Genomic DNA, 102,470 nt, shown 5'->3' on the forward strand with positions numbered 1-102,470 from the left:
TGACCGGCAGCGCGGGAGACGGCCGGGAGGGGCCGGGAGTGTGACCGGCAGCGCGGGAGACGGCGGGGAGGGGCCGGGAGTGTGACCGGCAGCGCGGGAGACGGCGGGGAGGGGCCGGGAGTGTGACCGGCAGCGCGGTCGGCAGCGGGCTCGCTCTGGGGAGCGCACGCCCGGCTGCGGGGGCCGCCCGGGCATCGCACGTGGGGCTGGGGCGATGCCCGGGCGGTCTACTGCCCCGGCTTGCGGGCCACGAGGCTCGCCTGGGCGACCGGCTCGGTCTCCTCCGGCTCGCGCAGCGTCCGTTGGCGGACGGTGAAACCGGCTGCTTCCAGCAGCGCCGCGATGTGTTCCGGCCGGCGGCGGCGGAAGGTCAGGGCCACCGGGTGGCCGAAGGCCTCCTCATAGTGGCGGGGCTCGTCACCGCACTGGAAGCCCAGGAGGAGGTGGCCGCCGGGGCGCAGGACACGGTGGAAACCGGCGAAGAGGGCGGGCAGGTGCTCCTCGGGCGTGTGGATGGTCGAGTACCAGGACACGACGCCGTCGAGCGAGCCGTCCGGCAGGTCCAGCTCCTGCATCGAGCCCTGCTCGAACCGCAGGCCCGGGTTCTCGCGGCGGGCGACCGCGAGCATCGACTCCGACAGGTCCAGCCCGAACACCGACAGCCCCCGCGACGCCAGGAACGCCGTCACCCGCCCGGGCCCGCACCCCAGGTCGGCGACCTCGCCCCCCTCACCCACGAGCCCCGCGAACCCGTACAGCACCCCGAGGTCCAGCGGCGTCCCCGCCCCCAGGTCACCGAAGTGGACGGCGTACTCCTCGGCGACGGTGTCGTAGAACCTGCGGGTCTCGATCAGGAAGTCAGCATCGGCCATGGCCGCAGACCCTAGCGGGAGCCCTCCCCCCGACCCGCGCGTACCGGCCGAAGCGGCTCGTGGCCCTCGCGCCCCTCAGCCCTCGCGCGGCCCCTCGTCTCCCCGGCCTTCGCCCGACGAGGCGTTTCCCCGGCCCTCGTCCGACGGGCCGACCTCCCGGCCCTCGCCCGGCTCCCCGTCCCCTTGGTCCGGCTGGGTCCGCCCCGCGCCGATACCCGCCCCCGCTCCGATCGCCGTGCCGAAGCCGAGGCCCAGGGCCAGCCCGAGGCCGAGGTTGTCGAAGACGGTCATGCCGAGCACGAGGCCTATGGCCGTGCCGAGGGCCAGGCCTGTCGACAGACCCGTGGCCAGGGACTTGCCGGCGGGGGAGCCGTCCTGGGTCTCGTCGGCAGGGGTGCCGTCGGCTTCCCCCTTGTTCTCCGGATCGTCGCGCATCCGCCCATCGTCGCATGGCCGGAATTCGCCGGGAATTCATCGGGCGGAAGGACCCGGAAAGGGCAGGAGCCCCGTCGCCTGGCGGCGCGGGGCTCCTTGGGTACTACAAATCAGACCGGCGTGACGTTCTCAGCCTGCGGGCCCTTCGGACCCTGCGTGACGTCGAAAGACACCTGCTGGTTCTCCTCGAGGGACCGGAAGCCGGTCGCATTGATCGCGGAGTAGTGGACGAAGACGTCGGGGCCGCCGCCCTCCTGGGCGATGAAACCAAAGCCCTTTTCGGCGTTGAACCACTTAACGGTTCCGGTAGCCATAAGCCCTCCTTGGGCCCAAAAGGGTTGCCCTGCTCCAGAACCAGCAAGTGTGAAGATGAATTCCGCACAAGTGCATATGTCTGTGAATGACGAGAGCCCGCGGTCACATGCTCCGCAGGCTCTGTACTGCAAGGGAAACCAAACTGCAACTTGCGACGAGCCTAGCACGCAGACTCCGGAATGCAATAGGGGTCAAGATCACGTCACCCGAATGTTTGAACATCCCCCCGCCGACTGGCGGAGGGGGTGCTCACCGCGGTCCGCACCCCGACCGCGGGCCCGCGCGCCGGTCCGCGCGCCCCGAGGGCTAGCCTCACGATGTGGACAATCCTCGCACCCGGCCGCGCGTCGGCCACATCCAGTTCCTGAACTGCCTGCCCCTGTACTGGGGGCTCGCGAGAACGGGCACGCTCCTCGACTTCGAGCTCTCCAAGGACACCCCGGAGAAGCTCAGCGAGAAGCTGGTGCAGGGCGAACTCGACATCGGTCCGATCACCCTCGTCGAGTTCCTCCGGCACGCCGACGACCTGGTCGCCTTCCCCGACATCGCCGTCGGCTGCGACGGCCCGGTGATGTCCTGCGTGATCGTCTCGCAGGTCCCCCTGGACCAGCTGGACGGCGCCCGCGTCGCCCTCGGGTCGACCTCCCGCACCTCCGTCCGCCTCGCCCAGCTGCTCCTCGCCGAGCGCTACGGCGTCCAGCCGGACTACTACACCTGCCCGCCCGACCTGAGCCTGATGATGCAGGAGGCCGACGCCGCCGTCCTCATCGGAGACGCGGCGCTGCGCGCGAACATGCTCGACGGGCCGCGCTTCGGCCTGGCCGTGCACGACCTGGGCGCGCTGTGGAAGGAGTGGACGGGCCTGCCGTTCGTCTTCGCGGTCTGGGCGGCCCGCCGCGACTACCTGGAGCGTGAGCCTGTCATCACCCGCCGGGTGCACGAGGCCTTCCTCCACTCCCGCAACCTCTCCCTGGAGGAGGTCGACAAGGTCGCCGAGCAGGCCGCCCGCTGGGAGGCCTTCGACGAGGAGACCCTCGCCCGCTACTTCACCACCCTCGACTTCCGCTTCGGCGACGCGCAGTTGGCGGCGGTCGCCGAGTTCGCGCGGCGGGTCGGCCCGACGACCGGCTTCCCGGCGGACGTGAAGGTGGACCTGCTCCAGCCGTGAACCGGGCGGTGCTCCGGCACTACTCTGCTGGAGAGCGCAGGCGTGCCGGGGCCGGGAACGTCCCCGCGGGCCTACGGGGGAGGGGTGACGCCATGCGGCCGCTCGACGTCGACGAACCCACGGTCGTGGGGCCCTACCGGCTGCTCGGCCGGCTGGGCTCCGGCGGCATGGGCCGGGTCTACCTGGGCCGCAGCGCCGGAGGCCGCACGGTCGCCGTGAAGATCGTGCATCCGCACTTCGCGCTGGACGAGGAGTTCCGGGCCCGTTTCCGGCGCGAGGTCGACGCCGCGCGCCGGGTGGGCGGTGCCTGGACGGCGCCCGTCCTGGACGCGGACCCGGGGGCGCGGGTGCCGTGGGTGGCGACGGCCTATGCCGCCGGTCCGTCCCTGTCGGCCGCGGTCACCGACGCCGGGCCCCTGCCGGCCCACACCGTGCGCGCCCTGGGCGCCGGTCTCGCCGAGGCGCTGGCGGCGGTGCACGAACTGGGCCTGGTGCACCGGGACGTGAAGCCCTCGAACGTCCTGCTGACCCTCGACGGCCCCCTGCTGATCGACTTCGGCATCGCCCGTGCCACGGACGGCACGGCGTCCCTCACCTCCACCGGCGTGTCCGTCGGCTCGCCCGGCTACATGTCGCCCGAGCAGATCCTGGGCAAGGGCGTCACGGGCGCGGCCGACGTCTTCTCTCTGGGCGCGGTCCTCGCCTACGCGGCGACCGGCCAACCCCCCTTCCCCGGGGACTCCTCCGCCGCCCTGCTCTACAAGGTCGTCCACGAGGAGCCGGAACTCGGCCCGCTGGACGGGGAGTTGCGGAGCCTGACGGCGGCGTGCCTCGCGAAGGACCCGGGCGCGCGGCCCGCCCCCGCGGAGGTGGCCCGCCGGCTGGCCCCCGAGGGCACGGCCCGGCTGGTGGCGGGCGGGTGGCTGCCGGGGCCGCTGGTGGAGCAGGTGAGCCGCAGTGCCGTGCAGTTGCTGAATCTGGAGGCGACGGGGCCGGGGGCCGGGCAGGGGGCCGGAGCGCCTTCCGGTCCGGTCGGATTCAGCAGCCCCTCGGTGGGCGTGCCGGAAGCGGCCGGTGGCGAGGGGCTCGGGGTGTTCGGGCCGGCGCCGGTGATGCCGTCTACGGTGCCGCCGCCGGTGATGCCGTCTACGGTGCCGCCGCCCACACCTCCCTCCACCGCCGTACCCGAACCCCGGGACGGCGACCACCCGCAGGACACCGCCCCGGCCTCCCCTCTCCGCCCCGGCAGGGTCACCGTCTCCGTCGCGGCGACGTCCACCCCCGAGGGCGGCGGGCGGGTGCGGAGGCTGAGCTGCTCCGTGGCGTTGGTGGTCGCGGGGGCGATGGCCGCCGTGACGATCGGGTCGGTGTTCGTGTTCGACCTGCTGCCGGACCGGGGCGGCCAGGACGACGCGGACTCGGGCGCCGGGTCCGACTCGCCTCCCGCGGCCACCGCGAGCTCCGCCCCTCCCACCGGCTCGGTGCCCGCCGCGTACCTCGGCACCTGGGAGGGCCAGGGCGTCGCCCTCGACGGCAGACTGCCCCTCGGCACGTTCCGCATCACGATCGAACGGGCCGTCGTCGGCGCCGAGTTGGGCAGACTCCGCCAGACCGACCAGATCGGCGGCGTCTGCGTCGACGTCCTCACCCTGAAGCAGGTGACGAAGAAGGAGCTCGTCGCGACGTCGGTCGGCGCGAAGACCAACCACGGCGGCTGCAACCCGGCGAAGACGACCGTCCACCTCAAGCCGGTGGGCGACGACCTCCAGTACCAGTCGGAGAGCGCGGAGTCTGGGCGTCCTCGGGCTCGGATGTCGAAGGTGGGGTAGGGGGCGTCCTGCGGCTGAGCCTGACCAGCAGGGTGATCAGCAGGGCGGCCGCCGCGAGCGTGGCGGCGAGGCCGACGGCCCACAGCCACGGGTAGTGCATGTGCACCCAGCAGGGCCCGCCCTCGCGGTAGCAGTCGTAGTCCCAGTTCCGGCGTCGCTTGGGCCTCGCGGTCGTGCTGATCACCCCTGCGACGAGGTAGCCCGCGGCCAGCCCGGGCAGGGACGCGACCGCCCAGGCCAGCGAACGCGGCTTGCTCTTCTTCCAGTTCATCCGAAGCAGCGGTGCCACCCAGGCGAGGAAGACCAGCGGCACCAGGGCGCCGACGGTGGCGGCGAAGGCGTACGCGCCGCCGGGCCACGCCGGAGCGACGTCACCCCAGAGCTCGTGGCCCCAGTACATGTCGAAGAGGACCAGCGGCATCAGCAGGACGACGAAGCCGGGCAGCACCACGCAGCCGAAGGCACAGCTCCAGTCCCGCTTCCCCGGCCGGTCGGCGGTCCGGCGGCCCGGTCGGTGCTCGTACCGCAGCGCCGACCCCGCCGCCTTCCTCCGCTTCGGCTTCGCCGAACCCCCGCTCAACGCCTCACCCCGGGATGACGACCGTGCGCAGCTCGCCGTCGCCGAGGTGCAGCATGCCCTTGCCGGGGACGACCTGGCCGCCGACCATGCCGCGGTTGAGGCGGACACCGACGAGGTCGCCGCTGGAGGACTCCTGGGGGGAGAGCAGGATGCCCCGCCGGGCCTTCTTCGCGTCGACCTGCCAGCCCGAGAAGCCGCTGCACACGTCCTCCTCGTCACCGGCGATGACGAGCGCGAGCCCGCGCTCGGCGCCGCGCGAGACCAGCTTCTTCATCTGGCTCTCGGCGTCGCAGTCCTCCAGGAGCTCGCCGTCGTCGACCAGAACGGCGATCGGCTCCTCCAGGGACGCCTGGTCGATGAGCTCCTCGAACTCGTCCTCGTCGATGTCGTCACCGGTGAAGACCTTCAGCACGCCGTCCGCGCCGTCGAGTTGGCGCAGCGGGGACTGGCGCGGAGCCGCGATGACCAGACGCGTGCCCTGGGACAGGAACGACTGCGCGAAGTTCATCATCACCGTCGAGCGGCCGGACTTGGCAGGGCCCGCGACGACGAACGCCGGTACCCCCTCGGCCAGATCGGGCCCGAAGCCGATGATCTCGTCGCCGCCGATACCGACCAGACCCCACAGACGTGAACGGGACGCGTCCGGGTCACGCAGCTCCCAGGCCTCCGGGAAGGAGATGCGGCTGGGCAGACTGTCGACGCGGAACGGGCGGCGCGAGCGGGGGACGGCGGCGTCGCGGGCCGTGGCCGCCTCACCGATCGCCGCCAGCGCCGCCGCCTGGCCCTGACCGGACGTGTCCTGCGCGAGCAGCGCGAACTGCGTCTCCGTACCGAACTCGTTGCGGAACGCACGCCCCGGCGGAATCTCCTCCGGCACCTTGCGCGCCGGGATGCCCAGCGCCGAGAAGTCGCTGCGGTCGGCGAGCCGCAGCCCGTACTTGTCCTCGGTGAGGGTCGCGATCCGGCCCACCAGAAGGGTCCGGTCACCCGTCAGGACCAGGTGGATGCCGACGCTCGCGCCCTCGCGCATCATCGTCTGCAACTCGTCGGTCAGCGACCCGTGATCGACCTCGCCGAGGGTGGGCACCCAGCCCTCCCAGCGGTCCAGCAGTACCACGATGTGCGGCAGCCGCTCGTCCTCGGCGACCGACGCCCGCTGCTCCCCGATGTCCGCGAAGCCCTTCTCCGACAGCACGTCCTGACGGCGGCTCATCTCGCCCTTGAGCCGGTTGACCAGCCGCACGACCCGCTCGGTCTGGTTACGGCTCACGACCGCACCGCAGTGCGGCAGCCGCGTCAGGGCGTTGAGCGCGCCGTTGCCGCAGTCGATGCCGTAGAGGTGCACATCGGCGACCGAGTGCGTACGGGCGAGAGAACCCGCCAGGGTGCGCAGCACCTGCGAGCGGCCGCTGCGCGGGGCACCGCCGATCATCAGATGGCCGAAGGAGGAGAAGTCCACGGCGACCGGGCGGCGCGACTGGCTCGCGGGCAGGTCCTCGATGCCGTACGGCGCCGGCGGCAGCTTCCCGGGCCCACCGGCGAACGCGGGCACCTCCACGTCGTCCAGCAGCAGCGTCTCGTCCAGTGCGGGCAGCCACGGGCTGTGCTGCGGCGGGATGCCGAGGGAGCGGTTGGCGTCGCGGATGGTGTCGACGAGGACCTTCAGATCGGTGATCTCCTCGTCCTCCCGCGACTCCGCCTTCGGCTTGACCAGCGCCGCCCGCCCCAGGTCCTCCCACGTCAGCGGGCCCACCCACGGCATGAGCAGGGCAGGGTCGGCCGCACCGGGCCGACGTCCACCCACCCGGCCGGACTGGAACGGCACCAGGGAGGCGTGCCCGAGCCGGGCGTACGCGCGACCCGGGGTGTTCTTGGAGATGTGCCCCGCCTCGGGCGAGTCGATGACGTCCGACGACTCGCCGCCGTCCGTCACGCGCAGCGCGATACGGAGGTTGGTGTTGGCCCGGATCTCGGGGGACACGACACCCGACGGCCGCTGCGTCGCCAGCAGCAGGTGAATGCCGAGGGAACGACCACGCTGGGCGATGTTCACCAGCCCCGTCACGAAGTCCGGCAGGTCACGCACCATCGAGGCGAACTCGTCGATGACGATGAGCAGCCGGGGCACCGGCCGGTGCGACGGATCCCGGCGCACCAGGTCCTGGTAGTCCTCGATGTCCTTGGCGTCGGCCGCGGCCAGGATGTGCTCGCGCCGGTGCAGCTCCGCACCGAGCGACTCCAGGGCCCGCTCCACCAGGTGGGCGTCGAGGTCGGTGACCATGCCGACGGTGTGCGGCAGATGCACACAGTCCTTGAAGGCCGCGCCACCCTTGTAGTCGACGAGCACGAACGTCATGTTCTCCGGCGTGTTCGCCACCGCCAGCGCCGCCACGATGGTCTGCAGCAGCTCCGACTTACCCGAACCGGTCGTACCCGCGATCAGACCGTGCGGCCCGTCCTTGCGGATGTCGATGCCGAACGGCCCGTCGTACGACTCACCGATGACGGCCAGCGTCGACTGCCCGCCCATCCGCCAGCGGGCCACGATCGCGTCACTGGTCGGCGGCTCCAACTGCAGCACGTCCAGCAGCCGGCTCGACCCCGGCAGCGCCGAGTCCTCGGTCTCACCGCTGATGTCCCGCAGCGGCGACAACGACCGGGCCAGCCGCAGGCACCAGGCGGCGGAGACGAAGTCGGGCCGCACGTCCTTCAGCCGCTCGGCACCGGCCTCCTCGACCCGCAACCGCAACTTCTCGGTGCGCTCGGCCTGTTCGGGCTGGTGGGCGGTGGTGTGCCAGGCCTGGAACGAGGGGAAGCCACCGGCGACCTGCTGGGACGGCTGCACCTGCTGGGCGGCCGTCTGCAACTCCTCGGCCTTCGGCTCGGCCACGACGTACGCCTGGCACTCGCCGGGCAGGAACCGCTCCTCGGCGTCCAGGCAGACCGCGAACATCGACACGGACGGCCCCTCGCGCAGCAGCCGCACCACACCCGGCAGCGACCGCAGCCGCCGCGACCCGTCCCACACGACGACGATGTCGGGGTCGCCGAAGCTCGAATTGCCCTGCGACTTGTTCTCCTCGGCGGCCTTCTTGCGCGCGTCGAGGATCTGCGTCAGCTCGCCGATACGGGCACCGACGGTCTCGGCGTCCGTCCCGATCAGCGCGTTCACGTCCTGCCCGCCGGACGGCCGGGCGTGCGGCAGCCAGCGCACCCAGTCCCACGACTCCCGCGCCGCGTTGTCGCTCAGCACGTAGAACTGCACGTCCATCGGGCTGTGCAGGGCCGCGGTCTGCGCGACCGCCCAGCGCCCGAGAGCACGGGCGGAGTCCCCGGGCCCCGCCAGACCGACGACACCCAGCGTGCGCAGATGCAGCGCGACCGGGGCGTCCTCGATCTTCCAGGTCACCTGACGGCGGTGGTCGTCCTGCTCCGGGTCGTCGAGGACCACCTCGGACGGCAACTGCCCGGTCCCGAAACGGATCAGAAGGTGATCGCGGTCGGTGCGCCGCCGCTCCCACAGACGTGTACGCGGCCCGGTCCCGAGGGCGAGCACGGTCGCCGGGTCGGGTATGGCCTGCCGCCGGTCGTTCCGCTCGGCGACCAGCGCGTCCTGAGCGTCCTTCTCGATCCGCTCCTTCTGCTCCTCGTACTCCTTGACCTGCTTGGCGTGCGACTTACGCCCGTGCTTCTTGTCGTTGTAGTAGTTGGCGAAGAGCAGGATCGGGCTGAGGGCAGCCATGATCAGGTAGTACCAGCGCTGGAAGATCATCACCGACACGACGGCACCGACGAGCGGCGTCAGCGCCATCAGCCAGGGCAGCGGCCTGGCCTCGTACTCGCGCGGCGACGACGGCAGCCGGAAGCTGGTCTGCCGCTCGGGCGGACGCAGCCGCGGGGGCCGGTTGTAGTCCAGGCCGACACCGTCGTCGGACCACTTGAGAGCGGCGTTCGGGGGTGTGTACCGGGTGAGTTCGAGAAGGGTGTTCCCAAGGCCGATCTGAGCCCCGAGCGGCCACTCGACGGGCCCGTCCTTCTTCTCGTCCTTGCTCTCCCTCTTCTCCTGGTCCTTCTTCTTGCCGCTCTTCTTGCCGCTCGGCTCGTCCTCGTCCTTCTCCGCGAGGGACTTGCCGTCGAGGGTGACGTGTTCCTGGTCCATGTGCACGGCGACCTGGCAGGTGCCGTCGGTGGCGACGGAGAGGGTGAGGGCCCGGGCGTCGACCTCGGGATCGTCGATCCGGACGTACGACGCCGCCCCACTGCCGATGTCGTAGCGCCCGACGCCGAGCCGGTGCACGAACCCGGCGGCGGGCCCGCCGACGACGCGCAACTCGACGAGCCCGGTGGGCTCACCCGGCAGACACCCGGACGGATCCTGAAGACTGACGACGGCGCCCTCGCGCAGGGGCGACCCCACGACGGTGGCGCCGGGATCGACGGCATACCCGTCCACGTACACGAGGGGCGCGTTGTTGGCCGGCGCGTGCCGGTGCTGCCCGAGCGGGATGACCTGCGCCCCGCTGTGCCCCACCTGCTTGGCCAGCTCCTGCGCGATGTCCCCCACGGTGGACTCAGGATCGGCATCGAGCACGACGTCGGCGGTGCCACCGCCGTACGGGTCGACGACGGTCAGAGTCAGGCGCACGACTTGTCCTCCCCGTGCCACTGGGCCGGTGTGGCCGCTGTGGTGTCTGTCGCTGGTACCGCTGTGCCGATGTGCCGACCGCTTGCTGTGCTGTGCTTCTCGGCCGCGCGGGTCACAGTGGTAGAGGGACGATATCCGCTCGGCACGACGGCGGGGCAATGGGGAGCCGCCGTGACGTTCCCGATGGCAACGGCGTACACGCTTTCACGACGGCTCGTTCACAAGGTGGGTATGGGGCACCACAGGCCACACCCGTAAGCTGCTGACGCAAGAGCGGACGATCACACCGGATGCCGGCTGTGACTGCCAACTCGGCTTCCGAGTCGGTGAGTCCGCAAACAGGGAAGCCACGGGGGTTGGCCCTGCGGCGTTGCGAGAGGGAGCGGCTTCATGGCCAAGGACCTTGATGTCACTTATCAGGACATGCGGGATGCAGCCAAGCATGTCGTGAAGGAGAAGGAAAAGCTCCAGGAGAAGCTCGAGGGCCTGAAGAAGTACATCAACAACCTCGTGCAGGGCGGCTACGTCACGAAGAGCTCGTCGAAGGCGTTCGACGAGAACTTCGACGAGTTCGTGCGTGGCATGAAGGACACGTTGGACGGTCTGGACGGCATGGGCGACTACCTGACCATGGCTGCGGACAAGTTCGAGCAGATCGACGAGGAGCTGGCTAAGCAGGCTCGGAGCAAGTGACGTTCTGCTGAGAGCTCGGGCGGTGCGGCGGGGTGCGGAGCACCTGGCCGCACCCTCGTCTGCTGCGTGTCTACGGGAGATGGAGGGGGACGACGAGTGGCTGAGCCCCTCGCCGAAGGGACCGGAAAGCCGGCTGACGGAGAAGCCGAAACCGGTGGCCGGTCCCGAGTCCGCGACGGCTTCGGGATCGCCGGGGTGGTCGTCTTCCTGGTCGCAGCCCTGGCGGTGCTCCTGCTGGTGCTGGGCCTGTCCAAACGCTTTGCGCGCGAGACGATCCCTCAACTGGGGGATGTACCGGGCGACTTCTGGGTGGTCGGTGCCGTCCTCGGGCTGATCACGGTCCTGGGCGCGACGACAGGCCTCCGCGCCGCGTCTTCGCCCACCGCCACGACCCGCCTGACGCGCGTCCGGCACACCGTGCTCATGACCGTCTGTTGCACGGCGGCGTTCGGCCCGTTCCTGTACCTGCTCAGCGGACTGCGCAGCAGGAATTGCCGGTCGTCGACCTGTGCGTACGTTCCCGGGACCGGCACCGCGTTCCTGACCTACGCCGTCACTGCCGGTCTGGTCGGCTGGCTCCTGTACCGCTGGGACAGGACACGGGCCGAGGAGCGACGGGCTCGGGAGCGGGAGAGGATGCGGAGGCTTCGGAAGAGGGGGAGGGGGAAGAGTCGGCCGACACGGCAGCGGTAGCAATCAAGACCGCGGCCCCGCCGGCCGCACCGCCCAGGCATCTGTGTTCCTACTATGCCGTCGTCACCGGCACGCCTGCGTCTGACAGTGCCTCGGTGATGGCCTTGGCGTCGGAAGACCGGAGATCGATGGCCTTCCCCAAACGAAGCAGCACGTCTACGGGAGGCAGAAGCCCCGGCAACCCACCGCTGCGGATGAGGACCGAACCCTGTACCTCGGCGAGCTGGCGGTCGATGTCAGCCCCGTCCGTCCCACGCGCGGACAGACATCCGCGTCGACTGTGAGGGCTCCGGTACGTGAGGGCACGGCCTCCCACACGGAGGACAACGACCCGGTGAGCCCGTAGCGCACCGGATGCACCACGGCTGCACACGCCCGCACGGCGTCCGTCACCGCTCATGGCTCAACCGCATCGAGGTTCAGTTCACCGCCCTGCGCTACTTCGCCCTCGACGGAATCGACTATTCAACCTACGAGACCCAGGACAGCATGATCCGCCGCTACATCATCTGGCGGAACAGGAACGCCTCTGACAAGCACCTCAAAGCCCCTCGTTAGCAGGGCCAATGCAGCCTGACCTTGCAACAGCAACAGGCGACGTCACCACAGGTGAAGGAAGCTCCGGGCATCGTCCCAGCCGTCGAGGGCGCGACCGTCCACATCCGACGGGTCCGCCTCGGCCCGCGTCGCCAGCGACTCCGCCAGGGCACGGGCCTCATAGCTGAGATGCCCAAAGCGTCGAGCGATATGCCCCAGGCACAGCCCAGCCAGCCCGAGCCATGGACTACCCGACACTGCCCGCGTCCCGACCTGCACGCACCAGTGCTCGACGAACCCCGCGTCATCGCTATCCAACGCGGTGCCTACCAGAACTCCCGCCGCCTCGCCCTCTGCCGAACGGTCACGCATAGCGCGCTTCAACGTCTCGACCACCACCTCGTGCGGCAGTGCGGGAGGTTTCTCGAAGCTCCAATGGGAATGCACCCCGCGAGACTACGCGGACCGCGTCCAATGGCTATCTGCCGCGGCTCCATCCGGCAAGAGGGGCCGAAGTTGTTGATGCGACACTCGTTCAGCCTGCTCGCGGCGGCGTGGCGGAGTCGATCACATCGCCAAATCCAGCCTGGTGACCAGTGTCACGACGCCCCCGAGGTCATCGATAGCGCCACCAGTGGCGCAGGGCTGCCCCTCCCACCCCAGCCAGCAGGCAACCCAGCACGGTGAATCGTCCAACTGGGGACGAGAACAGAAGCCACACGCCACCAAATGAGAAGACGATTCCGCCACTACACATCAAGAAATTGATGGCGCCATCGGGCATATTTCCGGGCGGAATCCAAGGCATGTTCATCTCCAGGCGGCTAGGACGGGCTTTCCCGGCCTGCAGCTCAGTCGTCGTCTTCGTCGGGTGCCACGTAGTCATTATGGCGTAGCACGATGGAGTGGGCCAGCTCGTCCATGTCGTCCAGTGAGCGCAGCACTTGACTCGGTGCTGGTGACCCTGTGATGACGACCACGTCCCGACCGTGCTCCTCACTGCGCCACGCATAGCGCAGACTTGAGACAACGGCATTGCTTTCGCTATCCACTGAGTAGCGGAGTACGCGTACCCCAGTTCCCAACACCTCTGTCGCGAACTCTTCGACGATTGGTGGCTCGATCGCTCCATCATCGTCTGCGAGTGTAACCCGACGTAGCTCTGAGGTCTTCTCACCTTGAGACGGGAAGTCACTCACGAAGACGGGGAGCGGGAGTGCTGTGGGGCTGGGAAGATACAAAAGCACTTCGAACCCGGGGAACATTTTCGGGTACTGCTCTACGCAGGCTGCCAAGGTGTCTGCCAGGAACTCGACTTGGCCGGTTTCAGGATCTTCCTCGCACTCTTCCCACCAGAGCGCCGCTGTTTCACTTGCCCACTCCAGGACGGTTCGCTCGTCGTCATCCTCCCATGGTTCAGTCGCGCCGATCGTCCAGCGGGGAGGGATCTCAAGCCATACGTCCAGGTCGTACTCGATATCTAGCCAGCTCATTCACTACTCCAACGAAATGTGGTCACGATGGCGTCAAAGAGGGAAACCGTAGCGTCAGACAAGTCATCATTGGGGTCTCCGCCACCCATGGTCGAGAAGGAGATCGTCAGCCATCTCCCGCGATCGCCGGGAACAGCTGCTACGTAATCGACACGCCGTGAGGCCAGCTCGATGCCTTCCTGCGCATCGGCCTCGGCCACTACCTCTCTCCTGACACCAGGCGCCTCGTCAAGATCGATGGGTTCGTAAGCCCACGTAGAGGTCATTGCTTCCAAGAAGCGGCCGGGATCGCCTTCAGTGCTGACTTCGCCCACTACGAATGAGGCGGCGATCGGGCTTTCCCCAGGGTCAGCGATTGGCAGGTAGAAATCCAACCCGCCACTCTTACGCGCACCCTTGATCCCCATCGACAGACGGCGCTCGACCTCGAGCCTGTACCGGGTAACCAGGTCTCGTGGAAAGTTCTTAGGGAGCTGCTTGCATGCAAACTCAACAATTGCCCGTACAGTCGCCTCCCTCTCGCTCTTTCGGCGCAGAGGAATTCGCTTCCAATTTGGTGGAAGAATCAAGGAGTATCCGTTTGCTGCACCCGCCTTCTCTGGTTCGGTAGCGGATTCCGTGATTCCGGTAAAATTGTTTGGTTCCACTGTGCACCTCAAGGATACGAAAGGGTTTTGCCTGATGCGGTTTCAGTCATTTACCAGCCCGACCCGCGTTCCATAACAAATTGCTCCTTGGTTTCGTTGTAACCTTCGACGTAGGGCTTGTCCGGCCAAATATCACTGGTACCCAATCCCTTGTCCGCCAGGTCCGCTGTAAGCCCTGCGCCGAAGGCAGTCCGGAATCTGTCGCGGTATACCTCCGCGTTCTGGCCGGCTTTCAAAACTTCAGGGGAATTGGGGTGGCTTGCGCGCATGCGTTGGATGTCTTTGTACGACCGAGCGAATTCCTTATCTCCGCCAGATGCCGCCAACTCGCGCCGGTTGGAGTCCGGCAACTCCCTGTTACGCTCAGCTGCGCGGGCTTCATTTCGCGCCGCATTCTTCTGCTTTTGCGCCGCTTGCAGAGCCCGCTCTGCCCCTCTCCTCTTCCTTTTGCTGGTGGTCCTCTTTCGAGCCTGCCTATCTGCACTCTTGATTGCATTGTTGATCTTATTGTTGTTCTCGGCACCCTTTGCCGCTCTAGCAGCCTTTCCTGCCTCCTTTGCAGAGGCCTTACGCATAACCTTCTGTACAGCTTTGAGGCCCTTAAGGGCTCTGGCGCCCATTCCCATAGTGACGAGAGAGAATGCGTCCGTGGCCACGTCCATCCACGACCCGTCTCCGGTGATGGCCAAAAGCAAGTGACCACCCATAACCAAAGCAGTTGCCACAGTAGCGACCATGGCAACCCAGCCGACAGGCGTAATAAAGAGAGCCACGAGGCCAATGATCGTGGCAGTCCAACTCAAAACATCGATGGCAACCTTGACATAATCAACGACACCTTCCCACCAAGAATCCTTGATGATGTCCTTGATTTCATTACCAATTACCTTCGCGTAGTAGGCGGCGCGTTCGTCACGGTGGCCCTCAACTTTCTTGAGTCGTGTGCGATAGTCCTTCAGTGGATCCTCGCCTGAAGACTTTTCAGGGCTTTCACCGTTTGTCTCTGCCTTCTTCTTGGCGGCTTCGTTTTCTTCCTGCTCACGCTTCGCATCGGTGAGGATGTCGTCGGCGTCCGTCTGGCAATCCTCCAAATCGGAGGCCCATTGGCTCAAGAATCCATGCACGCGTTCATAGCGGCTGGCGACTTCTCGAAGATGTTTTTCTAGGTCACCCGACTCTTCGCGCAGCTTACCCGCATACTTTCCTTTCAGTTCGTTGTCGTCTCTAATCCGGATCAGATCTTTTGCCTGCGCCCGAAGTGTTTTTGCCATGTTGGCCATGTGCTTCACTTCGGCGCGAATTTCCTCCGGGTCGCCAGGCACGGGGTCCGATTCGGCGAGAGGCTGCCAGTCCTTGGGGCGAGGCTTCGAGGCCGCGGTCACTTCTTCTTCCCGGCTTTCCTGAGTTCTTTGGCGAGGTCAGCATCAAGTCCTGTGAAACCGTCGATGGTGGAGGTGACCAACTTTCCCACGTTCTCGACGGTTTCGAGCATCTTCTCCCGATACTTCTCCCAGTTATCAACGAAGTCGCCCATCACGTCCGCGATTTGACTGCTCCCCCAATAAGGGTGCATATCATCTTTGCGGTTGTTGAGATCGTTGAGTTCCTTTTTGATCGACTTGAGTCGAGATTCCGAATCAACCAGTAGATCGATATTGACGATCAGGTCAGAGTCTTGTGCCACAACGGTCCGCCGAGTCTTCCTTGGTTGGATATTGATGATCATCTGCGATCGGCAGTTGACGGCTCTGATCGCATGAACGGGGCGATGGCCACGCCGTTGCCGAAGATGCAGTCGGGCGCTCTCTCGCTGGCGGACCAGACCCGACGAAGGATTTGTCGGGATTGAGGTCGAACCTCCCTGGGTGCAGCCGAAGCGCCGAGGTCAGCGTTGATCTTGTTATTGCTGCCGGACAGGCTGTCCTGTGGCAGCGGTGAGGAAGCGTGCTGCCGCCGTCGACGCGACAGCAACGGGCAAAGGGTGGCACTTCGGCATGGGCTCCCCCCTGAGGTAGCGGTTCAGTCGAGAGTGTTGACGCTATCGGTGTGGTTCTCGGTTTCGCCAGCGCGAACTGCACTGAGAACAGCGGCGATTCGGGTATATGGGTTCTCCGGGTTTGGTTTGCGTTTTGGTCGCTGCCGCCCAGGCGGCCGGCCCCGGGCTGGGCCTGGGCGGCATACAGGGCTGGCACTGCTGCAGGATTCCGGGCTCAGTCAGCCGGCCTCGATCCAGCCCTTGGCGTGCCTCGTACTTCTTTGGGGCGCCTGGCCGGAGCCCTCGTGCTGTTGTGCAAGCGCGAAGGCCGGCTGCTTTCAGGCCCCGTCACCTGTTGACGGACTGGATCTCCTGCACGGTGACGTCCTGGTCGTTGCCGAAGGTGCCGTTGGGGAGCTGGGTCGGGTTGGGGCTGCCCGTGCCGGTCCAGGTGATCTCCCAGGTCACGGTGGCTTGGAGGTTGAAGGTGCCGTTGCCGGAGGAGCGGAGGTACCTGATGCCGCAGGGTGGGGTGTGGTCGGCCTTGCCCTTGGCGTACGGCTCGCCGATCGAGCCGTCGTCGTTGATCGTGCACTCGCCGGAGGCGGGATAGGTCTCGGCGTGGGGCGTACCGGATTCCAGCTTGAGCGAGACCGGCTTGGCGGTGGTGGTGGCCTGGATGTTGAGGCCGCCCACGTCGAGCGCGGCTGTCACGGAGGCTTCTTTGAAGCGTGCCTTGTCCAGCCAGGCCCAGGTGGGGAGGTTGACCTTGGTGGTCGTCTCGGGTGCGAGGGTGACTTCGGTTTTCGGCAGTCGGATGCGGTTGTAGGCGAGTTCCGCCAGGACTTGCGGGGTGACGGCGTTCTCCACGGGTGGGGCGTCACCGTTCTCCACCCAGAACGGCTGCTTGTCGCAGAGCTGGGCCGCGGGCTCCGTCCAGCGGTCTTCGTCGCGGACGGCTACCCACCAGTTGCCCTCGTCCTTCTTGTCGAGGTTGTAGTTCTTGTACTTTCCGTCCTTGTATTCATTGCGGAACATGCCCACGGAAGCCTTGGCATAGCTGTGCTGCCCCGGGGTGTTGACCGTCTCGTCGTACATGCTCTCGACGTACTTGGAGAACTCAGCCGCGGAGCGGGGTTCGTACCAGCACGCGGGCGGCGTCCAGTTGCCCACAGGCGTGACGTTGCCTTCGCCACCACCACGGCCGGTGGTGGTGCTCGTGTACCTGATCATGGAGACGAGATCGCTCCCGGATCTCTTGCCGCTGGTTGCCACCTCCGCCTCGGAGGCACCGGGGCCCTTGGCCGCTGCGGAGCCGGCGGTCATTGCCATGGCTACGACGAGAACACTGGCTGTGGTGAGGCTACGGTTCAGCGCGCGCACGTCTTGTCGCCTCTCTTCGAGAGGACGTCGGTGGTCTGCCAGACCCCATCGCTGTTCTTCTTGAGCTGTGTGCTGTACGTGACGTACGGGCTCTCGTCGGACGGTGTCTTGTCCACCGTTCCGGTCTTGCGGTTCTTGTTGAAGGCCTTGCTCTCGTCGGCGCAGTAGACGACCGCGGCAGTGTCGCTGTCCGCGACCTCGACTTTCGGATCGAAGTACCGCGTAACGCCGGTCCAGGTGAGGTCCTCGTCCAGCCAGGCCAGGACCCACTTCTGCGCGCTGACGAGCGCCTTGCCTTTGCGGTAGTACGCCAGTGTCGACGAGTTGGTGTCGCCGCGGAGGATCGCATCGTCCACCGCGTTCACCGTCTGCGTCACGTCGGACAGCACTGCGTCCTTGGACGGGTCGCCCGTCTTCCAGCCCTCGAACTCGTTCTCCACGCCGTCGGGGAACGTGATCTTGGGCCTGTCGGCGGGACCGGATGAGCTGGCGCTCGGTGAAGCCGATGGCGACGTCTTGCCCGTATCGGCCCCTGCGATCTTGTCGTTGCTCTTCGAGCTGTCGTCCCCGCTACCGCAGGCCGTCAACAGGAGGGCTGCCGTTGCCACGAGCGCGGCAGCAACGGGCAATGGGCGGCGCTTCACAGTGACTCCCCGTGAGACAGAAGAACAGTCCAGAGTACTGACGGTATCGGTGAGGCTCCTGATTTCACCAGTGCGAATTTCTGTGAGAACACAGAAGTTCGGTATGCGCACTGACGGTACCGGTGGGCCTTCCGTGACTCCGAGGCCCGCATGCGGGCGAAGTCCATCCAGCCTGTGAGTCTCGTCGCTCCGCCCGTAACTGGCGGTGATGGGCGCCGCATTCACTGAGGACCGGCCGCGCGCGCATCAACTGGGCCTCAACAGGCGGGAGGTATGGCCGTCCAACGGCGACATCAGCGAGCCGTACCCGCTCGCCGCCCACGCGCTCCGCCCGGCCGGGACCTCGAAGTACGGCACCGCCCGGCCGTTCTCGTCCGTGTCGGTGAGCACCTCCGGGGCGCGGCGGTCCCGTAGGGCGTCCGCGCACTCCTGGCACACCGCCACGTCCAGCCGGTCCCGGCGGCCGAGCGGGCGCCAACCGGTGCGCAGGGCCGCGCGGCCGTGCAGGGGGTTGAAGAAGCAGAGGGGAAGGCCGGGGGAGCCGACCAGGGCGTCGCGGCCCTCCTGCGCCAGGGCCAGGGCGCCTGCCAGGTCCGGCAGGCCCCGGGCCTCGTCGAGGACCTTGCCGGCTGCGGCGTAGGCGTCGAGGGCCTGCTGGAGACCGGGTGTGGTGGCCACGTCGGCGGCCCGGGTCGCATCGCCCAGCGCCAGTACCTCCGCCTCCGCCCGGCGTCGCACCCCCGCCTCGTCGGCCGCGCGGGCCGTCGCGAACACCAGTTGGGGGATGGCCGGGGAGGGCTTGCGGGAACGGACCAGGACGGCGCGGGTCGCGAGCGCGGTCAGGGCGAGGACCGGTACGCCGATGAGCAGCCACCAACTTGTGCTGCCGGAGTCCGATCCGGAGCCGGAGCCGGGGCCGCGCTTCGCGGGCCGGGCCGAACCGCCCAGGTCCCTCATCGCCTCCTCGTAACGCTGCTCGCCCTTGCCCTCCGCCACCAGGTCCACGGCCTTCGCGGTCAGGTCCGCCAGTCCCGCGTCCCGCATCTCGTCCAGGAAGCCGGTGGCGGCAACGGCCCTCTCGGCCTGGTGGGTCTCGGCGGGCCACTCGTAGCCCTGAAGGGAGTCGGGAAAGTCGCTGTCCGTCGTGATGAGGACGAGTTCGCGCTCGTCCGCGAGCCGGTCGCGGACGATCCCCGCCAGGACGTCGGAGTCGCCGTCGAAGGCGTCGCCCTTGGTGAAGGGCGTGAGCACGACCTTGATGGGCAGGCCCGTGCGGCGGATCCGGTCCGCCAGTTGCCGCTGCCGGGACGGCGGTACGGCATCGGCGTAGGCCTCGTCGACGTAGACCGGGGAGGTGCGCAGGGCGTTCGCGATGCGCCGGCCGGCGCTCGGGGTGTCGCCGTCGGCGGCCCGTGCGGCCGTGGTGGTGAGCGCCGCGAAGAGCAGCGCCACCAGGAGCGTGATCAGACGCTTGACGTCAGTGGACACCTGCGGTCTCCCTCACCTTGTCGATGAGCCGGGCGATTCCGTTCGGTATGGCGGTCAGGGGGCCGTCGGTCACGTCGTAGTAGGGGAGGCGGGTGTTGCCGAGGGAGGGGTCGGGGAGCTTGAGCAGCCGGCCCGGGATGCCGCCCGGTTCGGCGACGGCCGTGTCATGGCAGGGCTCGCAGACGGGGAGCAGCCGGCGTCTGTTGCCCTCGGCCGAGACGCGGACGTGGTGGCGGTGGCCGGCGCGGCCGTGCAGCGGGTTGACGCCGCAGCACAGGTCGGCCGCCTCGCCGGTGAGGGCGGCCCTGCCCGCTCGGGCGAGCACGATGACGGCGACCAGGGTCGCGGGATCCGTCCCCGGTTGCCGGACGCGGCCGGGGTCGCCGTCGACGAGGAGCAGCGCCGCGTCGAGGTGCTCCCAGGCGCGGGCGCGGTCGTCAGGGTCGGTGAACTGGCCCGCGAGTGACGTGAGTTCGGCGTACGCGGTGTGTCGGAGGTAGGAGGTCGACGGTTCGGTCGGGGAGGTGAACGGCAGGCGGTCGGACGGCTCGGGTGCGGGTGAGCGCCACCGCAGCAGGGCCCGGACGATCCACGTCGCCCCGGCGGCGACGCCCGACAGCAGGAGGGCCGCGAAGGCACCCACGAACAGGCCGGGCCAGAAGTCGGTGGCGAACAGGGGAGGGAGGGTGTTCTCGTCCGCGGCCCTCGGGGCGGCGGCCGGGGCGGGCTCGGACTGCGGCCGGTCGGTACGGGGGGCCTTGTCGAGGAAGGTCATCAGCGCGTCGAGGCGTTCACCGAGGAGGTGGTCGTCGGCCTCGTCCGCCTTGCTGTCACCGAACCTGACGGAGTCCGGCAGGTCGAAGGAAAGGCGGTTGGGGTCCAGGCGCAGCCCGTGGTTGTAGACGTCGATCGTGCCGACGTCCGGGTCGGCGACCACGTACATCCCGTCCTCGCCCACCTTGGCGTGCACCGCCGCGGCGAACAGCTCCGCGTCGCCGGCCGACTCGCTCTCCGGCGTCTGCGGCACGAGGGAGACGTACACCGGGCCGCCGCCGTCGGAACGCCGGAAGTCCCGGATCCGCTCGTGCAGCCGGTCCAGTTGGCGCGAGTCGAGGACGCGGGGGCTCTCCGGGTCGGCGTACACCGGGTCCTGCTTCAGGCCCGCCGCGACTCGTTCCACCCGGGCGGACAGGTCGGCGGGGGTGGGCGGCTGCGCCGCGCTCGACTTGGTCTGGTCGAAGACGACGGGAGCGGTGAGGACGATCGCCGCGGCGGTGAGGACGGCCGCGGCGGGCACGACCCACCGGGGGACGCGCCGCTCGGCCCCGGTACGCCGACGGCCGCGGCGCACGAACCCGGCCGTCAGGACGATCAGCAGCGGTACGCCGGTCAGCATGATCCCCGTGAGGAACGACTGGTTGCGGCGGTCGGACGGGCCGATGTACATCTCGGCGGGCTCGTCGTCCCGGTACGTCCGGCGAGCGGCCTCGGCGCGGGCGGTGGCCTGCTCCTCACCCTGCGCGATGACGTCGACGAAGCGCTCGAAACCGAGCAAAGGACCCGCGTCGTAGGCGAGTTCGTACTGCGAGACGGTGGTGGCGGCGTCGGCGGGGGCGCGAACGCCGTAGGCCGTGGCCGCCGCGACGTCCGTCCCCTCGATCAGGACGTACAGCCCCTCGCGCCCGAGCCGGTCGTGCACCGCGCCGAGCAGCTGCTTGCCGTCCGTGCTGCTTTGCATGGGCAGGACCAGGACATAGGTCGGGACGCCGGTCTTCTTGGCGAGCCTCGCGAACTCGGGGGCGGTGGACCGTGGGACCTCCCGGGGGAGTTGGTCGGTGACGTGGACCGGGTTCTCGCGGAGGCGGTCGGCGAGGTAGGCGGCCTGGGTGGGTGAGTCCGCGGCGTCGGCCGGGGTGGCGGTTGCGAAGAGAGACGCCAGCGAGCAGAGGGCGAGGAGCAGCCGGAGAACGCGGGCGCGGCCGTTGCTCCGTGCCCGTATCCGTGCTGCGCAGGCGTTGTTCGCCGTGACTGCTCTCACCGGTGAGTCCCCCGCGGTCCGATCGATGTCCGCGCGGCACTCTACTCGGGGCTTCGCGAGTGCTACAGGTCGGCTGGTTGCGGCTTGGCCGGTTTCCCGGAGGGGCTCGTCAGGATCGAGTGGGCGTTGTGCGAGGGGATTTGGGGGCGGGTCCGCCGGGGCTCGGGGCGGGCCGGGGAGCCGAAGGGAGTGCGGGACGGCATGTGGCGTGCCCTGATCGAGGAGTCCGGAGCAGTGCCCTCGTACCCTCCGGCGCACCCAGCCGCCTCCGTCGCATCGAGCATTCCCTCGGTCATCCCCTGCCTCCGGTTACGTCCGCAGGGCACTGGAGGGTGGGGGAGAGGACTGGTGCCGGTAGCTCTCTCTGCTCTGGCCGTCACCCCCAAGAGGCAAGATCACGGAGCAGGGCCGCCCCGACTTCGTGAGTGATTCGTGCAGGCATGATGGCCGACAGGTGGCGAACCGGCCGTATACGCAGGGGTGTTGAGGCGGGCGTTGATTCGCTGGTGCACAGGTGGTGCGCCCATGCCGAGCTGGCCCCGGACGGGTCGAGCGGGCGGGACGTTGCAGATGGATAACAGGCCGCGTCCTGCGCCCCGTGGGGCCGGGCGCGCCTTGAGGGGCTTATGTGCGGCTGATACGGTGCGATGGCTTGACACTCACCCCCAGTGCTGACTATTCGCCCAAGCCGGGCGGGTACGTCCGGCCCGTCCCGCACTTCTCCGTGTGGGCCGACGCGGGTGAAGTGTCCCAATGTGAAGGCACATGACAGACATCTTCTTGGGTGTACGGGGAGCGGTTGCGTGAAGATCCAAGAGCGTACGGGGGCGGGCGCAGGTCGTTCTGCCGTTCCGGCTCAGCCGTCGGTCGGTGACCGGCTTCCCACCCCGCCTCGCGAGCGCAAACCGGCTCTGGCCGCGCTCGCGGTGCTGCTCATCCTGGTGGGTGCGCTGGGCGTGACGATGCTCGTGCTGCAGGTCGGGAACCGCGTCGAGGTCGTCAAGGTGACGAAGGAGATCCAGGCCGGGGAGGCCGTCACCAAGGACAACGTGACGTCGGTGATGGTCGCCGCCGATGACAGCATCAACTACGTCAAGTGGTCGCAGCTGGAAACGCTCAAGACCCTCAAGGCCAAGACGACGATCTACCCCGACACCGTCGTGATGGGCCAGATGTTCGCCAAGAAGGCGGATCTGCCCGCCGGCAAGGCCGCCGTCGGACTCGCCCTCAAGGAGGGCACGTACCCGGCGGACATCAAGGCCGGCGACGTCGTTGCCGCCTACCGCGTTGGATCCACCGGCTCCAACGCGAACAACTCCGACGACAGCACCGGCTCGGGCGGCACCTCGGCCGCCGGCGGCGCCCTCGTCGACGACGCGCGCGTGAGCAACGTCGCAGCGGACGACGACGCGACCGTGAGCACGGGCAACCTGTCGCTCACCCTCCTCGTCGACCAGGCCGACGCGGCCGCGCTCGCCTCCGCGGCGGCCGCGAACGAAGTCGCCATCGTGCACGTCCCCGGCAACTAGAAGGCGGCACTCGACCCATGGCGCTCATCGCTCTCGCCGCCGACAAGGGTTCCCCCGGCGTCACCACCGCGGCCGTCGCACTCGCGGCGGTCTGGCCGCGGCGTGTCCTGCTCGCCGAGGCGGACCCGGCGGGCGGTGACCTCGTCTACCGCAGTGCCGCGGCGCACGGCGGACCGCTCAACCCGAACACCGGCATGCTCTCCATCGCGGCCACCGCGCGCCGCGGCCTCGTGCCCGACCAGCTCTGGGACCACGTACAGCCGCTGAGCGGCGGGCTGGAGGTCCTCGTCGGGCTCGGGATCGCCGAACAGGCCGCCGGGCTCGCGGGGTTGTGGCCGACCCTCGGGCACGCCTTCAGCTCCCTCGCCGACTCCCCGCACGCCGCCGCCGACGTCATCGCCGACTGCGGGCGCATCAGCGGGGACACCCCGGCCGTCGAACTGTTCCCGCACGCCGCGCTCGTGCTGCTCATCTCGCGCACCGAGCCGGAGGCCATCGCGCGCGTCCGCGACCGCGCCGCCGCCCTCGCGGGCAAGCTGCACGGCGGACCGCGTGGCGCCGCGAGCCTCGGCACTCCGATGATCGGCGTCGTCCTGATCGCCGACACCGGCACGGCCGGCAAGCTCGCCTCGCAGGTCAACGACATGCTCGTGCACGCCCAGACCGGCGCCCGCGTGGTCGGCACCATCGCCGACGACCCGGCCGGCGCCGACCAGCTGGCCGGCCGCAAGCGCGGCCGTCTCGACAAGTCGCTGCTGATCCGCTCGGCCCGCAAGGTCGCCGCCGACCTCTACCAGCAGTACGGCGCCGCCTGGGCCGCCTCCGCCCAGGCCAACCAGGCACCCCAGGCCCACCACGCCCCGCCCGCCCCGGGCCACGCGGGGGCCGGCGCATGACCGCTGTCGACCACGGTCTGGTCAAGCGGTTCCGCCAGGACGCCGGCGACCGCATCGCCGAGCAGCGCAGGCAGGACCAGGTCGCGGGCGTCACTCCGATGTCCACGGAGGACGAACGGCAGTACGCCCGCGCCGTCATAGCCCAGATCCTGGAGGAGTACGCCCGCGCCGAGATCAACGCGGGCCGTACGCCGCTGGACGCCGAGACCGAGGAGCAGTACGCGGCCGCCGTGCACGCCGCGCTGTTCGGCGTCGGCCGGCTCCAGCCGCTGCTGGACAACCCCGAGGTCGAGAACATCGACATCAACGGCTGCGACCAGGTGTTCGTCGGGTACGCCGACGGCCGTGAGGTGCAGGGCGATCCCGTCGCCGAGACCGACGAGGAGCTCATCGAGCTCATCCAGGTGCTGGGCGCGTACTCGGGTCTGTCCTCGCGTCCCTTCGACTCCGCCAACCCGCAGCTCGACCTGCGGCTCCCCGACGGTTCGCGTCTGTCGGCCGTCATGGACGTCACGCGGCGCCCCGCGCTGTCCATCCGCCGGGCGCGCATGGGCAAGGTGTTCATCTCCGACCTCGTCGGCAACGGCACGCTGTCGCCCGAGGTCGCGCACTTCATGGCCTGCGCGGTCCGCGCCCGCAAGAACATCATGATCGCCGGCGCCACCAACGCCGGTAAGACCACGCTGCTGCGCGCCCTCGCCAACGAGATCCCGCCGCACGAGCGCCTCATCACCGTCGAACGGGCCCTGGAGCTCGGCCTCGACACCTTCCCCGACCTGCACCCCAACGTCGTCGCCTTCGAGGAGCGCCTGCCCAACTCCGAGGGCCAGGGCGCCATTTCGATGGCGGAACTGGTGCGCCGCTCGCTGCGTATGAACCCCTCCCGCGTCATCGTGGGTGAGGTCCTCGGTGACGAGATCGTCACCATGCTCAACGCGATGTCGCAGGGCAACGACGGCTCCCTGTCCACGATCCACGCCAACAGCTCGCACGAGGTCTTCAACCGTATTTCCACCTACGCGCTGCAGGCCACGGAACGGCTGCCCATCGAGGCCAGCCAGATGCTGATCGCGGGCGCGGTCAACTTCGTCGTCTTCATCCAGCGGCGCAACAACTACGGTAACGGCGGCCGCCTCCAGCGCATGGTGACCTCCGTCCGCGAGGTCAACGGCGTCGACGGACGCGTGCTGTCCAGCGAGGTGTTCGCGGAGGCCCCCGACGGCCGGATCGTGCCGCACGCCCCCATAGCCTGCCTGGAGGAACTGATGGCACACGGCTACCGGCCGTCCGGGACCTGGGGGTGAGCCGGGCATGAACACGACTCTCGCGGCCATCGGCTCGCTCGGCTCCATGGGCGGCCTGTTCTCCACCACCGTCCTGTACTCGATAGGGAGCGGTGTCGCCGTCGGCGGCGGACTCGCCCTCCTTCTCGTCGCCGTCCGCGGGCTGCCCGTCAAGCCCGACCACGAGAAGCAGAAGGCCGCCGAGCGGGCGAGCGAACTCATCCGCTTCGCCGGCCGGCGCGGCTCGCTCGCCGCCATCGTCGGCCTGGTCGTCCTGGTCCTCACCCGCTGGGCCGTCGCGGGCCTCGCGGCCGGTGTCCTCGTCTTCTTCTGGGACCGCCTGTTCGGCGGAGCCGGTGAGGAGCGGGCCGCCATGCGCCGCGTGGAGGCCCTGGCCTCCTGGACGGAGTCCCTGCGCGACACCATCGCCGGCGCCGTCGGCCTGGAGCAGGCCATCCCGGCCTCCGCCCGCGCCGCGGCCCCCGTCCTGCGACCCCACCTCGACGCCCTCGTCGACCGGCTGCGTGCCCGCACCCCGCTGCCCGAGGCGCTCCAGCAGCTCGCCGACGAGATCGACGACGCCTCCGCCGACATCATCGTCGCGGCCCTCATCCTCAACGCCCGGCTGCGCGGCCCGGGCCTGCGCCAGGTCCTGGGCGCCCTGGCCAAGTCGGCCCGCGAGGAGGTCGACATGCGCCAACGGGTCATGGCCCAGCGCGCGTCGACCCGCAGGTCCGTGCAGATCGTCGTGGCGGTCTCCGTCGCGTTCGTCCTCGGCCTGTCGATCTTCAACCGTGACTTCGTGGCGCCGTACGGAACGGCCGTCGGCCAGCTCGTCCTGGCCTGTGTCTGCGGCCTGTTCGCGCTCGGCTTCTGGTGGCTGCGCAAGCTGTCCACCATCGAGACGCCCGAGCGCTTCCTGGTCCGCGACGAGGCCTCCGTCCAGTTCGTCCGTCCGAGGACGCCGTCGCAAGCGCAGTCCCAGCAGCGGCTGCCGCAGGAAGAGGGGGTTCGCTGATGGACCTCACGATGCCGCTCGTCGTCGGCGCCGTCCTCGGTCTGGGCCTCTACGCCCTCGTGCGCGCCCTCATGCCCGGCAAGCGCAGCGCGATCTCACAGGTCGCGCGGATCGACGCGATGCGGGCCCGCGGCTCGGCCTACGAGTCGGCCCGCGTCGAGCGGGAGAAGGGGCGCCTGGGCGCGCTGCGGGCCGAAGTCGGCCTGCGCGTCTCGGAGTTCTACCTCCAGCAGGGCTGGGAGCAGCGCTCGCTGCGCGCGGACCTCGCGGTGCTGGACCGCAGCTGGGAGAAGTTCCTGGCGACGAAGGTGCTGCTGGGCGTGGCCGGGCTGTTCTTCGGCCCGTTCCTGTTCGCCATCGTCTACACGCTGGGCTTCGGCAGGAGCCCGATCATCCCGGTCTGGCTGGCCCTGCTCTTCGCGGCGGTCTTCTTCTTCCTGCCCGACCTGGAGGTACGGCGGGACGCCGCCGAGAAGCGGCGCGACCTGCGGCGCGTGATCGGCGCCTACCTCGACCTGGTGTCGATGAGCCTCGCCGGCGGACGCGGTCTGCCCGAGGCGCTGATGGCGGCGGCCGAGGTGTCCGACGGCTGGGCCAACCAGCGCATCCGCAACGCCCTGTCCGACGCCCGCATCACCGGCGTCAGCCAGTGGCAGGCGCTCGGCGCGCTCGGCGAGGAGATCGGCGTCGAGGAACTCAAGGACCTCTCCGCCTCCCTGGCCCTGGTCGCGGACGACGGTGCCAAGGTCCGCGAGTCCCTCGCCTCCCGCGCCGAGACCATGCGGCACCGCGAGCTCGCCGAGATCGAGGGCAGCGCGGGCGAGAAGTCCCAGTCGATGCTCGTGGCGCAGCTTCTGCTGTGCGCCGGGTTCCTGGTGTTCCTTATCTTTCCGGCGGCGATGCGGGTGTTCCAGGTGCAGTGAGCCGTGCGTGAGCCTCGCGGTGAGCTCGCAGTGAGCGACCTTCACAACTCCAGAACTCCGTGAACCGATTTCGAAAGGACAAGACGTCATGAACGGACGTAACTTCCACACCGGCATCCCCGCCGTGGACTTCCTCGTCACCTTCCTCCAGGCCCGCACCGAGCGTGCCCGCTCCGGCGAACTGGACCGCGGTGCCTCCGCGGTCGAGTGGGTCATCATCTCCGCGGTCGTCGTGGCGATCGTCGGTGTCGTGGCCGCCATCATCAACGCCGCGCTGAGCGAGGGCGCCAACAAGGTCGGCGACTGCATCAAGGGTGCGGACGCGGGCAAGACCTGCTGACCGTCTCGGGAGCAACGGGGTTCACGGGGATGCCGGCAGACGTCAGCAGACGGGTACGCCGCTGGGTGCGGGCCGCACGGGAACGGGCGGCCACCCGCGGCGACTCAGGCATGACCGCGATCGAGTTCGTGCTGCTCACCCCGGTCCTCTTCTTCATGATTTTCGCGACCGTGCAGTTCGCCCTGTACTTCTTCGCGGACCATGTCGCCCAGGCGGCGGCCCAGGCCGGAGCCCGCAAGGCCCGCGCCACGGCCGACGAGCAGCCGGGCGCGTGGCGGGGCGAGGCACGGGACGTCGTGGACAGCTACATCCGGCAGTTGGGCCCGCAGCTGGTCCTCTCCCCGGACGTGACGATGGTGCAGCCGGAGCAGAACACGGTGGGCGTGGAGATCGCGGCGAGGGTACCGACGGTGTTTCCCGGGCTGGACCTGACGGTCCACGCGCAGTCGGTGGGGCCGGTGGAGCGGTTCGTCCAGGAAGAGGGGAACTGACATGTCCGTCCCCTCGGTTCAGGAGGGCCGCCGGTTCGCGGACGACAGCGGCCTGTCCACCGTCGAGGTCGTGATCCTCGCGCCGGTGATGATCCTGTTCATCCTGGTCCTGGTGGCCTTCGGCCAGCTCGTGGACGGCCGTGGAGCGCTCGACGGCGCGGCCCGGGACGCGGCCCGCGCCGGGTCGATCCAGAAGGACCACGCGACGGCCATGGCCGAGGCGAAGAAGGCCGCCGAGGCGAATCTGGCGGACGTCTGCTCGGGCCCGGTGTCCGTCACGCAGACCAGCCAGGGCTTCGAACCGGACACCATCTTCACGGTCGAGGTGAGCTGCCAGGTGCGGGGACTCGCCATGCTCGGCCTCGACGTCCCGACGACCCTGTCGTCGAGCTTCAGCTCCCCGCTCGATCCCTTCCGGAGGTCGGCGTGAGACACCTCCTGCCGTACTGGCGGGCACGTTGGGCGGCCCGCCGCGCACAGTTGGACGACCGCGGCTCGGGCGCCGGCGCGGTCATCATCTTCACGCTCGTCTTCCTCTCCCTCTCCGCCTTCGTCATCGACGGCGGCCTGTCCATCTCCAAGCGGGAACGCGCCGCCGACATCGCAGAACAGGCGGCCCGCTACGCCGCGCAGGACATCGACCGCGACGCCCTCTACGAGAACGAGGGCGGCCCCGCCCCCATCAACTTCGAGAACTGCGACGCCCGCGTGAAGGCCTTCGCCCGCGAGATGGACATGACGGGTGCGGACATCGGAGCGACCCACTGCGTGGCGGCGAACGCCGAGCAGGTCGAGGTCGAGGTCCAGCTCACGTACTCCCCGGTCTTCACGGGGATGTTCTACGGCGGCGACGTGGTGGTCCACGGCCAGGCGGTGGCGCAGAACGAGGTCGGCTGAGCCGATCCGGAACATTCGGCGAATCTGCACACCGTTCACCGTGAGGTCGTGACGGTGCCGGGCAGAGGCCCATTTTCGCGCCGCGGACCGCGTTCCTGTATCGCGCAGTGGCAGAGGGCGTGAAGGTCGCGAGGTCTTCGGTGACCGAATGGTCACACCCATGAATTCGCTCCCCGGAATCCGACTCCCACCCATAACCGCTGACTGGCCGTGCCTTCTTCAGACGTGCTTTGATCGGTCGCGCTCGAGCACTTCGCATTGTTCTTACGAAGGGAACCGCCCCTCATGGCCTTCACCCCGCAGATCCAGACCGCCCAGATGTCCGACGCCGAGCTGGACATCATCGCCGGCGGTCAGGCGGGTGGCGCCACCGCGGGTGCCGGCGCCGCAGCCGGTCTCTACGTCGAGACCACGGCCGCCGGCCTCACCGCCGGTGTCGGCGGCGGCGTGGGCCTCGCCGTCTCGCCGCAGGGCATCGCGGCGGACCTGCACCTCAACGCGGCCGTCGCTTCCTGACGAACGCATAGGAAAAGGCCCTGGATCTCAGGATTCTGGGCCTTCTCGCGTTTCTCGGCAGCGGTCTACTTCCCCCCGCTGTCCCCCTTGCCGCCTTTTCCGCCCCGTTTGTCCTCGGTCTTCACGGCGTCGTTCACCTTCTTGGCGAGTTCGTCGTCCAGCTTCTTGAACTCGCGCACCACGGCGTCCGACATGCTCGCGAGCGCGTCCAGCTGCTGCGTGATGTCCTCACGCCCGTCCTCCCAGTTGGACTCGAAATCGTCGAGCGCGTCATTGACGCTGCCGTCGCCGATGTCGTCCTTGTAGGACTCGAAAAGCTTCTTGGTGTGATTCAGACGGGTCTTGATGGACCGCAGCCGGCGCCCGTAGCTCTCCAGCTCGGTCAGCGGAAGCGCGAGGTCGCTCTTTCCCTTGCCCATCCGGCAGCCCCCCAACGTCGACACCCTGATCTCAGCAGAACCGTACCGGCTTACGGCCAGGCACTCGAAGCCCTGCTCACGCGCGCCTGACGACCACGCCTACGAAAACCCGCCCGCCTGAGGACTCGTACACCGAGTGGCGCGTCAGCGGTTGATCGACTGGATCTCCTGGACGTTCATGTCCTGCGTGGTCTCGAAGGTGCCGTCCGGCAGGTCGCCGCCGGAGCCGTCGGAGCCCTCCCAGGTGATCTGCCAGGTGACGCTGGCCGACAGCTGGTACGGGGTGCCGTCGGTCGCGTGGAGGTAGCGGATGCCGCACGGCGGGGTCTTGTCGGCGGCGCCCTTGGTGTACGGGGTGCCGATGGAGCCGTCGTCGTTGATCTCGCAGTCGCTCGACGCGGGGAGGACTTCGGCGTCCTTGGTGCCCGGGTCCAGGTGGAGGGCGACGGGCTTGGCCGTCGTCTCCGCCCACAGGCCCGTGCCGGGTAGCTCGGCGCGGACCTTGACCTCCTTGAAGGTGCCCTTGTCCAGCCAGACCCAGGTCGGCAGATTCACCGTCGACCTGGCCGCCGGCTTCAGCTCCACCTCGGTCTCGGGGACCTTCACCTTGTCATAGGCGTAGTCGGCGAGGGTCTCGGGCGTGGGGGCATTGGGGTCGTCGGGGATCGTGCCGGCGTCCTGCCAGAACATCAGCCGGCTGCACAGCGAGGTGTTGTCGATCTCGGTGACGTCCGGAGCCACTCCGCGCCAGAAGTAGCCGTCCTTGCCGAGGTTGTAGTTCTTGTACCCCTTCACCGTGGCCGGCTTGGTGAAGATCGTGGTGGCGTCCTTCTCGTCCCTGAAGTGGTCGGTCCAGAGTTTCGATCCGTACCAGCCGTCACGCAGACCGGCGTCACCGCTGCCGTCGTTCTCCGAGAAGTTCTTCAACTGCTCGGGGGTGAAGACGGGTTCGTACCAGCACGGCGGCGGCTTCCAGTTGACGTCCGTCGAGGCGACATTGCCCTGCTTGCCGCCGGTGGGGCCGCTCACCTGGCTGACCTTGATCCGGGACTGCGAGGCGGAAGCGGAGATCTCGTTGTTCTTGGCCCCGCCGCCGTAACTGCCTTCGCCGCCAAGGGCTAGAGCAGGCGCGGGTGCGAGGAGGGCGGAGGTGAGCGAGAGGACCGTGAGGGGCCGAGATGCGCGTGAGGACCTCACTTGGCGCAGCCACCCCGCTCCGAATGGGCGGACACCGCCTGCCACACGCCCTGGGCGTTCTTGCCCATGGAGATCACGTAGACGACCTCGGGGTCCGTGCCCGCCGGGTTCCCCTTGACCTCGCCGGTCTCGCGGTTCTTCGTGCTGGCCTTGCTCTCATCGGTGCAGTAGGACAGGGACGCCGCTGCCTTGTCCTTGGCGAGGGTCACCTTGGGGTCGAACACGGGCAACTTGCCGATGACGGTGAGGTTCTTGTCCGTGTAGGTCCTGATCCACTGCTGGCTCTGCAGGAAGCCGTTCTTCGTGTCGTAGAAGGCACGGTCCTTGCTGTCGGGGTCGTTCTCGATGATCGCCTCGTACCCCGCCCGGAGCTGTTCCCTGCCGTCGTTCAGCACCGCCTGCTCAACCGGGTCGCTGCTGGTCCAGTTCTCGAAGGTCAGCTGGAAGCTGCTGGGGAGCTTGATCACCGGGCGCTTGACGCCGGATTCCGCGGATGGCGAGGCGGAGACCGATGGGCTGCTCGAGCCGTTGCCCGCACCCTTGATGTCGTCCGATGACGAACCGTCGCTCCCGCCGCAGGCGGTCAGGAGCAACGCCGCCGTCGTGGCGAACGCTGCGGCAGTGGTGGTCAGAGCGCGGCGGGCCACAGTTGATCTCCCCCGTAGTTTCGGTGTACGCGACAGGGAACGAAGCTATCAGGGGTGAGTCATGGCGCCATGGGAGGCAGTGGGGGATCGTGTGGGGGAGGTGAGGAGTGTGGCGTGGCGGTTGCGAACGGTGCCGCTCGAGCCGGGTGACGACCTTCAGGGATCCCCTGACTGAGCAGAGCGACGATCCTCCGGGCACCGTGCGGCGAGCTCGTCAGCCGGGCCCACGAGCCATCCCGGAACGAGAGCTTGAAGTCGGACTCGGCCCTGCTGAATCGCTTGATCTCCGCGCCGACGATCTCGCTCCGCGGCAACGACCAAAGGACAGCCGCGGATCCCGGAGTCTTCCCGCCGCCACCCCAGGAGACGTGGCGACTGCCTCGCGCCGTGTCCTCGTACGACCAGATGCGCACCAGCCCGTCCGGCTCCGCCAGTTGGATCTCGGTCACCGTGCGCCAGGAACGCCGGGAGGGGTCGAGCTGCCAGGGCAGCGTACGAGCCGTCTCACCCACGCCCGCCCGCATGACGGGGAAGTCGGCGACCTCGTTCTCGCGCTCCTCCAGCTTTCCCCGCTTCTCGGGCGACACGGGGCTGCCGAGGGCGTCGGCGATGAGGTGAAGCGGGAGCATCATGAGGCCGGTGACGGCGGTGAGCACGTACTGGCCGAGCCTGCCGAAGAACCCTCGCACCCTGAAAACGGGTCTGGACGGCCAGCCGGGCAGGTCCCGCTCGATGTCGTTGCGTTCGAGGTCCCGAAAGGAGCGCCGCTTCGCCACCGAGGCGGCGGTTCCACTCGCGAACTCGACCCGGTAGCGCTCGGGTTCCTCGCCCATGCCCTTCCTTCACCGTCACTCCGCCTGAGTCACTCAGCGGTTGATCGACTGGATGTCCTGGACGTTCATGTCCTGTGCGGTCTCGAAGGTGCCGTCCGGCAGGTCGCCGCCGGGGCGCTTGACGCCGGACGGCGTCGAGGCGGAGGCCGAAGCCGGCGGACTCGACTCCGCGCCCGCTCCCTTGATGTCGTCCGACGACTTGTCGCCGCCACCGCCGCACGCGGTGAACAGAAGTGCCGCCGTCGAGGCGAACACGGCGGCTGTGGTGGTCGGAGCGCGGCGGGCCCACGGCTTGTCCCCCCGAAGTTCGGTGTGTGCAACAGAGAATGAAGCTATCAGTGGCCCGTAATGTCCCCTGGGCGACCTTGAGTGGTTGTGTGGGGAACGTGACGAGACTGCATGGCAGTTGCGAAGAGGGAGCTCCTGGTTGCCCGGTCGCCGAAGCAACTGTCTGCGGCTGCAGGGGCAAACCGGACGTCAGTGGAGTTCCCTCCCTCTTCCCTTCGACGCCCCCAATGAGAGTCCATAAGATCTCTGTAGGCTCAGCACACCCCCTACCCCACAGCTCGGCCTCACCTCACTCCACACACGACCCCAGGACACCCGCCATGTCGCGACGCCGCACCTCAAGCTCGTCAAGCTCGACGGGAAGTACGACGGGAACGACAGGGACCACGGGCACCCCCAGGAACCGGACGCCGCAGCCGGTGAGGATGCGGCGGAGGTCGTTCGGGGACTTCGTCAAGGCGTTCTTCGCCTTCGTCGCCCTGGCCGTGCTGCTCGTCGGCGTGCCGGGGGCGCTGGCCACGCAGATCGGGTGGCCGCTGCCGAGCGGGGTGCCGAGTTTCGACTGGTTGCAGCAAGAGATCACCGTTCACACGTTCCTGAACATCCTCACCGTCATCGTGTGGCTGGCGTGGGCGCAGTTCACGGCGTGTGTGCTCGTGGAGATGAAGGCCGCGCTGTCGGGTGTCGGCGTGCCCGGACGGGTGCCCGGCGCCGGGCCGAGTCAGTTGCTCGCGCGGCAGCTCGTCGCCGCGCTGCTGCTGGTCGGCGCCACCGCCGCCAGCTTCACGCCCGGGCTGTCACAGCTCGGGCAGGGCTACGACGCCAACCAGAAGCCGACCGTCGCCGCCGCCCAGGCGACCCCCGGGCTCTTCGCCCAGCAGCAGGAGCAGGCCTCCGGTGCCGCAGCGGCCCTCGCCGAGCAGGCCTCGCACGCCGCCGCCCACGCCGACGCCGGTGGCAGCACCGCCAAACAGGGCGACACGAAGTACTACCGGATCCAGCCGCCCGAGGGGCGTCACCACGACTCCCTCTGGGAGATAGCCCAACGGCACCTGGGTGACGGACGCCGTTACAAGGAGATCTTCGAGCTCAACAAGGACCGCGTGCAGCCGGACGGGTCCAAGCTCTCCGAGGCCAGTCTCATCCGGCCCGGCTGGATCATGGAGATGCCGGGCGACGCCCGCGGCGGCGAGCTCGTCGAGATGCCCGACGAGGCGCCCAACGTGTCGCCGGACGTCCAGCAGCAGATCTCCGACTACGCGCGGACCGGGGATCACGCCCAGGGCGGAGGCGGTGCCCAGGGCGGAAGCGACCAGGCGCAAGGAGGCGGCGCCACCCAGGTGTCCGTCCCCGAGCAGCAGCGGCCCGCCCACGAGGCGGGGCACCAGCAGGCGACGGCCGTCGGCGCCGAGTCCGAGAGTTCCTTCGGCCTTCCCGAAGCCCTCCTCGCCGCGCCCCTCCTCGCCGCCGGTCTCCTCGGCGCCCTGGGCCGGCGGCGCCGGCAGGCGCTGTGGCAGTCGGCGTTCGGCTCCATCGGCGGGCGGCGCGGCATGGAGCCGCCCACGCCGAGCGGGGACGCGCAGGACGTGCAGGACGCGCTGCTCGTCGGCGCCGACCCCGAGGGCGTGCGGCTGCTCGACCGGTCCCTGCGCGGTCTCGCCGCCTCCCTCGCCGAGGAGTCGCGGGCGCTGCCGGTCGTGTACGCGGCCTGGCTCAGCAACGGTGACCTGCACCTCCAGCTCGCCCAGCCCGCCGGGAAGCCCCCTGCTCCCTGGCAGCAGGGGCAGGACCAGACCTTCTGGATGCTCTCCCGGACCGACGCCGAGCGCTACGAAGACGTCGACACGGCCGCGCCCTACCCGGGCCTGGTCAGCCTCGGCACCATGGACGACTCGCGGCTGCTGCTCAACCTGGAGGCCGTGCCCGGCATCGTGTCGCTGAGCGGCCGGGAGGCCGACCGGGCCGCCGTCTTCGCGTCCGTCGCCGCCGAGTTGGCCACCAACGGCTGGTCCGACCGCATGACCATCACGCTCGTCGGCTTCGGGGAGGACCTCACCCCGCTCGCCCCCAACCGGATCCGGCACCTCGAGGACATCGAGGCGCTCGTCGAGACCATGGAGGCCGAGACGCGGCAGCGGCGCGGAGCCCTGGGTGCCGCCGGGCACGACTCCGTCCTCACCGGGCGCACCGGGCCCGCCCAGCACACCCGCTGGGCCCCGCACCTCGTCCTGCTCGCCGCCCAGCCGTCCGCCGAGGACGCGGTCAAGCTCGCCGAACTCGCCGCCGACGCGAGCCGGCTCGGCATCGGTTACCTCGTCGGCACCGAGACCGGTGATCTGCCGGGCGCCGCCTGGGAGATGGAGATCACCGGCCAGGGCAAGCTGCTCGCGCCCCTCCTCGGCCTCGAACTGGACGCCCAGTTGCTGCCGGCCGCCCAGCAGCGGGCCGTGGTCCAACTGTTCGTCGAGGCCGACCCGGAGCGCGACACCGACAGGCCGGCGACCACCCCGCCGTTCCTCGTCGACATCAGCGAGCAGGGCCGGCCGGCCGTGTACGCCCGGCTCGTCGGGCCGTACGAGATCATCGGCCTGGACAACCCGGACGGGGAGCGCAGCGCGCTGCTGCACGAGGCGCTCGCCCTGCTGCTCCTGCACCGCGAGGGCGTGCACCCGCGCGTACTGTCCTCCGCGCTGTGGCCGCGCGGTGTCACCGACGACGTGCGCGACGCGCTGCTGGACCGGCTGCGCGAGTGGCTCGGCACCGGCCCCGACGGCACGCCCCGCCTCGCCACCGACCGTTCCGGCCGGCTCACGCTCGCCAAGACGGTCGTCTCCGACCTGGACGTGCTGCGGTCGCTCTACCACGAGGCCACGCAGGGCAAGGGCGTCGGCAGCCGGGCCGTGCGCGGGCGGCTGCTCACGGACGCGCTGGTGCTGGTGCGCGGGCCGCTGCTCGCCGACCGGCCCGAGGGCCGCTACCGGTGGCTCACCCACGAGATCGTCGACGCCCAACTGCCGCTGCTCGTCGCGGACACCGGGCTCGCGCTGTGCGAGTTCCACATGGAGAAGGACCGTGCGGAGAAGGCCATCGAGGCGCTGAACGCGGCCTTGCGCACCGCTCCGGCCGACGAGCGCCTGTGGCACGAGCTGCTGCGCGCCACCCACGCCATGGGTGACGAGGGCCGCCTCCAGTCCCTGGCCGCCGACCTCGTCGCCCGCAGTGGTGCGCGCGGGCTGCCGCCGCGCACGGAGGCGCTGCTCGACGAGCTGCTGCCGGCCTGGCGCGACGCGATCGCCGCGGCGGGATGAGCACCGGGCTGCTGGTCGTCGCCGCCGCGCTGTGGGGCGCGGCGGCGGGTGTGCTGCTGCCGCGCGCGGCCTACCGGTTCTCGGCGCCCTCGGGGGAGGCCTGGCGGAAGGAGTGCCCGGACGGGCACGCCGTGAGGGGCTGGCTGGGGCGGGCGGCGTGCCCGGAGTGCGCGGCGACCGGATACGGACCCCGTACGACCCCCCTGGTGATCGCCACCGCCCTCGTCTGCGCCGCCGTCGCCGCCGCGACCGGCACCCGCCCCGAGCTCGGGGTCTGGCTGCTGCTCGCTCCGGTCGGCGTGCTGCTCACGGTCGTCGACTTCCGCGTACGGCGCCTGCCCGACCCGCTCACCCTTCCCTTCGCCGGTGCCGCACTCGCCCTGCTCGGCCTCACCGCCCTCGTCCCCGAACACGCGGGCGTCTGGACGACCGCCCTGCTCGGCTCCCTCGCCCTGGGCGGCGGCTACTTCGTCCTGTTCCTCATCAACCCGGCGGGCATGGGCTTCGGCGACGTCAAACTCGCCCTCGGCGCGGGCGCCGCCCTCGGCTGGTACGGCTGGCCGACGGTCATGCTGGGCACCTTCGCCGGCTTTCTCCTGGGCGCGCTGTACGGCGCCGCCCTGGTGATCGCCCGCCGGGCCACCCGCAAGACAGCCATCCCCTTCGGCCCGTTCCTGATCACGGGAGCGTTCCTGGGCCTCCTCGTGGGCGCGTACACGGCCTGACGACGCCGCCCCCCGGCGCTGGGATCATCCGCCGCAGCCGTACGACGGCGCTCACCGTGCCGAACACGACGACGGCCGCGAACAGTCCCGTCTGCGCAACCGGCACTGTAATGATGCTGATCATGACAAACGCATCCTCATATCCCACCGGCCCGACCCCGTACCCCACCGGCCCCACCCCGTACCCCGCAGTCCCGGCCCCCGACCCCGCCGGCCACCCCTACCACCGCATGGACCGCACCACAGGCCGGCACCGCTGGTGGCGGCCGTTGGTCGGCACGCTGCTTTTGGTCTGCGGCTACTCCGTGCTGGTCATCGTGCTGCTCGTCGCCTCCTACGTGCTCGGGACGATGGCCGGGTTGCCGGAACTGCCGGACGGGGGTGCCGATTTAGGGCCGCTCGGGAACACGGCGACGGATCTGCTGGCCATCGCGATAGCCCTGCCCCTGGTGCTGCTGGCCACGCTGTGGCCGGCGAGACGGCCGGTCGGAACCGTCTCGTCGGTGACCGGGCGGCTGCGGATCGGCTGGCTCGGGTGGTGTCTGCTGGCCGGGCTGCTGCCCATCCTGCTGCTCACGGTGACGGCCTTCCTCCTGCCGGGCGACTCCGGCGACTCCGGCCAGTCCGAGACATGGGTGGGCTGGCGCTCCTTCCTCGCGGCCATGGCCGTGCTGGCCGCCCTCGTCCCGTTGCAGGCCGCGGCCGAGGAGTACGTCTTCCGCGGCTGGCTGACCCAGGCGGTGGGGGCGTTCGTGCGCTCGCCGTGGCTCGCGGTGATCCCGCAGGCCGTGCTGTTCGCCGCGGCGCACGGCTGGGGCACCCGATGGGGGTTCCTCGGTCTGCTGGTGAACGGCCTGGTGGCGGGACTGCTCACGATCCGCACCGGCGGACTGGAAGCGGCCATCGCCCTGCACGTCCTGAACAACCTGCTGGCCTTCGGCGCCTCCGCCGCGGTCGTCGACGGACTGTCCTCGGACGAGACCGCGGCCGACGCGCCCTGGTCGCTGGCCCTCGCGGCCATGGCCACCGACCTGCTCTACGCCGCGATCGTGCTGTGGTTCGCCCGGCGTCGCAGGCCGCAGCGCCTCTCGCCCCCGGCGCCGACGCCCACCCCGTACCCGGAGTACCCCGGCCCCGCCCGAACGGCCTGACGTCCAGCCCGCCGATCCAGCCCGCCGAACCCCTGGCGTACGCTGGGCTGGTCCGTCCACAACCCTTACGAAAGGGACGCCCGGTGACCGAGAAGGCCGACCTTCAGCCCATCCTCGACCGTGCAGCCGCCGGTGGGCGGATCACCCCGGACGAAGCGCTCGTGCTGTACCGGGACGCCCCGCTGCACGCGCTGGGCGCCGCCGCCGACGCCGTGCGCCGCCGCCGGTACGCCGGCACCGAGCACATCGCGACGTACATCATCGAGCGCAACATCAACTACACGAACGTCTGCGTGACGGCGTGCCGGTTCTGCGCGTTCTACGCCGCTCCCAAGGACACCGCCAAGGGCTGGACGCGTGACCTGGACGACATCCTGCGCCGGTGCGCGGAGACCGTCGAGCTCGGCGGCACCCAGATCATGTTCCAGGGCGGGCACCACCCGGACTACGGCGTCGAGTACTACGAGAAGCACTTCGCGGCGATCAAGAAGGAATTCCCGCAGCTGGTCATCCACAGCCTGGGGGCGTCCGAGGTCGAGCACATGGCCCGGATCTCGAAGGTGTCCGTCGAGGAGGCGATCCGGCGTATTCACGCCGCCGGCCTCGACTCCTTCGCCGGTGCCGGTGCCGAACTGCTGCCCGAGCGGCCCCGCAAGGCCATCGCCCCGCTGAAGGAGTCCGGCGAGCGCTGGCTGGAGATCATGGAGATCGCGCACAACCTGGGCGTGGAATCCACCTCCACCATGCTCATGGGCACCGGCGAGACCAACGCCGAGCGCATCGAGCACCTGAGGATGATCCGGGACGTCCAGGACCGCACGGGCGGCTTCCGCGCCTTCATCCCGTACACCTACCAGCCGGAGAACAACCACCTGAAGGGCCGCACGCAGGCGACGCTCTTCGAGTACCTGCGGATGATCGCCATCGCGCGGCTGTTCATGGACAACATCGCCCACATCCAGGGCTCGTGGCTGACCACGGGCAAGGAGGTCGGGCAGCTCTCCCTGCACTACGGCGCCGACGACCTCGGCTCGATCATGCTGGAGGAGAACGTGGTGTCGTCGGCCGGTGCCAAGCACCGGTCCAACCGGATGGAGATCATCGATCTGATCCGGAAGGCGGGCCGCGTGCCCGCCCAGCGCGCGACCACGTACGAGCACCTCGTCGTCCACGACGACCCGGCGAACGACCCGGTCGACGACCGCGTGGTCTCGCACATCTCCTCCACGGCCATCGAAGGCGGCACGGCTCACCCCGAGCTGAAGCTGCTGGCCCCCAACTGACCCGACGGTGCTGACGATCCACGCCGCCCCGCTGGTCCTGCCGGCGGGCGGCGCACCGGGCGTGGACGGAGCCGTCGTGGACGGAGCCGTCGTGGTGGACGGTGACCGGATCATCGCCGTCGAGCCGTACGAGGACGCCGTCGACCGTGCACCGGGCGCGCGGGTGCGGCGCTGGCCGGGCGTGCTCACCCCGGGTCTGCGGCAGTGGCACCCGCTGTGGCTGCTGCGCCACTGCTACCACCCCGACCCGCGCGAAGCCGACGAGCTGGGCGAAGAGCCCCTGTGGGGCGAGCGGCTGGCGGCCTTGGGCGACCTCACCGAGACCCGCTGGTCGGGCAGCGTGCGGCGCGGTGTGCAGCGGATGCTGCGCCACGGCACGACGGCGGTCGCCTCACCCGGTGCACGCTTCCGCGATCCGCTGGTGGCCACGGCCGTCGCCCGGTCCGGACTGACCGTCGTGGGGACCACGAAGGCGCCCGGCACGCTGCTCGGGGAGCGGCCCGACCTCGACCCGTTCGCCGAGGGGTACGACCTCGCGGGTACCGTCCACGGCCCGTTGGCCGTCGGCGGCCGGGCCGACCTGGCGGTGTTCGACGTACCCGACGAGACGGCCCTGCGGGAGCGCGGCGCGGCCACCTGTGTGGCGACCGTGCTGGCCGGCCGGCTGGTGTACCGGGCCCGCTGACCCAGGGACGGGTCAGCCCGCGAACGCCTTCCCGAAGGCCCCCGTCTCCTGCGTCACCCCGCCGCAGTCCGTCGCCGCCTTCGCCGAGCCGGAGTCGTCCGCGCACTGCCGGTCCCGGGCCGTCGACCACATCGACACCCAGGCGATGCCCTTCTCCTCGGCGAACGCGCGGACCTCGGCGGCGTCCGCGAGGGTGAACGTCTCGGCGGCGACGTCGTTGACGCCGATCATCGAGGTGAGCGCCATGCCCTGCCAGGCGGCCGCGTCCGACGTGCCGAAGACCTTCCTCAGCCGGGTGCGCGCGGCCTCGCGGCCGTGAGGGCGTAGCCGCCCATGTCACCGTCGTACGACGAGCCGTAGTTCCTCGTCATGAGGGTGACGGTGGAGACCTGTACGCCGTGGTCATTGGGGGAGGCGAGCAGGGCGAGCCCGTCCTCGTCCAGGCCCCCGGGCATCACCGGCAGGGTGAACGAGACCTCCGGTCCGGCCCGTTCCTCCTGCAACCGGGCGATCGCCTCCGAACGCAGCGCGATCGAGGCGGAGTCGGCGAGTTCGTCGTCCTCGATGTCGAAGTCGGCCAGGGTGGCGCCGGCCGCGTCGAGGGCCTTGCCGTACGCCGCCGCCGGCTCCGGCGCGCTGTCGCAGTTCACCGCGAGTTCCTTGCCGGAGGCGCCGCCGAAGGAGACCCGGACCCGGGCACCGTCCTTTTTGAGCTGCGCGACGCGGGAGGCGACGGCCGCATCACCGATGGCCTGGCGTGCGTGCCGTTCCTGCCGCTGATCGACCGGTTCTGGGACGTGCCCGCCTCCGAGGTGTACCTGCCGCTGGACAGCCAGTGGTTCATGTTCGGCGTGGGCTGGGTGCTGATCGCGGTGCCCGTGCTGTTGTGCGGCTGGGTCGAGGACGTGGCGGCACGGAAGAAGCCGCGGCTCCTGCCCGGAGGGGGTGCTGCAAGAATGGGCCCGTGACCCGCGCATCCCTGGACAAGCAGCCGCACGAAGTCGCCTCGATGTTCGACGACGTGGCGGAACGGTACGACCTGACCAACGACGTGCTGTCCCTCGGCCAGGACCGGCGATGGCGCAAGGAGGTCGCCAAGGCGGTCGACGCGCGCCCGGCGCAGAAGATCCTCGACCTGGCGGCCGGCACGGGGACCTCCTCGCTGCCCTTCGCCCGCACCGGCGCCTACGTCGTCCCGTGCGACTTCTCCCAGGGCATGCTCCAGGTCGGCAAGCAGCGCCGGCCCTGGCTGCCCTACACCGCAGGCGACGCGACGCGGCTGCCCTTCAAGGACGACAGCTTCGACGCCGTCACCATCTCCTTCGGGCTGCGCAACGTGCAGGACACGGACGCCGCGCTGCGCGAGATGCACCGGGTGACCCGGCCCGGCGGGCGGATCGTGATCTGCGAGTTCTCACACCCGACGTGGGCGCCGTTCCGCACGGTCTACACCGAGTACCTGATGCGCGCCCTGCCGCCGGTCGCCCGGGCCGTCTCGTCCAACCCCGACGCCTACGTCTACCTCGCCGAGTCCATCCGCGCCTGGCCCGACCAGCCCGCCCTGGCCGAGCGGCTGGGCAAGGCCGGCTGGTCCCGGGTGGCCTGGCGCAACCTGAGCGGCGGAATCGTCGCCCTGCACCGGGGCTTCAAGCAGGGCTGATCGCTCTAGCGGGGGCTGAGCACCCGGTACGGGCCGTCGCCCGGCTCGTCCAGCTCCCGCTGGAGTCCGCCCCGGGGCGGTCGCGGCACCCGCGGTTCGTGCACGCCCCCGCCGCCCTCGCCCGGGCCGAAGTCGAACCACACGTAGACCATCGAGTCCCGCGGCACCTCGGCTCCGGCCTGCGGGTACTGGCGTACGACGTAGTCGACGACGGCGAGGTGGAAGTCGGGCCGGTCCGGCGCGTTGAGGAGCAGACCCTGTGCCCGGGCCGTCTCCCGCGCGTCCACGGCCATCAGGCCGACCAGGCGCGGGACGCGCACGTCGGGTGTCTTGCGGGATATGTGCACAGATGTCACCCCCAGCGGTACGGGAAGGGTAACTCCCGCCCCGCACCGGCCGGAAGCGACGGGTGTCTTTCTGTGACAGTCGACTACTGTGCGTCAGCTACCTGGAGGTCGAGCCGGTAGCAGTGCCCGGTCCGCTGCGAGGCCGGTGTCGTGAACGTCTCGGCGAGACGCATCCCCAGGCGCCGGGTCACCGCGATGGACCGGCGGTTGCGGGCGTCGACCATCGCCACGACGCCCGGTACGCCGGTCGCCCGCATCCGTTCCAGCGTCTGCCGCGCGGCCGCGGTGACGTACCCCTTGCCCCAGTGCTCCCTCGCAAGCCGCCAGCCGATCTCGATCTCGCCCGCCGGGCCCCAGGCCCGCTCCCACGGCTGGGCGCCCGTGAACCCGATGACCTGCCCCGACTCGTCGAGCACCGTCCACAGGCAGAAACCGAGCTCGGCGTCGTGCCGGCGCTGGCGGGCGGTGAGCTCCTCGTAGACCGAGAGTTCCGCGGCCCTGCCGCCCTGGAACTCCATGACGTCCGGGTCGTCGAAGATCCGGTGCCAGGCGAACGCGTCCTCGTGAGTGGGGACGCGAAGCCGCACAGCGGGGAGAGCTCGGTTCACGGAGGCAGCCCTTCAGCCGGGTGATGAATGCTGCTGCATAGACTGCCCATGTCCAGTGCCGGTCGGCACGCAAGATTCCGAACTTGGGGAGATCCCGCCGTGACCGTCGTGACCGAGCCCCTCTCCGAGAACACCGCCGATGTGATCGTCGTGGGCGCGGGGCCGGCCGGCTCCACCACCGCCTACCACCTCGCCAAGGCGGGACTCGACGTCCTCCTGCTGGAGAAGACCGAGTTCCCACGCGAGAAGGTCTGCGGCGACGGCCTCACCCCGCGTGCCGTCAAGCAGCTCGTGGCGATGGGCATCGACATCTCGGAGGAGGCGGGCTGGCTGCGCAACAAGGGCCTGCGCATCATCGGCGGCGGGGTGCGGCTCCAGCTCGACTGGCCGGATCTCGCCTCCTTCCCCGACTACGGCCTCGTCCGCAAGCGCGACGACTTCGACGAGCAGCTCGCCCGGCAGGCCCAGAAGGCCGGCGCCCGGCTCTTCGAGCGCTGCAACGTGGGCGCGCCGATCATCGACGACCGCACCGGCCGCATCACCGGCGTGCACGCCAAGCTCGGTGAGGAGAAGCGGGAGGTCACCTTCCGCGCGCCGCTCGTCGTGGCCGCCGACGGCAACTCCACCCGGCTCTCCCTGGCGATGGGCCTGCACCGCCGCGAGGACCGCCCGATGGGGGTGGCGGTGCGCACGTACTTCACCAGCCCGCGCCACGAGGACGACTACCTGGAGTCCTGGCTGGAGCTGTGGGACCGCCGCGGCGCCGAGGACCGTCTCCTGCCCGGCTACGGCTGGATCTTCGGCATGGGCGACGGCACCTCGAACGTCGGCCTGGGCGTCCTCAACACCTCCGACTCCTTCAAGGAGCTGGACTGGCGCGAGGTCCTGAAGGCCTGGTGCGCGTCCATGCCGGAGGACTGGGGCTACACCCCCGACAACATGACCGGCCCGATCCGCGGCGCCGCGCTCCCCATGGCCTTCAACCGCCAGCCGCACTACACCAAGGGCCTGCTGCTCGTCGGCGACGCCGGCGGCCTCGTGAACCCCTTCAACGGCGAGGGCATCGCCTACGCCATGGAATCCGGCCAGATCGCCGCCGACGTCATCGTCCAGGCCCACGCCCGGCCGACCCCCGAGAGCCGCGAACTGGCCCTCCAGCGCTACCCGCGCGTCCTGAAGGACACCTACGGCGGCTACTACACGCTCGGCCGCGCCTTCGTGAAGCTCATCGGCAACCCGAAGGTCATGCAGATCGCGGCCCAGCGCGGCCTCACGCACCCCCTGCTGATGAAGTTCACCCTGAAGCTCCTCGCCAACCTCACCGACCCGACGGGCGGCGACGCGATGGACCGCATCATCAACGGCCTGAGCAGGGTGGCGCCGAAGGCCTGAGCGGGGCCGGCCGGCGGCGCGGGCGGCTTGACGGTTCGTCGGCCCGCCCGCTGCCGACGGCTGGGGCGGGTGGCCGGCCTGTGACGGCGGACGGCTTGGGCCGGGTGCCGGCTCGCCGTGCCGGTGGTCGGGGCGGGTGGCCGGCCTGTGATGGTGGACGGCTTGGGCCGGGTGTCGGCTCGCCGTGCCGGTGGTCCGGGCGGCTTGCCGGCCTGCGCCGGCTGGTGGCGGCTTGCCGACGGGGCCGGTGGCAGGCCCGCGATGCCGGACGGCTTGAGCGCCTGTCGGCCCGCGCTGGTGGCGGCCGGTCCACGCTGCCGGTGGCCCGCCTGTGAGGTCGGCGGCGTGTGCGGGTTGTCGGCCCGCGGCCGACCGCCGAGGCGGGGAGCCGGTCCGTGAGGCCCGGCGGCCTGTTCCGGAAGAGGGCCGCCCGGCGCGGTGTTCGGGCTGCGAGCCGTCAATGCCCTGCCCTTTCAGGACAATTCGGGCATGGAGTGCGCATTCGTGAGCCGTATGGGGCGGACGGCGGTGCCAGGTGCCCCCGAGAAGGGCCCTGGGAGCCCCTGGAGCGCCTCGGAGGCGGGCCGGGGGGTCACGGGGCCTGATGACCCCGGACAGGCCGGGAGGGCCGTTGCCTCGAAGTGGCAGCGGCCCTCAAGCCCGTTCGTGCGGAGGTGTCGGACGGCCGGAGACGTCAGAGGACGCGCACCGCGCCCGACGCCGGGTAGCCCGACAGGTCCTGGATGACGACGCCCTTGGAGGGGTTGGCCGCGTCCAGGTACTGGCCGTTCCCGATGTAGACGCCCACGTGGTACGCGGAGCCCTTGCCGCCCCAGTACAGGATGTCGCCGACCTGGACGCTGGACAGCGGGACGTCCGTGCCGGCCATCGACTGGTCCTGCGAGACGCGCGGCAGGTCCACACCAACCTGCTTGTACGCGGCCTGCACGAGGGAGGAGCAGTCCCAGGCGTTCGGACCGGTGGCGCCCATGACGTAGGCGTCGCCCAGCTGGGCCTTGAGGAACGAGATGACCGTCGCGACGCTGCCGCTGGCGGGCGCCGACACGGACGTGGAGGTGGACGCGGACGCGGAGGCGGAGAGCGTGGCGCGCTCGGCGCTGCGCGTGGCGCGCTCGGCGGCGGCCTTGCGGGCCTCCTCGGCGGCCTTCTTCTTGGCCTCCGCCTTCTTCTTCGCCTCGGCGAGGTCCTTCTTGGCCTCCGCGGCGGCCTTGGCGGCGGCCGCGTCGCGCTCGGCGCGCAGCTCGTAGTTCGCGGCGGCCTGCTGGGTGGCGGCCGCGGACTGGGCCACCTGAGCGGACAGGTCGGCCGTCAGGGTGGGCAGTTCGATGGTCTGCGTCACCGGCTCGGCGGCGCTCGCCGAAGCCGACGCACCTGCCGCCGCCATGCTGAGGACGCCACCGGCAACTCCGGCACGCACGGCGATCGAGGAGGTCGCGCTGCGGCGGGGTTTCCGGTGGCTGCGTATGTGAGCGGTGTGGGACATGGGAATAACCGGTACCAGGGGCTCCTTCATATCTTCAAGAAACGTGTGCTGCGCCACAGTTGTTCATCCGGGCCCTGAAAAACCCCCGACGAGCCCCTTTATTGACGCCCTAACGGACATTGCGGGCGCACCGTGACCAGCCTGTGATCACGGTGTTTGATCAATACGCCCGAATTGCCCCGCGCCTACCACCGGTTGGGCTGATTGGCCAAGCCCTGTTCTCACGGACCTCTCATCGGTGTGACGGAGGTCACGGAACGGTTGCCCCGAAGGCCGCGGACCGGCGCGTAGATCACGGCCGGGTCACGGGCTCGCGGAGATCGTGAACGCGCGCACGCGTCCACACCCCGCCCCGCGCACCCCCTGACGTGTGAACGCGCCTCTATCAAGAGATCAAGTCCATCGCCAATTTGCATGCAAGAGAACCCTCTTGATATTGAGACGACCCCTCCGGCCTGCGATGACGAGCCAAAATGTCACCTCTCGTGATCACTCGGACGCTTCGCGTGTGAAGATCACCGCTCATCCGACTTCATGATCGATCGTCAGGTGGTGGAGATCACAAAGCTTGTGCAATACCCCGTGTCGCAGATCACAGAGCGTCGGGCATAAGATGCACGCGGTTGGGCTTGTGACCTGCTTCACATGTTCCCGATCTTCGCCGGGGCGGGCGGGGTTCGAGGAACGGGTGGGGCGGATGTGAGCCCGACGCAAACCGCCAGCAGTCAGTGCCGACTGAGAGGAGCGAGGAGCGGTGAACGCTTATGCGCCCATCCTCGTACTGGGAGCCCTCGGGGCAGGCTTTGCGATCTTCTCCGTGGTGATGGCCACGTTGATCGGGCCCAAGCGGTACAACCGCGCCAAGCTCGAGGCCTACGAGTGCGGTATCGAGCCGACCCCCACGCCGGCCGGCGGCGGGCGCTTCCCCATCAAGTACTACCTGACGGCGATGCTCTTCATCATTTTCGATATCGAGATCGTCTTCCTCTACCCCTGGGCCGTCACCTTCGACGCCCTGGGGATCTTCGGGCTCGTGGAGATGCTGCTCTTCGTGCTCACCGTCTTCGTCGCGTACGCGTACGTATGGCGGCGCGGCGGCCTGGAATGGGACTGAGGAGCCACACGTCATGGGACTCGAAGAAAAGCTGCCGAGCGGCTTCCTGCTGACCACCGTCGAGCAGGCCGCGGGCTGGGTACGCAAGGCCTCGGTCTTCCCCGCCACGTTCGGCCTCGCCTGCTGTGCCATCGAGATGATGACCACCGGCGCGGGCCGCTACGACCTGGCGCGCTTCGGCATGGAGGTCTTCCGGGGCTCGCCGCGCCAGGCGGACCTGATGATCGTCGCCGGCCGGGTGAGCCAGAAGATGGCGCCGGTTCTGCGGCAGGTCTACGACCAGATGCCGAACCCCAAGTGGGTGATCTCCATGGGGGTCTGCGCCTCGTCCGGCGGCATGTTCAACAACTACGCGATCGTCCAGGGCGTCGACCACATCGTGCCGGTCGACATCTACCTCCCCGGCTGCCCGCCACGGCCGGAGATGCTGATGGACGCGATCCTCAAGCTCCACCAGAAGATCCAGAGCTCCAAGCTCGGCGTGAACGCCGAGGAAGCGGCCCGCGAGGCGGAGGAAGCGGCGCTCAAGGCGCTGCCCACCATCGAGATGAAGGGGCTGCTGCGGTGAGCGAAGCGAACGGCAACGGGGTCAACCCGGAGAAGGACCTTTCCGCGGAGAACCTCCCGGGCCAGCGCGGCCAGGGCGGCGAGGAGATCCGCGTCCAGCGCGGCATGTTCGGCGCCAACAACGGCGGCGACACCTCCGGCTACGGCGGCCTGGTCCGCTCGGTCCGGCTCCCGGGACCGGCGGCCCGCCCCTACGGCGGCTGGTTCGACGAGGTCGCCGACGAGCTGGAGGGCGCGCTGGAGGAACAGGGCCTGGTCCCCGGCAACGCCATCGAGAGGACGGTCGTCGACCGCGATGAGCTGACCTTCCACATCGAGCGCGAGCACCTCGTCCGCGTCGCCCGCACCCTGCGCGACGACCCGGCCCTGCGCTTCGAGCTGTGCACCGGCGTCAGCGGTGTGCACTACCCGAACGACAAGGGGCGCGAGCTGCACGCCGTCTACCACCTGCGCTCGATCACCCACAACCGGGTGATCCGCCTGGAGGTCAGCGCCCCCGACAGCGACCCGCACATCCCGTCGCTGTTCTCGGTCTATCCGACGAACGACTGGCACGAGCGCGAGACGTACGACTTCTTCGGAATCGTCTTCGACGGCCACCCGGCCCTGACGCGGATCATGATGCCGGACGACTGGCAGGGCTTTCCGCAGCGCAAGGACTATCCCCTCGGCGGCATCCCCGTCGAGTACAAGGGCGCCCAGATCCCGGCTCCGGACCAGCGGAGGTCGTACTCATGAGCACTTCGCACGCCTCCCCTCGCGAGACCACCGAGGGCACCGTATATACGGTCACCGGCGGCGACTGGGACGACGTCGTCCAGTCCGCGGCCCGCGCCGACGACGAGCGCATCGTCGTCAACATGGGACCGCAGCACCCGTCCACGCACGGCGTGCTCCGCCTGATCCTGGAGATCGAGGGCGAGACCGTCACCGAGGCCCGCTGCGGAATCGGTTACCTGCACACCGGCATCGAGAAGAACCTCGAGTACCGGACGTGGACGCAGGGCACCACCTTCGTGACGCGCATGGACTACCTGACGCCGTTCTTCAACGAGACGGCGTACTGCCTCGGCGTCGAGAAGCTCCTCGGCATCGAGGACCAGATCCCGGACCGGGCCTCGGTCATCCGCGTGCTCCTGATGGAGCTGAACCGGCTCTCCTCGCACCTGGTGTGCATCGCCACCGGCGGCATGGAGCTCGGCGCGACCACGATCATGATCTACGGATTCCGTGATCGTGAACTCATTCTCGACATCTACGAGCTGATCACCGGCCTGCGGATGAACCACGCGTACATCCGCCCCGGCGGACTCGCCCAGGACCTGCCGCCCGGCGCGGTGGACCAGATCCGCGAGTTCGTGAAGAAGATGAAGAAGAACCTCCCGGAGTACGACAAGCTCGCCACCGGGAACCCCATCTTCAAGGCCCGTATGCAGGACGTCGGCTACCTCGACCTGGCCGGCTGCATGGCCCTCGGCGCCACGGGCCCGATCCTGCGCTCCACCGGCCTGCCCCACGACCTGCGCAAGGCGCAGCCGTACTGCGGCTACGAGACGTACGACTTCGACATCCCGACCGCCGACACCTGCGACTCCTACGGCCGCTTCCTCATCCGCCTGGAGGAGATGCGCCAGTCCCTCCGGATCGTCGAGCAGTGCCTGGACCGGCTCCAGCCCGGCCCGGTCATGGTCGCCGACAAGAAGATCGCCTGGCCCGCCCAGCTCGCCCTGGGTCCCGACGGGCTCGGCAACTCCCTCGACCACATCAAGAAGATCATGGGCACGTCCATGGAGGCCCTGATCCACCACTTCAAGCTGGTCACCGAGGGCTTCCGCGTCCCGCCGGGACAGGCGTACGCGGCGGTCGAGTCGCCCAAGGGCGAACTCGGGGTGCATGTCGTCTCCGACGGCGGCACCCGCCCCTACCGGGTCCACTTCCGCGACCCGTCCTTCACCAACCTTCAGGCCATGGCGGCGATGTGCGAGGGCGGCCAGGTCGCCGACGTCATCGTCGCCGTCGCGTCCATCGACCCCGTGATGGGAGGCGTCGACCGGTGACCACCTCATCTTCCGAGCGGGGCGTCAGCCTGGGCATGCCCGAACTGCCCGCACCCGCCTACCCGGACGATGTCCGGGCCCGCCTGGAGACGGACGCGCGCGACATCATCGCCCGCTACCCCGACTCCCGGTCCGCCCTCCTGCCGCTGCTGCACCTCGTGCAGTCCGAGGAAGGGCACGTCACGCGCACCGGCATGCGGTTCTGCGCGGACGTACTCGGCCTGACCACGGCCGAGGTCACCGCGGTCGCCACCTTCTACACCATGTACCGCCGCCGGCCGAGCGGCGACTACCAGGTCGGGGTGTGCACCAACACCCTGTGCGCCGTGATGGGCGGGGACGCGATCTTCGAGGAGCTCCAGGAGCACCTCGGCGTCGGCAACGGCGAGACCACCGGCGACGGCAAGGTCACCCTGGAGCACATCGAGTGCAACGCGGCCTGCGACTTCGCGCCGGTCGTGATGGTCAACTGGGAGTTCTTCGACAACCAGACCCCCGCCAGCGCCAAGAGCCTCGTCGACGACCTGCGCGCGGGACGGCCGGTCACGCCCACCCGCGGGGCGCGCATGTGCACCTTCAAGGAGACCGCCCGGGTCCTGGCCGGCTTCCCCGACGAGCGGGACGGGGCCGTGGAGTCCGGGGGAAGCGCGGGGCCCGCCTCCCTGGTCGGTCTCAAGCTCGCCAAGGGCGAGGCCTCTCCCGCGCGCGTGGTGCACCCGCGCGGTGAGGCGGCCCGCACCGGGGCACCGCACGAGCCGTCACCGACGGAGCACTTGAGCTCGCACGACGCGCCGCAGGACACATCGGCCTCCGACCCTGCCCATCCGGCCGGGCCCACCGCCGAGGAGGGGGAGTGATGACCTTGGCACCCGAGCTGAAAGACACCAGCCCCGAGAAGCTGCTCGCACCGGTGCTGTCGGCCTTCTGGGACGAGGACAGGTCCTGGACGCTGGACGTCTACCGCCGGCACGACGGGTACGAAGGGCTGCGCAAGGCGCTCGCCATGTCGCCGGACGACCTGATCGCGTACGTCAAGGACTCCGGTCTGCGCGGGCGCGGCGGCGCTGGATTCCCCACGGGCATGAAGTGGCAGTTCATTCCCCAAGGGGACGGCAAGCCGCACTATCTCGTCGTCAACGCCGACGAGTCGGAGCCCGGGACGTGCAAGGACATCCCGCTCCTCTTCGCGAACCCGCACAGCCTCATCGAGGGCATGATCATCGCGTGTTACGCCATCAGGTCGTCGCACGCCTTCATCTATCTGCGTGGTGAAGTCGTCCCCGTGCTGCGGCGGTTGCACTCCGCCGTGCGCGAGGCCTACGAGGCGGGCTTCCTCGGCGAGAACATCCTCGACAGCGGACTCGACCTCGACATCACCGTGCACGCGGGCGCGGGCGCGTACATCTGCGGTGAGGAGACCGCACTGCTGGACTCGCTCGAAGGCCGCCGGGGCCAACCACGGCTCCGTCCCCCCTTCCCTGCCGTCGCGGGCCTCTACGCGTGCCCGACTGTGGTGAACAACGTCGAATCGATCGCGTCGGTTCCCGCGATCCTGCAGCGGGGCAAGGAATGGTTCCGGTCGATGGGGAGTGAGAAGTCGCCCGGCTTCACCCTCTACTCCCTCAGCGGCCATGTCGCCAGCCCCGGCCAGTACGAGGCGCCGCTCGGGATCACGCTCCGCCAGCTCCTCGACATGAGCGGCGGGATGCGCCCCGGGCACCGCCTCAAGTTCTGGACGCCGGGCGGCTCCTCGACCCCGATGTTCACCGACGAGCACCTCGACGTCCCCCTCGACTACGAAGGAGTGGGCGCCGCGGGTTCCATGCTCGGCACCAAAGCCCTCCAGTGCTTCGACGAGACGACCTGCGTGGTCCGTGCCGTCACCCGCTGGACCGAGTTCTACGCCCACGAGTCCTGCGGCAAGTGCACGCCCTGCCGCGAAGGGACCTACTGGCTCGTGCAGCTGCTGCGCGACATCGAGGCCGGCAAGGGACAGATGTCCGACCTCGACAAGCTGAACGACATCGCCGACAACATCAACGGCAAGTCCTTCTGCGCCCTCGGCGACGGTGCCGCCTCGCCGATCTTCTCCTCGCTCAAGTACTTCCGCGAGGAGTACGAGCAGCACATCACGGGCCGGGGATGCCCCTTCGACCCGGCCAAGTCGACGGCCTGGGCCGACCGCACGGAGGTGAACGCATGACCGTGACCACCAGCTCTCCCTCCGGTGGGGGAGAAGCGGCGGTCCCGCCGGAGGACCTCGTGTCGCTGACGATCGACGGCGTGGAGATCAGCGTGCCCAAGGGCACCCTGGTCATCCGGGCCGCCGAGCAGCTCGGCATCGAGATCCCCCGGTTCTGCGACCACCCCCTGCTCGACCCGGCCGGCGCCTGCCGCCAGTGCATCGTCGAGGTCGAGGGCCAGCGCAAGCCCATGGCGTCCTGCACCATCACCTGCACCGACGGGATGGTGGTCAAGACCCACCTCACCTCCCCGGTCGCGGAGAAGGCCCAGAAGGGTGTGATGGAGCTCCTGCTCATCAACCACCCGCTGGACTGCCCGGTCTGCGACAAGGGCGGTGAGTGCCCGCTGCAGAACCAGGCCATGTCGCACGGCGACGCCGAGTCCCGCTTCGAGGGCCGCAAGCGGACCTACGAGAAGCCCGTGCCGATCTCCACGCAGGTGCTGCTCGACCGTGAGCGGTGCGTGCTGTGCGCCCGCTGCACCCGGTTCTCCAACCAGGTCGCGGGCGACCCGATGATCGAGCTGATCGAGCGGGGCGCGCTCCAGCAGGTCGGCACCGGCGAGGGCGATCCGTTCGAGTCGTACTTCTCCGGCAACACCATCCAGATCTGCCCGGTCGGCGCGCTGACCTCGGCGGCGTACCGATTCCGCTCCCGCCCCTTCGACCTGGTCTCCTCCCCGTCGGTGTGCGAGCACTGCTCCGGCGGCTGCGCCACGCGCACCGACCACCGGCGCGGCAAGGTCATGCGGCGGCTCGCGGCGAACGACCCCGAGGTCAACGAGGAGTGGATCTGCGACAAGGGGCGGTTCGGGTTCCGGTACGCGCAGCAGCGCGACCGGCTCGAGACGCCGCTGGTGCGCAACGCCGAGGGCGAGCTGGAACCGGCCTCCTGGCCCGAGGCGCTGCAGATCGCGGCCCAGGGGCTGCTGGCCTCCCGGGGCCGCACCGGCGTCCTGACCGGCGGCCGCCTCACCGTCGAGGACGCCTACGCGTACAGCAAGTTCGCGCGCGTGGCGCTCGACACCAACGACATCGACTTCCGGGCGCGCGTGCACAGCAGCGAGGAGGCCGACTTCCTCGCGGCCGAGATCGCCGGGCGCGGCCGGGACCTCGACGGCACGGGCGTCACGTACACCGCGCTGGAGAAGGCACCGGCCGTCCTGCTGGTCGGGTTCGAGGCGGAGGAGGAGGCGCCCGGCGTCTTCCTGCGGCTGCGCAAGGCCTGGCGGGGGCACGGGCAGAAGGTCTACTCCCTGGCCACGCACGCCACGCGCGGTCTGGAGAAGGCCGGTGGCACGCTGCTGCCGGCCGCGCCCGGCACCGAGACCGAGTGGCTGGACGCGCTCGCCAGCGGCGCCGGCCTGGAGGACGACGGTGCGCTCGCCGCCGAGGCGCTGCGCGCCGAGGGCGCGGTCATCGTCGTCGGCGAGCGGCTGGCCGCCGTGGCCGGCGGGCTCACCGCCGCCGCACGCACGGCCTCGTCGACCGGCGCCCGGCTGGTGTGGATCCCGCGCCGGGCCGGGGAGCGCGGCGCGATCGAGGCGGGCGCGCTGCCGTCGCTGCTGCCGGGCGGACGCCCGGCCACCGACCCGCGCGCGCGGGACGAGGTCGCCGCCGTCTGGGGCGTCGCCGGTCTCCCGCACCGCTACGGCCGTGACACCGGCCAGATCGTGGAGGCCGCCGCGACCGGAGAGCTCCAGGCGCTGCTGGTGGCGGGCGTGGAGGTCGCCGACCTGCCCGACCCGGCACGCGCGCGTGCCGCCCTGGACGAGGTGGGCTTCCTGGTCTCCCTCGAACTGCGGCCCAGCGAGATCACCCGCAAGGCCGACGTCGTCCTGCCCGTTGCCGCGGTCGCCGAGAAGGCCGGCACCTTCCTCAACTGGGAAGGCCGGATCCGCTTCTTCGAGGCCGCGCTCAAGCCCGACCAGATGACCCGCAGCTCCGCGCCCACCGACGCGCGCGTGCTGCAGATGCTGGCCGACGCCATGGACGTCCACCTCGGACTGCCGGACCTGCGCACCGTGCGCGGCGAGATCGACCGGCTCGGCGCCTGGGACGGCCCGCGGGCCGGTGAGTCCCTGGAGACCGCGGCCGCGCTGCCGAGGCCGGCCGTCGGTGAAGCCGTACTCGCGGGGCACCGGCTGCTGCTCGACCAGGGCCTCCTCCAGCAGGGCGACGAGGCACTCGCCGGAACCCGGCACGCGGCACGCGCGCGGGTGTCGTCCGCGACGGCCGCCGAGGCGGGCGTCAAGGACGGCGACCTGCTCGCGGTGACCGGCCCCCGGGGAGTGGTGGAACTCCCCCTCCAGATCAGCGACATGCCCGACCGGGTGGTGTGGCTCCCGCTGAACTCCGCCGGCGGCGGCGTCGCCTCCGACACCGGGGCGCGGCCCGGCGCCCTCGTCCGCATCGGTCCGGCGACGCTCGCCGGCGAGGCCCCCAAGGAGGTGGAGGCATGAGCCCGTACCTCGCCGCTGAAGACCTCTCGATGTTCGGCACCGACCCCTGGTGGCTGGTCGTCATCAAGGCGGTGTTCTGCTTCGCCTTCCTGATGGTGACCGTCCTGGTCTCCATCGTCATGGAGCGCAAGGTCGTCGCCTGGATGCAGCTGCGCATCGGCCCGAACCGGCACGGTCCCTGGGGCATGCTCCAGTCGCTCGCCGACGGCATCAAGCTGATGCTGAAGGAGGACGTGATCGTCAAGCGCGCGGACAAGGTGGTGTACGTCCTCGCGCCGGTCATCGCGGCCATCCCGGCCTTCATGGCGATCGCGGTGATCCCCTTCGGTCCGGCCGGCAACGAGATCTCGATCTTCGGCCAGCGCACCACGATGCAGCTCACCGACCTGCCGATCGCGATGCTCTACATCCTCGCGGTCGCCTCGGTCGGTATCTACGGCATCGTCCTGGCGGGCTGGAGCTCCGGCTCGACGTACCCGCTGCTGGGGGGCTTGCGCTCCTGCGCGCAGATGATCTCCTACGAGATCGCGATGGGTGCCGCCTTCGCCTCCGTGTTCCTCTACTCGGGGTCGATGTCGACCTCGACGATCGTCGAGCAGCAGGCCGACCGCTGGTACATCGTGCTGCTGCCGGTCTCCTTCATCATCTACATCGTGACGATGGTCGGCGAGACCAACCGCGCCCCCTTCGACATGCCCGAGTCCGAGGGTGACCTGGTCGGCGGTTTCAACACCGAGTACTCGTCGATCAAGTTCGCGATGTTCATGCTCGCCGAGTACGTCAACATGGTGACCGTCTCGGCCGTCGCCACCACGCTGTTCCTCGGCGGCTGGCGCGCCCCTTGGCCCATCAGCACCTTCTGGGAGGGCGCCAACCACGGCTGGTGGCCGCTGCTGTGGTTCACGGTCAAGGTCCAGCTGCTGCTGTTCATGTTCATCTGGATCCGCGGCACCCTCCCGCGCGTCCGCTACGACCAGCTGATGAAGCTCGGCTGGAAGGTCCTCATCCCGGTCTCGCTGGTGTGGCTGATGCTCGTGGCGAGCGTGCGGGCCTTCAGGAACGAGGGCTACGACTTCGCCGACATCGCCCTCTACGTGGGCGGCGGCGTCCTCGCCCTGCTGCTGCTCTCCTTCGTCGCCGACATGTTCCGCGAGAAGGCCAAGAAAGCCGAACAGCCGGCCGAGACCCCGGCCGCCTTCGACCCGATGGCGGGCGGATTCCCCGTACCGCCCCTGCCCGGACAGGAACTTCCGCCGGTCCCGCGCCGTCGCTCGCGCCGTGAGCGGGAGCTGATTGTCAGTGGCGGGCCCGATACTCAGAGTGACGGACCTCTGGGCGGAACTACGGATGGAAAGGAGGCGTCCGATGGCTGAGGAACTCGAGCGTTCGAAGGCTGAGGAACCCAAGGACACCAAGCCCGGTTTCCAGAACCCCGTGGCCGGCTTCGGCGTGACCTTCAAGGCCATGTTCAAGAAGCGGCTGACCGAGCAGTACCCGGAGCAGCAGAAGACCACGGCTCCGCGCTTCCACGGACGGCACCAGCTCAACCGCCATCCGGACGGCCTGGAGAAGTGCGTCGGCTGTGAGCTGTGCGCCTGGGCCTGTCCCGCCGACGCCATCTACGTGGAGGGCGCGGACAACACCGAAGAGGAGCGCTACTCGCCGGGCGAGCGGTACGGCCGCGTCTACCAGATCAACTACGCCCGCTGCATCCTGTGCGGTCTGTGCATCGAGGCCTGCCCCACCCGCGCGCTCACGATGACCAACGAGTTCGAGCTGGCCGACTCCAGCCGCGCCAACCTCATCTACACCAAGGAGCAGCTGCTCGCCGGTCTCGAGGAGGGCATGGTCGACTCGCCCCACGCCCTCTACCCGGGGACGGACGAACAGGACTACTACCGGGGCCTGGTGACGGAGGCCGCTCCCGGCACCGAGCGGCAGGTCGCCCACTCCAAGGGCGAGGTCGTGCAGGAGGCCGACTCGACCTTCGGCGGGACGGAACCGGCGTCGGGGAAGGTGGCCGGCCGATGACCACCCAGCTCGCCGCCTACTCCACCTCCACCGGAGAGGCCGTCCAGTTCTGGATCCTCGGCACCGTCGCGGTGATCGGCGCCCTGTGCACCATCCTCATGAAGAGGGCCGTGCACAGTGCGCTCTGCCTCGCCGGAACCATGATCATCCTGGCGGTGTTCTACCTCGCCAACGGCGCCTACTTCCTGGGCGTCGTGCAGATCGTCGTCTACACCGGCGCGATCATGATGCTGTTCCTGTTCGTGGTGATGCTCGTCGGCGTCACCGCGGCGGACTCCCTGAAGGAGACCATCAAGGGCCAGCGATGGCTGGCGCTGCTGTGCGGGCTCGGCTTCGGCGTCCTGCTGATCGCCGGGATCGGCAACGCGTCCCTGACGGAGTTCAACGGCACCGGCCAGGCGAACGCCGGGGGCAACGTGGAGGGCCTGGCCGCCCTCCTCTTCACCAAGTACGTCTTCGCCTTCGAGATCACCGGCGCCCTGCTCATCACGGCCGCCGTCGGCGCCATGGTGCTCACCCACCGCGAGCGCACCGAGCGTGCCAAGACGCAGCGCGAACTCTCCGAGGAGCGCGTCCGCGAAGGCAAGCAACTGCCGCCGCTGCCGGCGCCCGGCGTGTACGCCCGGCACAACGCGGTCGACATCGCGGGCCTGCTGCCCGACGGCACCCCGTCCGACCTCACCGTCAGCAAGACGCTGCGCGAGCGCGGCCAGATCCGCGACGTGTCGCAGGAGGCGCTCAACGACCTCAAGGCCCTGGAGCAGCGGTCCGAGGAGCGTCTGGAGCGCAGGGTGGTCGGGCCGGCGAAGTTCCAGCGGTCCGAGGAGGCGTCGAAGTGAACCCGGTCAACTACCTCTATCTCGCGGCCCTGTTGTTCACGATCGGCGCCACCGGCGTGCTGATCAGGCGCAACGCGATCATCGTGTTCATGTGCATCGAGCTCATGCTCAACGCCTGCAACCTCGCGTTCGTCGCCTTCTCCCGGATGCACGGCAACCTCGACGGCCAGATCATCGCCTTCTTCACGATGGTCGTCGCCGCCGCCGAGGTCGTGGTCGGGCTCGCGATCATCGTGTCCCTGTTCCGTGCCCGCCACTCGGCCTCGGTCGACGACGCCAGCCTGATGAAGCTGTAAGGGGTCGGAAGAATCGTGGAGAACCTCATTGCGCTGCTGGTGGCGGCGCCCCTGCTCGGAGCGGCGGTCCTGCTGTGCGGCGGACGGCGGCTGGACGCCGTCGGCCACTGGATCGGCACCCTGCTCGCGGCCGTCTCCTTCGTGCTCGGCCTGGCGCTGTTCACCGACATGCTGGGCCAGGACGCCGAAAACCGCGTCATGAGCCAGCACCTGTTCAGCTGGATCCCGGTGGAGGGCTTCCAGGCGGACGTCGCCTTCCAGCTCGACCAGTTGTCCATGACGTTCGTGCTGCTGATCACGGGCGTCGGATCGCTGATCCACCTGTACTCCGTCGGGTACATGGAGCACGACGAGCGGCGCCGCCGCTTCTTCGGCTATCTGAACCTGTTCCTCGCGGCGATGCTGATCCTCGTCCTCGCCGACAACTACCTGCTGCTGTACGTCGGCTGGGAGGGCGTCGGTCTCGCCTCCTACCTGCTGATCGGCTTCTGGCAGCACAAGCCCAGCGCGGCCACGGCCGCGAAGAAGGCCTTCCTGGTCAACCGCGTCGGCGACATGGGCCTGTCCATCGCGATCATGCTCATGTTCCTGTGGTTCGGCACCTTCGCCTTCGGGCCGGTGCTCGGCGGTCACGGGGAGGCCGGGCTGGCCGGCGCCGCCGGTGAGGACAAGCTGACCGCGATCGCGCTGATGCTGCTGCTCGCCGCGTGCGGCAAGTCCGCCCAGGTGCCGCTGCAGTCCTGGCTCGGAGACGCCATGGAGGGCCCGACCCCGGTCTCGGCCCTCATCCACGCCGCGACCATGGTGACGGCGGGCGTCTACCTGATCGTCCGCTCCGCGGCCGTCTTCAACGGCGCCCCGGACGCGCAGCTGGTCGTCACCATCGTCGGCGCGGTCACGCTCCTGTTCGGTGCGATCGTCGGTTGCGCGAAGGACGACATCAAGAAGGCCCTGGCCGGCTCGACCATGTCGCAGATCGGCTACATGATCCTTGCCGCGGGCCTCGGCCCCATCGGCTACGTCTTCGCGATCATGCACCTGGTGACGCACGGCTTCTTCAAGGCCGGTCTGTTCCTCGGCGCCGGTTCCGTCATGCACGGCATGAACGACGAGGTCGACATGCGCCGCTACGGCGGACTGCGCAAGTACATGCCCGTCACCTTCGTCACCTTCGGCCTCGGCTACCTGGCCATCATCGGCTTCCCGGGCCTGTCCGGGTTCTTCTCCAAGGACAAGATCATCGAGGCGGCGTTCGCCAAGGGCGGCACCGAGGGCTGGATCCTCGGCGCCTGCGCCCTGCTCGGCGCGGCCGTCACGGCGTTCTACATGACGCGCGTGATGCTGATGACGTTCTTCGGCGAGGAGCGGTGGCGCCACGCCCCGACGCCGTCCCCGGCCGAGCCGAGCGCGGAGCCCGCAGCCGAGACGCGCGGCGAGTACACCCCGCCGCATCCGCACGAGTCGCCGAAGGTCATGACGATCCCGATGATCGTGCTGGCCATCGGGTCGGTGGCCGGAGGTGCGTTCTTCAGCATCGGCGACCGGTTCCTGCACTGGCTGGAGCCGATCACCGGGCACAGCCACGGCAACCCGCCGATCAGCGCGGGCGTGGTCACCGGCGCGACCGTCGCGTGCATGGTCGTCGGCGTCGCCCTCGCCTGGGCCCAGTACGGCCGCCGCCCGGTCCCGGCCGTCGCCCCGCGCGGCTCCCTGCTCACCCGGGCCGCCCGGCGCGACCTGCTCCAGGACGACTTCAACCACGTCGTCCTGGTCCGCGGCGGCGAGCACCTCACGCGGTCCCTGGTCTACGTCGACCACACCCTGGTCGACGGCGTCGTCAACGGCACGGCGGCCTCGGTCGGCGGCCTCTCCGGGCGGATGCGCAGGCTGCAGAACGGCTTCGCCCGCTCCTACGCGGTCTCGATGTTCGGGGGTGCGGCGGTCATCGTCGCCGCGACCCTGCTGATGAGGGCGGTCTGATACCGATGTCCTTTCCTCTGCTGACAGCGACAGCGGTCCTCCCGGCCGTCGGGGCGATCGCCACGGCCGCCGTACCGGCCGCGAAGCGCACCGCAGCCAAGTGGCTGGCGCTGCTCTTCTCGCTCGCCACGCTCGTCCTGGCGATCACCGTCCTGGTCCGCTTCGACCCGGACGGCGACCGCTACCAGCTCACCGAGTCCCACGCCTGGATCGCGGACTTCGGCGTCCGCTACGAACTGGGCGTGGACGGCATCGGGGTGGCGCTGGTCGCGCTCACCGCCCTGCTGATCCCGTTCATCATCCTCGCGGGCTGGCACGACGCCGACCCGCTCGAGACCGGCAGCAGCCGGTGGCGTCCGACGCAGGGCTTCTTCGCCCTGATCCTGGCCGTCGAGGCGATGGTGATCCTCTCCTTCGAGGCCACCGACGTCTTCCTCTTCTACATCTTCTTCGAAGCCATGCTGATCCCGATGTACTTCCTCATCGGTGGCTTCGGGGACCGTGCCCATGAGCACGGCGAGAAGGCGGCGGCGACCCAACGGTCGTACGCGGCCGTCAAGTTCCTCCTCTACAACCTGGTCGGCGGTCTGATCATGCTGGCCGCGGTGATCGGCCTGTACGTGGTCGCCGGGAACTTCTCGCTCCAGGAGATCGCCGAGGCCCGCGCCAACGGCACGCTCGACATGGCGACCAACACCGAACGCTGGCTGTTCCTCGGCTTCTTCTTCGCCTTCGCCGTGAAGGCGCCGCTGTGGCCGCTGCACACCTGGCTGCCCAACGCCATGCAGGAGTCCACCGCCCCGGTCGCCGTGCTCATCACGGCGGTCGTCGACAAGGTCGGCACCTTCGCGATGCTCCGCTTCTGCCTCCAGCTCTTCCCGGAGGCCAGCAAGTGGGCCACGCCCGCCATCCTCGTCCTCGCCCTGATCAGCATCATCTACGGGGCGCTGCTGGCGGTCGGCCAGCGGGACATCAAGCGGCTGGTGGCGTACGCGTCGATCTCCCACTTCGGCTTCATCATCATGGGCATCTTCGCGATGACCAGCCAGGGCCAGTCCGGGGCGACGCTCTACATGATCAACCACGGCATCTCGACGGCCGCGCTGATGCTGGTCGCGGGCTTCCTGATCTCCCGGCGCGGCTCGCGGCTCATCGCCGACTACGGCGGAGTGCAGAAGGTCGCCCCGGTGCTCGCCGGCACGTTCCTGATCGGCAGCCTCGCGACCCTGTCCCTGCCGGGGCTGGCGCCGTTCGTCAGTGAGTTCCTGGTGCTGGTCGGCACGTTCACGCGCTACCCGGTGATCGGCATCATCGCCACGTTCGGCATCGTCCTCGCCGCGCTCTACACCCTCGTCCTCTACCAGCGGACGATGACGGGCCCGGTGAAACCGGAGGTCTCCGCGATGCCGGACCTCAGGATCCGCGAGCTCGCGGTCGTCGCCCCGCTGGTCGTCCTGCTGATCTTCCTGGGCGTCTACCCGAAGCCCCTCACGCAGATCATCGATCCGGCGGTCAAGCAGACCATGTCCGACGTCCAGAAGAAGGACCCCCAGCCCGAGGTGGAGGCGGCCAAGTGAGCGCAACAGCCGTCCACAGCCTGTGGACAACCGCGGCCGACCCGATCACCAAGATCGACGCGCCGACGTTCGAGTACGGCCAGCTGTCGCCGACCCTGATCGTCGTCGGCGCGGCGATCGTCGGGATCCTGATCGAGGCGTTCGTCCCGCGAAAGTCGCGTTACTACGCCCAGATGTTCGTGTCCGTCGTCGCCCTCGCCGCCGCCTTCGCCGCGGTCGTGGCGCTCGCGGCCGACGGGTACGGCACGACCAAGGCGCGCATCGCGGCCATGGGCGCGATCGCCGTCGACGGGCCGGCCCTGTTCCTGCAGGGCACGATCCTGCTGGCGGCCCTGGTGGGCCTGTTCACCTTCGCCGAGCGGCGCCTTGACCCGGTGGTGCACGGCAACCGCGTCGACTCCTTCGCCGCGCAGGCCGCCTCCGTGCCGGGCAGCGAGAGCGAGAAGGCCGCGGTCAAGGCCGGGTTCACCACCACCGAGGTGTTCCCGCTGCTGCTGTTCGCCGTCGCCGGCATGCTGATCTTCCCGGCGGCCAACGACCTGCTGACGCTGTTCGTGGCGCTGGAGGTCCTCTCCCTGCCGCTGTACCTCCTGTGCGCGCTGGCCCGCCGCAAGCGGCTCATGTCGCAGGAGGCGGCGGTCAAGTACTTCCTGCTCGGCGCCTTCGCCTCGGCGTTCACCCTGTTCGGCATCGCGCTGCTCTACGGGTACGCGGGCTCGATGTCGTACGCGACGATCGCGCAGGTCGTCGACGGCACCGTGCAGGACGTCAACCCGGCGCTCGCCGACACCATGGGCAACGACGCGCTGCTGCTGATCGGCGCCGCGCTGCTGGTGATGGGTCTGCTGTTCAAGGTGGGCGCGGTGCCGTTCCACATGTGGACGCCGGACGTGTACCAGGGCGCTCCGACGCCGGTGACCGGCTTCATGGCGGCGGCGACGAAGGTGGCGGCGTTCGGCGCGCTGCTGCGGCTGCTGTACGTCGTCCTGCCGGGTCTGCGCTGGGACTGGCGGCCGGTCATGTGGGCCGTCGCCATCGTCACCATGCTGGGCGGTGCGATCGTCGCGATCACCCAGACCGACATCAAGCGGCTGCTGGCGTACTCGTCGATCGCGCACGCCGGGTTCATCCTCGCGGGTGTCATCGCGACCACGCCCGACGGTGTCTCGTCGGTGCTGTTCTACCTGGCGGCGTACTCGTTCGTGACGATCGGCGCCTTCGCGGTGGTCACCCTCGTCCGCGACGCGGGGGGCGAGGCGACGCACCTGTCCAAGTGGGCGGGCCTCGGCCGCAGGTCCCCGCTGGTGGCGGCCGTGTTCGCGGTGTTCCTGCTGGCCTTCGCGGGCATTCCGCTGACGTCCGGGTTCGCCGGGAAGTTCGCCGTGTTCAAGGCGGCGGCGGAGGGCGGGGCCGCCCCGCTCGTCGTCATCGGTGTGATCTCGTCGGCGATCGCGGCGTTCTTCTACATCCGCGTCATCGTGCTGATGTTCTTCAGCGAGCCGCGGCCGGAGGGCCCGACGGTGGCCGTGCCGTCGCCCCTGACGATGACGGCGATCGGCGTGGGCGTGGCGGTCACGCTGGTGCTCGGAGTGGCGCCGCAGTACTTCCTGGACCTGGCGGGGCAGGCGGGCGTGTTCGTCCGCTGACCCCGCTGGGTCCGCGCGGGACCCGGTCTCCTTCGGGAGCCGGGTCCCGCGGCGTTTCCGGGCCGGCGGGCTACCCGTCGGGCCATGTCGAACGCACGTATGGGCGCCGTTCCACGGGCGGGACCTGTGGACAACTCCGGGGCTGTCGGTGGGGGCGCCTATGGTGGACGCAGTGGTCGAGGGCGACGCACGGGGGACGCAATGACGGGCGCGACGAGCGGGACAGGTGTGATGACGGAACTGGACGCGGTGACCGGAGCCGGGATCGGCGCGGGCAGCGGTCCCGCCGGGCCCCTCGGTGCCGACGCGAGCGAGGCGCTTCTCGCGCTGCACCGGGTCTTCGGCTACGAGGCCTTCCGCGGTGAGCAGGAAGCCGTCATCGACCATGTCGTGGCCGGCGGCGACGCCGTCGTGCTCATGCCGACCGGCGGCGGCAAGTCGCTGTGCTACCAGATCCCGTCCCTGGTCAGGCCCGGTACGGGCGTGGTCGTCTCCCCGCTCATCGCCCTGATGCAGGACCAGGTGGACGCGCTGCGGGCGCTGGGCGTGCGGGCCGGGTTCATGAACTCCACGCAGGACTTCGACGAGCGGCGGATGGTGGAGGCCGAGTTCCTCGCCGGCGAGCTCGACCTGCTGTACCTGGCGCCGGAGCGGCTGCGGCTGGAAAGCACGCTCGATCTGCTCTCCCGCGGCAAGATCGCCGTCTTCGCGATCGACGAGGCGCACTGCGTCTCCCAATGGGGCCACGACTTCCGGCCCGACTACCTGGCGCTGTCCCTGCTCGGCGAGCGCTGGCCGGACGTGCCGCGGATCGCGCTGACGGCGACGGCCACCCACGCGACGCACCGGGAGATCACCGAGCGGCTGAACATGCCGACGGCCCGCCACTTCGTGGCGAGCTTCGACCGGCCCAACATCCAGTACCGGATCGTGCCCAAGGCCGACCCGAAGAAGCAGCTGCTGAGCTTCCTGCGTGAGGAGCACGCGGGCGACGCGGGCATCGTCTACTGCCTGTCGCGCAATTCGGTGGAGAAGACCGCCGAGTTCCTCAGCCGCAACGGCGTCGAGGCGGTGCCCTACCACGCGGGCCTGGACGCGGGCACGCGCGCCGCCCACCAGTCCCGCTTCCTGCGGGAGGACGGCCTGGTCGTGGTGGCGACCATCGCCTTCGGCATGGGCATCGACAAGCCGGACGTCCGCTTCGTCGCCCACCTCGACCTGCCCAAGTCGGTCGAGGGCTACTACCAGGAGACGGGCCGGGCCGGCCGCGACGGGCTGCCGTCGACGGCCTGGATGGCCTACGGGCTGAACGACGTCATCCAGCAGCGCAAGCTGATCCAGTCCGGTGAGGGCGACGAGGCCTTCCGGCGCCGGGCCCAGGCCCACCTGGACTCGATGCTGGCGCTGTGCGAGACGGCCCGGTGCCGCCGGGGCCAGCTCCTCGCCTACTTCGGTCAGGACCCGGACCCGTCCGGCTGCGGCAACTGCGACACGTGCCTGAGCCCGCCGGAGACCTGGGACGGCACCGTCGCCGCGCAGAAGGCACTGTCCACGGTGGTGAGGTTGCAGCGCGAGCGCGGGCAGAAGTTCGGCGCGGTGCAGATCGTCGACATCCTGCTGGGGAAGCGGACGGCCAAGGTCATCCAGTTCGACCACGACCAGCTGTCCGTGTTCGGCATCGGCGAGGAGCTCACCGAGGGCGAATGGCGGGGCGTCATCCGGCAGTTGCTCGCCCAGGGGCTGCTCGCGGTGGAGGGCGAGTACGGCACGCTGGTGCTGACCGAGGCCAGCGGGGCGGTGCTGCGGCGGGAGCGGGACGTGCCGCTGCGCAAGGAGCCGAAGAAGCCGGTGTCCTCCCGGTCGGGGGCGTCGTCCTCGGGCTCCGGTCGGGGCGAGCGCAAGGGCAAGGCGGTCGCCGCCGAGCTGCCCGAGGAACTGCTGCCGGCCTTCGAGGCGCTGCGCGCCTGGCGCGCCGAGCAGGCCCGTGAGCAGGGCGTCCCGGCGTACGTGATCTTCCACGACGCCACGCTGCGGGAGATCGCCGTGGCATGGCCGACGTCGGTGGGGGAGCTCGGCGGGATCAACGGGGTCGGCGAGAAGAAGCTGGCGACGTACGGGGAGGGTGTGCTGGAGGTACTCGCGTCGCTGGGCGGACCGGCGCACTCGTCTCCGGCAGCGTCTCCGGCAGCGGACCCGGCTCCGGCCCAGACCCCTGCTCATCCCCCTCTTCAGGACGCGGGTGAGCCGGACCACTGGCCCGAGATGGACGAGGAGCCGGAGCCCGACGACTGGATATAGGGCCGGGCTCCGGCCGAGGTCACCGGGGGCGGACGGCCGGGCCGGTCACAGCGCCCGTCCCGCGTACGCCCTGACATCCGCGTCGGAGTCCGTCGTCGCCGTGGCGAGGGCCGCCCGGGCCTCCGCGGTGGCGCGGTGCCGGGTCAGTGCCAGGACGGCGGCCTTGCGGACATCGGCGTTGGGGTCCGCCAGGGCCTTGGCGAGCGCCGGGACGGCCACATCGGGGTCGGCGACGGACAGGGCCGTGGCGGCTCCGGCCCGGACCTGCCAGGCCGGCTCGGACAGGGCGGTCACGGCGCGTGCGGTGAGGGGCGCCGGGCAGCCGGTGGTGCCCAGAGCTCCGTACGCCGCTGCCCGCACCAGGGCATCGGGGTCGTCGAGGAGGCCGGTGAGGGCCGCTTCGATCGCGTCGGCGGCGGGATCGGCGGCGGCCGGGGTGTCACGCGCCGGCCGCTCGGCACCCACCGTCGCGAGGCCCTTGGCGATCGCCACGCGGACCTCGCGGGACGGGTCGCCGGCCGCAGCGCGGGCCAGTTCGCCGGCGGCGTCGACCGACACGAGGGCGCGCACGGCCTCGATACGGACGGCGATGTCGGAGTCGGCCAGGGAGACCGCGAACAAGGCGGGGTCTCCCAGGCGCAAGGCACGCAGGACGTCCAGGGCCGCGGCGCGGACCACCGGGTCGGGCTCGGACAGGGCGGCGGCGAGGCCGTCACGCAGGTCGGGCTCGGCCGGGAGCGTCTCGACGAGCTCGCGCAGTGACGCTGCTGCGGCGGCACGCACCTCGGCGGCGGTGTCGCGCAGGGCGGCGGCGAGGGCGGTGCCCGTCCCCGGCGGCAGGGTCTCGGTGAGTACGGCGACGGCCTCACGGCGGACGGCGGACACCGGATCGCTCAAGTACGGCTGAAGGGCGTCGAGTTCGGGCTCCTCCTCGGCGAGGGCGACGAGTTCGAGGAGACGGGCGGCGGACCGCTCGCCGGACGGCGCGGTGGGCGGGACGTGCGGCGTCGAAGCCCGCTCCGGTTCCGCCGCCCCCGCCCGGGCCGCGACCGGCGCCACATCCCGTGACCCGGCCGTCGCCACATCCTCGGCGTGGACCTCGCCGAGGGCGCGGGAGGGACCGCCGACCGGGTCGAAGCCGTCGACCGGAACGAGATAGGGAGCCACGGGCCGGGCCGTGAACTCCATCGCACCGGAGGGGGACTTGTGCAGATCGAGGTGGTGGAACCAGGACGCGTCGTCGCGCCGGGGGTGGTCGAGACGGTCGTGGTAGAGGCCCCAGCGGGACTCCGTACGGGCCAGGGAGGACCGCGCGGCCATCTCCGCGCAGTCGCGGATGAAGGTGACCTCGGCGCAGCGCATCAGCTCGTGCGCGGTGCGGGCGCCCATCTCGGCGATGTCGGTGTGCATCCGCTCGAAGGCCTCCAGGGCCAGCGACAGCCGGGCGCCGGACTTGGGCGGGGCCACGTAGTCGTTCACGAAGCGGCGCAGCTTGTATTCGACCTGGGGCTGCGGGGGGCCGTCGGGGTTGCGCAGCGGGCGGTAGATCAGCTCGTGCGCCTCTGCGAGCTGGTCCGCGGGCAACTCGCCCGCGTACGCCCGGTACCGGGACGCGTCCGCTCCCGCCAGGTCGCCGAAGACGAACGCGCCGATCATGTAGTTGTGCGGGACGCAGGCCAGGTCGCCCGCCGCGTACAGCCGGGGCACGGTCGTGCGGGCGTGGTCGTCGACGCGGACGCCGGAGGCGGAGTGGCCGCCGCACAGGCCGATCTCGGAGATGTGCATCTCGATGTCGTGGGTGCGGTAGTCGTGGCCGCGGCCGGAGTGGAAGGTGCCGCGGGTGGGGCGCTCGGTGGAGTGCAGGATCGTCTCCAGGGCCGAGACCGACTCCTCGGGGAGATGGCTCAGCTTCAGGTAGACGGGGCCGCGGTCGGACGCCACCTCGGCGGCGAACTCGGCCATCATCTGGCCCGACCAGTAGTCGGAGTCGACGAAGCGTTCGCCGTGCCGGTTCACCTGGTAGCCGCCGAAGGGGTTGGCGACGTAGGCGCAGGCCGGGCCGTTGTAGTCCTTGATCAGCGGGTTGATCTGGAAGCACTCGATGCCGGTGAGTTCGGCGCCCGCGTGGTAGGCCATGGCGTAGCCGTCGCCCGCGTTGGTGGGGTTCTCGTAGGTGCCGTAGAGGTAACCGGAGGCGGGCAGGCCGAGTCGGCCGCAGGCGCCGGTCGCGAGGATCACCGCGCCCGCGCGGACCTGGACGAACTGCCCGGTGCGGGTGTTGAAGCCGGCCGCCCCCACGGCCCGCCCGCCGGCGGTGAGGACACGCACCGGCATGACCCGGTTCTCGATGCGGATCCTCTCCCGCATCTCGCGCCGCCGCAGCTGCCGGTACAGCACCTTCTTGACGTCCTTGCCCTCCGGCATCGGCAGCACGTAGGAGCCGGAGCGGTGCACCTGGCGCACCGAGTAGTCGCCGTGCTCGTCCTTCTCGAACTTCACGCCGTAGGACTCCAGCCGCTGCACCATGGCGAAACCGCGGGTGGCGGTCTGGCGGACGGTGGACTGGTCGACGATGCCGTCGTTGGCGCGGGTGATCTCGGCGACGTAGTCGTCGGGTTCGGCCCGGCCGGGGATGACCGCGTTGTTGACGCCGTCCATGCCCATGGCGAGCGCGCCGGAGTGGCGGACGTGGGCCTTCTCCAGGAGGAGCACGTTCGCGCCGTGCTCGGCGGCGGTCAGGGCGGCCATGGTGCCGGCGGTGCCGCCGCCGACGACGAGGACGTCGCAGGTGAGTTCCTCGGCGTCGGCGAGCGACGGGACGGCCAGGGGGGTGTCCGCAGGGCGGTTCACGGAGGTGGTCACCGGGGTGCCTTTCACGTACCGAGCGAGGTGAGGACGTCGCGCCGCAGGGCCACGCGCGCCGGGTCGTCGTGTGCGCCGCGGTCGCGCGGGCGGGGGATGTCCCGGACGGCGAGGAGGCCGCCCGCGCCGAGCAGGGCCACGCGGTCGCCGAGGAACAGGGCCTCGTCCACGTCGTGGGTGACGAAGACGACGGTGGCGCCCGTGCCCTGGAGCACCTCCACCAGCAGGTCCTGCATGCCCGCGCGGGTCTGCGCGTCGAGCGCGCCGAACGGCTCGTCCATCAGGACGGCGCGCGGGCGCCCGGCCAGGGCGCGGGCGAGCTGGACGCGCTGGCGCTGCCCGCCGGAGGCCCGGTGCGGCAACTGCCGTGCCTGCGAGCCGAGTCCGACCCGCTCCAGCCAGGCCTGGGCCTGCTCCCGGCGTTCGGCGCGGGGCACGCCGCGGATGGCGAGGGGGAGTTCGACGTTGGCGCGCAGCGTGCGCCAGGGCAGCAGGGCGTCCTCCTGGAAGACCAGGGCGCGGTCGGCCGAGGGGCCGGCCAGCGGGTGCCCGTCCTGGCTGATCCCGCCGGTGAGCGGCGGCAGCAGGCCGGCCAGGGTGCGCAGCAGGGTCGACTTGCCGCAGCCCGAGGGGCCGACGACGGTGAGGATCTCGCCGGGGGCGATGTCCAGGTCGACCTCGTTCAGGGCGGGCGCGCCGGGGCGGCCGAGGCAGGCGCGGGTGAGGACGAGCCGGGTGCCGCGCACCGGGGCGCCGGGGGCGGCGGTCTCGGACGACGTGGTCAGGGCATTCTCGGGCGAGGTGCCCGGGACGGCCCCGGGTGGTGTGTTCGACACGGTCTCAGACGAGGTGCTCATCGCGTGCCTCCTCGGGTCGGGCGCCGACGGGGACGGCGGCGGGGGCGGCCGGTGCCCGCTTCACGGACCGGTCCAGCCGGGCACCGGGGACGTACGCGGTGCGCGGCAGCCAGCGGGTGAGGCGGCGGCCCAGGAGTTCCACGGCGGTGGAGGTGAGCCAGCCGAGGACGCCGATGGTGACCATGCCGACGAACACACCGGGGTAGTCGACGACGGTGTAGTCCTGCCACGTGCGGTAGCCCACGCCGTACTGGCCGGAGATCATCTCGGCGGAGATCACACAGATCCACGAGACGCCGATGCCGACGGACAGACCGCCGAACACGCCGGGCAGCGCTCCCGGCAGGACCACGGAGCCGAGGATCCGCCACCGGCCGCCGCCCATCGTGCGCACCGCCTCCTCCCACACCGGCGTCAGGGCGCGCACCGCGTGCCGGGTGGAGACCAGGACCGGGAAGAAGGCGGCGGCGCAGGTGATGAAGACGATGCCCTGCTCGTTGGAGGGGAACAGCAGGATCGCGACGGGGACCAGGGCGATGGCCGGGATCGGGCGGATCACCTCCAGCACCGGGCCGAGCAGGTCCTCGGCGAGGCGCGAGCGCGCCACGAGCACGCCCGTGGCCACGCCGAGGACGGCGGCCAGCAGGAAGCCGGTGAGGATCCGGGTGAGGCTGTCGGTGAGATCCGTCCAGTAGTCCGGTCCCGCCACCCGGGCGGCGAAGGTCCGGGCCACGTCGGTGACCGTCGGGAACTGCGAGAAGCGCAGCCACAGGTCGATGTTCAGGCTGGTCAGCGCCTGCCACAGGCCCAGTGCGGCGGCCAGCGACACCACACGGAGCGCGTACCGCTTCACGAGGCCCGCTCCAGGGCGTCGGCGTACGAGACGATCCGCGCTCCGCCGTGCCCGGCGATGTACGCCTGTGCGGTGTCGGGGGTGACGAAGGGCAGCAGCGTGTCGCCGTCGGCCACCCACACGGCCTTGTCGGCGAACCAGAGGGTGCTGGTGGTGGTGTCGGGGACGTAGGCGGCGCGCAGGGCGTCGCGGTGCCCGGCCACGTAACGCAGCAGCAGGGAGGGGGAGGTGAAGGTGACGGTCTTCGAGGCGCCCTTGGGCCATGCCTCGCTCGCGGCCGGTGCGGGCTTCGTGGCGAGGTGCTTGGCGTACGCCGCCGGTCCGAGGGCCTTCTTCACGTACCGGTCGTCGACGAAGGAGTCGACGTCCACGTCGCCGGTGAGCTTCGCCGACTTCAGGATCGACACGTCCTGCTTCAGCGCGGAGACGAGCTGGGGCTTGATGGCCGGGTCGAAGGTGGCGATGCCGTGATCGCCGTTGTAGAGGTAGACGACCTCGGCGGGCAGGCCGGTCGCCTTCGCGACCTTCTCGGCGGCGTCCACCGGGTGGTCGTTCAGGTAGTCGGTCGCCTCCGCCTGGGCCTTCAGGAACGCCTCCAGGACGGCCGGGCGCCGCTCGGCGAAGTCCTCGCGGGCGGTGACCCCGTGGAAGGTGGGCAGGTTCAGCCGGGCGCCGTCGTAGATCGCCCTCGCCTTGCCCTGGAAGGCGAGCAGGCCCGGCCAGGCGACGAACTGGGACAGCGCGTCCGTGCTGCCTGCCGTGAGGGCGGAGGCGCCGACGGAGGGCTGCTGGTTGAGCTTCTCGATGCCGCTGTCCGGGTCGATGCCGGCGCGCTGCAGGGCCCGTACGAGAGTGCCGTCGGCGGCCGAGCCGACGCTCGTGGAGACCTTCTTGCCCTTCAGGTCCTTCAGGGAGGTCAGCTCGGAACCGGGGGCGGTGACGATGGTGTTGAGGCCGCCGCGCAGGTTGTAGCCGGTGACCGACACCAGGCGGGTGGGGTTGTTCAGCTGTTTGCCGCGGGCCGCGTTGATGAGCAGCGGGAAGTCACCCATCGAGCCGATGTCGATCTTCCCGGCGGTCATCTGGGCGGTGATGGGCGCGCCGGTGGCGTAGTCCTGCCAGTCCACCTTGTAGTGGACGCCGTCGTGCAGGGCGTTCAGCTGCTTCTCGAAAGCGCCGAGGGAGCGGAGCAGGGTGCCCGCCGTGACGGTGTTGATCGTCCTGGACTGGTAGCCGACGGTGACGGTGACCGTGGAGCCGCTGCCCGCCTCGGCGTCACCGCCGCAGGCGCTGAGCGGGAGCAGGAGGACGACGGCGGACATGGCGACTGCTGTGCGTTGCATGGTGGTTCGGGACATGACGGTTCGGGCCTCTCACCGGAGCAGATAGGGCATGTTGACCGTGACGGCTCCGGTGGGGCAGCGGGCCGCGCACGGGCCGCAGTACCAGCACTCGTCGACATGCATGTAGGCCTTGCCGTTGCGCTCGTCGATGGCGAGGGAGTCCAGCGGGCACATGTCCACGCAGAGCGTGCAGCCGTCGATGCACTTCGACTCGTCGATGGTCACGGGCACGTCGGCCCGCTGGGGCGCCAAGGGCATGGCTGTCTCCAGGAGTGTGCGCGAGCGGGTTGGCTACTGGGTCCGGTGCAGCAGGCCGCTCATGGTGATGCGGTCGCCGCGGAAACGGATGAACTCCAGGTCGACCGGGCGGCCGTCCGCGAGGTGGGTGAGGCGTTCCAGCATGAGGACGGCGGCGCCGCGCGGGGCCTCGAGCACGGCGGCCGAGTGGGTGTCCGCGCTGACCGCTTCCAGGGTGATCTCGGCGTGGCCGAGGCGCCGGCCGGTGACGGCTTCCAGAAGGCGGAAGACGTCGGTGTTCTCCAGATCGGCGCCGAGCAGCTCGGTGCCGATGTCGAGGGGGATGTAGGTGAGGTCGAGGGACAGGGGCAGACCGCCCAGCCTGCGCAGGCGTTCGATGTAGAGGACGTCGGTGCCGGGCGTGAGCCGGAGGCGGTCGGCGACCGGCGCGGGTGCCGGGGCGGGGCCCATGGTGCGGACCTCGTTGGTGACCTGTCCGTGTTCGCGGAGGGTTTCCGCGAGGCCCATCAGGCGGTCGAGGCCGTGGGGGTACTTGTGGGCCACGACCACGGTGCCGACGCCGGGCTGGCGCTCCACGAGGCCCTCGGCCCGCAGCAGGTCGAGCGCCTCGCGGACCGTGTTGCGGCTGGCGCCGTACTCGGTGGCGAGGGTCGACTCGTGGGGGAGGACGCCGTCGGGGAAGGCGCCGGTGAGCAGCAGCCGGCGGAGCGGGTCGGCCAGTTGCCGGGCCCGGTCGGCGCGCAGCCGTCGCCGCGCGCGGTGGGCGGCGACGGTGGTCGCGGCTCCCTGTCCGGCGTGGTCTCGGATGCGGTCACTGGGCATGGCTCGGACCATACCTATCCGATAGGAAAAGTGGTGTTGCGGGAATGTTGCGCCACCCGGAATGTGACCTGTTCGACGAGTGAGCTGGCCTTTTGGCCGGCCCGTGACCAGATCCGCCACCGACCGTCCGGCCGGTGCGGCTGCGCCGGCCGTCCACCGTCCGGCCGGTGCGGCTGCGCCGGCCGCCGCAGCGAGAGTCGTCCACCGCCGGGCCGACCCGGCTACGACAGCGCCGTCAGGCCCGGGGCGAACGCGATCAGCAGGGGCAGCAGCGGCACGAGCGCGGCCGTCGTGGTGGTCAGGGCCCGGTGCCGGCGGCCCAGCCGGGGCGGCGGTTCCAGGAGCCGGTCGACCCGCTCGCCCAGCAGGCGGTGGCTGGAGGCGCAGGACAGGACGCCGCGGTGCTGGTTGAGCTCGATGAGGGCCAGGGCCGTGGTCAGGTGGCCGCAGCGGCGGGAGGCCGTGTCGTCGGCGGCCAGTTCGACCAGGCGGTGGGTCTGGTCGCAGAAGTGGGCGAACAGCGGGATGCGGGGGAAGCCGGTGGCCAGGGCGGTGGACAGGTGCAGCAGCCAGTCGTGGCGGGCCCGGGCGTGGCCCCGCTCGTGGGTGAGGACGGCGTCGAGCTGGTGGCGGGTGAGGCGGTGCAGGGCGCCCGTGGTCACGATCAGCTGGGGAGGGCTTCCGGGCATCCACCAGGCGTCCGGGTACTCGTCCTCCAGGACCAGCAGCGGACCGCGCGCCGCGGGCAGGCCGGCCGGCAGGTCGGGGGCGCGCTCGCGCAGGTGGGCGCGGGCCCGGGCGCGGCGCCGGCGGGCCTCGACGAGCTCCCGCGCGAGCATCGCGGTCGTCCAGGCGGCACCGCAGGCCAGCAGCAGGGTGAGGGCGGCGGCCCACGGCGGGGCGGTGGACAGGTCGTACGCGGCGGTGACCGCCGGTGGTGCCGGGGCGAAGAGCTGGGCGCGCACCGTGCCGAAGACGGCGGCGGCGCCCAGGGAGAGCGCCGTCACGCAGGCCAGCAGGACGGTGGCGACCAGGCACTGCCACACCCACAGCGCCACCACCGGTTCCCGTTCGGGCCACGCGGCCCGGGTCAGCGCACGGGGGACGGGGACGGCGGCCGTCACGGCGACGACGCTCAGCAGGAGCAGGCAGACGGTCATGGCCACGGGCTCCGGTTCCTCGGCGGAAGAGGGGCGGCTACGGGTCGTGCGGAGGAGGGCGGTCGCCGGGCGCACCGGTGACCACGACGAGCGTGGCGCACGTGCGGGCACACCGCCCCGCGCCCAGTATGACGGGCCGGGCGGTGTGCGTCAGGGGCCGAGCGGCAACGAGAGTGACCGGAGGGGCAGTCGTCGGCCGCAGGGCGTCAGCCCTGGACCACCCGCCCCGTCACCTCGCCCAGTCCCACCCGCACGCCGTTCGGCCCGGGCGCCCAGGCCGAGAGGGTCACCTCGTCGCCGTCCTCCAGGAACGTCCGCTTGCCGTCGGGGAGTTCGAGCGGCTCGCGGCCGTTCCAGGTCAGCTCCAGCAGGGAGCCGCGCTCCCGTTCCGTGGGGCCGCTGACCGTGCCGGAGCCGTACAGGTCGCCGGTGCGCAGGGAGGCGCCGTTGACGGTCATGTGGGCCAGCTGCTGGGCGGCCGTCCAGTACATGGTGGAGAAGGGCGGCTCGGAGACGACGTGGCCGTTGACGGCGACGCTGATCCGCAGGTCGTAGCCGCCGGGTTCCTCGTCGCCGTCGTCCAGGTAGGGCAGCAGCTCGTGCGTCCGGGCCGGAGGCGCCACGAGCGCCTCCTCCAGGGCGTCCAGCGGGGTGATCCACGCCGACACCGAGGTGGCGAAGGACTTGCCGAGGAACGGGCCGAGGGGGACGTACTCCCAGGCCTGGATGTCGCGGGCCGACCAGTCGTTGAGGAGACACAGCCCGAACACGTGCTCGCGGAAGTCCGCGAGGGCCACCGGCGCGCCCATCCGGGAGGGCACGCCGACGACGAAACCGACCTCGGCCTCGATGTCCAGTCGGACGGACGGGCCGAAGACGGGAGCGGCGTCCGTGGGGGCCTTGCGCTGGCCGGAGGGGCGTGCGACCTCCGTGCCGGAGACGACGACCGTGCCGGAGCGGCCGTGGTAGCCGATCGGCAGGTGCTTCCAGTTGGGGGTGAGGGAGTCCTCGGCGTCGGGGCGGAAGATCTGACCGACGTTCCGGGCGTGGTTCTCGGAGGCGTAGAAGTCGACGTAGTCCGCCACCTCGAAGGGCAGGTGCAGGGTCACCGACGACAGGGGGTGGAACAAGGGTGCGACGGTCTCGCGGTGGGACGGCACGGTCACCCAGGCGGTCAGCGCCCGGCGCACGTCGGACCAGGCCGTGCGCCCCGCGGCCAGCAGCGGGTTGAGGGTCGGCTGCGCGAGCAGGGAGGCGTACGGCGAGCCGAGCGCGTGGGCCGCCGCGCCCGCGTCCAGCACATGGTCGCCCAGCCGGACGCCCACCGTCCGGTGGGACGAGCCGGGGAGGGAGAACACGCCGTACGGCAGGTTGTGCGGGCCGAAGGGGTCGCCCTCGGGGACATCGAAGGGGGGCATCGGGTGCTGCCTCGCTTTCGGGTGTGCCATGTCGTCGCCACGTGTTCGTGGTCGTGCCACACGTTACGGGTGACACGCCGGTCCTGGGCAGAGTCCGAGGAGGCGCGAAGAGGCGAACGGGGCAGGTGGCCCGGGTGGGACCGGACGGGGCGGCTCCGGCGCGCCGGACGGGGCGGCACATTCGTACGAGCCGGAAGTTATCCACAGGACGCGACGCAATCTTGACGGAGCGGTGCGAACGGGGCGACTCTGGGCGGGTGCCGGAAGGCCTCGGGGAGGGGGCTTTCCCACGGCACATCTGGGGGGCGGATGGCCATAGGGGAGGCCGGTCCGGGTTCGGTGCGGCATGGTGCACAGCCGAAGCGGCTGGAAGAGACCATGCGCGTCAGGCTCGGCCGGGAATGTGTGTACGTACCGTCGTGCCGTTTCGGGCTGTACGTGGCGCTGCGCCACTGGTGCCCGCCCGGCGGACGGGTGCTGATGTCGCCGGTCAACGACGACGTGATCTTCTTCGTCGTGCTCGCGGCAGGACTGCGCCCGGTGCAGGCGCCGTTGAACCCGCTCGACGCGTCCATCGACATCGATGCCGTGCCGGACGAGGTGTGGGGCTCGGTCTCGGCCGTGCTCACGACGAACCTCTACGGCAACCCGGACCCGGCGCCGCGCCTGAGGCAGAAGTGCGACGCGCTGGGAATCCCGCTGTTCGAGGACGCGGCCCACGCGATCGGCAGCCGGGTGGGGGACCGGCCGGTCGGGGCGTGGGGCGAGGCCTCCGTGTTCAGCTTGTCCAAGCACGTCGGGGCCAAGGCCGGAGGCGTGCTCTCGCTCGCCGATCCGGGGCTGCGGGAGGCGGTGGAGAAGACCTGCGCGGGACTGCTCGCGCCGCGCCGGACGAGCGCCGAACTCGCCTATCTGATCCGGCCGTACGCGGAGGCGGCGGTGCGCGGGCTGCGGCTGCGGCGCGCCGCCTGGGCCGCGATCCGGCTGCTGGGGCTGGCGGACCGTGAGGAGATCCGGATGCCGCTGCGCCCGGACGAACTCGCCCTCGCCGCCCGCGAGGCGCCCGGGCTCGACGCCCACCACCCGTGGGTGCGCGTCGACATGCACGACTACCGCCTGGAATCCGGCCGGCTGCGGCTGCGGCGCATCGGGCGAGGGCTCGACCGGCTGGACGACGTGCTGGACGCCTGCCGGGCGGGCACCGAACTGCTGCTGTCCACGCCCTGGGCCAAGCCGCGTGACGGCTCGGCGACGCAGCCGTTGTTCCGCGTCCCGCTGTTCGTGGCGGACCGGGACGCGGCGATCGCGGCGCTGGCGCGGCAGGGCATCGTCGTCGGCTACCTCTACGACCCGCCTCTGGACGACTACGCCGGTGCGGAGTTCACCGACCCCTCACCGGCGCCCGAGGCGGCCCGCTGGTTCGCGCGGCACGCGCTGCCCGTGGACCCGCTGCGGGCGCGGACGGTCGTCGAGGTGCTGGAGCGGTCCGGGGCGCGCCCCGTCCAGGCGCCGGGAGAACTGCCGGGGAACGAGCCGACACCGGGAGGGCTGGGACAGTCCCGTGGCTGAGATCCAGGTGCACGAGCCCGCCGCCGCGCGCACCGACGGCGGCGGGCCGAAGCCTGCCGGCACCGACCACACCCACGACTCGCTGTTCAAGAACGCCTACTTCCTCATGCTCAGCACCGGCGTCTCCGCCGTACTGGGCCTGGGATTCTGGCTGGTGGCCGCCCGCTACTACTCGGAGGAGGCCGTCGGCCAGGGCTCGGCCGCGATCGCCGCGATGCGGCTGCTCGCCAGCATCACCGCCACGACGATGATCGGCGCCGTCGTCCGTTTCGTCCCGCGCGCGGGCCGGGAGACCGGGCGTCTGGTGTGGGGCACGTACGTGGCCAGTTCGCTGATCGTGGCGCTGGCGGCCGCCGTCTTCCTGCTCACGCTCGACGCGTGGGGGGCGTCCTACGCGCCTCTGGGCACACCCATGGCCGGGGCGGTGTTCGTCGCGGCATGCGTGGCCTGGGCGCTGCTCACCCTCCAGGACGGGGTGCTCACCGGGCTGCGCAAGGCGGAGTGGGTGCCCGCAGGGAACGCGGTGTTCTCGGTCGGGAAGCTGGCCCTCCTGGCCGTGTTCGCCGGCACGCTGCCCGTCCTCGGCATCTTCGTGTCCTGGGCGGTCGCGATCGCCTTCTCCACCCTGCCGCTGGGCTGGCTGATCTTCCGCCGGCTCATCCCGCGCCAGGCGGAGGCCGACCGCGACAAAGAGCCCCCGAGATTCAAGGACATGGGCCGGTTCCTGGCCGGGGACTCGCTGGGCGCGCTGTTCAGCCTGGCGATGATCAACCTGCTGCCGGTGATGGTCGCGGTCCGCTTCAGCGCCGCCGAGAACGGCTACTTCTACGTGGCCTACACCGTCGGCGGCACGATGGAGTTCATGGCCATCAACATGGCCTCGTCCCTCACCGCGCACGCCTCGCACGACCCGCGCCAGCTCGCCGACGGTGTGCGGGGCGCTCTGCGGCGCATGACGCTGCTGCTGGTCCCGGTCGTTCTGGTCCTGGTGGTCTTCGCCCCGCAGATCCTCACCCCCTTCAGCCCGGACTACGCCGAGCACGGCTCGACCGTGCTGCGGCTGCTGGCCCTCGGCGCACTGCCACGGGTCGTGGTGGAGCTGTACATCGGCGTACTGCGCGTCCAGGGGCGCACAGGAGTGCTGGCCGCGCTCCAAGGGGCCATGTGCGCCCTGGTGCTGGGCAGCGCGGCCGTGCTGTTCACGCCGTCGGGGATCGCGGGCGCCGGGTGGGCGGTGCTGCTGAGCATGACGCTGATCGCGGTCGTCGCCACGGCTGGACTGCGCAAGGCTCTGCGCCCCCACGACAGCGCACCCGCCGTCCGCCCACCCGCCGACCCTTCCTACGGCACCCACTGGGCGAAACTCAACGCCACCGCCGGGTACGGCACCACCTGGGCCCGCCGGGCCGCCTACCAGCCCGGGGACGGCGACCAGGACACCGTCACGCTGTTCATAGGGCGCCCCGGATACGAGCGGGAGGCGCTGCAGGCGGACACGCTGGCGCTGATCGTGCGGCCGGAGGGGCCGACCCGGGAACCACCGGCCCCGTCCGGAGAGCCGTTCACGGACGAGGAGACGCGGGAGCGGCGGCTGAGAGGCGCCCTGTGGAGTCTGCTCGCCGTCGCCACCGTGTTCTTCTGGGCACCGCTGCGGGATCTGCCGTGGCTGGACGGCGCCTCCGAAGCGGCTCTGACCGGACGTCGGTTGCTGGAGGGCATGCCCCTGCCGTCGCTCACCGCGGGCGGCCTGCTGCTCGTGGTGTTCGTCGCCGCCGTCACGCTGAGCACCCGGCGCGACCCGTGGCTGCCGGGCACGGCGCTGGTCGCCGCCCTGCTCGCCCTGCACGCCGCACCGGCCGCCCTCGGACGGGAACCGCGGCCGGTGGACGGGGCGTTGTACGAGAAGACGGCCGGCTTCCTGGCGGAGGCGGTGGGGCTCGGCGGGCCCGAGCCGCTGCTGCGCTGGGCGCCGCCGGTCTGCCAGGTGATGTGTCTCCTGCCGCTGGGGCTGCTGCTCGCGAGCGCGGGCGGCCGGCTGCCGTGGCCGGGGCGCTGGGGGGTCCTGTATCTCGTTGCGGTCGGCGGCTGGGTGTGGCGTGATGCGCTCGCACCGGTCGCGCCGCCCCTGCTCGCCGTCCTCGTGCTGCTCCTGCTGCTCCAGCGCGCCGCCTCGGCCCGGTCGCGCTCCCGCACCGCGGCCTCCACAGCCGACCGAACGGCCGACGGACCACCGAGCGGCCGGCCCCACCACTGATCAAGCACAGAGCCGAACAGACCGAACAGAGCCGAGAGAGCCGAACCGCCAGGGGGGAACCACCGTGCGTCCGCCAGTCACACCGAGGGAGAGATCCACGCCGGAACCCACACCCGCGCGGGGCGGCGCGAACACCCCCGGCAGCGGCCCCGAGACGGCCAGCCAGTCCTCCAGCCCCTCCTCCTCGGAGTCGTCGAGCCCCGCCCATGAGCCGGTGACGGATCTGTCCGACCTTCCCCCCGCCTGGTCCGGACGCCGCGCACTCGCCTGGCCCGCCGTCCCGCTGTCCGTCGCGCTCGCGCTCTGGGCGTACGCCGTGCGGCACACCGACGTCTCGCGACTCGACGACTACGGGCTGGTCAGCGCGCTGCACCCGGCCTTCTGGGCCGGGCTCGCGGTGCTCACCACCGGCTTCTGGTTCACGGTCCGCGACGCGCGCCGGCCGGGCGCCTGGTCGGCGGCGTACGTGCTCGGTCTGCTGGTGATGGAGCGGGCCACCCAGGCCGTGGTCTATCCGACTCCGCTGTACGCCTGGGCGTGGAAGCACGAGGCGGTCATCGACCATCTGCTGACGGCCGGCGGTCTGCAGACGGCCGATCAGGTCGGCGACATGGCGGTGTACGACCAGTGGCCGGGCTTCTTCGCCGCCCAGGCCGCCCTGCAGCGGCTGCTGGGCGTGGACTCGGCGGCGATGTTCATGGCCTGGTGGCCCCTGGCCTCCAGCCTGATGCTGCTGCTCCCGCTGCTGCTGATCTACCGCACCTTCACCGAGGACCGGCGGCTGATCTGGACCGCGGTCTGGCTCTTCTACGTCGCCAACTGGGTCGGGCAGGACTACTTCTCCCCCCAGTCCGTGGCGTACGCGCTGCATGTGGGCGTCCTCGCCGTCGTCCTGCGCCGCTTCGGCCGGTCCGCGGTACGCGGGGGCCGGCCGCGGCTGGCCGTGTGGACGGTGGTGATCACCGTCATGATCGTGGCGATCGTCATCTCCCACCAGCTCACCCCGGGCATGCTGGTCGTCTGCCTGCTCGCCCTGTGCCTGAGCCGCCGCTACCGCGACTGGGTCCCGGTCGTCACGACCGTCGTGATCTTCCTGGCCTGGTGTCTCACGGCCGCGCTGCCCTTCCTGTCCGCGGCGATGCCGGACATGATCCGCTCCATCGGCGACGTCGGCGCCAACGTCGAGACGGGCTACGGCGCCACCCCGACCGGCACCGGAGCGATCGCCACCTCCTGGGCGGCCCGGCTGCTGTCCGGCTCCGTCCTGCTGCTCGCGGCTGTCGGCGTGCTGCGCCAGCGGGTGCTGCGCCACCGTGCCCGGCCCCTGCTGCTGGTCGCGGCGGCCCCGCTGCCGATGTTCGCGGCGAGCAGCTACGGCAGCGAGATGATCTTCCGGGTGCTGCTGTTCATGCTGCCCGGCGCCGCCTTCTTCGCGGCGGCCGCGCTGCTGCCCAAGGTCCGCACCCTGGCCGCCGACGCCGCCGCGCGGGAGGCCGGCGGCCGGCGGACCACCTCTGCCGGGGGCCGTCGGGGCCTCGGCGTCTGGGTGCCGCTGGCCGCGCTGCTCGGCGGCACGCTGGCGTTCGTCCCGGCCTACTCCGGCAAGGACCGGATCAACTACTTCCCGCCTCAGGAAGTGGCCCTCGTCCGGCAGCTCTTCGACCAGGCGCCCGACGGCTCGCTGGTCGTCGCCGCCAACCGCAACTACCCGGACGCGTACGCCTCCTACTGGAGCGTCGACCACTACTGGTTCCTCGACGACGGCCGCAGTCACGTCGACGAGATCGTCGAAAGCCCCGCGGCCACCCTCGCGCGTGACATGGCCGGAGTGGAGCGGCCGGCCCGGGCCTACTTCCTGCTCACGCAGGGGCAGATGGCCAACTCCGAGATGAACGGGCAGCTCGACGAGGCGCAGCTGAACCGCATTCAGAAGTCCGTCGCCGCCTCGCCCCGGTTCCGGCTGGTGGCGGAGAACGGCGCCGGATGGCTCTACGTACTGAGGCAGTCAGGGGGAGCGGAGCGATGACACCGCAGGATCTCGTGGTCCGGATGCTGCCCCCGTTCGGCGGCTGGCTGGCGCTGGCCGCGCTCGCCCTGCCCGGCGGCTCGCCGCTGCGGGGCGCCGCGGTCGTGCTCTTCCTGGCGGCCGGCCCGGGCGCCGCCGCCGTCAGGGTCTGCGCGCCCGCCCTCGGGGCCCGGCCCGCCGAAGGGCCCGTGGAGCGCCGCGATGCGGACTTCGCCCGCCGCTCCGACCTGCTGGAGCGGCTGATGCTGGTGCTGTTCCTGAGCATCGGCGCCGTGATGCTCGTCGCGACCGTGCTGATCGCCACCCACACCTTCAGCGCGCAGCGAGTGCTGCTGACGCTGACGCTGCTGACCACATGCGCCGCGTTCTGTCCGCCGCTGCGCGCCTCCCCGCCGCCGAGCACGACACCGAGGACACCGAAGGGTTCCGCTCCGTGAGGTTCAACCGCCCCCACCGTCCCTTTCGCCGCAAGCCGAGCACGGCCGCAGGACAGCACCGCAGGACGCCGCACCCGCAGCAACCGCCCGCGCGGACACCGCACGAGGAGCGGGCCGCCGGCCCGTTGGCATCGAGCCGGCGCCGCCTGCTGATCACGTCCGCCACGGTCGTCAGCGCGGTCCTGGTCGCCGTACTGGCCCTGCGGGACGCCACCGGACCGCAGGAACAGGGAGCGGCCGGTTCCGGGGCGGACTGCCGCCCCACGAAGCTCCTGGAACCGCCCTGCGGCGCCTGGTTCGGCGCGTTCGTGCCGCACGAGCGCGACGACCTGCCCGAGAAGGTGCGCGCCTACGAGAAACGGGTGGGCCGCGCACTCGACATCGTGTACACGTACCACGACATGTCCCTGGCCTCGGGCACCCGGCGCGAGGGCCAGTTGCTCACCCCGGAGGAGCGACGCGTCGGCGAGGACCGTCTGCTGCTCCTGTCCTGGGAGAGCAAGTGGTGGGGCGGCACGAAGCGGCAGCAGCCCACCTGGAAGCAGATCGCCGCCGGCGAGCTGGACGACAAGGTCATCGACGTCCAGGCCCGGCGCATCAAGGACTACGGCAAGAAGGTGTTCCTCTCCTTCGACCTGGAGATGGACACCCGCACCCCGGCCAGCGGCACACCCGCCGACTATGTGAAGGCGTACCGGCACATCCACGACCGGTTCCGCGACCTGGGCGTCGACAACGTGGTGTGGACGTGGATCACCACCGGGTACCTCGACCACGCCGACGAGATCGAGCAGATGTACCCGGGCGACGACTACGTCGACTGGATCGGCTACAACCAGTACAACTACTACCGCTGTCACGACGCCGGCTGGCTGACCTTCGCACAGACCCAGAACGCCACGCACGACTGGATCCGCACCCACATCTCCGACGACAAGCCGCTGATGCTGTCCGAGTTCGGCACCGCCGAGGACACGAGCCGCCCGCAGCGGCAGGCCGAGTGGTACGCGCAGGTGCCCGGGGTGCTGAAGGACCTGAAGGGCGTCAAGGCGGCCCTCCAGTGGAACTACCGCGACCCCGGACCGCACTGCAACCTGGCGCTGGCGAACGACGCGGCCTGGAACAGCCTGCGCAAGGCGGTCGCCGACCCGTACCTCAACCAGCCGCTGAAGTGAGCCGGGATCAGCCGGCGAACTCGGGCCCGTGCAGCACCGCACGGGAGCGCCGGTACCAGCGCCAGGCGATCGTCTTCGGCCCGTCGCGGTACGGCGCCACCCGCGCGCCCGCCCCCGCCAGCCAGCTCTCGACGTCGGCGAGGGTGTGGGTGCGCCGGACGATGAGCCGGGCGATGCGGTACCGCTCGTCGCGGTCGGAGCTGAGCGCGTGCCGTACGGCGGTCGCCGTCTCGTAGCCGGCCCGGGCCGACATGGCCCGTACGCGGGGGCTGTTGTAGCCGTGCGGGTAGGCGAGGTGCCGTATCTCGTGCCCGAGGGCGTCCTCCAGCACGGCCTTGGAGGCGCGCAGTTCGTACGCCAGTGCCTTGGCCGGCAGGGTGTCGAGCTGCGCGTGTGTGACGGTGTGGCTGCCGATCTCCATGCCGGAACGTTCCAGCTCCGCCGCCCGGGCCAGGGTCATCATCGGGGCGGGCGGCAGCAGGCTGCGGCCGCCCGGGGCGATGGCGCCGGTGGTGAGGTAGGCGGTGGCCGGCAGCGCGCGTTCGGCCAGGGCCTCGGCGGTGGCGCCGGGCAGATCGGCGAACCCGTCGTCGAAGGTGAGCAGCACGGGCCGGGGCGGCAGCGGCGCCCGCCCGGCCAGGTGGTCGGCGATCGCGCTGATCGTGACGGGCGTACGGCCGCTGCGGACCACCGCGTCGAGGTGCGCGGCGAACTGCTTCGGAGTGACCGTGAACTCCGCTATCCAGTCCGGCGGATCGTCCATCACCGAGTGGTACAGGAAGACGGGGATCGCGGGGGTGCCGGCACCGCCCGCCGCGGCTATCGGCCCCTCACCGTCCTGCGCACCCCGCTCCGCCCGGCCTCTGCCGTCCGCATTCATCCCGCCCCCCGAGCTGTCTTCTCCCGACCGGGCGAGCGCAGTGCCCGCCGCGCCTTCAGATAGCCGACCGGCCCGTACACCATCCCGCGGCGCTGCAACCGCGACAGCCGCCGCGGCCAGGGATGGGTCCGCCCGTCGTGATCGCCCGGCGTCCCCGCGCCGTGCGCTCCCTCCGTCTCCCGCACGGCCGTCAGCGCGCGGGCATGGGCGAGGCCGCGGGGCAGCCGTGCGAGGAACGCCGGCAGCAGCGCGGGCCGGTTCACGAGCACCGCGGTGAGATACGCCGTGAGCCCGGCGCCGTAGCCGTACGCCTGCGTCTCCAGGTCCCGCCAGGTCTCCCGGTGGTGGTGCCACACCAGGGCGTACGGCGTGTAGCGCAGCCGGTGGCCCTCGGCCAGGACGCGCACGAAACCGTAGAGGTCGTCCCCGCCCCGGGCGGCCGTCCCGGCACCGGTGGCCGGGTCGAAACCGCCGACGGAACGCAGTACCGCCGTGCGGAACGCCATGTTCGCGCCCGATCCGAACCGCCCCGCGGTGAACGGGAACAGCGGCTCGTCGCCCGGCGGGCGCGCCGGGTCGTACGTCCTTGGAGTGAAGCCTTTCGCGAAGCCGCCGTGGCTCTCCAGCAGCACCTGGGCCGGGGTGGTCAGCCGCGCGGGCAGGATCAGACCGGTGCTGCACCCGAGCCGGGCGTCGGCGGCGAAGGGCGCGGTCAGCTCGGTCAGCCAGCGCGGGTCGGCGACCACGTCGTCGTCGGTGAAGGCGACCACCTCGCCGCGCACGGCGTCCAGCCCGGCGTTGTGCGCGCCCGCGAGCCCCGGAACAGGCTCACGGACGTACCGCACGCGCTCGGCGTACTTCCGCTCGATCAGCTCCTGTGTCTCGTTCGTGACGGGCGCGTTGTCGACCACGACGATCTCGAACCGCGGATGGTCCTGCGCCAGCAGCGAGTCCAGCGCCCGCGCCAGCTGCCCGGCACGCTCCCGCGTCGCGACGACGACACTCGTGTACGGGGGCTCCCCGGACTCGCCGACGACGGCCGGCCGGCACTCCGCCCGTGCCCGCCCCGCCAGCACGGCCTTCGGATCCGCCCCCTCCGGCACCCGCCCGAGCAGCGTGCCCACGGGTCGGCCGCCCCTCCTGACCAGCACGAACACCTCTCCGTGCGTCACCGGCGGACTCCCCGGGCCCGGTCTGAGCACCGCCTCGTCCCCGTCGAGGTCCAGCTCGGCGACCTGCACCGCCCCGATGTCCAGGAACCGCCGTATCTCCTCCTGCGCACGCGCCGAACGGGCCATGCGCCCACCCCCCTTGTGTCAGGTACGCCTTGCGTTCAGGTGCGGCGCAGCCGGGCCGCGCCCTTCAGCGTCCGCGCGGCCAGCGAGGCGAGCCGCGGCCGGCCGCGGACGAAGCTGTGCGCGCGGCGCGCCGGCTCGCGGCTCAGCCAGTGCAGCGCCGCGCCCGCCCCCGGCCGCGTCACCGCCCCTTCGTAGACGGGCAGTTCGCCCGTCTTCAGCGCGTCCTTGTACTCGGCCGCGCCCCGGCCCAGGTCGAGCATGCCGACGCCACCGGCGGCCGCCGCCTCCGCCATGCGCAGGTGCAGCACCAGACCCGGCGAGAACTTCGCGAACTCCGGGTCGTAGGCCGGGAACCAGCAGGCCAGCACCGAGGCCGAGCGCAGCCCGAAGTGCGCGGCGACGGGCCGCTCACCGGCGTACAGCACGGACAAGGTGCCGCTGCACTCCGGCGCCCGGGTCTGGGCCAGCTGTCCGACGAGCCGGGTGATCCACTCCTGGGCGAACCGGTCCCGGCGGCCGGTCCTGCGGTACTGCGCCGACTTCCACTCCATGAGCGTGCGCAGCGCGGCGGGGTCGCGTTCGTCGAACACGAACCGCAGCTCACCGGCCTGCCGGCCCAGCTTGCGCTCCTTGGCCAGCGTGGTCTTCAGGAACTTCGGCGACTGCGCGCGCAGCACCGACTCGTACGTCTCGTAGCCCTTCTCCACGTCGATGACGTAGGTGGCGTGCTCCTCGGCCGCGTACCGGACGAACAGCCGCTGCTCGGCCTCCAGATTGTCGAAGGCGAAGCTCGACAGCGAGCAGGCCTTCAGCAGTTCGCCCGTCTCCAGGTCCAGGCCCGGCCGCAGGATCGCGCCCTGCGCGTCCGAGACGCCGAGCCCGATCGCCCGGCCCTGCCCCAACGGGCCCCGCTCATGGGGCAGGAAGCCGGCCGGCTCCGGCCCCTCGTACACCACGGCTATCCGGGCCCCCGGCCTGACCCGGCCGACGGCTTCGGTGAACTCCGGTTCCATGAAGGGGTTGCGCGGTGCCCCGGAGGCCGCGCGCAGCGCACGCCAGCGCTCCCTCTCCTCTTCACCGAGCTCCCCGGGCCCAGCCACGCGAATGCGCCCACTGCTCAACCTGACCCCCCGATCAAGTCCCCCCTGGACACAGGGAAGGTACCGCTCGATGCGGTCCCTCCGGTAGGTAGCGGAGCATGTTGTTGCCAACTGGTGCAGAGGCCTTCAACCGGGCAATCGGCGGCCGCCGTGCGATGAAACGAAGGGCCGCGTTGTCCGTATTCTCTGATCATGGCCGCACCCCTCGCATATTCACTCATCGCCACCGATCTGGACGGGACGTTGCTGCGCGGCGACGACACCCTCTCCGACCGGTCTCTCGCCGTGCTCGCGCGGGTGGCGGACGCCGGTGCCCAGCACCTCGTGGTGACGGGCCGGCCGGCGCCGAGAGTGCGGCCGCTCCTGGACGACCTCGGATGCGGGGGGCTCGCGGTGTGCGGGCAGGGCGCGCAGGTGTACGACGCCGGCGCGGACCGGCTGCTGTGGTCCATCACCCTGGACCGGGAACTGGCCGAGACCGCCCTCGGCAAGATCGAGGCCGAGGTGGGGCAGGTGTACGCGGCGGTCGACCAGGACGGGGTCGACGGGCTCACGCTGATCGAGCCGGGTTATCTGATGCCGCACCCGACCCTGCCCGCGGTGCGGGTCGACCGGCGCGACGACCTGTGGGGCGAGCCCATCAGCAAGGTGCTGCTGAGGCATCCCCATCTGTCGGACGACGAGCTGGCGGCGACGGCCCGCTCGGTGGTCGGCTCGCTGGCGACGGTGACGATGTCGGGGCCCGGCACGGTGGAGCTCCAGCCGTGCGGGATCACCAAGGCGACGGGGCTGGCGCTGGCCGCCGAGCATCTGGGGCTGCGGCCGGCGGACACCATCGCCTTCGGCGACATGCCCAACGACATCCCGATGTTCGACTGGGCCGGCCACGGTGTCGCGATGGCCAACGCACATCCCGAACTCAAGGCCGTGGCCGACGAGGTCACCCTGTCGAACGAGGACGACGGCATCGCCGTCGTCCTCGAGCGACTGCTGGGCGGGACGGCTCAGTACGGGCCGTTGACGTTGTCGATCGAGCCGTAGCGGTCGGCCGCGTAGTTGCAGGCCGCGGTGATGTTGGCGACCGGGTCGTACGGGTCGAAGGAGGTGCCGGGGACGTGGTACGCGGCGAAGGTCGGGTCGATGACCTGGAGCAGACCCTTGGACGGGGTGCCCGCGGCGGCGTTCGAGTCCCAGTTGTTGATCGCCAGCGGGTTGCCGGACGACTCGCGCATGATGTTGCGGTAGATGCCGTCGTAGGACCCGGGGATCCCCTTCTGCGCCATGATGTCCAGCGCCTCGCGGATCCAGCCGTCGAGGTTGTTCGCGTAGGTCTTCGCGGACGCCTGGGTGGCCTGGGCGACGCCCGTGGCGGGCTTCGCGGCCGGCTTGGCCGGGGCGGACGACGGGGTCGCGGTCTTCTTCGCGGCGTGCGTCTTGGTGGTCTTCACCTTCAGCTTCAGACCCGGGTGGATCAGCTTCGGGTTGTCGCCGACGGCGGCGCGGTTGTCCTTGTAGAGCTGCTTCCAGCCGCCCGAGACGTCGTACTTGTCCGCGATACGGGCGAGCGAGTCGCCCTTGGTCACGGTGTACGTGAGGGACTTGGCGGGCTGGGCCGTCCGCGGCACGGACTGTGCGGCGGCGGGTGCGCTCTGGGGCTCGGCGGCACTCGCGTGGGTGGCGCCGAGGAGCGGGAGGGTGAGTGCGGCTCCGCCGGTACCGGCGGCGATGAGGCCTCGGGTCAGCGGGTTGGTTCTGGGGCGACGGTGCTTGCCTCGTCCGGGCATGGCGTTATTCCTCTCCGGCGCCTGCGAGGTGAGCTGTCGGGTTCGGGCCGGGAGGTGCCCGGCCGCGTACGGCGCTGTGTGCCGTGCGCGGCTTCACCCCGAGCCGTGCCGCTGTGCGGCCCGGCGACTGACCTGGGTCCCCCGCTCCTGCCCTGCGTGAGTGAGTCGGTTCCTGTGGGGAGTCCGGGCGGCGGCAGGATTAGGCGTCCGCCGGACAGGCCGGGAACGTATGCGAGAGCACATGTCGGGAACAAGCACCTCAGTCACATATCACGCGGATGACCTTGGTCGGGGGTGTTTGGGCCGCTTGATCCTTTGCGAGAGCCAAGGCTCAACTGGCTTTCGGGGGAAGGGGGTACGGGTCGGCGCGAGGGTGGGACGGAAAAGCGGACGAAGTGATTCAACTCACTGATCACGAGCCCGAGGGGCAATTTCCACCAAGGGGAATTCGCTTACTCAAAACGGCAAATCGTGCATACCTCGCTACCTCTGGGTAAGTCGATAAATATCTGTTCTTATGGGTTGATCGAAAACATAGCGGTCGTGATCGGATACCACCCGGCCTGTAACCATGGGCGCTGGCGGTGATCGAAACGTGACCGGATACGCTGACTCGAGTGAGGGCAGCGACCTATCGACAAACCGCGTAATCACCGGCAGACACAGCAGACAGGAGACCCCTCGTGACCGACGTCGGGCCGTTCGGGCTGAGCGTGCGGGACCAGGCTCTGGAAGCCGATGTCCAGGCCGGACTGACGGCTGTCGAGGAAGGCTTGCTCGAGGCCACCAAGAGTGAGGTGCCCTTCATCACGGAGGCCGCCCAGCACCTGGTGCGGGCCGGCGGCAAGCGGTTCCGTCCGCTGCTCGTGATGCTCTCCGCCCAGTTCGGCGACCGGCACGCACCCGGCATCGTGCCGTCGGCCGTCGTCGTGGAGCTGACCCACCTGGCCACGCTGTACCACGACGACGTCATGGACGAGGCCGCCGTGCGCCGGGGCGTCGCGAGCGCGAACACCCGCTGGGGCAACTCCGTCGCGGTCCTCACCGGCGACTTCCTCTTCGCCCGCGCCTCGCACATCCTGGCCGACCTCGGCCCGGAGGCCGTGCGGGTGCAGGCCGAGGCGTTCGAGCGCCTGGTGACCGGCCAGATCCTGGAGACGGCCGGACCGCAGGACGGCCGCGACCCCATCGAGCACTACCTGGACGTGCTGGGCGGCAAGACCGGCTCGCTGGTCGCCGTCTCGTGCCGCTTCGGCGCGATGATGTCCGGCGCCGACGAGAGGGTCGTGCACGTGCTGACCCAGTACGGCGAGCGGCTCGGCGTCGCCTTCCAGCTCGCGGACGACGTCCTGGACATCGCCTCCGACTCCCACGAGTCCGGCAAGACCCCCGGCACCGACCTGCGCGAGGGCATCCCCACCCTGCCGGTGCTGCGGCTGCGCGAGCGGGCGGCCCGCCTCGGGCTCGCCGAGGACATCGCCCTGTGCGAGCTGCTGGACTCCGACCTCACCGACGACGAACGGCACGCCGAGGCCCTGCGCCTGCTGCGGGCCCACCCGGCGCTGGAGCAGGCCCGACGGGACACCGTCCGCTACGCCCAGGACGCCCGTTCGGCGCTGGCGCCCCTGAAGGAGTGCGCCGCGAAGACGGCTCTCCTGGAGCTCTGCGACGCGGTGGTGCACCGGGCCGGCTAGCACCTCTCTCCCGGCCGACCCCTACGGGTCGGGGGAGAAGCCGCCCGCCCGTGTCATACCCCAGCAGTACACGGAGTTGAGCCCGGGGTCTGACGTATCTCCCTGGCCGATTTGGTCAGATGGTGACCACGGAAAACACCACTCCTCACCTGTTCGGGTGAGAATGGCGGCTCAGGGACGAGTGCGTGCACGACACGGACAGCCGCCGCCGACACGGAGGTAGGGCACACATGGCACCGTACGCATCCGACGACAGCACGACCGCCGGGCAGGTCGACGAGCAGCGCTCCGGGCGGCGTACCGCCGCGCGGTACATCGTCCCGGTCACGGTGATCGGGGTGGCGGCCGCGACGATCGGCCTGGTCCCCGCACTCGCCGACTCCGGTGACCCCGACCTCCCGAAGATCACCGCCCAGCAGCTCATCGAGAAGATCGCCAAGTCCGACGTCGAGCAGCTGTCCGGCACGGTGAAGATCAGCACCGACCTCGGCCTGCCGAACCTCGGCGGCCTGGAGTCCGGCCTGCTGTCCGGCGCCGCGGGCCAGGGCGAGGGCGGCTCCTCCGCCGACCCGACCGCCAAGCTCACCGAACTGGCCTCCGGCACGCACACCCTGCGCGTCGCGGCCGACGGCCCGGACCGGCAGAAGCTGTCGCTGCTGGAGAACGCCGCCGAGTACAGCCTCATCCACAACGGCAAGGACGTCTGGGGCTACGACAGCAAGTCCAACGAGGTCTACCACGGCACCTCCTCCGAGAGCCCGGAGCGCGGGAAGGACCAGCAGCCGCCGGCCCTGCCGAAGGACTTCGCCGAGGAGGCCCTGAAGGCGGTCGACGACACGACGTCCGTGACCGTGGACGGCACCGCCCAGGTCGCCGGCCGCGACGCCTACAAGCTGGTCGTCAAGCCGAAGCAGTCCGGCTCGACGGTCGGCGCGATCACCGTGGCGGTCGACGCGCAGACCGGCATGCCGCTGAAGTTCACGCTCACCCCGGCGAGCGGCGGCGCCGCCGTCGTCGACGCGGGCTTCACGAAGGTCAGCTTCGCCGAGCCGGCCGCCTCGACCTTCGACTTCACCCCGCCCAAGGGCGCGAAGGTCACCGAGGAGAAGGACTCCGGCAAGGCCGCGGGTGAGACGCCGCGCAAGGCCCCGGGCAAGCCCTTCGACCTGGGTGAGGCACCGGGGCGCGCCCCCGGGGCCGGCAAGGGCCTCGGCGGCCACGACGGCATGAAGACCATCGGCGAGGGCTGGACCGCCATAGCCACCTTCGACACCGGCGGCGAGGGTGTGCCCTCCGGCAAGGGCGGTGGCGACCTCGGCGGCTTCATGGACTCGCTCGGCGACAAGGTCCACGGGAAGTTCGGCTCGGGCACGGTCTTCTCGACCCGTCTGGTCAACGCCCTCATCACCGACGACGGCAAGGTCTACGCGGGCCTGGTCACCAAGGACGCGCTCGTGAAGGCGGCCGACGCCGGGAAGTAGGTCCCGCAGGCGTACGGGACGTCGAGAGAACGAGGAAGCCGATGGGCGCACCGTCCGCCACGGAACCGGAGGAGAGTGAGGCGCGGGCCGAGACCGGGGAGCCGGTCATCGCCACCCGCGCGCTCACCAAGCGCTACCGCGGCGGACAGCTCGCCGTCGACGGTCTCGACCTGACCGTCCCGGCGGGCAGCGTCTTCGGCTTCCTCGGCCCCAACGGCTCCGGCAAGACCACCACCATCCGCATGCTGATGGGCCTCATCGAGCCCACCTCCGGCACGGCCCGGGTCCTGGGGCAGCCCATGCCCCGGGCCGCCCGCGCCGTGCTGCCGCACGTCGGCGCCCTCATCGAGGGACCGGCCCTCTACGGCTTCCTCTCCGGCCGCGACAACCTGATCCGCTACGACAGCGCCGACCCGGCCGCCGATCCGCGCACCCGCTCGGCCCGGGTCGCCTCGGCCCTGGACCGGGTGGGCCTGACGGCCGCCGGGTCCAAGAAGGCCAAGGCGTACTCCCTGGGCATGAAACAGCGCCTGGGCCTGGCCGCCGCGCTGCTCCGGCCGCGCCGGCTGCTCGTCCTCGACGAGCCGACCAACGGCCTGGACCCGCAGGGCATGCGCGAGATCCGCACCCTGATCCGGGAACTGGCCTCGGACGGCACGACCGTCTTCCTCTCCTCCCACCTCCTCGACGAGATCGAGCAGGTCTGCACGCACGCGGCCGTGATGGCGCGGGGCCGGCTGATCACGCAGGGGCCGGTCACCGAGCTGTCCGCCGGGGCGCGAGGCCGGCTGGTGGTGACCACGCCGGACCCGGCGGAGGCGGCCCGGGTCCTGAAGGAGCAGGGCGTCGGCGACGTCGTCGTCACCGGCGACCGGGTGACCGGCGAACCACCGGAGCGCGACCTCGCCGAGCTGAACGCCGCGCTGGTGACGGCGGGAGTCCGGGTGCGCGGCTTCACGGTCGAACGGGCCTCGCTGGAGGACGCGTTCGTGGCGCTGACCGGGGAGGGCTTCGATGTCGCGGGCTGAAGGCGTGGAATCCGTACGGCCGGTGAGCCGGCTGTGGACCTTCGGGCTGCTGCGCAACGAGCTCGTCACCACCTTCCGGCGCTGGCGCACGCTCGCGCTGCTGGCCGTGCTGGCGGGCGTGCCGATCCTCGTCGGCATCGCCGTGAAGATCGAGACGGGGGACGGTTCGTCGCCCGGCGGCGGGGGCGGCGGAGGTCCGGCCTTCATCGCGCAGATCACCAACAACGGCCTGTTCCTGGTCTTCACCGCCCTGGCCGCCACGCTCCCGTTCTTCCTGCCCATGGCGGTCGGGGTGGTCGCGGGCGACGCGATCGCCGGGGAGGCCAACTCCGGCACGCTCCGCTATCTGCTGGTCGCCCCGGCCGGCCGCAGCCGTCTGCTGCTCACCAAGTACGCGACGGTCGTCCTCTTCTGCCTGGCCGCCACGCTGGTGGTCGCCGTATCGGCCCTGACGGTCGGTGCGCTGCTCTTCCCGCTCGGGGACCTGACGACCATCTCCGGTACGCGGATCGGCTTCGCCGAGGGCCTGGGCAGAGCCCTGCTGATCGCCCTGGCCGTCGCCGCGTCACTGATCGGCGTCGCCGCGCTCGGCCTGTTCGTGTCGACCCTGACGGGCAGCGGCATCGCGGCGATGGCGACGACGGTCGGCCTCCTGATCACGGTCCAGATCCTCGACCAGATCCCGCAACTGCACGCCCTCCAGCCGTACTTCTTCTCCCACTACTGGCTCTCCTTCGCCGACCTCATGCGCGAGCCGGTCTACTGGGACGACCTGGCGAAGAACCTCGGCCTCCAGGCCCTGTACGCGGCGGTGTTCGGGTCGGCGGCGTGGGCGCGCTTCACGGTGAAGGACATCACGGCCTAGCGCTGAGGCCCGCCCGGAGTCACTCCTCGTACAGGAACCGGGCGAGCGGTGCCTCCTGCGCGAAGAAGGTCTTCGCCCGGGTCAGCGCCGCGGTGTCGGTCAGCACGTCACCGGGCTTGCTGCCGTTGCCGAGCAGCACCCCGCCGAAGCGCATCCCCATGTACGCGGCCGAGTTGTGGAGCGTCCCGACGAGCGGGTCGGCGACCACCTCCTGCGTGTGCGCGAGGGCGGTGACGCCCCACAGGGTGCGCCCGGCCAGGGTCGCCTTGAAGTCGAGGCCCGGCGTGCGCAGCCAGCCCGACCAGTGGTCCAGGTAGCGCTTGGTCTGCGCGGAGACCGAATACCAGTACAGCGGTGAGACGATCACGATGTCCGTCGCCGCGAGCGTGGCGTCGAGCAGCCGGGCCACGTTGCCCTCGGTCGGCCGGACGTGGTCGTTGTCGTGGCGCAGGTCCTCGAAGTCCGGCAGGGGGAGTTCGGTGAGGTCGATCCACTCCTGCTCGACGTCCGGGGGCAGTTGCTCGGCGGCCCGGCGGGCCAGCAGCTCGGAGTTGCCCTCGGCGCGAGCGCTGCCCAGGACGAAAAGGAAACGGCGGGTCATGGGTGCCCCTCTGGAAACTCGGCGTACGTCAATTACACGCGTGTGCATCATATGCGTACGCAAGTAAATGCGCCAGGGGTGCCCGCTGCGGGTGTCTGCCCGGGCTGTCGGTCAGCCCGCGTCGCGCGCCTCCGCCTCCCGCGCCACCGCCAGCACAAGCGCCTCCCGCCCGTGCGGTGCCACCAGCTGAAGCCCGGCCGGGCAGCCGTCGTCGCCGATCCCCGCGGGCAGGCTCAGCGCCGGATGCCCACTGAGATTGAACGCCCAGGTCAGAGCAGTGGAGTAGCGGTCCCCGGGGCCCTCGTGGCCGTGCGGGGCGGTGGGTGCCGTCGGGGTCAGCAGCAGATCGGCACCGGCGAACAGTTCCGCGAGCCGCCGGTCGTTCGCCGCCCGGACGCGGTGGGCCCCGGCCGGGTCGGCACCGGGTGTGCGCAGGGCGAGCCAGGCCGGCCCGGGGTCCGCGAGCCGCACCGGCGTGCGCGGCCGTACCAGCCGTACGACCCCTGCCGCCACGAGCCGTTCCACCGCCGCCCGGGCGAGCGCGACAGGTTCCGGGTCGGGCCCGGCGAAACCGAGGTCCGGGGACCAGACGGCGGTGACAGGAAGGGCCGCCGCGGCCGGCACCGGCTCCTGGGCCTCCACGCGCCACCACAGCTCCGCGTCCCGCGCCGAACGGGCGAGCACCCCGCGGACCATGAGCCCCGTACGGTCGCCCGACGGCAGCCGTCCTCGCGTCGTCTTCAGCCCGACGACCCCGCACCACGCCGCCGGGATGCGCACCGACCCGGCTCCGTCGCCGCCCGTCGCCAACGGCACCAGCCCGGCCGCCACGGCCGCCGCGGCCCCGGCCGACGAACCGCCCGGCGTACGGTCGGCCCGCCACGGGTTGACGGTCCGGCCCCCGGCTCCGAGCCCCCAGGTCTGCCAGGGCGTGCCCGGCCCGGGCACGGACGTCGCCCCCACGGCCACACACCCGGCGGTGAGCAGCGCGTCCGCCGCGCGCAGCCCGTGCCGCCCCTTGACGGCGATCGGCACACCGGCGAGCGGCAGGGACGGGTCCGCCCCCCGCCGGTCGAGTCGGGTGTCCACCTCACCCGCCCGCCGCAACGCCTCCTCGCCCCACACCTCGACGAACGCGCACAGGTCCGGATCGGCCCGCTCGATCCGCTCCAGCGCCGCCGCGACGACGTCCGCCGCACGCAGTGCCCGGGCGCGTACACCCGCCGCGATCTCCCCGGCCGACAGGAGCGGGTCCGACAGGGGCGGGTCCGACAGGGGCGCGGCCGTCAGCGTGCCGCTCCCGTCAGCCGGGCCAGGTCCGCCGTCTCGCGCGGCGGGTGTCCCGTTTCGCCGAGCCGCCAGGACGGCACCCACGGCACGCGGTACACGTCGATGACCGACTCCAGGGACCTGACCCGCTGGGCGAGCGGGCGCGGCAGCCGGCCCGGGGCGTCCGCCACGAGGACGACGGCGTCCAGATCGAGCCCCGGCGGAGCCTGACCGCGCCGGAAGAGCTCCACCGCCCCGGCGACCGTGTCCAGCCCGGCCGCGTGCGTCCGGGCGACCAGCAGCACCGACGGGGGATCGCCGGGCCCGGGCCAGGACCGGCCGCTGTCGTGGCCGCCGTAGACCGCCACGAGGGTGGAGACACCCGCGCCGCCGTGCGTGCCGACCCAGGAGAAGCGCCGCCCCGCGGCACGGTCGTGCGCGGGCTCCGGCGGCCCCGGCTCCGGGGTGGTCACCGGGCCCCGCAGCCAGATCTCCGGTCCCTGTCGCGTGCCTGTGTGCATGCCCCTCTCCTCCCTCGTACACCCGGCCCTCACGCCCCCGGAACGACCCGTGCCGGGGCCGGCGGCCCTTGGGACGAGCCTGTGACACCGTGGTGACGTGAGAAACGGGGGCGAGCGGACACACTCGACAGTAGGTGTACGACGCCCAGTGAGGGGACGATGTCGCGACTCAGCCGCGAGAAGAAGCGGGAACAGAAGCAGGCCGCACGAGCGGCGACCCCGGCGGCGCCGATCGACGTCCATGTCCCCCGGGCCGGAACGGACGTGGGAGGGGCGGCCGGTGGGGTGTCCGACGGCGCCTCCGTCGGCGGGGTGCCGGTCTTCGCGGCCCCGGGTGAGGAGATCCAGCGGGCCGTCCTGAACCGCCTGCACCACATCGCCCTAGCCACCGGCCACCCCGTCCTCGCCACGATCCACGACGAGCGCATCGGCTACGTCGTCCCGCTCCAGGTCGACCCGGACGGCTCCAGCCGCTTCACGGCCGAGCCGGTCGCCACGCCCCCACCGGCGTCCCAGCACGCCGGGGGCAATGGCGCCCTCACGCCGCCGGAGCCGCGGCCCGTCCGAGACAACGGCGCCCCGGTGCCGCCGCACGCCCCGGGCGGGACCGCCACCCCGTCCGAGCCGCAGCACGCCCGGAGCGGCAGCGCCGCGACCCCGCCCGAGCCGCCGCATGCCCCGCCCGCCCCGAGTGACAGCGCCACGCATGTGCTGCGCCCCGCGCACGCGTCCGGCCGGGACTCGGCCCCGACGTTCCGGCTCCGGGCGGTGCCCGAGCCGCAGCCGGCCGATGAACCCGTACCGACCTTCGAACTGCGAGCCGTGCCGGGGTCGGCGGAGCCCGTGCCGGACGACGCGCCACCGTCCCCGGGCGCGGCGACGCCGCCCGGCACCGTCGCGCCGCCCACCGGCGCGTTCGGCCCGCCCCCGCCCATGGACGCCAGGCCGCTCCCCGTCCCCGAGGCCCACCCGGCTCCGCGACCCCTGCCGGTTCCCGAAGCGGCCCTGATCGCCGCCGACCCCGACCCCAAGCCCACGCCCCCGCGCGGTTTCGACGCCGTCGCGGAGGCCGTGCTCGGGGACGAACCCCTCACCGCCCCGGGCGATCCCGCCGCGCCCGCGCTCCTCGCGGAGCCCGTCGCGCGGATCAACGAGGCCGTGAAGGAGGGCCGGATCGACGCGGCCGCCGGGCTGGCGGAGCAGACCGTCGCGCAGGCGTCGGGGACGCTGGGGCCGGAGCACCCCGAGGTGCTCCGGCTGCGCGAACTCACCGCGTACATCGCCTACTTGGCGGGCGACCCGGTCCGTGCCTGCCGGCTGTCGCTCGACCTGGCCGGTGCCCGCCGCCGGACCGGCGACGCGGAGGCCGCCTTCGGCAACGTGGAGAGCGCGGCCACCGCGTGGCGCGCGGTGCGCGACCCGGCGCCGGGGCTGGAGCTGGGTCGCGACCTGATCGGCCTGTGGACGGAGCTCGCCGCCGAGGGTGGCCCGGCCGCCGAGGAGGTCGAGCAACTGGAGTCGGCCCGCGCCCGCATGGGCCGTCTCACCGAACGCGCTCGCAAGCAGTAGGCGTGGCCCGGGAGGGCTACTCCGACAGCTCCCACACCGCGTACGCGAGGGCGTCGCTGTTGCGGTTCAGGGCGGTGTCGTTGATGTTGGCGGTGGTGTCGCAGGAGGAGTGGTAGCAGCGGTCGAAGGCCCGCCCCGCCGTGCCGCCCCACTTGGCCGCCTGCGCCGCCGTCATCGTCCGGCTCGCCCCCGTGAACAGCCCGCCCACCGGCACACCCGCGCTCTTGAACGGCGCGTGGTCGGAGCGGCCGTCGCCCTCGGTCTCGATCTCGGTCGGGACGCCGATGCCGCCGAAGTAGTCCTTGAAGGTCTTCTCGATCGCCGGGTCGTCGTCGTAGACGAAGTAGCCGGGGTTCGGGGAGCCGATCATGTCGAAGTTCAGGTAGGCGCTGATCCTGGAACGGTCGCCGGTGGCAAGCCGGTTGACGTAGTAGCGGGAGCCGACCAGGCCGAGCTCCTCCGCGCCCCACCAGGCGAACCGCAGGTGCTTGGTGGGCTTGTACTGCGCCCGGGACACGGCCAGGGCGGTCTCCAGGACGGCGGCCGAGCCGGAGCCGTTGTCGTTGATGCCGGGCCCCGAGGAGACGCTGTCGAGGTGCGAGCCGGCCATCACGACCTGGTTCGCGTCGCCGCCCGGCCAGTCGGCGATCAGGTTGTAGCCGGTGCGGCCGGAGGCGGTGAACTGCTGGATCGTGGTGGTGTATCCGGCCGCGTCCAGCCTGGCCTTCATGTAGTCGAGCGAGGCCTTGTAGCCGGCCCGGCCGTGCGCCCGGTTGCCGCCGTTGGCGGTGGCTATGGACTGCAACTGGGACAGGTGGGCCTTGACGTTCGCCACGGGTATGTCCGGCGCGGCGGCCGCTCTGGAGGGAGCGGAGGACGCGGCGTCGGCCACGGCACCGCCGGTCAGGAGCATGGCTGTTGCCATGCCGCCTGCCGCGACGGCGCGCGCGGAAACGGAGAGCTTCATGTGGGGGCTCCGGATTCCGTCGGGAAGCCCGTGGGGTGTCCACGGGCCGCCCACAGTGAATGGGGTGCCTGGATGGTGAAGCTGGTACTGACTCTCCGTCAAGGTGCCTATTCGGCCAGGGCGTTACGGAGTGCAGGCCTCCGGCGCTCCTGTCAATGCACGCAGAACTCGTTCCCCTCCGGGTCCGCCATCACGACCCATTCGCCGCCCTGCTCCTTCACCCGCCGCAGTGTGCTCGCCCCGAGCCCCTCCAGTCGTGCGACCTCCTCGTCGCGCCGCCCCTCGCCGGGGTGCAGATCGAGGTGCAGCCGGTTCTTGACCGTCTTCGCCTCCGGCACCCGCTGGAACAGCAGCCGCCGCCCCAGCCCGGTCCCGCTCTCCTCGTCGAACGGGTCCTCGGGGTGCCGTACGGCGATCAGGTCCCGGAAGGCGCGGCGGCCGTGGAAGTCGGCCGTGGCCTCCTCCGGCAGGGCGCCGAAGCCGAGCAGCTTCCCGATCAGGGCGCTGTTGTCCTCGGCCTCGTAGCGGAGGGCGGCCGCCCAGAAGTCGGCCTGCGCGTGCGGGTCATCGGCGTCGATGACGAGTTTCCAGTGCACGGGAGTGGGTGATGCCGGTGTCTGCGTCATGTAACCACTTATACTGGTTAGGTGAGTGGACGCGCAGGGGAAACGCCGGGACGACCGCCCGGTCTGACACTGGTCTCCCATGAGGGCAAGCCCTACCGCTTCGACCCGGGCACCCTGTGCCTGGAGCTGACGGCGACGGGCGGCCCCGGGGCCTTCGCCCGCTGGGAGGTGCTGCACGAACCCTCCGACCTGGTCACCTGGGCCGCGCGCAGCCGGCTGCCGGACGGGCTCGGCCTCACCGTCTCCGCCGCGGAACTGGAGCGGGTGCGCGCCCTGCGCGACGCCGTGTTCCTGCTCGCCGCCGGTCGCGCCCACAGCCGCCCCCTGGAGCCCGCCCACCTGGACGTCGTCAACGCCGCCGCGGCCGGACCCCCACTCGTCGCCCGCATCGAGCCCGGCGGCGCCCGCTCCTGGGCCCCCGGCGCCACCGGCACCCAGCTGCTCTCCACCGTCGCCCGCGACGCGATCGACCTGTTCACCGGGCCGTTCGCCGGCCGGATCCGCGAGTGCGGCGCCCACGACTGCCACCTGCTCTTCGTCGACACCTCCCGCCCGGGCCGCCGCCGCTGGTGCGCGATGGAGCACTGCGGGAACCGCGAGAAGGTCCGGGCGCACCGCGCCCGCCACGCCCCTACGAAGCCGTAGCCTCCGCGGCCTCCGCGGCGCGGGTGTCGTAGGCGGTCCGGGCCGCCGCGATCTCCTCCTGGTGCTCCTCCGTCCAGGTCACCAGGGACCGGATGGTGGTGTGCAGCGTTCTGCCGAGGGAGGTCAGTTCGTACTCGACCCGCGGCGGCACCACCGGATGCACCGTCCGCTTCACCAGGCCGTCCCGCTCCAGCGAGCGCAGGGTCACCGTCAGCATCCGCTGGCTGACCCCGTCGATCTCGCGGCGCAGCTCGGTGAAGCGCAGCCGCCGGTTCTCCAGCAGCGCGATGACCAGCAGCGACCACTTGTCGGCGATCCGGTCGAGGATCTGCCGGACCTGGCAGTCCTCGCGGGTGTCCCACTGGAAGGGATCGGTGTCGCCGTAGTCCACGGTGCTCGCGCAGTTACTCGGTGACTTCGAAGTGCCTTCTTCCATGTCCATCGATGCTGCCGCAGGGTGGGGCGTGGTTACAAGCGGGAACCGACCCTCACTTGCGTAACCGCCCTTTACCGGAGGAGTGTTGACTCATGGGCACCCGTGCCTGGGCGCTGCTGCTCGTTCTGTGCGGAACGATCTTCCTCGAAGGCATCGACGTCGCGATGATGGCGGTGGCGATCCCGGCCGTCCGCGCCGATCTCCACCTGACCACCGGCACCGCGGCCTGGGTGATGAGCGCCTATGTGCTCGGCTACGCCGGCTTCACCCTGCTGGGTGGCAGGGCCGCCGACCTGCTCGGCCGGCGGCGGATGTTCCTGCTCTGGCTGACCGTCTTCCTCGCCTTCTCGGGGCTCGGCGGCTTCGCGACGGAGGGCTGGATGCTGATCGTCGCCCGGTTCGTCACGGGCGTCGCCGCCGCGTTCATGACCCCGGCCGCGCTCTCCCTGATCACCACGTCCTACGAGGAGGGCCCGCCGCGCAACAAGGCCCTGCTGGTATTCGCCGGAACGGGCGCGGCCGGCTTCTCCCTCGGGCTGGTCATCGGCGGACTGCTCACCGAGATCGGCTGGCGCTGGGTGTTCTTCGCACCCGTACTGCTGGCCGCCGCCCTGCTCGTCGCGGCCTTCCGCCTGATACCGGGGCGCGACGCCCCGCCGCGCCGCCGACGCACCTTCGACCTGCCCGGCGCGATCACCGCCGCCGGTGCCATGCTGCTCGCCGCCTACACCGTCGTCCGCCTGGAGCACGGCCTGCACCAGTGGCCGCTCACCCTGGTCTCGGGTCTCGCGGCCGTGCTGCTGGCCGGTGTCTTCGTCGCGGTCGAGCGCCGCTGCCCCGACCCGCTGGTCCGGCTCGCCCTGCTGCGCCGGGGGCCGGTCGTGCGCGCCGACCTGGGTGCGCTGCTGTTCCTCGGCGCCTTCTTCGGCTTCCAGTTCGTGGTCACGCTCTACCTGCAGGAACTGCGCGGCTGGTCGTCCCTGCAGACGGCGGTGGCCCTGGTCGTCATGGGCATCGACGCCGTCCTCGCGCCGACGCTCACGCCCCGGCTGGTCACCCGCTTCGGCAACGCCCGGGTGATCACCGGCGGTTTCCTCCTGGCCGTGGCCGCCTACGCGCTGTTCCTGCCGGTCGGCATGGACTGGTCCTACGCCATGATGTTCCCGACGCTGATCCTGTCCGGCTTCGCATTCGCCCTGGCCTACGGGCCGCTGACGATCGCGGCGACGGACGGCGTCGCGGGGTCGGAGCAGGGCCTGGCCGGCGGGCTGCTGACCACCGCCACCCAGTTCGGCTCGGCGATCGGCATCTCGGCGGTGACCGCGGTCTACGGCCTGGCGTCCACCGGGCCTGGCCCCGAGGACACGCTGTCGGCGTTCCGCGTGGCACTGACCGTGCCGGTCGCCCTGGTGGTGCTGGGCACGCTGATCTCGTTGGTGAGCGTGCGGGAGGCCCGGCGGGCGGTGCGCAAGGCGTCCCAGGTGAGCAGCGTCAACGCCAGCCAGACCAGCGTGAAGCCGGCCCAGCGCTCCGGCGGCATCTCCTCGTGGAAGTAGAGGATGCCGAGCAGGAACTGGAGGACCGGCGTCGAGTACTGCAACAGGCCGATGGTGGACAGGGGCACGCGGATGGCGGCCGCGCCGAAGCAGACCAGGGGGAGCGCGGTGACGATGCCGGCCGAGGCGAGCAGCGCCGCGTGCCCCGCACCCTCGGCGGCGAAGGTGGAGTCGCCCCGCGCGGTCAGCCACGCCAGGAAGGCGAGGGCGGGCAGGAACTGGATCGCGGTCTCGGCGGCCAGCGACTCGATGCCGCCGAGGCCCACCTTCTTCTTCACCAGCCCGTACGTGGCGAAGGAGAAGGCGAGGCAGAGGGAGATCCACGGGGGCCGGCCGTAGCCGACGGTCAGTACGACGACCGCGGCGCAGCCGGTCCCGACCGCCGCCCACTGCACCGGCCGCAGCCGCTCCTTCAGCAGCAGCACACCGATCGCTATGGTGACCAGCGGGTTGATGAAGTACCCGAGCGAGGCCTCGACGACGTGCCCGGAGTTCACGGACCAGATGTACAGGCCCCAGTTGACGGTGATGACCGCCGCGGCGACCGTGATCAGCGCCAGCTTGCGCGGCTGCCGCAGCAGCTCACCGGCCCAGGCCCAGCGCCGCAGCACGAGCAGGGCGGCGCCCACGAAGACCAGCGACCACACCATCCGGTGGGCGAGGATCTCCACCGCACCGGCCGGCTTCAGCAGGGGCCAGAACAGGGGGACGAGCCCCCACATCCCATAGGCCGCGAAGCCGTTCAGCAGTCCTATGTGCCGCTCACCCCTCGGCTTGCCGGTCACGGGCCCCTCCTTCGCGCCTGGCGTGTGTCCGCGTTCACGACGGTAACGCCGAGCGCCCCCGACTGTCATGCCCGTATCGGCATACGGTCATGACAGTCCGGGGGTGGCGCGGGGAAGGGGGCGTCAGCTCTTGAGGGCGGCCGCGATCGCCTCGGAGAAGGGGGTGGTCGGGCGGCCGGTCAGGCGGGACAGGTCACCGGTGGACACGACCAGCTGGCCCTTCTCGATGGCGGCGTCGACACCCGCGAGGATCTGCGCGAACGGCTCGGGCAGACCGGCGCCGGTCAGGATGCCGACGAGGGCTTCGGGGGAGACGGCGTGATAGGCGATCTCCTTGCCGGTCTGCCGGCTCAGCTCGGCCGCGTACTCGGCGAAGCTCCAGGGGGTGTCGCCGCCCAGCTCGTACGTCTTGTTCTCGTGTCCCTCGCCGGTCAGTACCGCGACGGCGGCGGCGGCGTAGTCGGCGCGGGCGGCGGAGGAGACCTTGCCCTCGCCGGCGGCGGCGACGACCGCGTTGTGCTCCAGCACCGGGGCGAGGTTCTCGGTGTAGTTCTCGTGGTACCAGCCGTTGCGCAGCAGCGCGTAGGGCACACCGGAGTCCAGCAGGAGCTCCTCGGTGCCGCGGTGGTCGTCGGCGAGCGCGGCGGTCAGGGTGCCGGGGGCGCTGGTGTAGGCGAGCAGGGCGACACCGGCGGCCTTCGCGGCGTCGATGACCACCTTGTGCTGCTGCACGCGGCCCTTGTCGAACTCGGTGCCGGAGATCAGCAGCACCTTGTCGCCGGCGGAGAACAGGCCCTCGAAGGAGGCGGGGGTGTTGTAGTCGGCGAGGGCGATCCTCACACCGCGGGCCGCGAGGTCGGCGGCCTTCTCCGCGGTGCGCACGACCGCGGTGATCTGCTCGGCGGGGACCTTCTCCAGCAGCTGCTCCACGACGTGGCGGCCGAGGTGTCCGGTGGCTCCGGTGACGACGATGCTCATGGTGGGGACTCTCCTTGTGGGGTGCGTTGACACTAACCCTAGGAGATGCGCTAACTCTTGGAAAGTACCCACTTTGAAGTAAGGTACTGGCATGTCAGTAAGTAGAAGTGCGGACGACCTCGAGGCGATGTGCCCCCACCGGCTGGTCCTGGAGCACGTCACCAGCCGCTGGGGTGTGCTCGTCCTGATCGAGCTCCTGGACCGCACGTACCGCTTCAGCGAGCTGCGCCGCGCGATCGGCGCCGGCGGCAGGGGCGTCAGCGAGAAGATGCTCACCCAGACCCTCCAGACCCTGGAGCGCGACGGCCTCGTCCACCGCGACGCCAAGGCCGTCATCCCACCGCGCGTCGACTACTCCCTCACCGACCTGGGCCGCGAGGCCGCCGAGCAGGTCCGGGGCCTCGCGGCGTGGACGCACCAGCGCATGGACGAGGTGGAGAAGGCCCGCCGGGCGTACGACGAGGCCCGGGCCGCGTCGTAGACGGCCCGGGCCCCGAGGGTGCCTTCCGGCGGCGTCAGCCGACGACGGTCCAGGTGTCGCCGCCGGCCAGCAGCGCGGCCAGGTCGCCCTTGCCGTGCTGCTCGATCGCGGTGTCGAGCTGGTCGGCCATCTGGGTGTCGTAGACGGGCCGCTCGACCGAGCGCAGGACACCGATCGGCGTGTGGTGCAGGCTGTCGGGGTCGGCGAGCCGGGACAGCGCGAACGCGGTGGTCGGGGACGGGGAGTGCGCGTCGTGGACGAGCACCCGGTCCTCGTTGTCCGGCGTCACCGCGACCACCTTCAGATCACCGGTCAGCGGGTCCCGCACGACGCCCTTGGCCAGGCCGGCGCCGAAGCGGATCGGCTTGCCGTGCTCCAGGCGGAT

General features: G+C 70.9%; 91 protein-coding genes, 5 pseudogenes and 1 riboswitch. Of the genes and pseudogenes, 52 read left to right on the forward strand and 44 right to left on the reverse strand.

From position 1 onward, the window contains the following. Window positions 1–227 precede the first annotated feature (227 nt). The 3 genes from ACFY9E_RS35980 to ACFY9E_RS35990 form a co-directional block, all read right to left on the reverse strand. Window positions 228–872, reverse strand: a complete 645-nt coding sequence (locus ACFY9E_RS35980; RefSeq protein WP_390991703.1) for a methyltransferase domain-containing protein — start codon at window positions 870–872, stop codon at window positions 228–230. Between the two features lie 75 nt (window positions 873–947). After that, a complete protein-coding gene (locus ACFY9E_RS35985) occupies window positions 948–1,307 on the reverse strand; it encodes a hypothetical protein (RefSeq protein WP_390991706.1) in 360 nt (119 codons plus the stop codon). A 110-nt stretch (window positions 1,308–1,417) separates the two neighbouring features. Then, window positions 1,418–1,621, reverse strand: a complete 204-nt coding sequence (locus ACFY9E_RS35990; protein ID WP_004984723.1) for a cold-shock protein — start codon at window positions 1,619–1,621, stop codon at window positions 1,418–1,420. 320 nt (window positions 1,622–1,941) lie between these two features. Between ACFY9E_RS35990 and ACFY9E_RS35995 the strand changes: the two genes are divergently transcribed. Together ACFY9E_RS35995 and ACFY9E_RS36000 are read left to right on the forward strand one after the other, a co-directional pair. Continuing rightward, window positions 1,942–2,790: an MqnA/MqnD/SBP family protein gene (locus tag ACFY9E_RS35995; protein ID WP_390991709.1), complete on the forward strand. Its 849-nt coding sequence runs from the start codon at window positions 1,942–1,944 to the stop codon at window positions 2,788–2,790. A 92-nt stretch (window positions 2,791–2,882) separates the two neighbouring features. Further along, a complete protein-coding gene (locus tag ACFY9E_RS36000; RefSeq protein ID WP_390991712.1) occupies window positions 2,883–4,619 on the forward strand; it encodes a protein kinase in 1,737 nt (578 codons plus the stop codon). Here the strand turns inward: ACFY9E_RS36000 and ACFY9E_RS36005 are convergent. After that, a complete protein-coding gene (locus ACFY9E_RS36005; protein WP_390991715.1) occupies window positions 4,534–5,199 on the reverse strand; it encodes a hypothetical protein in 666 nt (221 codons plus the stop codon). The genes ACFY9E_RS36000 and ACFY9E_RS36005 overlap by 86 nt on opposite strands. Before the next feature lie 4 nt (window positions 5,200–5,203). Next, window positions 5,204–9,847 (reverse strand): FtsK/SpoIIIE domain-containing protein, encoded by a 4,644-nt coding sequence (locus tag ACFY9E_RS36010; protein ID WP_390991718.1) that lies wholly within the window; start codon window positions 9,845–9,847, stop codon window positions 5,204–5,206. Between the two features lie 390 nt (window positions 9,848–10,237). Here ACFY9E_RS36010 and ACFY9E_RS36015 point away from each other — a divergent pair, with 390 nt between their 5' ends. The 3 genes and pseudogenes from ACFY9E_RS36015 to ACFY9E_RS36025 form a co-directional block, all read left to right on the forward strand. Beyond that, the gene (locus ACFY9E_RS36015; RefSeq protein WP_033309092.1) at window positions 10,238–10,540 is read left to right on the forward strand and encodes a WXG100 family type VII secretion target; all 303 of its coding nucleotides are present in this window, start codon (window positions 10,238–10,240) and stop codon (window positions 10,538–10,540) included. 96 nt (window positions 10,541–10,636) lie between these two features. After that, window positions 10,637–11,233: a hypothetical protein gene (locus ACFY9E_RS36020; protein ID WP_390991721.1), complete on the forward strand. Its 597-nt coding sequence runs from the start codon at window positions 10,637–10,639 to the stop codon at window positions 11,231–11,233. 396 nt (window positions 11,234–11,629) lie between these two features. Then, window positions 11,630–11,810 (forward strand): annotated as a pseudogene (locus ACFY9E_RS36025) (IS630 family transposase); the annotation flags it as partial. A gap of 23 nt (window positions 11,811–11,833) precedes the next feature. Here ACFY9E_RS36025 and ACFY9E_RS36030 read toward each other — a convergent pair. The 9 genes from ACFY9E_RS36030 to ACFY9E_RS36070 all read right to left on the reverse strand — a co-directional run bounded on the left by ACFY9E_RS36030 (window position 11,834) and on the right by ACFY9E_RS36070 (window position 21,438). Beyond that, a complete protein-coding gene (locus ACFY9E_RS36030) occupies window positions 11,834–12,217 on the reverse strand; it encodes a hypothetical protein (protein ID WP_390991724.1) in 384 nt (127 codons plus the stop codon). Window positions 12,218–12,621: 404 nt separating this feature from the next. Continuing rightward, the gene (locus ACFY9E_RS36035; RefSeq protein WP_390991726.1) at window positions 12,622–13,263 is read right to left on the reverse strand and encodes a hypothetical protein; all 642 of its coding nucleotides are present in this window, start codon (window positions 13,261–13,263) and stop codon (window positions 12,622–12,624) included. Beyond that, a complete protein-coding gene (locus ACFY9E_RS36040; RefSeq protein WP_390991729.1) occupies window positions 13,260–13,637 on the reverse strand; it encodes a hypothetical protein in 378 nt (125 codons plus the stop codon). The genes ACFY9E_RS36035 and ACFY9E_RS36040 overlap by 4 nt, the downstream gene beginning before the upstream one ends. Before the next feature lie 323 nt (window positions 13,638–13,960). Next, a complete protein-coding gene (locus tag ACFY9E_RS36045) occupies window positions 13,961–15,292 on the reverse strand; it encodes a hypothetical protein (RefSeq protein ID WP_390991732.1) in 1,332 nt (443 codons plus the stop codon). After that, the gene (locus ACFY9E_RS36050) at window positions 15,289–15,636 is read right to left on the reverse strand and encodes a hypothetical protein (RefSeq protein WP_390991735.1); all 348 of its coding nucleotides are present in this window, start codon (window positions 15,634–15,636) and stop codon (window positions 15,289–15,291) included. Before ACFY9E_RS36050 ends, ACFY9E_RS36045 begins: the two co-directional genes overlap by 4 nt. Window positions 15,637–16,233: 597 nt before the next feature. Beyond that, window positions 16,234–17,217 (reverse strand): hypothetical protein, encoded by a 984-nt coding sequence (locus ACFY9E_RS36055; protein ID WP_390991738.1) that lies wholly within the window; start codon window positions 17,215–17,217, stop codon window positions 16,234–16,236. A gap of 38 nt (window positions 17,218–17,255) precedes the next feature. Further along, window positions 17,256–17,912: a hypothetical protein gene (locus tag ACFY9E_RS36060; RefSeq protein ID WP_390991741.1), complete on the reverse strand. Its 657-nt coding sequence runs from the start codon at window positions 17,910–17,912 to the stop codon at window positions 17,256–17,258. 246 nt (window positions 17,913–18,158) lie between these two features. Beyond that, on the reverse strand, window positions 18,159–19,400 hold the full coding sequence (locus ACFY9E_RS36065) for a hypothetical protein (protein ID WP_390991744.1): 1,242 nt from the start codon (window positions 19,398–19,400) through the stop codon (window positions 18,159–18,161). Beyond that, window positions 19,390–21,438, reverse strand: coding sequence for a hypothetical protein (locus ACFY9E_RS36070; RefSeq protein WP_390991747.1), 2,049 nt, complete (start codon window positions 21,436–21,438; stop codon window positions 19,390–19,392). The genes ACFY9E_RS36065 and ACFY9E_RS36070 overlap by 11 nt, the downstream gene beginning before the upstream one ends. A gap of 803 nt (window positions 21,439–22,241) precedes the next feature. Here ACFY9E_RS36070 and ACFY9E_RS36075 point away from each other — a divergent pair. From ACFY9E_RS36075 to ACFY9E_RS36120, 10 genes are all read left to right on the forward strand, one after another. Beyond that, window positions 22,242–22,967, forward strand: coding sequence for an SAF domain-containing protein (locus ACFY9E_RS36075; protein WP_390991750.1), 726 nt, complete (start codon window positions 22,242–22,244; stop codon window positions 22,965–22,967). A gap of 17 nt (window positions 22,968–22,984) precedes the next feature. Next, on the forward strand, window positions 22,985–23,863 hold the full coding sequence (locus tag ACFY9E_RS36080; RefSeq protein WP_390991753.1) for a hypothetical protein: 879 nt from the start codon (window positions 22,985–22,987) through the stop codon (window positions 23,861–23,863). After that, window positions 23,860–25,167, forward strand: a complete 1,308-nt coding sequence (locus ACFY9E_RS36085; protein WP_390991756.1) for an ATPase, T2SS/T4P/T4SS family — start codon at window positions 23,860–23,862, stop codon at window positions 25,165–25,167. Before ACFY9E_RS36080 ends, ACFY9E_RS36085 begins: the two co-directional genes overlap by 4 nt. Window positions 25,168–25,213: 46 nt before the next feature. Next, window positions 25,214–26,164, forward strand: a complete 951-nt coding sequence (locus tag ACFY9E_RS36090; RefSeq protein ID WP_390991928.1) for a type II secretion system F family protein — start codon at window positions 25,214–25,216, stop codon at window positions 26,162–26,164. Beyond that, window positions 26,164–27,087, forward strand: coding sequence for a type II secretion system F family protein (locus ACFY9E_RS36095; RefSeq protein ID WP_390991759.1), 924 nt, complete (start codon window positions 26,164–26,166; stop codon window positions 27,085–27,087). Before ACFY9E_RS36090 ends, ACFY9E_RS36095 begins: the two co-directional genes overlap by 1 nt. Window positions 27,088–27,175: 88 nt before the next feature. Then, complete coding sequence (locus ACFY9E_RS36100) at window positions 27,176–27,427, forward strand: hypothetical protein (RefSeq protein WP_010041603.1); 252 nt, start codon at window positions 27,176–27,178, stop codon at window positions 27,425–27,427. A 29-nt stretch (window positions 27,428–27,456) separates the two neighbouring features. Continuing rightward, window positions 27,457–27,918, forward strand: a complete 462-nt coding sequence (locus ACFY9E_RS36105) for a TadE family protein (protein WP_097219035.1) — start codon at window positions 27,457–27,459, stop codon at window positions 27,916–27,918. 1 nt (window position 27,919) lies between these two features. After that, complete coding sequence (locus ACFY9E_RS36110) at window positions 27,920–28,348, forward strand: TadE/TadG family type IV pilus assembly protein (RefSeq protein WP_390991763.1); 429 nt, start codon at window positions 27,920–27,922, stop codon at window positions 28,346–28,348. Further along, window positions 28,345–28,815 carry a pilus assembly protein TadG-related protein gene (locus ACFY9E_RS36115; RefSeq protein WP_390991766.1) on the forward strand — a complete coding sequence of 157 codons (471 nt, stop codon included), beginning with the start codon at window positions 28,345–28,347 and terminating at the stop codon, window positions 28,813–28,815. Before ACFY9E_RS36110 ends, ACFY9E_RS36115 begins: the two co-directional genes overlap by 4 nt. 285 nt (window positions 28,816–29,100) lie before the next feature. After that, entirely contained in the window at window positions 29,101–29,331 is a 231-nt protein-coding gene (locus ACFY9E_RS36120; protein ID WP_390991769.1) for a hypothetical protein, read from the forward strand. 65 nt (window positions 29,332–29,396) lie between these two features. Here ACFY9E_RS36120 and ACFY9E_RS36125 read toward each other — a convergent pair whose 3' ends face one another. The 5 genes from ACFY9E_RS36125 to ACFY9E_RS36145 form a co-directional block, all read right to left on the reverse strand. After that, entirely contained in the window at window positions 29,397–29,750 is a 354-nt protein-coding gene (locus ACFY9E_RS36125) for a hypothetical protein (RefSeq protein WP_390991772.1), read from the reverse strand. Between the two features lie 144 nt (window positions 29,751–29,894). Next, the gene (locus tag ACFY9E_RS36130; RefSeq protein ID WP_390991775.1) at window positions 29,895–30,947 is read right to left on the reverse strand and encodes a hypothetical protein; all 1,053 of its coding nucleotides are present in this window, start codon (window positions 30,945–30,947) and stop codon (window positions 29,895–29,897) included. Then, window positions 30,944–31,594 (reverse strand): hypothetical protein, encoded by a 651-nt coding sequence (locus tag ACFY9E_RS36135; RefSeq protein WP_390991777.1) that lies wholly within the window; start codon window positions 31,592–31,594, stop codon window positions 30,944–30,946. The genes ACFY9E_RS36130 and ACFY9E_RS36135 overlap by 4 nt, the downstream gene beginning before the upstream one ends. 59 nt (window positions 31,595–31,653) lie before the next feature. Continuing rightward, the gene (locus ACFY9E_RS36140) at window positions 31,654–32,427 is read right to left on the reverse strand and encodes a hypothetical protein (RefSeq protein WP_390991780.1); all 774 of its coding nucleotides are present in this window, start codon (window positions 32,425–32,427) and stop codon (window positions 31,654–31,656) included. 33 nt (window positions 32,428–32,460) lie between these two features. Then, window positions 32,461–32,682 carry a hypothetical protein gene (locus ACFY9E_RS36145; protein WP_390991783.1) on the reverse strand — a complete coding sequence of 74 codons (222 nt, stop codon included), beginning with the start codon at window positions 32,680–32,682 and terminating at the stop codon, window positions 32,461–32,463. A gap of 353 nt (window positions 32,683–33,035) precedes the next feature. Here ACFY9E_RS36145 and ACFY9E_RS36150 point away from each other — a divergent pair, with 353 nt between their 5' ends. The 5 genes from ACFY9E_RS36150 (at window position 33,036) to ACFY9E_RS36170 (ending at window position 39,867) form a co-directional block, all read left to right on the forward strand. Then, entirely contained in the window at window positions 33,036–36,023 is a 2,988-nt protein-coding gene (locus ACFY9E_RS36150) for a BTAD domain-containing putative transcriptional regulator (RefSeq protein ID WP_390991786.1), read from the forward strand. Then, window positions 36,020–36,748, forward strand: a complete 729-nt coding sequence (locus ACFY9E_RS36155) for a prepilin peptidase (RefSeq protein ID WP_390991789.1) — start codon at window positions 36,020–36,022, stop codon at window positions 36,746–36,748. Before ACFY9E_RS36150 ends, ACFY9E_RS36155 begins: the two co-directional genes overlap by 4 nt. Window positions 36,749–36,978: 230 nt before the next feature. Beyond that, entirely contained in the window at window positions 36,979–37,899 is a 921-nt protein-coding gene (locus tag ACFY9E_RS36160; RefSeq protein WP_390991791.1) for a type II CAAX prenyl endopeptidase Rce1 family protein, read from the forward strand. Between the two features lie 83 nt (window positions 37,900–37,982). Next, window positions 37,983–39,182 (forward strand): cyclic dehypoxanthinyl futalosine synthase, encoded by a 1,200-nt coding sequence (gene mqnC / locus ACFY9E_RS36165; RefSeq protein ID WP_390991794.1) that lies wholly within the window; start codon window positions 37,983–37,985, stop codon window positions 39,180–39,182. Between the two features lie 7 nt (window positions 39,183–39,189). After that, window positions 39,190–39,867, forward strand: a complete 678-nt coding sequence (locus ACFY9E_RS36170; protein ID WP_390991797.1) for a hypothetical protein — start codon at window positions 39,190–39,192, stop codon at window positions 39,865–39,867. Between the two features lie 12 nt (window positions 39,868–39,879). Here ACFY9E_RS36170 and ACFY9E_RS36175 read toward each other — a convergent pair. Next, a pseudogene (locus ACFY9E_RS36175) lies at window positions 39,880–40,622 on the reverse strand (hydrolase); the annotation flags it as partial. A gap of 15 nt (window positions 40,623–40,637) precedes the next feature. Between ACFY9E_RS36175 and ACFY9E_RS36180 the strand changes: the two are divergent. Together ACFY9E_RS36180 and ACFY9E_RS36185 are read left to right on the forward strand one after the other, a co-directional pair. Then, window positions 40,638–40,835, forward strand: a pseudogene (locus ACFY9E_RS36180) (acyltransferase); the annotation flags it as partial. Then, window positions 40,832–41,527 (forward strand): demethylmenaquinone methyltransferase, encoded by a 696-nt coding sequence (locus ACFY9E_RS36185; protein WP_390991800.1) that lies wholly within the window; start codon window positions 40,832–40,834, stop codon window positions 41,525–41,527. The pseudogene ACFY9E_RS36180 and the gene ACFY9E_RS36185, both read left to right, overlap by 4 nt. Before the next feature lie 5 nt (window positions 41,528–41,532). Here ACFY9E_RS36185 and ACFY9E_RS36190 read toward each other — a convergent pair whose 3' ends face one another. Continuing rightward, window positions 41,533–41,847, reverse strand: a complete 315-nt coding sequence (locus tag ACFY9E_RS36190; RefSeq protein WP_390991930.1) for a PASTA domain-containing protein — start codon at window positions 41,845–41,847, stop codon at window positions 41,533–41,535. 110 nt (window positions 41,848–41,957) lie between these two features. After that, window positions 41,958–42,482 carry a GNAT family N-acetyltransferase gene (locus ACFY9E_RS36195; RefSeq protein WP_390991803.1) on the reverse strand — a complete coding sequence of 175 codons (525 nt, stop codon included), beginning with the start codon at window positions 42,480–42,482 and terminating at the stop codon, window positions 41,958–41,960. Window positions 42,483–42,581: 99 nt separating this feature from the next. Between ACFY9E_RS36195 and ACFY9E_RS36200 the strand changes: the two genes are divergently transcribed. Beyond that, on the forward strand, window positions 42,582–43,874 hold the full coding sequence (locus tag ACFY9E_RS36200) for a geranylgeranyl reductase family protein (RefSeq protein ID WP_390991806.1): 1,293 nt from the start codon (window positions 42,582–42,584) through the stop codon (window positions 43,872–43,874). 694 nt (window positions 43,875–44,568) lie between these two features. Here ACFY9E_RS36200 and ACFY9E_RS36205 read toward each other — a convergent pair. Next, window positions 44,569–45,408: an NlpC/P60 family protein gene (locus ACFY9E_RS36205; protein ID WP_390991809.1), complete on the reverse strand. Its 840-nt coding sequence runs from the start codon at window positions 45,406–45,408 to the stop codon at window positions 44,569–44,571. Window positions 45,409–46,132: 724 nt separating this feature from the next. Between ACFY9E_RS36205 and ACFY9E_RS36210 the strand changes: the two genes are divergently transcribed. From ACFY9E_RS36210 to recQ, 15 genes are all read left to right on the forward strand, one after another. Beyond that, window positions 46,133–46,492 (forward strand): NADH-quinone oxidoreductase subunit A, encoded by a 360-nt coding sequence (locus tag ACFY9E_RS36210; protein ID WP_003974383.1) that lies wholly within the window; start codon window positions 46,133–46,135, stop codon window positions 46,490–46,492. A 13-nt stretch (window positions 46,493–46,505) separates the two neighbouring features. Next, the gene (locus ACFY9E_RS36215) at window positions 46,506–47,060 is read left to right on the forward strand and encodes an NADH-quinone oxidoreductase subunit B family protein (protein WP_007383964.1); all 555 of its coding nucleotides are present in this window, start codon (window positions 46,506–46,508) and stop codon (window positions 47,058–47,060) included. Then, window positions 47,057–47,797, forward strand: a complete 741-nt coding sequence (locus tag ACFY9E_RS36220) for an NADH-quinone oxidoreductase subunit C (RefSeq protein WP_390991813.1) — start codon at window positions 47,057–47,059, stop codon at window positions 47,795–47,797. The genes ACFY9E_RS36215 and ACFY9E_RS36220 overlap by 4 nt, the downstream gene beginning before the upstream one ends. Continuing rightward, window positions 47,794–49,116 (forward strand): NADH-quinone oxidoreductase subunit D, encoded by a 1,323-nt coding sequence (locus tag ACFY9E_RS36225; protein ID WP_390991815.1) that lies wholly within the window; start codon window positions 47,794–47,796, stop codon window positions 49,114–49,116. The genes ACFY9E_RS36220 and ACFY9E_RS36225 overlap by 4 nt, the downstream gene beginning before the upstream one ends. Beyond that, a complete protein-coding gene (gene nuoE, locus ACFY9E_RS36230) occupies window positions 49,113–49,973 on the forward strand; it encodes an NADH-quinone oxidoreductase subunit NuoE (protein WP_390991818.1) in 861 nt (286 codons plus the stop codon). Before ACFY9E_RS36225 ends, nuoE begins: the two co-directional genes overlap by 4 nt. Then, complete coding sequence (nuoF, locus tag ACFY9E_RS36235; RefSeq protein WP_390991821.1) at window positions 49,973–51,319, forward strand: NADH-quinone oxidoreductase subunit NuoF; 1,347 nt, start codon at window positions 49,973–49,975, stop codon at window positions 51,317–51,319. Before nuoE ends, nuoF begins: the two co-directional genes overlap by 1 nt. Then, entirely contained in the window at window positions 51,316–53,820 is a 2,505-nt protein-coding gene (locus ACFY9E_RS36240) for an NADH-quinone oxidoreductase subunit G (RefSeq protein ID WP_390991824.1), read from the forward strand. Before nuoF ends, ACFY9E_RS36240 begins: the two co-directional genes overlap by 4 nt. Then, window positions 53,817–55,193 carry an NADH-quinone oxidoreductase subunit NuoH gene (gene nuoH, locus ACFY9E_RS36245; protein WP_390991827.1) on the forward strand — a complete coding sequence of 459 codons (1,377 nt, stop codon included), beginning with the start codon at window positions 53,817–53,819 and terminating at the stop codon, window positions 55,191–55,193. The genes ACFY9E_RS36240 and nuoH overlap by 4 nt, the downstream gene beginning before the upstream one ends. Next, window positions 55,186–55,851 carry an NADH-quinone oxidoreductase subunit NuoI gene (gene nuoI / locus ACFY9E_RS36250; protein WP_390991830.1) on the forward strand — a complete coding sequence of 222 codons (666 nt, stop codon included), beginning with the start codon at window positions 55,186–55,188 and terminating at the stop codon, window positions 55,849–55,851. Before nuoH ends, nuoI begins: the two co-directional genes overlap by 8 nt. After that, entirely contained in the window at window positions 55,848–56,690 is an 843-nt protein-coding gene (locus tag ACFY9E_RS36255) for an NADH-quinone oxidoreductase subunit J (protein WP_390991833.1), read from the forward strand. The genes nuoI and ACFY9E_RS36255 overlap by 4 nt, the downstream gene beginning before the upstream one ends. Continuing rightward, window positions 56,687–56,986, forward strand: coding sequence for an NADH-quinone oxidoreductase subunit NuoK (gene nuoK / locus ACFY9E_RS36260; protein WP_142160720.1), 300 nt, complete (start codon window positions 56,687–56,689; stop codon window positions 56,984–56,986). Before ACFY9E_RS36255 ends, nuoK begins: the two co-directional genes overlap by 4 nt. Before the next feature lie 15 nt (window positions 56,987–57,001). Further along, complete coding sequence (gene nuoL / locus ACFY9E_RS36265; protein ID WP_390991836.1) at window positions 57,002–58,966, forward strand: NADH-quinone oxidoreductase subunit L; 1,965 nt, start codon at window positions 57,002–57,004, stop codon at window positions 58,964–58,966. Between the two features lie 5 nt (window positions 58,967–58,971). Next, window positions 58,972–60,543 carry an NADH-quinone oxidoreductase subunit M gene (locus tag ACFY9E_RS36270; RefSeq protein WP_390991839.1) on the forward strand — a complete coding sequence of 524 codons (1,572 nt, stop codon included), beginning with the start codon at window positions 58,972–58,974 and terminating at the stop codon, window positions 60,541–60,543. Next, window positions 60,540–62,189 (forward strand): NADH-quinone oxidoreductase subunit NuoN, encoded by a 1,650-nt coding sequence (gene nuoN / locus ACFY9E_RS36275; protein ID WP_390991842.1) that lies wholly within the window; start codon window positions 60,540–60,542, stop codon window positions 62,187–62,189. The genes ACFY9E_RS36270 and nuoN overlap by 4 nt, the downstream gene beginning before the upstream one ends. A gap of 231 nt (window positions 62,190–62,420) precedes the next feature. Continuing rightward, window positions 62,421–64,487: a DNA helicase RecQ gene (gene recQ, locus ACFY9E_RS36280; RefSeq protein WP_390991845.1), complete on the forward strand. Its 2,067-nt coding sequence runs from the start codon at window positions 62,421–62,423 to the stop codon at window positions 64,485–64,487. 45 nt (window positions 64,488–64,532) lie between these two features. Here recQ and ACFY9E_RS36285 read toward each other — a convergent pair whose 3' ends face one another. The 8 genes from ACFY9E_RS36285 to fahA form a co-directional block, all read right to left on the reverse strand. Then, window positions 64,533–67,349, reverse strand: a complete 2,817-nt coding sequence (locus ACFY9E_RS36285; protein WP_390991848.1) for a fumarate reductase/succinate dehydrogenase flavoprotein subunit — start codon at window positions 67,347–67,349, stop codon at window positions 64,533–64,535. Between the two features lie 11 nt (window positions 67,350–67,360). Beyond that, window positions 67,361–68,206 carry an ATP-binding cassette domain-containing protein gene (locus ACFY9E_RS36290; protein WP_390991851.1) on the reverse strand — a complete coding sequence of 282 codons (846 nt, stop codon included), beginning with the start codon at window positions 68,204–68,206 and terminating at the stop codon, window positions 67,361–67,363. Next, entirely contained in the window at window positions 68,190–69,059 is an 870-nt protein-coding gene (locus ACFY9E_RS36295; RefSeq protein WP_390991853.1) for an ABC transporter permease subunit, read from the reverse strand. The genes ACFY9E_RS36290 and ACFY9E_RS36295 overlap by 17 nt, the downstream gene beginning before the upstream one ends. Beyond that, the gene (locus tag ACFY9E_RS36300) at window positions 69,056–70,402 is read right to left on the reverse strand and encodes an ABC transporter substrate-binding protein (protein WP_390991856.1); all 1,347 of its coding nucleotides are present in this window, start codon (window positions 70,400–70,402) and stop codon (window positions 69,056–69,058) included. Before ACFY9E_RS36300 ends, ACFY9E_RS36295 begins: the two co-directional genes overlap by 4 nt. Before the next feature lie 30 nt (window positions 70,403–70,432). Next, window positions 70,433–70,660, reverse strand: coding sequence for a ferredoxin family protein (locus ACFY9E_RS36305; RefSeq protein ID WP_003992261.1), 228 nt, complete (start codon window positions 70,658–70,660; stop codon window positions 70,433–70,435). Between the two features lie 33 nt (window positions 70,661–70,693). Then, entirely contained in the window at window positions 70,694–71,482 is a 789-nt protein-coding gene (locus tag ACFY9E_RS36310) for a UTRA domain-containing protein (RefSeq protein WP_390991859.1), read from the reverse strand. A 221-nt stretch (window positions 71,483–71,703) separates the two neighbouring features. After that, entirely contained in the window at window positions 71,704–72,642 is a 939-nt protein-coding gene (locus tag ACFY9E_RS36315) for a M56 family metallopeptidase (protein WP_283974150.1), read from the reverse strand. Window positions 72,643–72,848: 206 nt separating this feature from the next. Beyond that, entirely contained in the window at window positions 72,849–74,060 is a 1,212-nt protein-coding gene (gene fahA, locus ACFY9E_RS36320) for a fumarylacetoacetase (RefSeq protein WP_390991862.1), read from the reverse strand. A gap of 309 nt (window positions 74,061–74,369) precedes the next feature. Here fahA and ACFY9E_RS36325 point away from each other — a divergent pair, with 309 nt between their 5' ends. From ACFY9E_RS36325 to ACFY9E_RS36345, 5 genes are all read left to right on the forward strand, one after another. Beyond that, the gene (locus ACFY9E_RS36325) at window positions 74,370–75,629 is read left to right on the forward strand and encodes a DegT/DnrJ/EryC1/StrS family aminotransferase (protein ID WP_390991865.1); all 1,260 of its coding nucleotides are present in this window, start codon (window positions 74,370–74,372) and stop codon (window positions 75,627–75,629) included. A gap of 7 nt (window positions 75,630–75,636) precedes the next feature. Beyond that, complete coding sequence (locus tag ACFY9E_RS36330) at window positions 75,637–77,883, forward strand: oligosaccharide flippase family protein (RefSeq protein WP_390991933.1); 2,247 nt, start codon at window positions 75,637–75,639, stop codon at window positions 77,881–77,883. Window positions 77,884–78,097: 214 nt separating this feature from the next. Beyond that, complete coding sequence (locus tag ACFY9E_RS36335) at window positions 78,098–79,909, forward strand: glycosyltransferase (RefSeq protein ID WP_390991936.1); 1,812 nt, start codon at window positions 78,098–78,100, stop codon at window positions 79,907–79,909. Beyond that, window positions 79,906–80,346: a hypothetical protein gene (locus ACFY9E_RS36340; RefSeq protein ID WP_390991868.1), complete on the forward strand. Its 441-nt coding sequence runs from the start codon at window positions 79,906–79,908 to the stop codon at window positions 80,344–80,346. The genes ACFY9E_RS36335 and ACFY9E_RS36340 overlap by 4 nt, the downstream gene beginning before the upstream one ends. Next, complete coding sequence (locus ACFY9E_RS36345; RefSeq protein ID WP_390991871.1) at window positions 80,343–81,521, forward strand: glycosyl hydrolase; 1,179 nt, start codon at window positions 80,343–80,345, stop codon at window positions 81,519–81,521. The genes ACFY9E_RS36340 and ACFY9E_RS36345 overlap by 4 nt, the downstream gene beginning before the upstream one ends. Before the next feature lie 7 nt (window positions 81,522–81,528). Here the strand turns inward: ACFY9E_RS36345 and ACFY9E_RS36350 are convergent, their stop codons facing one another. The 3 genes from ACFY9E_RS36350 to ACFY9E_RS36360 form a co-directional block, all read right to left on the reverse strand. Then, the gene (locus ACFY9E_RS36350; protein WP_390991938.1) at window positions 81,529–82,284 is read right to left on the reverse strand and encodes a polysaccharide deacetylase family protein; all 756 of its coding nucleotides are present in this window, start codon (window positions 82,282–82,284) and stop codon (window positions 81,529–81,531) included. Window positions 82,285–82,397: 113 nt separating this feature from the next. Next, complete coding sequence (locus ACFY9E_RS36355) at window positions 82,398–83,699, reverse strand: glycosyltransferase (RefSeq protein ID WP_390991874.1); 1,302 nt, start codon at window positions 83,697–83,699, stop codon at window positions 82,398–82,400. A gap of 35 nt (window positions 83,700–83,734) precedes the next feature. Then, window positions 83,735–84,805, reverse strand: coding sequence for a GNAT family N-acetyltransferase (locus ACFY9E_RS36360; RefSeq protein ID WP_390991941.1), 1,071 nt, complete (start codon window positions 84,803–84,805; stop codon window positions 83,735–83,737). 186 nt (window positions 84,806–84,991) lie between these two features. Between ACFY9E_RS36360 and ACFY9E_RS36365 the strand changes: the two genes are divergently transcribed. Further along, complete coding sequence (locus ACFY9E_RS36365; protein WP_390991877.1) at window positions 84,992–85,840, forward strand: Cof-type HAD-IIB family hydrolase; 849 nt, start codon at window positions 84,992–84,994, stop codon at window positions 85,838–85,840. Here the strand turns inward: ACFY9E_RS36365 and ACFY9E_RS36370 are convergent. Beyond that, a complete protein-coding gene (locus ACFY9E_RS36370; protein WP_390991880.1) occupies window positions 85,804–86,583 on the reverse strand; it encodes a transglycosylase SLT domain-containing protein in 780 nt (259 codons plus the stop codon). The two genes, ACFY9E_RS36365 and ACFY9E_RS36370, sit on opposite strands and share 37 nt — an antisense overlap. 5 nt (window positions 86,584–86,588) lie before the next feature. After that, window positions 86,589–86,764, reverse strand: a riboswitch (cyclic di-AMP (ydaO/yuaA leader). 502 nt (window positions 86,765–87,266) lie between these two features. On the opposite strand from ACFY9E_RS36370, the gene ACFY9E_RS36375 reads away from it, so the two are divergent. The 4 genes from ACFY9E_RS36375 to ACFY9E_RS36390 all read left to right on the forward strand — a co-directional run bounded on the left by ACFY9E_RS36375 (window position 87,267) and on the right by ACFY9E_RS36390 (window position 91,651). After that, entirely contained in the window at window positions 87,267–88,277 is a 1,011-nt protein-coding gene (locus ACFY9E_RS36375; protein WP_390991883.1) for a polyprenyl synthetase family protein, read from the forward strand. A gap of 230 nt (window positions 88,278–88,507) precedes the next feature. Then, a complete protein-coding gene (locus ACFY9E_RS36380; RefSeq protein ID WP_390991886.1) occupies window positions 88,508–89,758 on the forward strand; it encodes an outer membrane lipoprotein carrier protein LolA in 1,251 nt (416 codons plus the stop codon). Window positions 89,759–89,799: 41 nt separating this feature from the next. Next, window positions 89,800–90,786, forward strand: a complete 987-nt coding sequence (locus ACFY9E_RS36385; protein ID WP_390991889.1) for an ATP-binding cassette domain-containing protein — start codon at window positions 89,800–89,802, stop codon at window positions 90,784–90,786. Then, complete coding sequence (locus ACFY9E_RS36390) at window positions 90,773–91,651, forward strand: ABC transporter permease (protein WP_390991892.1); 879 nt, start codon at window positions 90,773–90,775, stop codon at window positions 91,649–91,651. Before ACFY9E_RS36385 ends, ACFY9E_RS36390 begins: the two co-directional genes overlap by 14 nt. A 19-nt stretch (window positions 91,652–91,670) precedes the next feature. Here ACFY9E_RS36390 and ACFY9E_RS36395 read toward each other — a convergent pair whose 3' ends face one another. The 3 genes from ACFY9E_RS36395 to ACFY9E_RS36405 form a co-directional block, all read right to left on the reverse strand. Continuing rightward, the gene (locus ACFY9E_RS36395; protein ID WP_390991895.1) at window positions 91,671–92,252 is read right to left on the reverse strand and encodes an NAD(P)H-dependent oxidoreductase; all 582 of its coding nucleotides are present in this window, start codon (window positions 92,250–92,252) and stop codon (window positions 91,671–91,673) included. Window positions 92,253–92,363: 111 nt separating this feature from the next. Continuing rightward, the gene (locus ACFY9E_RS36400) at window positions 92,364–93,527 is read right to left on the reverse strand and encodes an amidase family protein (protein WP_390991944.1); all 1,164 of its coding nucleotides are present in this window, start codon (window positions 93,525–93,527) and stop codon (window positions 92,364–92,366) included. 11 nt (window positions 93,528–93,538) lie between these two features. Then, window positions 93,539–94,042, reverse strand: coding sequence for a DUF6668 family protein (locus ACFY9E_RS36405; RefSeq protein ID WP_390991898.1), 504 nt, complete (start codon window positions 94,040–94,042; stop codon window positions 93,539–93,541). Between the two features lie 159 nt (window positions 94,043–94,201). Here ACFY9E_RS36405 and ACFY9E_RS36410 point away from each other — a divergent pair, with 159 nt between their 5' ends. Next, entirely contained in the window at window positions 94,202–95,611 is a 1,410-nt protein-coding gene (locus tag ACFY9E_RS36410) for a tetratricopeptide repeat protein (RefSeq protein WP_390991900.1), read from the forward strand. 16 nt (window positions 95,612–95,627) lie between these two features. On the opposite strand, the gene ACFY9E_RS36415 is transcribed toward ACFY9E_RS36410, so the two are convergent. Together ACFY9E_RS36415 and ACFY9E_RS36420 are read right to left on the reverse strand one after the other, a co-directional pair. Then, entirely contained in the window at window positions 95,628–96,578 is a 951-nt protein-coding gene (locus tag ACFY9E_RS36415) for a M28 family peptidase (RefSeq protein WP_390991904.1), read from the reverse strand. Between the two features lie 152 nt (window positions 96,579–96,730). Further along, the gene (locus tag ACFY9E_RS36420) at window positions 96,731–97,204 is read right to left on the reverse strand and encodes a VOC family protein (protein ID WP_390991906.1); all 474 of its coding nucleotides are present in this window, start codon (window positions 97,202–97,204) and stop codon (window positions 96,731–96,733) included. A gap of 21 nt (window positions 97,205–97,225) precedes the next feature. Here ACFY9E_RS36420 and ACFY9E_RS36425 point away from each other — a divergent pair, with 21 nt between their 5' ends. Then, window positions 97,226–97,849 carry an ABATE domain-containing protein gene (locus ACFY9E_RS36425; RefSeq protein ID WP_390991908.1) on the forward strand — a complete coding sequence of 208 codons (624 nt, stop codon included), beginning with the start codon at window positions 97,226–97,228 and terminating at the stop codon, window positions 97,847–97,849. On the opposite strand, the gene ACFY9E_RS36430 is transcribed toward ACFY9E_RS36425, so the two are convergent. After that, window positions 97,836–98,285 (reverse strand): winged helix-turn-helix transcriptional regulator, encoded by a 450-nt coding sequence (locus ACFY9E_RS36430; protein ID WP_390991911.1) that lies wholly within the window; start codon window positions 98,283–98,285, stop codon window positions 97,836–97,838. The two genes, ACFY9E_RS36425 and ACFY9E_RS36430, sit on opposite strands and share 14 nt — an antisense overlap. A gap of 167 nt (window positions 98,286–98,452) precedes the next feature. Between ACFY9E_RS36430 and ACFY9E_RS36435 the strand changes: the two are divergent. Further along, window positions 98,453–99,532: pseudogene (locus tag ACFY9E_RS36435) on the forward strand (MFS transporter); the annotation flags it as partial. A gap of 80 nt (window positions 99,533–99,612) precedes the next feature. Here the strand turns inward: ACFY9E_RS36435 and rarD are convergent. Then, entirely contained in the window at window positions 99,613–100,626 is a 1,014-nt protein-coding gene (rarD, locus tag ACFY9E_RS36440) for an EamA family transporter RarD (protein ID WP_390991914.1), read from the reverse strand. A gap of 123 nt (window positions 100,627–100,749) precedes the next feature. Continuing rightward, window positions 100,750–101,604, reverse strand: coding sequence for an NAD(P)H-binding protein (locus ACFY9E_RS36445; protein WP_390991917.1), 855 nt, complete (start codon window positions 101,602–101,604; stop codon window positions 100,750–100,752). Between the two features lie 91 nt (window positions 101,605–101,695). Here ACFY9E_RS36445 and ACFY9E_RS36450 point away from each other — a divergent pair, with 91 nt between their 5' ends. Further along, window positions 101,696–102,085 carry a winged helix-turn-helix transcriptional regulator gene (locus tag ACFY9E_RS36450; protein ID WP_390991920.1) on the forward strand — a complete coding sequence of 130 codons (390 nt, stop codon included), beginning with the start codon at window positions 101,696–101,698 and terminating at the stop codon, window positions 102,083–102,085. Window positions 102,086–102,119: 34 nt separating this feature from the next. On the opposite strand, the pseudogene ACFY9E_RS36455 reads toward ACFY9E_RS36450, so the two are convergent. Further along, window positions 102,120–102,470 (reverse strand): annotated as a pseudogene (locus ACFY9E_RS36455) (2-oxoacid:ferredoxin oxidoreductase subunit beta); the annotation flags it as partial.

It is taken from the genome of Streptomyces sp. NPDC012466 (genome assembly GCF_042955215.1).
Lineage (GTDB): Bacteria > Actinomycetota > Actinomycetes > Streptomycetales > Streptomycetaceae > Streptomyces.

Coding starts and splice junctions, on each gene's coding strand:
- ACFY9E_RS35980 (WP_390991703.1), bottom strand. CDS start 872: ATGGCCGATGCTGACTTCCTGATCGAGACCCGCAGGTTCTACGACACC.
- ACFY9E_RS35985 (WP_390991706.1), bottom strand. CDS start 1,307: ATGCGCGACGATCCGGAGAACAAGGGGGAAGCCGACGGCACCCCTGCC.
- ACFY9E_RS35990 (WP_004984723.1), bottom strand. CDS start 1,621: ATGGCTACCGGAACCGTTAAGTGGTTCAACGCCGAAAAGGGCTTTGGT.
- ACFY9E_RS36000 (WP_390991712.1), top strand. CDS start 2,883: ATGCGGCCGCTCGACGTCGACGAACCCACGGTCGTGGGGCCCTACCGG.
- ACFY9E_RS36015 (WP_033309092.1), top strand. CDS start 10,238: ATGGCCAAGGACCTTGATGTCACTTATCAGGACATGCGGGATGCAGCC.
- ACFY9E_RS36035 (WP_390991726.1), bottom strand. CDS start 13,263: ATGAGCTGGCTAGATATCGAGTACGACCTGGACGTATGGCTTGAGATC.
- ACFY9E_RS36050 (WP_390991735.1), bottom strand. CDS start 15,636: ATGATCATCAATATCCAACCAAGGAAGACTCGGCGGACCGTTGTGGCA.
- ACFY9E_RS36055 (WP_390991738.1), bottom strand. CDS start 17,217: ATGGCAATGACCGCCGGCTCCGCAGCGGCCAAGGGCCCCGGTGCCTCC.
- ACFY9E_RS36080 (WP_390991753.1), top strand. CDS start 22,985: ATGGCGCTCATCGCTCTCGCCGCCGACAAGGGTTCCCCCGGCGTCACC.
- ACFY9E_RS36085 (WP_390991756.1), top strand. CDS start 23,860: ATGACCGCTGTCGACCACGGTCTGGTCAAGCGGTTCCGCCAGGACGCC.
- ACFY9E_RS36090 (WP_390991928.1), top strand. CDS start 25,214: ATGGGCGGCCTGTTCTCCACCACCGTCCTGTACTCGATAGGGAGCGGT.
- ACFY9E_RS36095 (WP_390991759.1), top strand. CDS start 26,164: ATGGACCTCACGATGCCGCTCGTCGTCGGCGCCGTCCTCGGTCTGGGC.
- ACFY9E_RS36100 (WP_010041603.1), top strand. CDS start 27,176: ATGAACGGACGTAACTTCCACACCGGCATCCCCGCCGTGGACTTCCTC.
- ACFY9E_RS36105 (WP_097219035.1), top strand. CDS start 27,457: ATGCCGGCAGACGTCAGCAGACGGGTACGCCGCTGGGTGCGGGCCGCA.
- ACFY9E_RS36110 (WP_390991763.1), top strand. CDS start 27,920: ATGTCCGTCCCCTCGGTTCAGGAGGGCCGCCGGTTCGCGGACGACAGC.
- ACFY9E_RS36120 (WP_390991769.1), top strand. CDS start 29,101: ATGGCCTTCACCCCGCAGATCCAGACCGCCCAGATGTCCGACGCCGAG.
- ACFY9E_RS36125 (WP_390991772.1), bottom strand. CDS start 29,750: ATGGGCAAGGGAAAGAGCGACCTCGCGCTTCCGCTGACCGAGCTGGAG.
- ACFY9E_RS36140 (WP_390991780.1), bottom strand. CDS start 32,427: ATGGGCGAGGAACCCGAGCGCTACCGGGTCGAGTTCGCGAGTGGAACC.
- ACFY9E_RS36150 (WP_390991786.1), top strand. CDS start 33,036: ATGTCGCGACGCCGCACCTCAAGCTCGTCAAGCTCGACGGGAAGTACG.
- ACFY9E_RS36155 (WP_390991789.1), top strand. CDS start 36,020: ATGAGCACCGGGCTGCTGGTCGTCGCCGCCGCGCTGTGGGGCGCGGCG.
- ACFY9E_RS36160 (WP_390991791.1), top strand. CDS start 36,979: ATGGACCGCACCACAGGCCGGCACCGCTGGTGGCGGCCGTTGGTCGGC.
- ACFY9E_RS36205 (WP_390991809.1), bottom strand. CDS start 45,408: ATGAAGGAGCCCCTGGTACCGGTTATTCCCATGTCCCACACCGCTCAC.
- ACFY9E_RS36215 (WP_007383964.1), top strand. CDS start 46,506: ATGGGACTCGAAGAAAAGCTGCCGAGCGGCTTCCTGCTGACCACCGTC.
- ACFY9E_RS36225 (WP_390991815.1), top strand. CDS start 47,794: ATGAGCACTTCGCACGCCTCCCCTCGCGAGACCACCGAGGGCACCGTA.
- nuoF (WP_390991821.1), top strand. CDS start 49,973: ATGACCTTGGCACCCGAGCTGAAAGACACCAGCCCCGAGAAGCTGCTC.
- ACFY9E_RS36240 (WP_390991824.1), top strand. CDS start 51,316: ATGACCGTGACCACCAGCTCTCCCTCCGGTGGGGGAGAAGCGGCGGTC.
- nuoH (WP_390991827.1), top strand. CDS start 53,817: ATGAGCCCGTACCTCGCCGCTGAAGACCTCTCGATGTTCGGCACCGAC.
- nuoI (WP_390991830.1), top strand. CDS start 55,186: ATGGCTGAGGAACTCGAGCGTTCGAAGGCTGAGGAACCCAAGGACACC.
- ACFY9E_RS36255 (WP_390991833.1), top strand. CDS start 55,848: ATGACCACCCAGCTCGCCGCCTACTCCACCTCCACCGGAGAGGCCGTC.
- ACFY9E_RS36270 (WP_390991839.1), top strand. CDS start 58,972: ATGTCCTTTCCTCTGCTGACAGCGACAGCGGTCCTCCCGGCCGTCGGG.
- recQ (WP_390991845.1), top strand. CDS start 62,421: ATGACGGAACTGGACGCGGTGACCGGAGCCGGGATCGGCGCGGGCAGC.
- ACFY9E_RS36290 (WP_390991851.1), bottom strand. CDS start 68,206: ATGAGCACCTCGTCTGAGACCGTGTCGAACACACCACCCGGGGCCGTC.
- ACFY9E_RS36300 (WP_390991856.1), bottom strand. CDS start 70,402: ATGCAACGCACAGCAGTCGCCATGTCCGCCGTCGTCCTCCTGCTCCCG.
- ACFY9E_RS36305 (WP_003992261.1), bottom strand. CDS start 70,660: ATGCCCTTGGCGCCCCAGCGGGCCGACGTGCCCGTGACCATCGACGAG.
- ACFY9E_RS36310 (WP_390991859.1), bottom strand. CDS start 71,482: ATGCCCAGTGACCGCATCCGAGACCACGCCGGACAGGGAGCCGCGACC.
- ACFY9E_RS36315 (WP_283974150.1), bottom strand. CDS start 72,642: ATGACCGTCTGCCTGCTCCTGCTGAGCGTCGTCGCCGTGACGGCCGCC.
- fahA (WP_390991862.1), bottom strand. CDS start 74,060: ATGCCCCCCTTCGATGTCCCCGAGGGCGACCCCTTCGGCCCGCACAAC.
- ACFY9E_RS36325 (WP_390991865.1), top strand. CDS start 74,370: ATGGCCATAGGGGAGGCCGGTCCGGGTTCGGTGCGGCATGGTGCACAG.
- ACFY9E_RS36340 (WP_390991868.1), top strand. CDS start 79,906: ATGACACCGCAGGATCTCGTGGTCCGGATGCTGCCCCCGTTCGGCGGC.
- ACFY9E_RS36350 (WP_390991938.1), bottom strand. CDS start 82,284: ATGGACGATCCGCCGGACTGGATAGCGGAGTTCACGGTCACTCCGAAG.
- ACFY9E_RS36355 (WP_390991874.1), bottom strand. CDS start 83,699: ATGGCCCGTTCGGCGCGTGCGCAGGAGGAGATACGGCGGTTCCTGGAC.
- ACFY9E_RS36365 (WP_390991877.1), top strand. CDS start 84,992: ATGGCCGCACCCCTCGCATATTCACTCATCGCCACCGATCTGGACGGG.
- ACFY9E_RS36370 (WP_390991880.1), bottom strand. CDS start 86,583: ATGCCCGGACGAGGCAAGCACCGTCGCCCCAGAACCAACCCGCTGACC.
- ACFY9E_RS36380 (WP_390991886.1), top strand. CDS start 88,508: ATGGCACCGTACGCATCCGACGACAGCACGACCGCCGGGCAGGTCGAC.
- ACFY9E_RS36385 (WP_390991889.1), top strand. CDS start 89,800: ATGGGCGCACCGTCCGCCACGGAACCGGAGGAGAGTGAGGCGCGGGCC.
- ACFY9E_RS36390 (WP_390991892.1), top strand. CDS start 90,773: ATGTCGCGGGCTGAAGGCGTGGAATCCGTACGGCCGGTGAGCCGGCTG.
- ACFY9E_RS36395 (WP_390991895.1), bottom strand. CDS start 92,252: ATGACCCGCCGTTTCCTTTTCGTCCTGGGCAGCGCTCGCGCCGAGGGC.
- ACFY9E_RS36405 (WP_390991898.1), bottom strand. CDS start 94,042: ATGCACACAGGCACGCGACAGGGACCGGAGATCTGGCTGCGGGGCCCG.
- ACFY9E_RS36410 (WP_390991900.1), top strand. CDS start 94,202: ATGTCGCGACTCAGCCGCGAGAAGAAGCGGGAACAGAAGCAGGCCGCA.
- ACFY9E_RS36415 (WP_390991904.1), bottom strand. CDS start 96,578: ATGAAGCTCTCCGTTTCCGCGCGCGCCGTCGCGGCAGGCGGCATGGCA.
- ACFY9E_RS36420 (WP_390991906.1), bottom strand. CDS start 97,204: ATGACGCAGACACCGGCATCACCCACTCCCGTGCACTGGAAACTCGTC.
- ACFY9E_RS36430 (WP_390991911.1), bottom strand. CDS start 98,285: ATGGAAGAAGGCACTTCGAAGTCACCGAGTAACTGCGCGAGCACCGTG.
- ACFY9E_RS36445 (WP_390991917.1), bottom strand. CDS start 101,604: ATGAGCATCGTCGTCACCGGAGCCACCGGACACCTCGGCCGCCACGTC.
- ACFY9E_RS36450 (WP_390991920.1), top strand. CDS start 101,696: ATGTCAGTAAGTAGAAGTGCGGACGACCTCGAGGCGATGTGCCCCCAC.